At 51.8% G+C, this 115343-nt stretch carries 93 protein-coding genes, 1 tRNA gene and 1 pseudogene (1 of these 95 running past the window's edge); 48 read left to right on the top strand and 47 right to left on the bottom strand.

What is annotated here, in order from left to right:
* Positions 1 to 273, top strand: a 273-nt coding sequence (locus tag B157_RS35115; protein ID WP_041952049.1) for a transposase, incomplete at its 5' end; no start/stop codon positions are given.
* Between the two features lie 60 nt (positions 274 to 333).
* On the opposite strand, the gene B157_RS0111455 is transcribed toward B157_RS35115, so the two are convergent.
* The 6 genes from B157_RS0111455 to B157_RS0111480 form a co-directional block, all read right to left on the bottom strand.
* Positions 334 to 1329 (bottom strand): metallophosphoesterase, encoded by a 996-nt coding sequence (locus B157_RS0111455; RefSeq protein ID WP_157618402.1) that lies wholly within the window; start codon positions 1327 to 1329, stop codon positions 334 to 336.
* A 554-nt stretch (positions 1330 to 1883) separates the two neighbouring features.
* The gene (locus B157_RS39715; protein ID WP_020603465.1) at positions 1884 to 2033 is read right to left on the bottom strand and encodes a hypothetical protein; all 150 of its coding nucleotides are present in this window, start codon (positions 2031 to 2033) and stop codon (positions 1884 to 1886) included.
* A gap of 30 nt (positions 2034 to 2063) precedes the next feature.
* Positions 2064 to 3071 carry a DUF3748 domain-containing protein gene (locus B157_RS35120; RefSeq protein ID WP_020603466.1) on the bottom strand — a complete coding sequence of 336 codons (1008 nt, stop codon included), beginning with the start codon at positions 3069 to 3071 and terminating at the stop codon, positions 2064 to 2066.
* Positions 3072 to 4220: a sialidase family protein gene (locus B157_RS0111470; protein ID WP_020603467.1), complete on the bottom strand. Its 1149-nt coding sequence runs from the start codon at positions 4218 to 4220 to the stop codon at positions 3072 to 3074. It lies immediately after the preceding gene.
* 69 nt (positions 4221 to 4289) lie between these two features.
* Positions 4290 to 5255 carry a dihydrodipicolinate synthase family protein gene (locus B157_RS0111475; protein ID WP_026308638.1) on the bottom strand — a complete coding sequence of 322 codons (966 nt, stop codon included), beginning with the start codon at positions 5253 to 5255 and terminating at the stop codon, positions 4290 to 4292.
* A gap of 32 nt (positions 5256 to 5287) precedes the next feature.
* Positions 5288 to 6883 carry a sodium:solute symporter family protein gene (locus B157_RS0111480; RefSeq protein ID WP_026308639.1) on the bottom strand — a complete coding sequence of 532 codons (1596 nt, stop codon included), beginning with the start codon at positions 6881 to 6883 and terminating at the stop codon, positions 5288 to 5290.
* Positions 6884 to 7116: 233 nt separating this feature from the next.
* Between B157_RS0111480 and B157_RS0111485 the strand changes: the two genes are divergently transcribed.
* The 4 genes from B157_RS0111485 to B157_RS0111500 all read left to right on the top strand — a co-directional run bounded on the left by B157_RS0111485 (position 7117) and on the right by B157_RS0111500 (position 12275).
* The gene (locus B157_RS0111485; protein WP_020603470.1) at positions 7117 to 8004 is read left to right on the top strand and encodes an AraC family transcriptional regulator; all 888 of its coding nucleotides are present in this window, start codon (positions 7117 to 7119) and stop codon (positions 8002 to 8004) included.
* A gap of 161 nt (positions 8005 to 8165) precedes the next feature.
* Positions 8166 to 8948, top strand: a complete 783-nt coding sequence (locus B157_RS0111490; protein WP_020603471.1) for a 2Fe-2S iron-sulfur cluster-binding protein — start codon at positions 8166 to 8168, stop codon at positions 8946 to 8948.
* Positions 8949 to 9129: 181 nt separating this feature from the next.
* A complete protein-coding gene (locus tag B157_RS0111495; protein ID WP_020603472.1) occupies positions 9130 to 10137 on the top strand; it encodes an FAD binding domain-containing protein in 1008 nt (335 codons plus the stop codon).
* Between the two features lie 17 nt (positions 10138 to 10154).
* Positions 10155 to 12275, top strand: a complete 2121-nt coding sequence (locus B157_RS0111500; RefSeq protein WP_020603473.1) for a xanthine dehydrogenase family protein molybdopterin-binding subunit — start codon at positions 10155 to 10157, stop codon at positions 12273 to 12275.
* Positions 12276 to 12357: 82 nt separating this feature from the next.
* On the opposite strand, the gene B157_RS0111505 is transcribed toward B157_RS0111500, so the two are convergent.
* Entirely contained in the window at positions 12358 to 12648 is a 291-nt protein-coding gene (locus B157_RS0111505; RefSeq protein WP_020603474.1) for a DUF202 domain-containing protein, read from the bottom strand.
* A gap of 222 nt (positions 12649 to 12870) precedes the next feature.
* On the opposite strand from B157_RS0111505, the gene B157_RS0111510 reads away from it, so the two are divergent.
* A complete protein-coding gene (locus B157_RS0111510; protein ID WP_041952051.1) occupies positions 12871 to 13479 on the top strand; it encodes a hypothetical protein in 609 nt (202 codons plus the stop codon).
* Between the two features lie 128 nt (positions 13480 to 13607).
* Here the strand turns inward: B157_RS0111510 and B157_RS0111515 are convergent, their stop codons facing one another.
* Both B157_RS0111515 and B157_RS0111520 read right to left on the bottom strand, forming a co-directional pair.
* Positions 13608 to 15005, bottom strand: coding sequence for a Gfo/Idh/MocA family protein (locus B157_RS0111515; protein WP_020603476.1), 1398 nt, complete (start codon positions 15003 to 15005; stop codon positions 13608 to 13610).
* A gap of 56 nt (positions 15006 to 15061) precedes the next feature.
* On the bottom strand, positions 15062 to 15865 hold the full coding sequence (locus B157_RS0111520; RefSeq protein ID WP_020603477.1) for an NIPSNAP family protein: 804 nt from the start codon (positions 15863 to 15865) through the stop codon (positions 15062 to 15064).
* A gap of 245 nt (positions 15866 to 16110) precedes the next feature.
* Here B157_RS0111520 and B157_RS0111525 point away from each other — a divergent pair, with 245 nt between their 5' ends.
* Positions 16111 to 17073, top strand: coding sequence for an alpha-E domain-containing protein (locus B157_RS0111525; protein WP_020603478.1), 963 nt, complete (start codon positions 16111 to 16113; stop codon positions 17071 to 17073).
* A 101-nt stretch (positions 17074 to 17174) separates the two neighbouring features.
* Here the strand turns inward: B157_RS0111525 and B157_RS0111530 are convergent, their stop codons facing one another.
* The 9 genes from B157_RS0111530 to B157_RS0111565 form a co-directional block, all read right to left on the bottom strand.
* Positions 17175 to 17948: a hypothetical protein gene (locus tag B157_RS0111530; protein WP_020603479.1), complete on the bottom strand. Its 774-nt coding sequence runs from the start codon at positions 17946 to 17948 to the stop codon at positions 17175 to 17177.
* Between the two features lie 219 nt (positions 17949 to 18167).
* A complete protein-coding gene (gene glgB / locus B157_RS0111535; RefSeq protein WP_020603480.1) occupies positions 18168 to 20207 on the bottom strand; it encodes a 1,4-alpha-glucan branching protein GlgB in 2040 nt (679 codons plus the stop codon).
* 170 nt (positions 20208 to 20377) lie between these two features.
* Positions 20378 to 22048 (bottom strand): putative maltokinase, encoded by a 1671-nt coding sequence (locus tag B157_RS0111540; protein ID WP_020603481.1) that lies wholly within the window; start codon positions 22046 to 22048, stop codon positions 20378 to 20380.
* 99 nt (positions 22049 to 22147) lie between these two features.
* On the bottom strand, positions 22148 to 22696 hold the full coding sequence (locus B157_RS36820) for a GIY-YIG nuclease family protein (protein ID WP_020603482.1): 549 nt from the start codon (positions 22694 to 22696) through the stop codon (positions 22148 to 22150).
* Positions 22697 to 22801: 105 nt separating this feature from the next.
* Positions 22802 to 23854: a sugar phosphate isomerase/epimerase family protein gene (locus tag B157_RS0111550; RefSeq protein ID WP_020603483.1), complete on the bottom strand. Its 1053-nt coding sequence runs from the start codon at positions 23852 to 23854 to the stop codon at positions 22802 to 22804.
* 88 nt (positions 23855 to 23942) lie between these two features.
* Entirely contained in the window at positions 23943 to 24374 is a 432-nt protein-coding gene (locus tag B157_RS35130; protein WP_245565061.1) for a four helix bundle protein, read from the bottom strand.
* 26 nt (positions 24375 to 24400) lie between these two features.
* Positions 24401 to 25546 (bottom strand): Gfo/Idh/MocA family protein, encoded by a 1146-nt coding sequence (locus tag B157_RS0111560; RefSeq protein WP_020603485.1) that lies wholly within the window; start codon positions 25544 to 25546, stop codon positions 24401 to 24403.
* Between the two features lie 259 nt (positions 25547 to 25805).
* Positions 25806 to 26096 carry a four helix bundle protein gene (locus tag B157_RS37420; RefSeq protein WP_245565062.1) on the bottom strand — a complete coding sequence of 97 codons (291 nt, stop codon included), beginning with the start codon at positions 26094 to 26096 and terminating at the stop codon, positions 25806 to 25808.
* 12 nt (positions 26097 to 26108) lie between these two features.
* Complete coding sequence (locus tag B157_RS0111565; protein WP_020603486.1) at positions 26109 to 27242, bottom strand: Gfo/Idh/MocA family protein; 1134 nt, start codon at positions 27240 to 27242, stop codon at positions 26109 to 26111.
* Positions 27243 to 27593: 351 nt separating this feature from the next.
* Between B157_RS0111565 and B157_RS0111570 the strand changes: the two genes are divergently transcribed.
* From B157_RS0111570 to B157_RS0111580, 3 genes are all read left to right on the top strand, one after another.
* Positions 27594 to 28844, top strand: a complete 1251-nt coding sequence (locus B157_RS0111570) for an MFS transporter (RefSeq protein WP_020603487.1) — start codon at positions 27594 to 27596, stop codon at positions 28842 to 28844.
* A 188-nt stretch (positions 28845 to 29032) separates the two neighbouring features.
* Positions 29033 to 30583, top strand: a complete 1551-nt coding sequence (locus B157_RS0111575; RefSeq protein WP_020603488.1) for a DUF1800 domain-containing protein — start codon at positions 29033 to 29035, stop codon at positions 30581 to 30583.
* 85 nt (positions 30584 to 30668) lie between these two features.
* Positions 30669 to 32240, top strand: coding sequence for a DUF1501 domain-containing protein (locus tag B157_RS0111580; RefSeq protein ID WP_020603489.1), 1572 nt, complete (start codon positions 30669 to 30671; stop codon positions 32238 to 32240).
* 8 nt (positions 32241 to 32248) lie between these two features.
* Here B157_RS0111580 and B157_RS0111585 read toward each other — a convergent pair whose 3' ends face one another.
* Together B157_RS0111585 and B157_RS0111590 are read right to left on the bottom strand one after the other, a co-directional pair.
* Complete coding sequence (locus tag B157_RS0111585; protein WP_020603490.1) at positions 32249 to 34876, bottom strand: sialate O-acetylesterase; 2628 nt, start codon at positions 34874 to 34876, stop codon at positions 32249 to 32251.
* 90 nt (positions 34877 to 34966) lie between these two features.
* Complete coding sequence (locus B157_RS0111590) at positions 34967 to 36307, bottom strand: Nramp family divalent metal transporter (protein WP_020603491.1); 1341 nt, start codon at positions 36305 to 36307, stop codon at positions 34967 to 34969.
* Between the two features lie 195 nt (positions 36308 to 36502).
* Here B157_RS0111590 and B157_RS0111595 point away from each other — a divergent pair, with 195 nt between their 5' ends.
* The 9 genes from B157_RS0111595 to B157_RS0111635 all read left to right on the top strand — a co-directional run bounded on the left by B157_RS0111595 (position 36503) and on the right by B157_RS0111635 (position 46884).
* Positions 36503 to 37156 (top strand): metal-dependent transcriptional regulator, encoded by a 654-nt coding sequence (locus B157_RS0111595; RefSeq protein WP_020603492.1) that lies wholly within the window; start codon positions 36503 to 36505, stop codon positions 37154 to 37156.
* Between the two features lie 95 nt (positions 37157 to 37251).
* On the top strand, positions 37252 to 38328 hold the full coding sequence (locus B157_RS0111600) for an LptF/LptG family permease (protein ID WP_020603493.1): 1077 nt from the start codon (positions 37252 to 37254) through the stop codon (positions 38326 to 38328).
* A gap of 84 nt (positions 38329 to 38412) precedes the next feature.
* A complete protein-coding gene (locus tag B157_RS35135) occupies positions 38413 to 39357 on the top strand; it encodes a DMT family transporter (protein WP_020603494.1) in 945 nt (314 codons plus the stop codon).
* 109 nt (positions 39358 to 39466) lie between these two features.
* A complete protein-coding gene (locus tag B157_RS0111610; RefSeq protein ID WP_020603495.1) occupies positions 39467 to 40960 on the top strand; it encodes a DUF6056 family protein in 1494 nt (497 codons plus the stop codon).
* Positions 40961 to 40966: 6 nt separating this feature from the next.
* Positions 40967 to 41707 carry a dolichyl-phosphate beta-glucosyltransferase gene (locus tag B157_RS0111615; protein ID WP_063881392.1) on the top strand — a complete coding sequence of 247 codons (741 nt, stop codon included), beginning with the start codon at positions 40967 to 40969 and terminating at the stop codon, positions 41705 to 41707.
* Between the two features lie 97 nt (positions 41708 to 41804).
* Entirely contained in the window at positions 41805 to 43532 is a 1728-nt protein-coding gene (locus tag B157_RS0111620) for a hypothetical protein (protein WP_026308641.1), read from the top strand.
* Positions 43533 to 43603: 71 nt separating this feature from the next.
* A complete protein-coding gene (locus tag B157_RS0111625) occupies positions 43604 to 44599 on the top strand; it encodes a glycosyltransferase family 2 protein (RefSeq protein ID WP_041952054.1) in 996 nt (331 codons plus the stop codon).
* The gene (locus tag B157_RS0111630) at positions 44589 to 46244 is read left to right on the top strand and encodes an MBOAT family O-acyltransferase (protein ID WP_020603499.1); all 1656 of its coding nucleotides are present in this window, start codon (positions 44589 to 44591) and stop codon (positions 46242 to 46244) included. The genes B157_RS0111625 and B157_RS0111630 overlap by 11 nt, the downstream gene beginning before the upstream one ends.
* A 34-nt stretch (positions 46245 to 46278) precedes the next feature.
* On the top strand, positions 46279 to 46884 hold the full coding sequence (locus B157_RS0111635; protein ID WP_020603500.1) for a Uma2 family endonuclease: 606 nt from the start codon (positions 46279 to 46281) through the stop codon (positions 46882 to 46884).
* A gap of 6 nt (positions 46885 to 46890) precedes the next feature.
* Here the strand turns inward: B157_RS0111635 and msrB are convergent, their stop codons facing one another.
* The 3 genes from msrB to prmC form a co-directional block, all read right to left on the bottom strand.
* Positions 46891 to 47400 (bottom strand): peptide-methionine (R)-S-oxide reductase MsrB, encoded by a 510-nt coding sequence (gene msrB, locus B157_RS0111640; RefSeq protein ID WP_020603501.1) that lies wholly within the window; start codon positions 47398 to 47400, stop codon positions 46891 to 46893.
* 59 nt (positions 47401 to 47459) lie between these two features.
* Complete coding sequence (locus B157_RS0111645) at positions 47460 to 48437, bottom strand: AAA family ATPase (RefSeq protein WP_020603502.1); 978 nt, start codon at positions 48435 to 48437, stop codon at positions 47460 to 47462.
* A gap of 158 nt (positions 48438 to 48595) precedes the next feature.
* Positions 48596 to 49444 carry a peptide chain release factor N(5)-glutamine methyltransferase gene (gene prmC / locus B157_RS0111650; protein ID WP_020603503.1) on the bottom strand — a complete coding sequence of 283 codons (849 nt, stop codon included), beginning with the start codon at positions 49442 to 49444 and terminating at the stop codon, positions 48596 to 48598.
* Positions 49445 to 49581: 137 nt separating this feature from the next.
* On the opposite strand from prmC, the gene ribD reads away from it, so the two are divergent.
* A complete protein-coding gene (gene ribD, locus B157_RS0111660) occupies positions 49582 to 50628 on the top strand; it encodes a bifunctional diaminohydroxyphosphoribosylaminopyrimidine deaminase/5-amino-6-(5-phosphoribosylamino)uracil reductase RibD (RefSeq protein WP_020603505.1) in 1047 nt (348 codons plus the stop codon).
* Here the strand turns inward: ribD and B157_RS0111665 are convergent, their stop codons facing one another.
* From B157_RS0111665 to nagA, 3 genes are all read right to left on the bottom strand, one after another.
* Positions 50629 to 51297 carry a Uma2 family endonuclease gene (locus B157_RS0111665; protein WP_020603506.1) on the bottom strand — a complete coding sequence of 223 codons (669 nt, stop codon included), beginning with the start codon at positions 51295 to 51297 and terminating at the stop codon, positions 50629 to 50631.
* 101 nt (positions 51298 to 51398) lie between these two features.
* Positions 51399 to 54389: a TonB-dependent receptor gene (locus B157_RS0111670; RefSeq protein ID WP_020603507.1), complete on the bottom strand. Its 2991-nt coding sequence runs from the start codon at positions 54387 to 54389 to the stop codon at positions 51399 to 51401.
* A 428-nt stretch (positions 54390 to 54817) separates the two neighbouring features.
* A complete protein-coding gene (gene nagA, locus B157_RS0111675; protein WP_020603508.1) occupies positions 54818 to 55969 on the bottom strand; it encodes an N-acetylglucosamine-6-phosphate deacetylase in 1152 nt (383 codons plus the stop codon).
* A gap of 185 nt (positions 55970 to 56154) precedes the next feature.
* Between nagA and B157_RS0111685 the strand changes: the two genes are divergently transcribed.
* Complete coding sequence (locus B157_RS0111685) at positions 56155 to 57447, top strand: 3-phosphoshikimate 1-carboxyvinyltransferase (RefSeq protein ID WP_020603510.1); 1293 nt, start codon at positions 56155 to 56157, stop codon at positions 57445 to 57447.
* On the opposite strand, the gene B157_RS38250 is transcribed toward B157_RS0111685, so the two are convergent.
* The 5 genes and pseudogenes from B157_RS38250 to nhaD all read right to left on the bottom strand — a co-directional run bounded on the left by B157_RS38250 (position 57421) and on the right by nhaD (position 62485).
* Positions 57421 to 57633, bottom strand: a complete 213-nt coding sequence (locus B157_RS38250) for a hypothetical protein (protein WP_157618403.1) — start codon at positions 57631 to 57633, stop codon at positions 57421 to 57423. The genes B157_RS0111685 and B157_RS38250 overlap by 27 nt on opposite strands.
* Positions 57634 to 58961: 1328 nt before the next feature.
* Entirely contained in the window at positions 58962 to 59153 is a 192-nt protein-coding gene (locus B157_RS38255) for a hypothetical protein (protein WP_020603512.1), read from the bottom strand.
* Positions 59154 to 59198: 45 nt separating this feature from the next.
* Positions 59199 to 60376: pseudogene (locus B157_RS35140) on the bottom strand (tyrosine-type recombinase/integrase).
* A gap of 25 nt (positions 60377 to 60401) precedes the next feature.
* Complete coding sequence (locus B157_RS0111710) at positions 60402 to 61112, bottom strand: hypothetical protein (RefSeq protein WP_020603515.1); 711 nt, start codon at positions 61110 to 61112, stop codon at positions 60402 to 60404.
* 77 nt (positions 61113 to 61189) lie between these two features.
* Positions 61190 to 62485 carry a sodium:proton antiporter NhaD gene (nhaD, locus tag B157_RS0111715; RefSeq protein WP_020603516.1) on the bottom strand — a complete coding sequence of 432 codons (1296 nt, stop codon included), beginning with the start codon at positions 62483 to 62485 and terminating at the stop codon, positions 61190 to 61192.
* A gap of 142 nt (positions 62486 to 62627) precedes the next feature.
* Between nhaD and B157_RS0111720 the strand changes: the two genes are divergently transcribed.
* Positions 62628 to 62957, top strand: coding sequence for a hypothetical protein (locus B157_RS0111720; RefSeq protein ID WP_020603517.1), 330 nt, complete (start codon positions 62628 to 62630; stop codon positions 62955 to 62957).
* A 24-nt stretch (positions 62958 to 62981) separates the two neighbouring features.
* Here B157_RS0111720 and B157_RS0111725 read toward each other — a convergent pair whose 3' ends face one another.
* Together B157_RS0111725 and B157_RS0111730 are read right to left on the bottom strand one after the other, a co-directional pair.
* The gene (locus tag B157_RS0111725) at positions 62982 to 64163 is read right to left on the bottom strand and encodes a cation:proton antiporter (RefSeq protein WP_020603518.1); all 1182 of its coding nucleotides are present in this window, start codon (positions 64161 to 64163) and stop codon (positions 62982 to 62984) included.
* A 101-nt stretch (positions 64164 to 64264) separates the two neighbouring features.
* Positions 64265 to 65134 (bottom strand): hypothetical protein, encoded by an 870-nt coding sequence (locus tag B157_RS0111730; RefSeq protein ID WP_020603519.1) that lies wholly within the window; start codon positions 65132 to 65134, stop codon positions 64265 to 64267.
* 250 nt (positions 65135 to 65384) lie between these two features.
* Between B157_RS0111730 and B157_RS0111735 the strand changes: the two genes are divergently transcribed.
* From B157_RS0111735 to B157_RS0111770, 8 genes are all read left to right on the top strand, one after another.
* The gene (locus B157_RS0111735; RefSeq protein WP_020603520.1) at positions 65385 to 66035 is read left to right on the top strand and encodes a 3-keto-disaccharide hydrolase; all 651 of its coding nucleotides are present in this window, start codon (positions 65385 to 65387) and stop codon (positions 66033 to 66035) included.
* Positions 66036 to 66389: 354 nt separating this feature from the next.
* Positions 66390 to 67121, top strand: a complete 732-nt coding sequence (locus B157_RS0111740; RefSeq protein WP_020603521.1) for a hypothetical protein — start codon at positions 66390 to 66392, stop codon at positions 67119 to 67121.
* A gap of 69 nt (positions 67122 to 67190) precedes the next feature.
* Positions 67191 to 69968, top strand: a complete 2778-nt coding sequence (locus B157_RS0111745) for a TonB-dependent receptor (RefSeq protein WP_020603522.1) — start codon at positions 67191 to 67193, stop codon at positions 69966 to 69968.
* Positions 69969 to 69972: 4 nt separating this feature from the next.
* Positions 69973 to 71217, top strand: coding sequence for a DUF4249 domain-containing protein (locus B157_RS0111750; RefSeq protein ID WP_245565063.1), 1245 nt, complete (start codon positions 69973 to 69975; stop codon positions 71215 to 71217).
* On the top strand, positions 71217 to 73631 hold the full coding sequence (locus B157_RS0111755) for a hypothetical protein (protein ID WP_020603524.1): 2415 nt from the start codon (positions 71217 to 71219) through the stop codon (positions 73629 to 73631). The genes B157_RS0111750 and B157_RS0111755 overlap by 1 nt, the downstream gene beginning before the upstream one ends.
* Positions 73632 to 73723: 92 nt before the next feature.
* Entirely contained in the window at positions 73724 to 76339 is a 2616-nt protein-coding gene (locus B157_RS0111760) for a glycosyl hydrolase (protein ID WP_020603525.1), read from the top strand.
* A gap of 62 nt (positions 76340 to 76401) precedes the next feature.
* Entirely contained in the window at positions 76402 to 78543 is a 2142-nt protein-coding gene (locus B157_RS0111765; protein WP_020603526.1) for an outer membrane protein assembly factor BamB family protein, read from the top strand.
* Positions 78544 to 78560: 17 nt separating this feature from the next.
* The gene (locus tag B157_RS0111770; protein ID WP_020603527.1) at positions 78561 to 79445 is read left to right on the top strand and encodes an ROK family protein; all 885 of its coding nucleotides are present in this window, start codon (positions 78561 to 78563) and stop codon (positions 79443 to 79445) included.
* Between the two features lie 72 nt (positions 79446 to 79517).
* Here the strand turns inward: B157_RS0111770 and B157_RS0111775 are convergent, their stop codons facing one another.
* A complete protein-coding gene (locus B157_RS0111775; protein WP_020603528.1) occupies positions 79518 to 81392 on the bottom strand; it encodes a glycoside hydrolase family 13 protein in 1875 nt (624 codons plus the stop codon).
* 131 nt (positions 81393 to 81523) lie between these two features.
* Between B157_RS0111775 and B157_RS0111780 the strand changes: the two genes are divergently transcribed.
* Together B157_RS0111780 and B157_RS0111785 are read left to right on the top strand one after the other, a co-directional pair.
* On the top strand, positions 81524 to 83281 hold the full coding sequence (locus B157_RS0111780) for an alpha-amylase family protein (RefSeq protein WP_020603529.1): 1758 nt from the start codon (positions 81524 to 81526) through the stop codon (positions 83279 to 83281).
* A 46-nt stretch (positions 83282 to 83327) separates the two neighbouring features.
* Positions 83328 to 84167 (top strand): N-acetylmuramoyl-L-alanine amidase-like domain-containing protein, encoded by an 840-nt coding sequence (locus tag B157_RS0111785; protein WP_020603530.1) that lies wholly within the window; start codon positions 83328 to 83330, stop codon positions 84165 to 84167.
* 88 nt (positions 84168 to 84255) lie between these two features.
* Here B157_RS0111785 and B157_RS0111790 read toward each other — a convergent pair whose 3' ends face one another.
* A complete protein-coding gene (locus B157_RS0111790; protein ID WP_020603531.1) occupies positions 84256 to 84738 on the bottom strand; it encodes an Lrp/AsnC family transcriptional regulator in 483 nt (160 codons plus the stop codon).
* A gap of 174 nt (positions 84739 to 84912) precedes the next feature.
* Between B157_RS0111790 and ald the strand changes: the two genes are divergently transcribed.
* Positions 84913 to 86049: an alanine dehydrogenase gene (ald, locus tag B157_RS0111795; protein WP_020603532.1), complete on the top strand. Its 1137-nt coding sequence runs from the start codon at positions 84913 to 84915 to the stop codon at positions 86047 to 86049.
* 63 nt (positions 86050 to 86112) lie between these two features.
* On the opposite strand, the gene B157_RS0111800 is transcribed toward ald, so the two are convergent.
* The 6 genes from B157_RS0111800 to B157_RS0111825 all read right to left on the bottom strand — a co-directional run bounded on the left by B157_RS0111800 (position 86113) and on the right by B157_RS0111825 (position 91557).
* The gene (locus B157_RS0111800; protein WP_020603533.1) at positions 86113 to 86403 is read right to left on the bottom strand and encodes a hypothetical protein; all 291 of its coding nucleotides are present in this window, start codon (positions 86401 to 86403) and stop codon (positions 86113 to 86115) included.
* A complete protein-coding gene (locus tag B157_RS0111805) occupies positions 86400 to 87938 on the bottom strand; it encodes a hypothetical protein (RefSeq protein ID WP_020603534.1) in 1539 nt (512 codons plus the stop codon). The genes B157_RS0111800 and B157_RS0111805 overlap by 4 nt, the downstream gene beginning before the upstream one ends.
* Positions 87939 to 88000: 62 nt before the next feature.
* Positions 88001 to 88798, bottom strand: a complete 798-nt coding sequence (locus B157_RS0111810) for a DUF3298 and DUF4163 domain-containing protein (protein ID WP_026308645.1) — start codon at positions 88796 to 88798, stop codon at positions 88001 to 88003.
* An 86-nt stretch (positions 88799 to 88884) separates the two neighbouring features.
* Positions 88885 to 89619 carry a LytR/AlgR family response regulator transcription factor gene (locus B157_RS0111815; RefSeq protein ID WP_020603536.1) on the bottom strand — a complete coding sequence of 245 codons (735 nt, stop codon included), beginning with the start codon at positions 89617 to 89619 and terminating at the stop codon, positions 88885 to 88887.
* Between the two features lie 93 nt (positions 89620 to 89712).
* Positions 89713 to 90780 (bottom strand): sensor histidine kinase, encoded by a 1068-nt coding sequence (locus B157_RS0111820; RefSeq protein WP_020603537.1) that lies wholly within the window; start codon positions 90778 to 90780, stop codon positions 89713 to 89715.
* A 141-nt stretch (positions 90781 to 90921) separates the two neighbouring features.
* Positions 90922 to 91557 (bottom strand): histidine phosphatase family protein, encoded by a 636-nt coding sequence (locus B157_RS0111825; RefSeq protein WP_026308646.1) that lies wholly within the window; start codon positions 91555 to 91557, stop codon positions 90922 to 90924.
* Between the two features lie 164 nt (positions 91558 to 91721).
* Between B157_RS0111825 and B157_RS0111830 the strand changes: the two genes are divergently transcribed.
* The 11 genes from B157_RS0111830 to B157_RS0111875 all read left to right on the top strand — a co-directional run bounded on the left by B157_RS0111830 (position 91722) and on the right by B157_RS0111875 (position 105129).
* Positions 91722 to 92138, top strand: coding sequence for a hotdog fold thioesterase (locus tag B157_RS0111830; protein WP_020603539.1), 417 nt, complete (start codon positions 91722 to 91724; stop codon positions 92136 to 92138).
* A gap of 40 nt (positions 92139 to 92178) precedes the next feature.
* Entirely contained in the window at positions 92179 to 93210 is a 1032-nt protein-coding gene (locus B157_RS0111835; protein WP_157618404.1) for a hypothetical protein, read from the top strand.
* 186 nt (positions 93211 to 93396) lie between these two features.
* The gene (locus B157_RS36825) at positions 93397 to 96945 is read left to right on the top strand and encodes a reprolysin-like metallopeptidase (protein ID WP_084761801.1); all 3549 of its coding nucleotides are present in this window, start codon (positions 93397 to 93399) and stop codon (positions 96943 to 96945) included.
* 253 nt (positions 96946 to 97198) lie between these two features.
* The gene (locus tag B157_RS0111845) at positions 97199 to 99469 is read left to right on the top strand and encodes an NADP-dependent malic enzyme (RefSeq protein WP_020603542.1); all 2271 of its coding nucleotides are present in this window, start codon (positions 97199 to 97201) and stop codon (positions 99467 to 99469) included.
* Positions 99470 to 99621: 152 nt separating this feature from the next.
* A complete protein-coding gene (gene trpS / locus B157_RS0111850) occupies positions 99622 to 100599 on the top strand; it encodes a tryptophan--tRNA ligase (protein WP_020603543.1) in 978 nt (325 codons plus the stop codon).
* 112 nt (positions 100600 to 100711) lie between these two features.
* Positions 100712 to 100942, top strand: a complete 231-nt coding sequence (locus B157_RS37430) for a LuxR C-terminal-related transcriptional regulator (RefSeq protein ID WP_084761802.1) — start codon at positions 100712 to 100714, stop codon at positions 100940 to 100942.
* Between the two features lie 110 nt (positions 100943 to 101052).
* Positions 101053 to 101811 carry a deoxyribose-phosphate aldolase gene (gene deoC / locus B157_RS0111855; RefSeq protein WP_020603544.1) on the top strand — a complete coding sequence of 253 codons (759 nt, stop codon included), beginning with the start codon at positions 101053 to 101055 and terminating at the stop codon, positions 101809 to 101811.
* 46 nt (positions 101812 to 101857) lie between these two features.
* A complete protein-coding gene (locus B157_RS0111860) occupies positions 101858 to 102772 on the top strand; it encodes a sugar phosphate isomerase/epimerase family protein (protein WP_020603545.1) in 915 nt (304 codons plus the stop codon).
* A 41-nt stretch (positions 102773 to 102813) separates the two neighbouring features.
* Positions 102814 to 103467 carry a Uma2 family endonuclease gene (locus B157_RS0111865; protein WP_020603546.1) on the top strand — a complete coding sequence of 218 codons (654 nt, stop codon included), beginning with the start codon at positions 102814 to 102816 and terminating at the stop codon, positions 103465 to 103467.
* Complete coding sequence (locus B157_RS0111870) at positions 103451 to 104035, top strand: phosphatase PAP2 family protein (protein ID WP_020603547.1); 585 nt, start codon at positions 103451 to 103453, stop codon at positions 104033 to 104035. Before B157_RS0111865 ends, B157_RS0111870 begins: the two co-directional genes overlap by 17 nt.
* 86 nt (positions 104036 to 104121) lie before the next feature.
* Positions 104122 to 105129 (top strand): ComEA family DNA-binding protein, encoded by a 1008-nt coding sequence (locus tag B157_RS0111875; RefSeq protein ID WP_020603548.1) that lies wholly within the window; start codon positions 104122 to 104124, stop codon positions 105127 to 105129.
* Between the two features lie 82 nt (positions 105130 to 105211).
* Here the strand turns inward: B157_RS0111875 and rlmD are convergent, their stop codons facing one another.
* On the bottom strand, positions 105212 to 106675 hold the full coding sequence (gene rlmD / locus B157_RS0111880; protein WP_020603549.1) for a 23S rRNA (uracil(1939)-C(5))-methyltransferase RlmD: 1464 nt from the start codon (positions 106673 to 106675) through the stop codon (positions 105212 to 105214).
* Between the two features lie 71 nt (positions 106676 to 106746).
* On the opposite strand from rlmD, the gene B157_RS0111885 reads away from it, so the two are divergent.
* Together B157_RS0111885 and B157_RS0111890 are read left to right on the top strand one after the other, a co-directional pair.
* Positions 106747 to 109002: a T9SS type B sorting domain-containing protein gene (locus B157_RS0111885; RefSeq protein WP_020603550.1), complete on the top strand. Its 2256-nt coding sequence runs from the start codon at positions 106747 to 106749 to the stop codon at positions 109000 to 109002.
* Positions 109003 to 109107: 105 nt separating this feature from the next.
* Entirely contained in the window at positions 109108 to 109929 is an 822-nt protein-coding gene (locus tag B157_RS0111890) for an SDR family oxidoreductase (RefSeq protein ID WP_020603551.1), read from the top strand.
* A 66-nt stretch (positions 109930 to 109995) separates the two neighbouring features.
* On the opposite strand, the gene B157_RS0111895 is transcribed toward B157_RS0111890, so the two are convergent.
* On the bottom strand, positions 109996 to 110721 hold the full coding sequence (locus B157_RS0111895) for a hypothetical protein (RefSeq protein ID WP_020603552.1): 726 nt from the start codon (positions 110719 to 110721) through the stop codon (positions 109996 to 109998).
* A 122-nt stretch (positions 110722 to 110843) separates the two neighbouring features.
* A complete protein-coding gene (locus B157_RS0111900) occupies positions 110844 to 111251 on the bottom strand; it encodes a DUF3127 domain-containing protein (RefSeq protein WP_020603553.1) in 408 nt (135 codons plus the stop codon).
* A 151-nt stretch (positions 111252 to 111402) separates the two neighbouring features.
* On the opposite strand from B157_RS0111900, the gene B157_RS0111905 reads away from it, so the two are divergent.
* Positions 111403 to 111484 (top strand) — tRNA-Leu (locus tag B157_RS0111905).
* A 438-nt stretch (positions 111485 to 111922) separates the two neighbouring features.
* Here B157_RS0111905 and B157_RS35150 read toward each other — a convergent pair.
* Positions 111923 to 112438, bottom strand: coding sequence for a PAS domain-containing protein (locus B157_RS35150; RefSeq protein ID WP_020603555.1), 516 nt, complete (start codon positions 112436 to 112438; stop codon positions 111923 to 111925).
* Positions 112439 to 113150: 712 nt separating this feature from the next.
* A complete protein-coding gene (locus tag B157_RS0111925) occupies positions 113151 to 113561 on the bottom strand; it encodes a response regulator (RefSeq protein WP_020603556.1) in 411 nt (136 codons plus the stop codon).
* A gap of 304 nt (positions 113562 to 113865) precedes the next feature.
* On the opposite strand from B157_RS0111925, the gene B157_RS0111930 reads away from it, so the two are divergent.
* Positions 113866 to 114693, top strand: a complete 828-nt coding sequence (locus B157_RS0111930) for a PepSY-like domain-containing protein (RefSeq protein WP_020603557.1) — start codon at positions 113866 to 113868, stop codon at positions 114691 to 114693.
* 128 nt (positions 114694 to 114821) lie between these two features.
* On the opposite strand, the gene B157_RS0111935 is transcribed toward B157_RS0111930, so the two are convergent.
* Positions 114822 to 115343: the final stretch of a porin family protein gene (locus B157_RS0111935; RefSeq protein ID WP_020603558.1), read on the bottom strand. 1062 nt of this gene lie beyond the right edge of the window; 522 of the gene's 1584 nt are visible here — the last part of the coding sequence; its start codon lies off the right edge, out of view; it ends in the stop codon at positions 114822 to 114824.

Genomic DNA, 115343 nt, shown 5'->3' on the forward strand with positions numbered 1-115343 from the left:
AAGTATCACTCACTGAACTTGCCCATTCAGTTATTGCCTTTACCGACCTATGCCTCCTGGCTCAATCCGATTGAGCGGTTGTGGAAGTTTCTCAAGAAAGAGGTCATTCATAATCATCGCTGGTCGGCTTGTGCCGATTTGCTCAAGTCCCGTTTAGGCAGCCTGTTGACTGGTTTGGAGGGCGGTTCTGATGAATTGCTTTCCTACTGTGGTCTGTTCAATCCCAAGGGTATCTATGCCCATGCCCTCAAAAGGAACTCGGCGGTTAATTAATTCAAATCAATAAGGCGAGGGATTTTCCCCCAGAGTGATACATTAATTATCAGTCAGCCTTTACCGCTGCATCTGGTACAGTAATTTCCCCTCTTCGTCGACCAGCGACACGGCCAGATTCGTGGCGTTGGCTGATATGACGGCAAAGCCATAGGCACTTTGGGCGAACAGGGCTACCGGATTCTGCACGGGTGGCGGGGCCAGCGGTGCTCCTCCCCCACCCGCAATGACGTAGTCGGTAGCTGAACCTGCCGGGCGCAGGTATTGCAGCGTATGCGAATGGCCGTTGAGGTAGAGCGCTACGTTGTACTTGGCCAGCAGCGGCTGAAGTTGCTGGACCAGTTCGGGCTGACTGGCATGGTCCTGGCCAACGGAATAAACCGGGTGATGCCCCATCACAACAATCCACCGCTCGGTGGCCTGACTGAGTACACTATCGACCCAGGCGAGTTGCCGGGTCGTGTTCTGAGCCGTTATATCGGGGAAAGTGCCGGGATTATTTCGGTATTCGGCCAGAAAAGGCGAGGTATCCAGGTAAACGATGCGCAGTTTATTTGTTCCATCGATGGGATATACCTGAGTGTAATAGCGGGCAGGCATAACCCAGCGCGGATTCACCTTGCTGTAATCGATTTCGGCCTGTGTATTTTGCTGATAATCATGATTGCCCAGTACGGCGTAGAATTTCTGGGGCAGATACGTTCCTTTATACACATTCCCGAACGATTGCGTCCAGTGGGCATCGGTCGTGGAAGCAACCCCTGCCGGATAAAAATTATCGCCCAGCAGGGTGATAAACGAAGGTTTGATATACTGTGCGTAGCGATCCATCCGGCCCGCTACCAGCGTTTGGTCACCCAGCCCATACACGCCCCAGTCGCCGAAGGCAAAAAAGGTAAGCGCATTAGGCAACGGCTTTACCATCACGTCGTCTGGGAACGCGGCCAGTGCGGGATCGGTTGCTGCCGAATGGCAACCAGCCAACGTAACGAATAAAAAGAGCGCGATGGTGGCAGAACACCAAAAACGAATTGGACGGCGATTAGCGGGGAACATCGTGCGAATGGATTTGAGTAGCTAACAAATGGGGCTGTCGGACAGAAAATTACGCTACCATTTGTAGTCACCGGAATGCTCCTCCCTCTTTTAATTACATTATAATTCGACCCTTTCCCGGAGTTGACTGTCGCTGGTTGCTCAGCGAAATTGTTAGTGACTGTTTACCCCGCCTTAATCAAGGCAGATATGGGTAGGGTATAGAATTGCCGGTAATCCTTTCGTACCTGCCGGGCATACTGTTCGGCATGCTGGAGCAGGTCGGTATCCCAGCCGGGTTGCCGGGCAAAGTCTATCAGTTCATCAGTAGTTGCCGAGCCTTATTGACCTCCAGTTAGGGAATGAGTCGAAGGAAACTGAAACCCTTTAGCCACAGATTATACGTTTATCCTGATTGAGCGTATGCACAGCACTTCTATGTACATAAACAGGCAGGAAACGACTGGAAATCACCAGCGTTTCCTGCTGTAAGCAACCAACCTATGTTTAACTATCAAAAGCGGCATTAATGTACCTTACTCCTCCTAACTACCTGAAAGACAAAGCTGAAAAATCTAAATAAATCGACCCTCCCGGCTGGTAACGTAGCGGTCATAAACAATGCAGTCGCCTTTGTTCGACCAGATGACACCGTTGACAGGGCTTTCCTCATCCGATGCCCTGGGAGTTAACGGGTGAAATTTCCCGGTCTTTACATCGGTCATAAACACACTGTTGTCAGCTACATCGATGAGTTACTGTCCGTTGGGGCTGAAAGAGAATGTTATTCGTCGTTGAGCCACACCGGCAGGTGGGTTAGGCCGGGTGGTAACAGTACCTTCCAGCGGCTGGTTTGGGGCGGCATTAGTCAGATTATCCGGCAGGTCCAGTACGAATACCTCCGTTATAGTCTGGTTGGCTTCGTTACGGACATTCCCCTGGAAAGCCAGCGCCCGTTTCTGGTGCATACCGTCTGCTTTGTAGTATCCGTTACGCCCAATCCAGGTTTCATCGAACGCCCGGTCTATAGCATCGCTGCCGGGTTCGGGCCGCTCTGTCACCTGTGCAACGACCGTAGCAAACCACTCACCACCGAAATTATCCATGTCGTTGCCATTACTGACCGATACGCTTCGGGCGGGAGACAAAACACCCACCGTCCGTAAGTCCCGCACGACTGAGTCAGTCCGGGATAACTGCTCCATCACAGCATCGTTGTACGTAAAACTAATCCAATGACCGTCGGCACTCCATTGATGCGCGTGCGTTCCACCCCGAAGGGCACCGGGCGTAAACGGGTTCACTACATCCCGACCGTCCAGAAAGCAGGTTTTTTGCGGTTCATTTACATTGACCAGTACACCCGTTCGTCGGGTCATGGCATTGGGTTGTTGGGCGCTGGCGTTACGTAGTCCGTGCAGAAACAGCACGGCGGGTTTAGTGGGGCAAAACGTGGCAGCTCCCACGCCCGGCCCATACTCCGATTGGTTTGACGTTTGGTAAAGCAGACGCGTTTCGCCCGTTTTGGTATTCACCATTTCAACGCAACAGGTCTGTCCCAGCTGCGTGTCCAGGTTGCGGGTATCGTAAACAATCCATTGGTCGTCCGGCGAAAAAACCTGCGTGTTGTTCAGCGTGTGTCCTTTCGGTTCGTAGGTCAATTGCCGTTCAACGGGTACAGGTTGCGGCAACCCAGCGGATAGGGTCAGTCCCACAGAGAACGATTGTATCAATACGACAGCCACGATCAATTTTATATCCATTCAGAATTTTAGAACGGCAAAGTCAGTAACGCCTTCCAGCAGAGGCTCCCAGGCAGAGGGGTTGCGGTAGGTACGGAAATTTTTCAGCCGGTGGAACGTCAGGAAATTAGAATTGTGCTGATTGTCGGCACCGCCCATGCCATCGTCAAAGGCCGTACGCGAGGCAATGACGATGTCTTTCCCGTCGAACTGCCAGTCCAGGTACTGAAAGCCGTGCTTCTCCACATCGGGGTGGTAGAGCACAATACCCCGGATACTCCAGGTTTCGAGGTCCGGCGACGAGAGCATCACCTGCGCGTTTCGGGCACGTTGGCGCTTATAGACCCGGTGTTTGGGCAGGGCATAATTGGTGAAGCTGTAATATTGTTTCGACTTCGGGTCGAAGCGGATGTTGAATTTCTTGGTAGCTCCCGGCAGTTTGATAAACTTGACCATCGTAGGATCGGCCGTTTGCCCGTCGTTACTAACCCGGTACATCACTGCCTGATCATCCTCCAGGTTATTAACCCGCAGGATGTTCCAGATTTCACCTTTTGGGGTCATCACTACATTACCTTCCAGCCACGCATTGCCCGGTTTCCAGTTTTCGCGATCATACTTGAGCCGTTGGGTAAACGACCAGCTTTTGGGGTCGAGCAGGTTTGCATCGACGGGTGCGGAGGCCACAAAACTCTGAAAATTACCCCAGCTTGTGGCGGGTACGTTCCGCTCCATGCCTTTCCAGATACGCCCTTTGAATACCTGAACCGGCACCGATGCACAATGAAAACCCTGCTCGGTACTCAGGTAGCCGTCATCCACACTGCTCCAGGTATGCCCCCCGTCGGCTGACCGACGGATGGACATTCGCCCGTATTCTTTTGTGGTACCAAACAGGTAAACGGCTCCCTTGTTGACGAAAAGAGTAGCCCACCACAGGCTGTCTAATTCGGCCACTTTTTGCCAGCTTTTGCCCCGGTCGCCCGATTCAAAGACATGGGTGTGCTGGGGCGTCGGCCCTTTCCCGAAAATATCGTGCGAGGTAATGTACTTGCCATCGGGCAGGATAACGATGCTGGGCGAACCCAGATAATTACCGGTCGATTTGGGCAAGTGTTCGATGACAACACCCGGCACGTCGGGGAAGTCCTGACCATGGGCGAGACACATAACTGAGAAGCAGAGGAGACTAATCAGGCTAAACTGTCTTAACGTTGTCGTGTACATTCGATGGGTGATTTAGGTCAGTAAAGAAGATGCGGTTTCAATCTTGAGTACCTGTCGAAGTTGAGCCACTGTCTCCAATAAGTTGTCCATCTCGTTTTGCAACGCCGGGGTAAGCGGGTCTACCGCCCGGCGGGTTTTCAAGGAGATGGGAAGCCCCTGCTTTTGCAGGCTGTACTTGGCAATGACCGGGTAGGCCGTATGCACCAGATCCATGCAGTCGGTCAGGAACTGCTGTACCTGATTCACGGCATCCTGACGGGCCGCGTCATCGACGTGAGTGCATAACCAGGTAATGAGTTCCGGGAAAATATTCCCCTGAATGCAGCACAAACCAGCCGCCCCCGCCCGCAGCGACGACACAGCATTGACCATGTAGGCGTCGTAGAGCGCAAAGTTATAACCGCTCGCCACCGATAGCCGACGGCTCACTTCGCCGGCATCCAGACAGGTATCTTTGTGGTACACCAGTCGGCCAGTGGGCAACAACGCGGCCAGTATATCACTATTGATGAGTCGCTTGTACGGGACCGGGCACTCGTAAAGTCCCAGCGGAATGGCTTCGGTCAGGGCCATTAACTGGTGTATCCGGTCCAGAAACACACTATCGCTCTCGTCCTCACTTGCTAACTGGCTCGTAATGACAATAACGGCCTGTACACCGGTATCATAGATGCGTTTGACAAAATCGGCCTGTTGTTCGATGGACCCGCCAAACGTTCCCGTAGCCACAACCGGCACCCGACCACCCGCCCGGTTCACCACCTGTCTGGTAATGGACAGTCGTTCCGAATCGGTCAGTTCGTACATCTCGCTGGACAGACAGTTGGCAAACAAACCAGCCGCCCCCGACGCTAAGTAATAATCGGTCAGGTGAGCCAGACCCGGCGAGTCGATGGCACCCGATTCGAGAAAGGGCGTGAGCATAACGGGAATAAACCCACGGGGCAATGAACCGGATGATTGATTGGGGAGAGCCATAGTAGAGGACAGAAATTGATCGCGGAGAAAATTTAGTTCGTGAGACTACGTTGCGGTGGGGTGGTCGGTACCGGCTTTCCGTTACCCGTGCGCAGTTTCGTGAGCAGCAGGCCCGTCAGAAAAATAGTGAGTGTACCGACTACTATCGTCATGTTCTGGTTGAGTGGGTTGCGCAGGTAGCCATACTCATTGGGTAACTGCCCCGAAAACGTCAGCCAGACAATGACCAGCACCCCGATAACCGTAGCCGTGAAGGCTTCGGCGTTGCGGGTGGAGCGGGAAATAATGCCCAGCAGAAACAGCCCCAGCATACCCCCGGCAAAAATACCGGACAGCAGCCACCAGATGTCGAGTACGCTTTTAACCCCAATCATGGCGATGCCGGTAAGCATTCCGAAAACACCAAACAGGGTGGTTGCGATGTACAAAAGCCGCAGCGAGTTTTTGGCCGATAGGTTGGGGTTGATGTACCGCTGGTAAATATCCACCGAGAAAACGGTGGCCGACGCGTTCATGCCGGAACTAATGGTGCTCATAGCCGCCGACATAATGGCCGCTACAATAAGACCCAGCAAACCCGCCGGTACTTTGTTAACCATAAAGTGGGGCATTACTTTGTCGCCAATATCGGCCGCGCTGAGTGTACCGGCCAACTGACGGATAGCCGCCTGACTCCCGGCTGGCAACCGTTCGGTGGCGACCTGCAACCGGACAGCATCCATCAAATCGGGGTTGGTCTGGTAATAAGCGTACAGGGCCGAGCCGATGAAAAAGAACAGCAGCGAGATGGGAACGTAGAGATAGACGCACAACCAGACCGACCGGGCGGCTTCTTTGATGGAAGTAGTCGTGTGGTACCGCTGCACATAGTTCTGGTCCATGCCGAAGTTGTTTAGATTCATAAAAAATCCATACAGCAGCACGACCCAGAACGTAGGCTGGGTAAAGTCAGGGGCGAAACTTCCGAGGCTGAATTTGTTATCGGTCGCACCAATATCCACAATATGACTCAGTCCGCCGGGCATCCCCCGCACCACCAGCCACAGAATGATTACGGCCCCCGACGTTTTCACGACGCCCTGCACCACTTCTGTCCAGATGACGGCTTCCATGCCGCCCAGCACCGTATAAATAATGATGCAACTGCCCACCACCAGCATGATAGTCGCCATCGGGTAGCCCGTCAGAGCCTGTAAACTGAGGGCAATGCCGAAGAAAATGGACCCCATGCGGGCCAGTTGGGTGAGTAGAAAGCAAACCACGGCGTAGGTTCTTGCCCAGGGACCAAAGCGGTGTTCCAGGTGGGTATAGGCCGATACTTCGCCCGTGTGGCGATAGAAAGGGACAAAAAAACGAGTGGCTACCCAGGCCGCTAACGGCATAGACAGGCTAAACACGAAGGAGTTCCAGTTAGACCCGAAGGCTTTGCCCGGTACGCCCAGAAACGTGTTACTACTCAGGAACGTAGCATAGAGCGACATGCCAATGGCCCAGCCCGGAATCTTGCCCGATGCCGTGGTAAACTGGTCGGCAGTCCCGGTTTTTCGGGAGAAATAAACCCCAACGGCAATCATACCGGCCAGATAGGCCAGTATAACCGACAGGTCAAGCATGGGTAATGTTCTCATGGCTATGGGCTATCACTGACCAGGGTTGCAGGATAAATTATCTGATTGTCAAAAGTGTCCACTACCTAACGTATGATGTCAACCGATAAAGAAGTACCTCAGTAGTACATACAGTTATGACTATTGAGGTACTTTATTTAACTTTATTGACAAATTTAGCTAGTATTCGGCGGGTCTTCTTCTCAGCACTTATCGCATTAGTGTACTAAATTATCATGTTGAACTAATTTTTCATGAAGGCCCATTTTCACAAAGTTCCCGCCGATACCTCGGCAGCATTTCTTGCCCGGCACGATATCAAACCCAATTTTGGCACAATCTGGCATTACCATCCCGAACTGGAACTGCATTACGTGATACAGGGGGAAGGAGTCCGGTTCATTGGCGACAATGTGAGCAATTTTTCGGCCGGGGAAGTGTTGTTACTGGGCGAAAATTTACCGCACACCTGGCAGTGCAACAAAGAATATTTCCACGAAAGCCCTGATTTACAGGTAGAAGCAATTGTGATTCAGTTTCGCCCCGATTGCCTGGGCACTAATTTCCTAACGCTGACGGAAGCGTACCCGATTCGCAGGCTGTATGAAAAGGCCAGACGTGGCATAGTCGTTAGGGGAAAAACAAACCAGCAAATTACCGAACTCATGCAGCGCGCTGTAAAAGGCACCCCACTACAACGCGTGATTATGCTGCTATCTATTTTAGACCTGTTAGCTGAATCGGATGAGGTTGAGCTTATTACGTCCCCGTATGGTTTTTATAAATCGAACGAACTGGAAACAATTCGCCTGAACGCGGTGTGTAGCTATACATTATCCAATTACGAAAAGAATATTGCCCTGGAAGAGGTTTCGGCCATTGCCAACCTGAGTGTGACCTCGTTCTGCCGGTATTTCAAGCTGATGACGCATAAAACATTCCACGATTTTTTGACCGAGATTCGGATTAGCCACGCCTGTCGGGCGTTGATCGACAATCAGCTTAGCATCGAGATGGTTTGTTTCGAGAGTGGCTTCAACAACCTCTCCAATTTCTACCGTCAGTTCAAACGCACAAAGGGGGTAACACCACTTGCGTATAAACAGACGTATCTGCAACGGGTATTGGCTACCCAACGGTGAGTTTGTGTCTATCATCTTTCTAAGGCCGGTTGCGCTGGTATCAGTCGGCAGTTTTGTATAACAATTTCATTGTATGATGGGTTGTTTAATGATTGCCCGCTCCAGAACACAACCTCGCTCAACAGACTAACGCTATAACGGCAATTCCAACAATCTGCATGATGAACGGAGACGAAAAACCCCAGCTAACAGAAGACGAAAAGAAACTGTTCGAAGATCTGATGCCGGAAGACCTCAATGAGATTCTGGATATGGGCGTCGACAGGCGGCATTTTCTAAAATTGATAACGCTGGCAGGGGGTGGCATACTGGCGGCTCAGTCAGCGGTGGCCGAACAGGTTTTTACCCGCCCCTCCAGCATCCCGATGGGGAATGCGCCACTGACTACCATTGAAAACGGAGTCGATGTATCGTTCCGGGTCAATGGCGCGGCCCGGAAGATGACGGTCGATTCCCGAATGACCCTGCTGGATACCCTGCGCGAACGGCTCGAACTGACCGGCTCTAAAAAGGGGTGCGACCACGGTCAGTGCGGGGCCTGTACCGTTATTGTGGATGGGCAACGGGTGCTGTCCTGCCTGACGCTGGCCGCCAGTTGTGAGGGCCGGTCCGTTAAAACCATCGAAGGCGTAGCCCAGGGCAATGACCTGCATCCGATACAGGCCGCTTTTTTGAAACACGACGGGTTCCAGTGTGGCTTCTGTACGCCCGGCCAGATCTGCTCGGCAATGGCGCTGGTGGACGAAGCAAAACGGGGAGACGCCAGCTACGTAACCGAAAACGTTCGCCGAAAAACCGGCCCGGTTCAACTCTCCAACGAAGAGATCCGGGAGCGGATGTCGGGGAACATATGCCGTTGTGGTGCCTATCCAAACATTGTGGCGGCCATTCAGGAAGTACACAGCGGCAAACCCGTGGAACAGACCTGGCGCTTCGCCGACTAACGCTTTAGAAGCTATTCGAGTTAAGCGCTTTGGCCTAAAAGCGCGTCTTTTGGCCATGTTCTGCGTTACTTTTTTCATCCGTAGCTACGGCTACGAACTCAAAAAGTGCCTTGACCACAACCAAAATTCACTGCTTTCAGTCTCAAATCGCTAACATAAACAGCTTCTTACCCAGCACCCTATGAGACCATTTAAATATACGTCCGCAACCGATGTTTCGTCGGCCGTAAAAGGGCTGTCGGGTAACCCACATGCCAAATTTCTGGCGGGTGGCACCAATTTACTCGACCTGATGAAGGAAGATGTAGAGCGGCCCGATGAACTCATTGACATCAACCGACTGCCGCTTACCGAGATCAAAGCTATTGCAGCCGGAACCAGCCAGGGAGGCCTTTCCATTGGCGGCCTGGGTAAGAACACCGATGCAGCCAACCACCCGCTGGTTCGTCAGCACTATCCGTTACTGACCCAGGCCATTCTGGCCGGTGCATCCGGTCAGATACGGAACATGGCAACCAACGGCGGCAATCTGCTGCAACGAACCCGCTGCCCCTATTTCTACGAGGTGTCGATGCCCTGCAATAAGCGGGAGCCGGGTACGGGCTGTAGCGCCATGCAGGGAATAAACCGGCTGCACGCCATCTTCGGCTGGTCCGAGAAGTGCGTGGCGGTTTACCCCTCCGATATGGCGGTTGCGCTGGCCGCGCTGGATGCCGTCGTGAACGTCAGGAATGACAGCGGACAGGAACGGACCATTCCGTTCGCCGATTTTCACCGCCTACCCGGCGATTCGCCCGAAAAAGAGACCAACCTGAACCCGGGCGAACTGGTTACTGCCATTGAGTTACCCAAAAACAGGTTTGCCGACCACTCCTATTACCTGAAAGTCCGCGACCGTGCTTCGTATGCGTTTGCGCTGATTTCGGTAGCGGCTGCGCTGGAACTGGACGGGAACAAGATCAGCAAGGCCCGCATCGCGATGGGTGGCGTGGCGCACAAGCCCTGGCGCGTACTAAAAGCGGAGCAACTGCTCGTTGGGAAAGAAGCAACCGAAGCAAACTTCAGGTTGGCAGCAACGGCCGGGATGGCTGATGCCCGACCACTGGAACACAACAAATTCAAAGTGGAACTGGGCAATCGGAGTATTGTCCTGGCGCTGCAACAAGCCCTGAAGGGCAGCAAATCCTGATTTAATTAGCCAATGTCATGCGCGAAACAGATAAAGTAGTCGGTACACCCGTCAGTCGTATCGACGGTATTTTAAAGGTGACGGGCAAAGCAGACTATTCGGTAGACCATCCGATCAAGAATGTAGCCTACGCCGTTTTGTTCAAGAGTACCATTGCCGCCGGAACGATAACGAACATTGACTCGGCAGCGGCCGAAAAATCGCCGGGCGTTCTGGCCGTTATCACGCATAAAAATGTGCCCAAACTGAACGTAAAAGGCGGCATTCGGGGGGGAGCTATGCTGCAAAGCCCCGAAATCGAGTTTTATGGCCAAAATATCGGTATCGTCGTTGCGGACACGTTCGAGCAGGCCCGCCATGCCGCGCACCTCATACACGTTGATTACGACAAAAAAACGCCGAAGGCTGATTTCGACAAACTGGCCAGCGAGGCCATGCCGCCGAAAGACAATCACGACGAGAAATGGGGCGACGCCAAAGCAGCCCTTCGCACGGCCGATTATACCGTTGAAGAAACCTATTCTACGCCGATTGAGCACCACCACCCTATGGAGCCCCACGCAGCCATCGCCGAATGGACTGGCAACCAGGTGACGTTGTACAGCAGTGCCCAAATTGTGAACGGCGCGCAGCACGCAGCGGCCGCTACGCTGAACCTCACTCCGGAGAACGTACGAATCGTTTCACCCTACATTGGGGGCGGGTTCGGCTCCAAAGGCGGTCAGTGGGCCAATCTGGTGCTCACGGCCGTAGCGGCCAAAGTGGCCAACCGCCCGGTAAAACTGGCGCTGGCCCGTAATCAGATGGTCAACTCGGTCGGGTTGCGGCAGCGAAATTTCCAGAAGGTAAGTCTCGCTGCCACGAAAGAGGGAAAGCTAACCGCGCTGGCGCATGAAATTACGACCCACTGCGCCATACATACTGAATTTGTGGAACCTTGCGGGGATTGTTCCAAAATCATGTACGACACGCCCAACGCCCTCATTACGTACCGGGTAGTACCCATGAACGTCATCCTGCCGACCTACACCCGTGGACCGGGAAAATCGACGGGTAGCTTCGCCCTGGAGTCGGCGGTGGATGAGCTGGCGTACAAACTAAAGATGGACCCCATCGAATTCCGCATCAAAAATGAACCGGTCAAAGACCCGTCGAATGGCAAACCGTGGTCGTCGCGGAAAGCGGTGGAGTGTATGCAGGCAGGGGCCAAAGCCTTCGGTTGGGACAAGCGCAAACAGGAGCCACGCCAAAATCAGGACGGTAACTACCTGATTGGCTACGGCGTGGCCTGTGGTACTTATCCGGCGCACCAACGGCCAAGTTCAGCCATTGTGAAGCTAAACCGGGAAGGCAGTACCGTTACTGCCATTATCGAACTGGCCGCTGCCGATCTGGGAACGGGCACCTACACCATACTGGCCCAAACGGCAGCCGACGCACTGGACCTGCCCATCAAAAACGTAAACGTCCATATTGGCGATTCGGATCTGCCACCAGCCGCCGGTTCGGTGGGTTCCGTAGGTGCAACCAGTTATGCCAACGTGGTAAACGATGCCTGTATCAAAATTACGGACGAGTTGATTGCCAAGTCGGGGAAAGAGTATTACGCCCGGCCAACCGCTTCGCAGTTAATGGTATCGGAAAAGATAAGCACGCACCAAACCAGAATAGATTCCAACCCACTGGAGAGCGCGGAAAAGTACTCAGCCCATAGTTTCAACGCTAATTTTGCCGAAGTACGGGTCAACAGGTTAACCGGGATGGTTCGGGTTTCCCGTTTCCTGGCCGTGACGGGAGCGGGTAAAATCCTGAATCCCAAAACGGCCCGGTCGCAGATTATTGGCGGCAACATATGGGGCATCGGTATGGCTCTAACCGAAGAATCGGTGCTCGACCCACGCTGGGGTAATTTCGTGACCCGGTCGCTGGCCGATTACCACGTGCCGTCCAATCTGGATATTGGCGAAATGGAAGCCATTTTCATTCGCGAAGAAGATACCCTCTCCAACAGGATGGGGATAAAAGGCATCGGGGAAGTGGGTATCGTGGGGGTTGCAGCCGCCGTTGCCAATGCCGTATTCAACGCAACCGGCAAGCGCGTCCGGGAGCTACCCATCACACCCGACAAGCTGCTGTGAAACTTATGATGATATCCGGAAAGGCCCAATGGCTCTGAATCCGTTTCAGACCCGAAGAGTAGCACTTTTTCATTGGAAGGAGCTACGTTGGCGGGTGTTCTTCGGCATATTCATTCAGCACTTTTCGGCGACGTAGAAAGCTCCTTACGCCTACCAGTAAAATAAAAATACCTACCGGAATGAACAGGATAAAAATCACGCGTAGGGACGGAGAATCCAGGTATTCTGCGAATCCCGTACCACTGACAATCAACCCCAGGGCCGTTCGGACGTAGGCTAGCAGTGTACGCTCGTTGGCCAGGCGGGTTCGGTCGGCCGCTAACTGTTCCGTTAGTGTTAGTGGGTTTAGGGCAGGTTTGTTGGTTTGGCTCATTCTTATTAAACATAGTTTACGCTTTTCCCGGTACATAATGCTCCACATAGGCCGATTCACCAAACAAGGCTGGCAGATTCATCGGCTCATTTTTAGGATACGCCACCAGAATGGCATTTATAAAATCTGACGGGCGGTACCCCTGCCCGGATAAATCCGGTAAGTAATCTTTACTTTCGGGACACGTTTGAGTAACTTAACCCTCCTAAACCAACAATGACCATGAAAACTCTTTTGACTCTAGCAACCTTTTGCGGTATGGCATCGGTCGGTGTGGCCCAGACGCCAACCGTTCCATCCCCCGCTATACAAATCAAAACCGCTTTACTGGCCGCTCCGGCCGATAAGCGCGACGGGGCGATGGTGTACGGCTACTCCCCTAAAAATGAATTTATTGTGCTACGCAAAGGAACCAATGAACTGGTTTGTCTGGCCGATGACCCGACGCAAAAAGGCCTGAGCGTATCCTGCTATCACAAAGACCTGGAACCCTTTATGGAACGGGGTCGCATATTGAAAAAAGAAGGCAAAAAAGCTCCGGAAATACTAGCCATGCGCGAGCAGGAAGTGAAGGATAAAAAGCTGATGATGCCCGAGCATCCATCAAGCCTGTTCTCCTATTCGGCTAAAGATGAGCAGTACGACGCTGCCACCGGCGATGTAAAAGATGGCTACCTGCGCTACGTGGTGTACATTCCCTACGCCACCGCCGAAAGCACCGGCCTGCCCCTGAAGCCCGAAGCACCGGGCATGCCCTGGATCATGGACCCCGGCACGCACCGGGCACACATCATGATTAATCCCCCCGTGTCTACAACAGCCACGAAGTGACAGGTAATCAAAACAGATACGTAATACAACTTAGAAAAAGACAGACGCAAGAGAAGAGACATAAGACAATCGCTGATACCATCTTATGCCTTTTCTCTTGCTTCCTTGCCCGTCTGAATCAGTATAAGCTACGCATTCGTTTTGGGTTCTGCCCCGCGGAACGCATCTTTTTTATCGACAGTTGGTAGCTTTACCGGCTTGCCTTCCCGCGCCGACTGATAGATGGCTTCCATTATCTTCTGATCCTGCAACCCTTCTTCGCCGGGCGTATACGGTATGGTGTTTCCCATAATGGATTCCGAGAAGTGATCAATTTCGGCCGCAAACTGGTCTTTGGCCGCTAGTTTATGCTTGGTGAGCCTGTTTTCCTTTCCCTCTGCCTGACTGGTCTGCAATTGTAGCCCTTCGTACGGGAAAGCAGGGTCCATCTCAATCCAGCCAGTCTCGGCCAATACTTTATAACTCCGCTCCTCGTGGTGGCCGTAGCCGGTGGCGCAACTGGTTTGTACACCACTCGGAAATTTCATGAGCCAGTTTACCTGCTCTTCCACTTCGCGAAAACGCGGATCGTCCGGTGTGCTATGAATGAAACCCATTACTTCGGTTGGTTCTTCAGCCAGCAAATACCGGATGGTATTGAGGCAATAAAGACCCACATCGGGTAATGCCCCTCCCCCGGCCAGCTTTTTGTTGAAGCGCCAGTGCGACGGGTTATCAGAGTTTTGCCCATTATTGGCCATAATGCTTTTCACCTTGCCGAACTCCCCTTTCTGAACCATATCCCGCACTAGTTTGTGGTGCGGTTCATACTGAATACGATACGCAACCATCAGCTTTCGATTGGCTTTTTTACAGGCATCGATCATTGCCTGACACTCTGCTACGGAGTTGGCCATTGGTTTTTCGCAGAGGATATGTTTCCCCGCCTGCGCCCCCCGAACCGTATACTCGGCGTGCATGCCATTGGGCAATACGATGTAGATAGCATCCACTTCCGGATTGTCCCGTAGTTTATCGTAGTCTTCGTAGCTATAGCAACTTCCGCTTTTGATGCCGTACTGCGTGGCTACTTTCTTCATTTTTCCGGGACTGCCACTCACCAGGGCAACCACTTTTGATTTTTCACAGGTACCGAAGGCGGGTAGTAGCTGATTGAGCGTCAGGTGGCCCAGCCCCACAAGGGCGTACCCCACCCGTTTCCCATCGGGCAGTGGCGTAGGTGGTGGCGGGTCCTGCTGCTCGGTGGTGGCTTTTATTTGCTCCAGCTTAATAGGCTTAGTGGTATCGGCAGGCACTTCGGCGGGTGGCGAGGTAGCTGCCAGTTTAGGCACAGAACCGCTGGAGACTCCACTAGAAACAGAGTTGACGGTATTCGCTCCTGTTTTGTCCCCACAGGCAACAAGTACACTGCCAATGACACCGGTAGCCAGTCCTAACCCGGCCGTTCGCAGGAATTGCTGCCGGGATAAATCAACGGGTTTTGACTGCTTCAACAGGGGTTGTATTAAAGAAAAAATCGGTTTCATACAGTAGCTATTTACTGTATGAAACCGATTCTCAAAACAGGTTGTTTGCCGAATTCCTATTTCATCGGCGAATAATCCGTAGGCTTCATGTAGATCGACTCTACTTTGGTCGTGAGCGACCCGCCACCCATTTTCTCCGATTCCTCTTTAGCCGCTATCCACTTGGGGTCTTTCCGGAACTCCTCAAAATGCTGCTTTCCTTCGGCTTCGCTGGGGTGCGCCAGAATATACACCAGTTTAGGTGGCGTAGCCGCGTCTTTTTCTTCCGTAACAAAGTAGCCAACATTCGTCATGCCATGCTTGCTGAATAGTTTAATGGTATGATCCCGAAAGCGCGACAGCAGGTTCGGCAGTTTGTCAGGCGTGGGCGTGTACGTACGCAACTCGAATATGCGTTCGGGCGATTTCCGGGCAACTTTAACTTTGGGCGATATGTCAGATTCGGTCATAAAAATCTGATCAACATGATCCACCAGTTTGCCATTGGCTTCGGTTTTGGCTACCACGGCTTTCCATTCCGGATCGCTGCCAAATGCTTTCCAGGAGGCATCACGAGCGGCCCGGTCGGGATAGGCCAGAATATAGATCAATTCTTTATTGGTCGTGTCGGTTGGCGTCCAGTAGCCAATGTTTTCCATACCATGTTTCTCAAAAATCTTTGTGGTGTATTGCCGGAAACGGTCCACTATTTCGGCATATTTACCGGGAGTCGGATGGTAAATTCGCACTTCATAGAGTTTTGATCCGGGCTTGGCAGGACTGGAACTGGGTTTGTCGGGTTGCATAGACGCCGGTAAGGCGAACGTGCTGATGCTCAGAAACAGGCTACCCATTAATACTAAATACAGTTTGGCGATCATGTTGTCGATTGACTAAAAATAATAAGTTAGTACGGTTATAAGGGTAAAGGAACGATTTTCTAACCTTATCTTACCAGGGTAGTGATAAGAGAAGCAAAAATAAATTTCGGCACTGAACGTAAATTACTCTATTTAACGATGAATAGTTTGCACTCAGCCCGAAGCAACGCGTATTATCTTGCCAGTTCGACCCAAATCCTTATTTTTGTTGGTTGCCCATCATTTTAACTCAACTTCTATAACGTATGCTTAGCCGCGTTGCCAATTCTGTTTACTGGATGCACCGATACATTGAACGGGCCGAAAATTATGCCCGTTTTATGAGTGTAAACTTCAATCTGGCCCTCGATCTTCCTCCTAATGTAGATCAGCAATGGGAACCACTCCTCATCGCTACGGCGGATAATGACCTGTTTAAGAAATATTATCAGCAGCCAACGCGGGAGAATGTTGTTCAGTTTATGACGTTTGATAAGCGGAATCCCAATTCCATTCTCATGTGCCTGAGTAACGCCCGCGAAAATGCCCGTACCATTCGTGAGGTTATCTCGAAAGAGATGTGGGAACACCTCAATCAGTTTTATATGATCGTGCGCGATACCCACCCCGGGCAACAATGGGAGTTGGGGCAAATGCAGCATTTTCTGACAGAGATCAGAAACAGTACGCAGTTGTTCTACGGCATTATTGATGCCACCATTACCCGCAATGAGGCCTGGCACTTTGGGCGGCTGGGCCGGTTTATGGAGCGGGCCGATAAGACATCCCGCTTTCTGGATGTTAAGTACTTCACGCTGTTGCCTGAAATAGAACTGGTTGGCTCTACCATCGACCTGATGATCTGGTCGGCCGTGCTCAAGTCGGTGAGTGCGTACAACATGCACCGGCAGCAGTATCGCTCGCTAACCCCATCGAGTATTATTGAATTCCTGATTCTGGACCGAATGTTTCCCCGGGCAGTAGGACACTGCATCCGGCAGGCAGAGCTGTCGCTCTACGAAATTTCGGGTAATAATATCACCAATGGCTTTGGCAATTCGGCAGAACGGTTAATCTCCAAACTCCGCACCGACATTGAGTTTACCGAAACTACCGATATCTTCAGAGCGGGTTTACACCAGTACCTGGATAATTTGCAGACACGCATCAACGAAATTGGTGCTGCCATCTTCCAAACCTATTTTGACCTGAAGCCGATAGAAGTGTAGTGGGCGAATGGTTGAATGATAGAGTGACTGAATGATAGAATGGAAGGTCCGCCACCTCAATGAATAGTAGATTACCTGAGTCAGCCCATTCTATCATTCTATCATTGGAATATGGGTAAAGACAACGCCAGGTAAGCCATACCCGCACTATGCCGGAATCGGTTGTTGTCGGCCACAACGTCGCGATTAGCTACGGAGGTTTCGGTAATAAGCCATTGATAACCAAGCTTTATGCCAACACGCTGGGTAAGGCGAATACGGGCATATACCTGGGTAGAGAGGGTTCCCCTATTATTGTCGCCAAGCAGGCGCGCGTTAAGATTACTGGGTGAAGATTTCTGCAAAGCGTTTGCCCCCTGAAACGGAACCAGTAGCGAATCGGCCCCGGAGGCTGACTGGATAGCAAACTGGCCCGTTGATGACTGATACTGCCCTATACGTGATTTACCGAAGGTAAACCCCAGCAGATCGGCACTGGCACCCAAATCCACTCGCCCCAGATTAACTTTTACCCGAACACCAATACTGAGCGAGGTCATGGATACGTGATCATAATGAACCGTGTCTATATTGGCCGGTATAAGGGGTAAACCAATAGAACCTAACCCCGATTTGCCCCGCGTCAGGCGGGCGGGTGCCGTGTAGTAATCAAGATTATCCCCGTAAAAGGCGCCCAGCCGCAAATTCCAGCCGAACGAAAACAGCTTTTGTTCGCCAACATTGAGCAGTTGATAATAGGAAATCGACGGGTTATAGTGACCGGCGGAATAAGCCATTCCTACATCATAACCGCTGCTAAGGCGGGCCGCTACCGGCGACTGGGCAATACTGGCAAAGGAAATGAGCAGTAAGAAGGCAACGAGGATTTTCTTCATGCAGGCAAAACAGGCATTTAAGGCGGGTAAAGATAGGTTTATTACCGATTGATTCGAAAAGAAAGAACGGGCTTCACTCCGCGACCAACAGGCATTCTATTGTATGGAACCAGCTCCTCCTGTACGACAAAGCAGATTGCTCTCCCCAGGCTGTACTGTATTCCGTACGGCTGAGGAAGCAACCTGCTTAAAATCACCAGTGCGTTATGGGGAGATTTGTTAACTCTCCATTTTCAACACCACAGCCCCCAATGGCGGCACATTCAGCTGGATAGACTGTGGCCGTCCGTGCCACGTTTCATTTTCGCTCGTGATGGGTGTCGTGTTGCTGATACCGCTACCAAAGAATTCCGTAGCATCGCTATTGAATAGTTCTTTGTACGAACCCGCCGACGGTACCCCAATCCGATAATTGGTACGGGGCACGGGGGTCATGTTCAATACAATAAGCAGGGTATCGGCGGGGTTGGTACTTTTACGGATGTACGTCACCACGGTATTCTCACGGTCGGTGGTGTCAATCCATTCAAAACCATCGGGCGAGAAGTTAAGGGCATACAAAGCCGGTTCTGTCCGGTACAGGTTGTTTAGTGCTTTCACGCAGGCAGCCATGCCTTTGTGAGGGCCAAACTCCAGCAGATGCCAATCGAGACTGTCATCAAATTTCCACTCCGATGTTTGCCCAAACTCGCCACCCATAAACAGGAGCTTTGTGCCGGAGTGCGTAAACATGTAGGAGAACAATAACCGAAGATTAGCAAATTGCTGCCATTCATCGCCGGGCATCTTTCCTACCAGCGACTTTTTGCCGTATACCACCTCATCGTGCGAAAGGGGCAGCATGAAGTTTTCGGTAAAGGCATAAACAGTACTGAACGTCAGCTCGTCCTGATGAAATTTACGAAAAGCCGGATCGCGCTCGAAATACCGGAGCGTATCGTTCATCCAGCCCATCATCCACTTCATACCAAAACCCAGACCACCCGTGTACACCGGACGTGATACGCCGGGGAATGCGGTTGATTCTTCGGCAATGGTCTGCACATCCGGGAATTCTACATAGATAGCCTCGTTAATTTCTTTGATGAGCGATATGACTTCCAGATTCTCACGGCCACCAAATATATTTGGCTCCCACTCCCCGGCATTACGTGAATAATCCAGGTAAAGCATGGAGGCTACTGCATCCACCCGTAAACCATCGGCATGGCAGCGGTCCAGCCAGAACATGGCATTGCTCAACAGAAACGAACGTACTTCGGGTCTTTCGTAATTGAATACGTAGCTTTTCCAGTCGGGGTGGTAGCCTTTCCGCCTATCCGGGTGTTCGTACAGGTGCGACCCATCGAACTCGTACAGGCCATGTGCATCGCCGGGAAAGTGCGAAGGAACCCAGTCCAGCAATACGCCAATACCCGCCTGGTGCAGCCGCTCAATAAGCATCATGAACTCCTGCGGTGTACCAAACCGGCTGCTGGGCGCAAAGTACCCCGTAATCTGATACCCCCACGATGGGGCATACGGGTACTGCATCACCGGCATAAATTCTACGTGCGTAAAGCCCATATCCTTTACGTAGGGCACCATCGCATCGGCAATTTCGCCATAGGTCAGCTCCCGTTCGGGATTGCCGGGATCACGTCGCCAGGAAGACATATGCACCTCATACACCGACATTGGGGCATTCAGCGCATTGTTGGTGTGGCGGTTAGCCATCCATTCCTGATCATTCCACTCATAGTAGGTATTCCAGACGAGCGAAGCTGTTTTGGGCGGTACCTCCCACCAATGGGCGTAGGGGTCCCCTTTTTCCAGTTCACGGCCACCTTCGTGAACGATAAAATACTTGTAGGACTCGCCCTGATCAACGTGCGGGATAAACATCTCCCAGATACCCGACGAATCCCACCGGACGTTCAAAGGATTGCTGCCTTTATCCCAGCCATTGAAATTACCAATGACTGACACGTACCGGGCCGAGGGTGCCCATACAGCAAAATAAGTACCCTTAACGCCATTGTGTTCAATGACGTGTGAGCCAAACTTTTCGTAGAGACGACGGTGTTTTCCGGCCCGGAATAAGTGAATATCGAAATCCGTAAATCGGGAGTAATGGCCAGAATCAGGATTGCTTTCGACTGCTGCCGGAAGCGTTTCCTGCGTAGCCTTACTTTGGGGGGACTTAGAGGGGGCCGCCTTTACTGGCTGGTCGGTTTCAGAGTCAGGAGACGATGCCGCCGTGGTTTTGCGTTTTGCCATAGGTTAAATAGAATAGGATTCCGTCGGTCAAAGGTTTGAAAGCCGGAAAGTTAGAAAAAAAGCAGGTTAACAGCGACACTACTTCATTCCAGACATGGTTTGTTTAAATGATCCATAAATAGCCATGAAATAAAGGTTCTCAAGGCGAGAAATAAGTTCGACCGCATAAGCTAACTATCCTGCCCTGCGGTTGGTTGAAGCAGGTTCGTCTGCAGCATAGGAATATCATTCGTTGCGCTGCCATCGCTCAGGCGGATTTTTTCTATCTCCCGGATTACATTGAGAATACCTTTTAGCGGAATTTTTACCCACGATGGTCGGTAGCTAATTTCGTAGCCTAACTCATACACCGCTTTTTCGAGCAGGTAGATCAGCAGCAGAAAGTTAATTTCTGTGTTGTTCTTGAACAGCGGATGAGGTGCGCCAAAAACATCCAAGTAAGCATCCAGGAAGGTATTTCGGATCAGCGAAAACCACCGGTCCGATACGCGCTCCAGGTGTTTTGCATCCAGCCCTTCCGTTTCGGACGAGTTGAATAGTTTGGACGAAACGGCGTAATGATAGGACCGGATCATACCCGCCACATCTTTCAGCGGTGAGTGTTTGATTTTGCGCTCCGTAATGGTGCTTTCAGGTTCTCCCTCAAAATCAATCATCACAAAATCGTTACTCGTAGCCAGTACCTGACCGAGGTGGTAATCGCCGTGAATCCGGATACGGAGCGATTCGAGCGGCCGGGTACGGAAATCGGCAATGAAGTTTTCAATCATTTCCTTTGCTTCCATAAACACCCACGCCAGCCGCTGCGCCTGCGGATCGAGTTTTGTGTAGTTATCAACCAGCAGCGCGTACCGTTTTTCGAGCAAATCCTCAATCCGTTTGATAATGAAGGCCCGGTACTCGTCGGTGAAGGGTTCCGGTGCAAAGGCCGCATTGGATGGTTCGCCATCCCGGATCGGTTTATAGAGCGCGCAGTGCATTTCGCCCGTTCTCCGACCCAGTAATTCTACTTTATCGAACACGTCTTCCCGAATGGAGAACATTCGATTGGGCACACCGTATAGAAAATCATTGAGGTAATCTCCGGTTTGCATCCAGGAGTCTTTATCATTCGGCACCATACGCTGCACCATGCCCAGGGTTATATCGGCACTACCGCTCTGCTGCCAGATAACGCTACCCCCGAAAGCCGGGATATGGGAAAAGTTGCTTTTATCGGTCAGGAAAGCAACCATGTCCACTTCCGGGTTCGTTTCCTGAAATAGTTTCCGGTAGAGTTTCAGAAAGTATTTTTCCCCGTAGGTCATCGCCGAGTTACTCGAATCGACCGGCAGCACCCGTGAAGGCAAATCCCCATCACCCTCCTCAAGGCCCTTACCCCTCTTAAAGACGATCTCTCCACTAGCCTGGGGAAGGATAGTGTTCGTGTAGATATTCGTAAACAGTGCCCGACGAAAGCGTTCGTCATAGATAGCGTCGATCAGAAGCCCCGTTCGACCCGCCAGCGTGACTTCGCCAATGCGGCCTTTCTCCGGTATATCGGCGAGTTTTTCTGCCGATGGATCAGGAATGAATGATAAAGGAAGGAGATAATTTTCGGGTACCCCATCGGCATAGCTGGCTTCCAGAATGGCCAGATAGGCCACATCACTACCGCTCAATTGCAGCGTGTGTACCGTTTGTATGGAAAACCCCGTCTGCTGACGGGCCTTTCCCGCAAACCAGCGACAGGTATTTACATAAGGCGGCAAAATAGTCTGGGTAAGCATTGACCAGAATGACCTATCCAGCGCACTTTCAGACCATGCCGTTTTAAAGGTTATGGGTTGAGTCTCGTTCATAAGCAGATGCGGGGGTTACTTTAATCAAGTCGTTTTAGCCCCGTATTGTTTTCAGAAAGGGAGTTAAAATCCAATATTTGTACTTTGGTAATCAGGTATTCATACACTCACTTTTGGTATTCTATTGTTTCCACCTGACTTTCCAAATAAGGGCTTCAGTTCGCTATGAAGCTGATCTTCTATGTACTGGACTAGATCCTTATTTTCTATCTCGAAATAGCAAAACGTAAAGACTAATTCTGAATCGCTAATCCATCTGCTTAGTTGTAATGAATACGTTTTATTGTCTTTATGTCCACAGTGTTGCCTGAAGCGGCTACCCAGTTTTGTAGTGGTACAACTGCCTATATAAACGTAGTTGCTGTTGGTATTTTTGTTGTCCCGTGCAAACTTGAAGTCACCAGTTATCTGCCTGTTCCTGAATTGCTCCAACAGTTCTTCATGCTTATCGACCTCAATCCAGTAAATATGGCTTCCCTTCTTTGGTAGTTTAGAAGCCTTTTGCTCAACTAAGTCCTTATTTTTAATCTCTACGGCAGTCATCGCACAACAATCAACCGAAGCAGGCATTTCTGTAGCCCGTATGGATTCGGTTGTTGCTTCAAGCTGCTGAAGCAACCGCGCTTTTACTCCTCTTAAATCGATCATCCTGTTTTTGTAGTTGCTATTGGTATATGGATAAAAAAGTAGTGTCGGGTTGTATAACCCGACACTACAACAGAAACAGTCAATAACATTTCTTCTATGGGATCATTATAACCCTAACACCTTTTTGTTGAAGGCTTCATCACTTCCCGTACCGGCGAAATCATCGAACGCCCGTTCGGTTACGCGGATGATGTGACTGTCGATGAAGGGAGCACCTTCGGCGGCTCCCTGTTCGGGGTGCTTGAGCGCACATTCCCACTCCAGCACGGCCCACCGGTCGTAGTCGTACTGCGCCAGTTTGCTGAAGATGCCCGAGAAATCGACCTGTCCGTCGCCTAGCGACCGGAACCGCCCGGCCCGCTCTACCCAGCCCTGAAAACCGCCGTACACGCCCTGCTTCCCCGTGGGATTAAATTCGGCATCCTTAACGTGGAAAGCAAAAATGCGGTCGTGGTAAAAATCAATGAACTGTAAGTAATCAAGTTGCTGCAACACAAAGTGGCTGGGGTCGTAGTTGATGCCCACACGCGGGTGGTTATTTACCTGCTCCAGAAACATCTCGAACGTAACGCCATCGTGCAGGTCTTCGCCGGGGTGCAGTTCAAACGCGATATCGACACCCGCATCTTCGTAAGCATTCAGAATGGGCATCCAGCGGCTGGCCAGTTCCTTAAACCCCGTTTCGACCAAACCCGCCGGACGCTGGGGCCACGGATACATGAACGGCCATAACAGCGCTCCCGAAAAAGAAGGACTGGCTTTCAGACCGAGATTTTTACTGGCTTTAGCCGTCATGATCAGTTGATCGGTAGCCCAGGCCTGCTGGTCTTTGGGTTTACCCGCCAGCTCGGCGGGACCGAATCCGTCATACATGGCCATATAAGCCGGGTGCATTGCTACCAACTGGCCTTGCAGGTGCGTAGCCAGTTCGGTAATCTCCACGCCGATTTCCTTCAGCTTTCCTTTGTAGTCATCGCAGTAGGTCTGACTTTCGGCGGCTTGCTTCAGGTCAATCATGCGCGGGTCCCAGGTGGGAATCTGAACCCCTTTATAGCCGAGGTCGGCCATGTATCTGGCAATAGAGCCAAGCGAATTAAACGGGGCTTCATCGCCTAGGAATTGGGCTAGGAATATGCCCGGACCTTTCATTGTTTTCATAAGGATAAAGAGCGAAAGAGCGAAAGAGCACATGAGTGAAAGCCATTCGGCCTTATTCATTCACTGATGTGCTCTTTCGCTCTTTAGATCAGTCGCTCACTGTTTTACGGGATTTAGATAAAATTTTAAGTAATTGATAGCCTTCATTAACCAAGCTGGCAAGGCGGTGTTCAGGAATGAATCCTGTTAAAGTGAGGGTCTCCAGCCAAAAAAGTGATTCGTCCAATTCCTCAACGACAATACTGAGCTTGGCAAAATATTCTTTTTTACTTCGACCACGTCGTACAGCGCGAAAGTTAGCCGCTGTTGATGACGAAGACCGAATAAGTTGATGGCCAAAATGAGCAGCGTCATAATCGCTTGGCAACGTACGACAAACCTTAACGCAACGCAGCATGAATTGCCGTAAACGGCGTTCTATATCCTCTAAGAACTGCCCTTTCGTAAACGTTTCGTAGTTCGTTAAAGGCTCACAAATCTGCCATTCATCTACACAGTCATCGTCCATACGCTCTTTCACTCTGTTACTCAGTCAATCATTCATCATTAAACCTCCACCCACGCCTGCTTCCGGTTGCTTTCCAGAATTTTCTCGCAGATGAGCAGTTCACGGTAGCCATCGGCGAACGTAGGGAAGGTTGGATTTTCGGGTTGTTTACCCGCTGCCACCGCATCGTACACCTCCTTGAATAGTTGCTTCGAGGTATCCGGGAATCCTTCGTTATGACCACCGGGAAACGAGATAACCGAGCGAGCTTCGGGGTGCGCCAGAGACGGGTCGCGCATGAACGACTGGTTGGCCCCATCGCGGTTACCAATCCACATTTCGTTGGGTGCTTCGGAGTTCCAGGCGTAGGTTTTCTTCGAACCGGCAATTTCCAGCTTCATCTGGTTTTTGCGCCCTGCCGCTACCTGCGACACGGTAATGACCCCCCGGTTACCATTGTCGAACTTCAGCAGCACGTTGGCGTGGTCTTCGGTGTTAATGGGCACATCGGCATAGTCTTCCGGCTGAAGCATTTTGCCCGAATACGTTTCAACGGGTTTCAGTGGCTTCTTCCGCACCTTATGGATCGTGTTGAAATCGGCCATGACCGCCACGGTTTTCAGCCCCGTAATGTATTCCAGACTGTCCATCAGATGAGAGCCAATGTCGGCAATAGCCCGCGAGTCGCCCGACTTATCGGGTTCGAGCCGCCAGTTGTAATCGGTATTATAAAACAGCCAGTCCTGTAAGTAGGAACCAATAATGGAGTATACTTCGCCCAGGTCGTCCTGCTCCCGCATCACTTTCATCTGCCGAACGAGTGGGTAATAGCGCAGATTGAAATGGACGGCATTGACCAGTCCGGTTTCTTTTGCCAGTTTCACTAGTTCTTCGGCTTCGTGCAAGTCTTTGGCCAGGGGTTTTTCGCACACAACGTGCTTACCAGCTTCCAGAGCCGCTTTCGACTGCGAATAGTGCAGGAAGTTAGGGGTACAGATATGAACCACTTTGATGTCTTCCATCGCCAGCAGTTCCTCAAACGTACAGGACCGTTCGATGCCCAGCTGGTCGGCTTTCTGCCGGGCCAGTTCGGGCGTTACTTCGCAGAGGGCGAGGACATTCGTATTGGGTAAGCGACGCAGGGCCTCGATGTGCGCAGGACCAATGAATCCGGTGCCAACAACACCGATGTTAATTTTTTGCATGAATTATAAAGAGCGAAAGAGTGAAAGAGTGAAAGAGTGAAAGAGCCGTTTAAAGGGCGAAATTATATCGCGCCAGCCACTCTTTCATTCCGCTTCGGCGGTCCGATTTCACTCTTTCATTCTTTGTTGTCAGTCGCTCACTGTTTTACGGGATTTAGATAAAATTTTAAGTAATTGATAACCTTCGTCAATCAAATCGGCTAGACGGGATTAGGATATAATTTCGATGGCAGCAAGCGTTTCAAGCCAAAATAGAGATTCATCCAGTTCTTCGAGCGTAATACTCTTTTTGACTTCGTCCCCGCCGAACAGCTCTAAAGTTGGTAGCGGCTGATGAGGAGGAGCGAACGAGTTGACGACCGAAGTGCTGAGCATCAAAATCGACCGGTAGCGTACGACAAACTTTCACGCATCGAAGTATGTGCTGTTTTAGCCGACGCTCAATATCATCCAGAAATTGACTCTTCGAGAAGGTGGTGTAGTCTGCCACAGGCTCCCTTAACTGGTCATTCCCTTTGTCTCCGTCGTATTCTATCGCTCTTTCGCTCATCCATTCATTCACTCATTGAATAAACTTCGTCCACTTCGTTTCGGTACTATTCGAGGCAATAACCGTATCGATGAACGCCAGTCCGCGAATACCGTCGGCCACGCCGGGGAAGTCATACAATGGGTCGGGGTCGCGGCCTTCCATGTGCGCTTTGACGGCGTAGGCAAAGTTGCGATACAGGTTGGCAAACGCTTCAAAGAATCCTTCGGGATGACCGGCGGGCATGCGCCAGTGCGCTTTGGCCGACTCCGACAGAGTGCCTACGTTTGGGCGGATAATTCGCTGGCCTTCCTGGGTTTTATATTTAAGCGTATTCGGCTCCATCTGATGCCATTCCAGCCCGCCAAGTTCACCATACACATAAATTTTCAGCGCATTCTCCTCGCCGTTGGCAATCTGACTGGCGTGCAAAACGCCTTTGGCACCGCCCTCAAAGTGCAGCAGCACATTGCCATCGTCATCGAGTTGACGGCCCGGAACAAAGCTGGTCAGGTCGGCGCACAGTTCGGTAATTTTCAGGCCGGTGATGTACTCGGCCAGGTTTTCGGCGTGGGTTCCAATGTCGCCCATGCACCCGGCCGCACCCGATTTGGCCGGGTCGGTCCGCCAGATAGCCTGCTTGTAATTGTTATCCTCTTCTTTCTTCGACAGCCATCCCTGCGGATACTCGACCACTACTTTCCGAAGTTCGCCCAAGATACCGTTCTTGATCATGGCACGGGCTTCTTTCACCATCGGATAGCCGGTGTAGTTGTGGGTCAGCCCAAAGACCAGCCCCGACATTTCCACGATGTCGGCCAGTTCTTTCGCTTCGTCCAGCGTTAGCGTCATGGGTTTATCGCACATCACGTGGAAGCCATTTTCGAGCGCCATTTTGGCAGGAGGAAAGTGCATGTGATTGGGCGTCACGATGGACAGAAAATCCATCCGTTCACCTTCGGGCAGGGATTTCTCCGTCGTAATCATTTCCTCAAAGGAAGTGTAGACGCGGTTTTCGGGTAAATAGAGGGCATGTCCCGTTGCCTTCGATTTGTCGGGCGATGAACTGAAGCAGCCACAGACCAATTCAATTTCGCCGTCGAAACCAGCGGCCCGGCGGTGAACGGCACCAATAAAGGCATCCAGTCCGCCACCCACCATGCCCATTCTTAGTTTTCTATGCATAGGTAGTTAAGTTGAGTGTAAACAGGTAAGAAAAGGGGAACACGGGGGGGAGTTTACTGTAAATCGGTTTACCAATTATAGTTTAAGATTTACCGTTTATGGTGGCACGGAGCGGCCTGAGCCAGTTAGTATGCAGGCAATTGAACCGCTTCACGTAGCCATAAAACCATAGACATTACACCTCAAGCCGTATTCCTGCGCCGGAAAATTAGCAGTTTTCTCTTATTTTTCGGAAATTTTGCACAAAAACAGCTGTTGGGTGGTGAGTTTATCCCGCCTTTCGTCTTTTGCTCGTTGATACACTAATAACCACTAAATCCCCTCTCGCAGAACATGAATCAATCTATTAATCAGTCACGGCTTTTTTTGGCTAGTTGCCTGGCCATTATCACTACGGCCTTTTCCTTTAGTATCAGGGCCGGTATTTTGCCGCAACTAGGCACCGAATTTGGTTTAACTGGGGAGCAGTTAGGCTTCATCAATTCGATGTTCTTTTTTGGCTTCCCTATTTCGATGATCATCGGGGGTCTCGTTTACCACACGGTAGGGCCTAAAATAATTATGCAGGTAGCTGTGGTGGCACACACACTGGGAATTTTACTGACTATTTATGCGGGTGGGTACACAGGTCTGTTATTTTCAACATTCTTCATCGGCTTCGGTAATGGTTGTACCGAAGCAGCCTGTAACCCAATGATTGCCGATATGTATTCCAGCAATAAGCTAAACAAAATGCTGGGCCGGTTTCACATGTGGTTCCCAGGGGGTATTGTTATTGGTAGTTTAATATCCAAATTCATGACGGATGCAGGTTCCTCCTGGCAGACGCAGATTTGGGTACTTATGTTGCCGACCATTGTGTATGCGTTCCTGTTTTTCGGCCAGGCGTTCCCCAGGCCAAAAGTGGAGGGTGTTACGTCATTGGCAAAAAACTTCCAGGCCATGTTAACCCCTCTGTACATCGCACTATTCTGTTGCATGGCCCTGACAGCCATTACTGAATTTGGTCCCAACCAGTGGGTAGCCGTTGTGTTAAGCAGCAGCGGAGCGGATGCCATGCTGGTTTTAGCCCTAACCTTCGGCGTAATGACCATTGGCCGGCTTTTCACCGGTCCGGTTGTAGCACAATTTGGTCAGACGGGCGTTTTGCTTGGGGGTGCGGTTCTTGCCACCATCGGTATTTACATGTTCAGTACCGTTACTGGCCCAATAGCCTATTTGGCCGCCGTTATATTCGGTCTTGGCGTGTGTTTTAACTGGCCAACTATGATCGGCTTTGTTGCCCAGCGAGTTCCATTAAGCGGAGCGTTAGGAATGTCTATCATTGGTGGGGTAGGTATGCTGTCAACGTCTATTTTTCAGCCCTTTATTGGGCGATGGATTGATGAAGACCATGCTGAACAAGCAGCAAAAGGTCTTAGCGGATCAGCACTGGAATTAGCAGCCGGGCAAGCTACTCTGTCTACCATGATGACGTTTCCGATTATCCTGATTTTTGCGTTCACGGCTCTGTGGTTCTGGATGCGCAACAAGAAAGCGGGCCACGTTGACGAAAGCTTAGTGCTGGAACAACCTCAGTTGTAACAGCAGTCGTAATCATGACGGTTGCGACTAGTTAAAAAACTTAACGCCCTGTACCCAACTGGTTACAGGGCGTTTTGCTGCATACGCAATTAAAAATCAATTAATTACGAGCGGCCGATTAAACCCTGTGATACCTTTATTGTCAGTCAGCAGCGAACCCTTCGTAAACCCGCTAACTACTTCATACTGTGGCCCTACTCGATGCGTACACAAAACCCCTGACGGCAGACCAGGTTGCCTACCTGCTCCGACGGGCCACGTTCGGACCAACCGCCGATCAGGTTAAAACATTAACCGGACAAACGGCGGCCCAGATCATTACAAAACTGCTGGCCGACCAGCCCACACCTCCTCCCCCGCTCGATCTGGCAACGGGCAAACCCTTCCACGATCAGCCGTTCGACATGACGAATTCGGGGAAGTTCAATGCGTATCTCAACTATTGGTGGGCCAATCTAATGCTCAATCAGCCCGTATCGCTGCTTGAGAAGGTGACGCTTTTCTGGTCGAATCATTTTGTAACGAACTCCCCGACCGTCAACGATTACCGATTCATGTACCGCTACAACGCCCTGCTTCGGCAGTATGCGCTGGGCAATTTCAAGGCATTCACCGTTGCCATTACGCAGGACCCGGCCATGCTCCGGTTTCTGAACGGGAATCAGAATATAGTGGGTACGGCCAACGAGAATTACGCCCGCGAACTCCAGGAACTCTTTACGATTGGCCGAAACGGAGGATATACCGAAACCGATGTTCGCGAAGCGGCCAAGGTACTAACGGGCTGGACGGATGTCAGCTACCGTAGTGCCACGACCACGCCGGTGGGCAGTACGTTTCGGCTAAACCAGCATGACAAAACCGACAAAACCTTTTCGGCTACCTACCAGAATACAGTTATTAAAGGACGTTCGACGACTACGGCCGGGCTGGATGAATTGAACGATCTGGTCGATATGATTCTGAAAAATAGTGAAACACCCCGCTATATCTGTCGACGACTTTATCGTTGGTTTATCAATTCCGATATCACGCCCACCGTCGAGACCGATTTTATTCAGCCGCTGGCTGAGGTATTCAGAAAAGCTAATTTTGAAATAAAGCCTGTACTAACAGCCCTTTTTCAAAGCCAGCATTTCTACGACGAAGCTATTCGGGGGGGGATGATCAAATCGCCTACCGACCTGGTGATCGGTACGTTCCGTTTCTGGGGGATACAGGCCCCCGATCCGACGCAGAACATAACCGCCTTTTACCAGATTGGCAACTACATTTTAGCCCGTATTACCGAGCAACAACAGCAAATTCTGAATCCCCCTACGGTTTTTGGCTGGACAGCTTATTACCAGACGGGTTACTACCAGCAGTGGATCAATTCGACCACGCTGGGGCTGCGCGGCTTCTTTGGGGATGCCCTGACAACCAACGCCCTGAAGCTGAACGGAAAGGTTGTGGTTGATTCGGTAGTGTATGCCAAAACGCTTTCCGATCCTGCCGATGCCGGTGTATTGGTGACGAATATAACCAGCCAGTTACTGGGAGTTCCACTCGACAAATCGCAACTGGATTTCCTGACCGACACGATTCTGCTTAGCTCCATTCCACGGTATGAATGGACGGGCGAATGGAACGACTATATCCAGGCCCCCAATGATGCTGCAAAAAAACAGGCCGTTCAGATAAAGCTGACGGCCTTCCTGCAATACATTTTCCGCATGGCCGAATATCAGGTAATCTAATTTTCAATGATGGAATGATAGAATGAGTGAATGGTACGTCCGCTATTCACTCATTCTATCACTCAATCATTCTATCATCAAACTTATGAAGCGTCGTAATTTTCTCCACCATGCGGCTTCGTCATTGCTGCTGCCGGTCCTGATTGATGGCTACGGAGCCAAAGCCTTTGCCCGCCCTTCGTCATTCATTCAGTCGCTTGTCGATCTGGCCGACCAGTCGGACCGGGTTTTGGTCATCATCCAGTTGCAGGGTGGCAACGATGGCCTGAATATGGTTATTCCGCTCGACCAGATGAGCGTCTATACCGACCCGAAATTCCGGGGAAACATCGCTATTCCCGAAGCCAAAGCCCTTCGGCTGAAAAACTATTCCCAAACGGGGCTGCACCCGGCCATGACCGGCATGCAACAACTGTTCAACAACGGCAAACTTAGTATTGTGCAGGGCGTTTCGTACCCAACGCCCAATTTTTCGCACTTCCGGGCCAGCGATATCTGGATGACGGCTGTCGACTCTTCCCAAACCACTTCCTCAGGCTGGGCAGGGCGTTACCTCGACAAACGTTTTCCGGGTTATCCCGATAGTTATCCAACCACCCAGATGCCCGATCCACCGGCCATTCAGATTGGGTACGTAACCGCTACGTCGCTGCTTGGCCCCACCAATTCAATGGCGATCGTACTCCAGGATCCAGACACCTTTGCCCGGCTGGTGGGGGATAAGCCGAGTACCCCGTCTACTAATCTGACGGGGTATGCCGGGCAGCAGATCGAGTACATACGGCAGCAGCAGGCCAGTTCGGTCAGCTACGCCGGTCAGATCAAAACGGCGGCTGGCAAGAGCAAAAACCTGGCTACCTACCCGACCGCCAATACCCTCGGCGACCAGCTTAAAATTATTGCAAGGCTCATTGCGGGGGGGATGCAGACGAAAGTATATTACGTCACGATGGGCGGTTTTGATACCCATGCCGCTCAGGTAGTAGGTACCGATACCACTACAGGAACACACGCCAGTCTACTTAAGACGCTTTCAGATGCGGTACTGGCTTTCCAGAATGACCTGGCCCAGTTGAAAATAGAGGACAGGGTTGTAGGAATGACCTTCTCGGAATTTGGCCGACGGGCCATCTCGAATGGTAGTTTTGGCACCGACCATGGTACCTCGGCCCCCATGTTTGTGTTTGGTTCGGCCATCAAGTCGCCCATGGTGGGTAAAAATCCAAACCTGAGCGATCTGGATAACAACAACCTGAAAATGCAGACCGATTTCCGACAGGTGTATGCCGCCATCCTGACCGACTGGTTCGGGACCGACACGGCTACCGAATCGACAACGCTGTTCAGGGACTTTCCGGTGGCCACCGTGTTTCGGGCACCGCAAACCGTTACCGCCGTTGCTCCCACAGCCACAGAGGCCCGTCTGTACCCAAACCCCGCATCGACGGTGGCCGTGCTGGAATCGGATTGGCTGGCTCCGGGCATACGATCGGTGCAGGTAATTAACCCGCTGGGACAATCCATGTCGGTCGATACGTCGCGGCCAACGGCGACTTCGGTGCAGATGAACGTCGGCCATTTACCCACCGGCAACTACATGCTGCGCGTTGAAACGGCCCAGGGACTGTTAACAAAGCGGCTGGTGGTAGCCCGGTAAAAGAAGGCTTAGAATCGGCGGATAAATACCCGGGCGGTGTCATCTTCGCCATTCGTAGTTCCGTTGCCCGGCGTAGAGTCGGGGTCGGCGGGGTCGGCCCGGTTTATCTGAGCCGCATTCACTACGTCTTTTGTGCCAACAACCCGCGCCCTGAAAACGACTGCACCACTCTCGCCGGGGTTCAGGTTTGTAAGGCCAATGGATAATTGATTTCCGTTGACCTGCCAGCCAGCTGCGTCTACCAGTTCCAGTTCGGGAGGCAGGCTGTCAACGACAGTAACTGCCGTTGCCTGAGCACCACCGGCATTACGCACAGTCAGCGTAAAGCTAACGACCTCATTCAGCCGGGCAGCCAGACTGCTGGACACCATTTCCAGACTCAAATCGGCCTGATCAGTTCTACCAACAGAAGCGGGTGGGCTATTGCTGATAACGGGTGGCAGGGGACGCTGATTGGGGTTAGGCGATACAAAAACCGCCGTATCATTGGTTGGTCGTGTCCGCAATTCAAATACAGCCATGTCATCTTCCCCATCTGCCGTACCGCTGCCCGGCGTAGAATCGGGGTCGGGACGGGGCGACTGAATCACCTGTGCGGCATTAACATAATAACCGGGTTGCTGCACCGTTGCCACATAAGTTAAACTAACGGCCTGCCCTGCCGTTAATGATGTGAACGTAGCTGATACCACGCCGGGTGTACTACTAACCGCCGAACTCCCGGAAACGAAGGCCATGTTTTTGGGTAATCGATTTTCTGCCACGACCTGCGTAACTGTAGCTGGACCCGTGTTTCTCAGCGTCAGTGTTACCACAAATGGACTACCCACAACGGGTACTCTGGTCGATGCAGCCATAGCCAGTTGTAGATCAGCCGACTCAACAACGGGGGCTAGGGCTACATCAGCCGTTTGCACCCGCAGAGCAGCACAAGGTGGTGACTCAGACGTACTAGTGGCAGCCCGCAACCGGTAATAGAGAACAGCAGCCCGGAGTGTCAGCGTGGTATCGGTAAAGCTGGTAGCCTGTCCGCTGGTACGGCCAATCGTAACGAACGGGCCGTTCGGGTTATCAGCCCGTTCAATTTCGTAGGTATCCTGGAGCGTCGGTGGCGCATTCCAGGACAAGGACACGTTGTTTCCGGCCAGTAGGTCGGCACTTCTCAGGGAGATAACCGGCAGCGCGTTGCCAATCGGGACATCGGCAAACGAAAAAGCACGCATCCCCCGACTATTCGTCAGATGAACACCATTATAGAATGTTGTGTGTGAGTCCTCAAAAAACGGCGGCAGATAGGTTAGGGAAGTAGCCGAAACGGGAAACGTTAGGGCCAGGGTAACTCTTTTTTGATTGGCCGACCCATTATTTACCAGATTAGCCTGTCCATCCAGGTAGATAAAGTCCTTCATCCGGCGCCGGTACGCTTCTCCGGTGTTCAGATCGTTAAGGGTCGAATCGGCGGGCCAGACCATCTGCATCCGGTCGTCAAAAACCAGCGTAACGGTGTCCTTCCGGCTGTTATAGTATACCTTTTGAATGTTCGGCGAATTGATCTGCACCGTATCCGTTGACTGATAGAGGTCGCGGGCAAGTTGGCGGAACAACTCATTAGCCGTTTGCAGGTAGCCGTTTGGGGTATAGTGAATCCCCTCAAATCCGGATGTACCAACGGTGGCAATGGTTTCCAGATTAGGGTAGATTTTTTTTGTCCGTCGCTGAAAATCACGAATGCGACCTGCGTTTGGATTACGATCGGGCAGGAAGTTGAGTTGGCTCAGGTAGATACGCGGTTTGAACGGATAGTCCTGTTGCCAGTTTTTATACAGCTTATCGAATTGCTGGCGGTAATAGTCAGCGGTTTTAAAGGCTCCCCCGGCTTCCGTTTCCCCCTGTCGCCAGATGATAGCCCGTAAGGACGAAAGTGCCTTTGTCTGCTGCTGACGATATAACAGCTGTCCATAAGCGGTTGTCAGATCAGTTGGATTTTGGGGGTTACGGTAATTCAGAAAATCGATCCCTTCCCCACCAACTGCCCCGTTTATGATGCAGGTCGGAATGCCAAACTGTTTCAGAATCAATTCCTGCAAGTGCCAGCCAATCAGGCCCGACCCGCCGTAGGGTTGTTTGGCTGGATACCAGGCTACATTACCCTGGGCAGGATCGGTTCCGGGTACGAAAGCAAAGTTCCGAAGGTAGGTATCATCGAACGAATAGTCCGGCGAGAAAGCAACGGCATTCGACTGACCATAGAGTTGAATAAAATCACCGCAAACAAGGCGGGTACGTTCTGCTACCAACAGGGAATCGCGCCCCGTGTGGGTGTACACACGAACGGCGTACTGGGCCTTTTCGGCCCTGATCTGGAAAATACTGCTGAAAGAACCAGGTCGGCTAACCTCCAGCTTTATACTGGACCGGGACAGTAGTTTGCCTTCGCGCCATAATTCCACCGACAACGATTCAGGCCCTGGTGTGGTGGCTATACCACTAATAACAACAGTAGCCTTACCGGTGCTGTCACGCGCAAAAAGCTGATAGTTAGCTGGAAGCTGATCAAACGTTATACCCGACTGACAATAGGCTATCTGTACAGAAATCAATAAACTTAATAATACGGGTAAAAATTTTACCGTCATAGAACAGTATGGTTAGGTAAAATAGATTTGTATGCACGTACCTACCAGTAGGTACGTGCATACATGCCAAAATAGTTTCTTTTACCTACACTAAATAGATTTGACTGCATCCCATAGCAAATACCCGTTCAGGCCAATAATCAATACCGTCACCACCCATGAGAGCACTTTCACCCAAACCGGGTTGACGAACCGCCCCATTTTTAGTTTGTCGCCGGTGAACTGGACCAGCGGCACAACGGCAAAACTGAGCTGTAACGATAGAATTACCTGACTCAACACCAGCAGTTCGGATGCCCCTTTTTCGCCGTACAGAATAGCGACTACGAGGGCAGGAACGATGGCTACCAGGCGGGTGATGAGCCGACGCATCCAGGGTTTGATCCGTAGCTTCAGAAAGCCCTCCATCACAATCTGTCCCGCCATAGTACCGGTCAGCGTGGAGTTCTGGCCCGAAGCCAGCAGGGCTACGGCAAACATTATCCCGGCAAATTTAACCCCCAGAATAGGGTCGAGCAACCGATGCGCATCGGTAATGTCGGCCACCTGCTGGTTGCCCGAAAAATGAAACGCAGCCGCCGACAAAATCAGGATGGCGGCATTGATGAAGAAAGCCAGAAATAACGAAACGGTAGAATCTATGGTAGCAAACTTGATAGCCGACCGCCGACCGGCATCATCGCGGCTGTAATCCCGGGTTTGCACGATACTGGAGTGCAGATATAAATTATGCGGCATAACGGTAGCGCCCAGGATACCAATAGCCAGATAGAGCATACCCGGATCGGTCACTACTTCGGTACGGGGTATCAAACCACTCAGAATACCCGCCATATCGGGCCTGGATACCAGCATTTCATAGCCAAAGCAACCTACAATCAAAAAGATCAGACTGGCCACAACCCGTTCCAGCAGGTGAACGCCCCTGCCCTGCAAAAACAACAGGAGCAACACGTCCAGCGCCGTAATAAGGATTCCTACCGTGAGGGGCAGGCCAAACAGCAGGTTGAGCGCAATGGCCGACCCGATAACCTCGGCCAGATCGCAGGCGGCAATGGCAATTTCGGCCAGTATCCACAGAATGAAAGAAACCGGTTTGCTAAAATGGTCGCGGCAGGCCTGAGCCAGATCACGCCCGGAAGCAATACCCAGTTTGAGTGCCAGATGCTGGAGCAACATGGCAAACAGATTGGAAATAAGCACGACCGACAGCAGCCGATACCCATAACGCGCTCCACCCGCAATGCCGGTGGCCCAGTTGCCCGGGTCCATGTACCCAACGGCAACCATCAGGCCAGGGCCGATGTAAGCCCGTAATGTCTGGAAAAATCCCTTCCCGACAGGCACACGAACGGACGCATATCCCTGAGGAGTTTCATTATCTTTTGTGGTCTGTTTCCAGTTTTTTACCGGTGTATTAGCTGCCTCCATTTCAATCAGGTATATGAAATCGTTCCTGTATTCGGTTGTAGATACTACTAACGATCAAAACAAATGCAACAAATATAAGGATTATTGAAATAAAAATTTAGGCAAGCCTAAATTTTTAGAAAGTTTAACATAAAAACTACCTTTGTGAGCAAACTGTTTTTCGTTCTTTTGCCGTTTTGATTCAATAGCCCTTTCATGCAGTCATTCACCGAAGAAAATTATTTAAAAACCATCTATAATCTGGCCAGCAAACAGCAGGGAGAGGTGAGTACGAATGCGCTCGCGGAGATGACGGCAACCAAGGCGGCTTCGGTAACCGACATGCTTCGGAAACTGGCCGATAAACAGCTTATCCACTACAAAAAATACCAGGGCGTGCGGCTCACCGAAGAAGGCGAGCGTCTGGCACTTCAGATCATTCGTCGACATCGGCTGTGGGAAGTTTTTCTGGTACAAAAGCTGGGTTTCGGCTGGGATGAAGTCCACGAAATGGCGGAAGAACTGGAGCACATCCGATCCGAAGAACTGGTTGTCCGACTCGATACGTTTTTAGGTCACCCTCAGTTTGACCCGCACGGCGACCCCATTCCTACGCCAACGGGGCAAATGCCGGAAATGGGCTACCGCAAGCTATCGGACGCAGTAGCCGGAGAGGCCGTTTGCCTGAGGGCCGTTATGGAACATTCGACTGAATTTTTGCAGCACCTCAACCACTCCGGGTTAACGCTGGGATCCATCGTGACGGTTAGTGAAATCAACGCCTTCGATAAGTCGGTACTGGTACAGATCGGAAATGACCGTACCGTATTCGTCAGTCACGAAGTCGCCAAAAATTTATTGGTCAGCTGAACCCCGTCGGTCAGGGAGGGAGCCGGTCTGTGACTGACGCGCAAACACTAACCTACAGAGCAACCAATCGACTGATTAACTAACCAACTTACGTTATGAAACTCCTGGACTGGTACATACTCAAACGTTTCCTGCAAACGTACATCTTCGTGGTACTGGTTATCGTGCTGGTGGTGGTAATGATCGACTACACCGAAAAGGTGGATAATTTTCATAAGACCCACGCCCCCGGCAACGAGATATTCTGGGACTACTACATGAACTTTGTGCCCTACTGGGCCAACTACATCAGCCCGTTGATGGTGTTCATCGCTACCGTTTTTCTGACCTCGCGCCTGGCGGCCCGAACCGAGATTATTGCTATTCTGAGCAGTGGCGTGAGTTTTGTCAGGTTGCTCTTCCCGTACGTACTGGGCGCAACCGTATTGGCGGTGGCTACCTATTTCATGGTCAACTACATTATCCCGCAGGCCAATAAAGTCAGGATTGCGTTCGAGATTAAGTACATCAACGATTCATACACCTATTCGGGCCGTAATGTGCACCTGAAAATTGCCCCCAACACCTACGCGTATCTGGAAAGTTACAACAACTCAATTAACACGGGTTACAAGTTCACCCTGGAAAAAGTTGATGGTAACCTACTCCAGCAGAAACTCTCTGCCGACCGGATTGAATGGGATGCCAAAAAGAAAAAGTGGGCCATTATAGACTATAAAATTCGTGCCATTGACGGAATAAAGGAAACCCTCACCCCCGGCACGCGGATGGACACGACGCTGAACCTGAAACCCGATGATTTCAACTCAGATTTTAACCTGTACGAAACCCTCACCCGCCCCGAACTCAACAAACGCATAAACCTGCTGCAAAGCCGGGGTGCAGACGGGGTAGAAACGTATCTGCTGGAAAAATACAGTCGGGATACCCGGCCCTTTGCCATTATCATCCTCACCGTGATGGGGGTCATCATGTCGGCCCGCAAGAGCCGCCGGGGGGTGGGCTGGCAGGTGGCGCTGGGGTTTATTCTGGCGTTTACCTACCTGTTGTTTTTCATGCTGGCCAAAGGCATTGCCGAATCAGGTAATCTCAACCCCATTGTGGCGGTCTGGCTGCCAAACGCTATTTTTGCAGGAATTGGGGTGTTGCTTTATAATACAATACCGAGATAACAATTGTGAATGAGTGATTGTACGAATGAGCGAATAGTTGCCATTCGGAGGTATTCACTCATTCACTCATTCACTCATTCGCCATTGAAGAATCCCTCTCTCTCCGACTACCTCCAGCTCCATTTCATTGTGCTGATCTGGGGGTTTACGGCCATTTTGGGTAAACTCCTGATGCCGCTCGATGCCTCGGCAGTCGTTTTATTCCGAACGCTGCTGGCCGTGCTGGGTATGGGTGCCCTACTAGTGGCACGTCGGCAAAACCTGCGGGTAGCTCGGCAGGACTACGGGCGATTGCTGGCAACGGGTGGATTAATTGGCCTGCACTGGGTACTATTTTTCCTGGCTGCCCGACTGGCCAACGTGTCGGTATGCCTGGCAGGTATGGCTACCAGTTCGCTGTGGGCGAGTGTGCTGGAACCCCTCGTCCTGCGCCGACGGACGCGTCCCGTCGAAGTGGTGCTGGGGTTGGTCGTGATAGCAGGCCTGTACCTGATTTTCCGGTTCGAGTTCGATAAAGTAGTGGGTCTGTCCGTAGCGGTAATCTCGGCTATGCTATCCTCCCTGTTTACCATTATCAACAGTCGGTTTACCCAACGGTACGACGCGCTGGTTATCTCTTTTTACGAAATGGCGGGCGCATCGGTGGGGGCTTTTCTGTTGTGGATAGCCGTTCGCGCGGCCGACTCTGCTCAGGGTAGCTCGGCAGTACAGTATGTGCCCGGCAGCCTAGAGCAGTGGGGGTGGCTTTTGGTGCTGTCGCTGGTGTGTACCGTGTATGCCTATACCGTTGGTGTAGGGCTTTTGCGTAAGTTTTCGCCGTACATGGCAATCTTAACCGTAAATTTGGAGCCTGTATATGGCATTCTGCTCGCCGTACTCATTTTTGGTAACTCCGAGCGCATGACGGCGGGGTTCTATATGGGTACCATCGTGATACTGATGGCCGTGCTGGCGTACCCGATGCTGAACCATCGGCTAAATCGTCCCGTGACCACGGAGTCTGCCGAAGTCATAAAAGGAAACAACTAACCGGGCTGGGTGCGCTTTTGACGTGCTTAAGGCAAGTAGCTGTCGAATACCCGACTATATGGGTGCCTGATAACCGTTTACACCGGGCCACCAGGCCGGGTGCTACACTATGAAAGAATCGTTTACCGGGCGGATTGCCAATGCTACCGCTGTTTTTTTGTTCTTGCTGGCCTGCATTCCGCTGCTTTGCCTGTCGCTTTACAACCATCCGTCGGCCGCCGACGACTACTGTTTTGCGGATACAGCCGTTCGCTACGGGTTCTGGGCGGCCCAGAACTATTATTACACTGGATGGACGGGCCGCTACTTCTCCAATATGCTCGTTCATGCTAACCCGCTTGTGTGGGGCTGGTATGATGGGTTCAGGCTAATTCCGGTGCTGGCGGTCACGGCCCTGGTATCGGCGCTGTTTACACTGATCAGTGAACTACTTCGGGGCGAGTCGTTGAAAACCCGCCTGCTAACAACCGGTATCCTCTTCTTTCTGATTGTGCTGGCGCTGCAAAGTGTTGTCGAAGCGTTTTTCTGGACGGCTGCCATTGCTACCTATACGGTACCAACGGTGCTGACTATTTACCTGCTCGCAGTTATGCTGCGCTGGTACCGAAAGCCGGCTGGCCCCGATAAATGGCTGACGGTGGTGTGGGCCGGATTTCTTGTCTTTGCTAGCATTGGCTCGGGAGAAACCAACCTGATTCTGTTGCTCTTGCTTCTGCTGGCGATTGCGGGGTACCGCCTGTTATTTCAGCGCACTATCGATCCTTTTCTGGTGTTTCTGGTCGTTGTAGCACTGGCCTCATCGTGGTTGTTGTTCAGGGCACCGGGCAATGCCATCCGCATGGGTGGAAATGCCCATAGTGGTGAGCTCGTGAAGTCGATGGGTTCGTCGTTTGGCTGGCTGGCCAAGTCGGTGGGGGGGTGGCTCGTTAAAACGCCCATTCTACCGCTGTCGCTGCTTTACTGGCCTATGGCCCGGCGTATCACCCAACCTGGTGCGCCCAACGCCCACCTGTTTGCGCTACCCGCGCCACTACTCACCATCGTGTATGTAGGGTTGCTGGCCGCTACGATCTTCCCCTCCTACTACGGAATCGGATTACCTCCCTTCGCCCGGACGATGAACGTTTTGTTCGTGTTCTTCACCCTGGGTTGGTTTTTTGTGCTCACCGTATGGGCGGGCCGCAACCGATCTACCGGCACAGACTCCGGGGCACCGGCATTTTCGGCTAACCGAAACAGACCGGCGACAACACTACTGCTGGTAATTACGGCCCTGTGGCTGGCGGGCAGTATCGCTTACAGCACGTCGCTCAAACAACTCTATACCGACTTGCTGGGTGGTGGGGCTACGGTCTACAACCGGGAGATGAACGAACGCCACCGGTTGCTTCAGCTACCGGGCGACACGCTACGGCTGGCACCCATCAGCGTTTACCCGCCCAGCCTGTTCGTCGAAGACCTTAAGCCTGAGCGTACTCATTGGTGGAATCGCTGCCAGTCGGGCTATTACAACCACAAAGTAATCATTCTCGACTCTACAGTTACCAGGACGGCAACCTCTTCGGCAACTGTATCCTCGGTAGGATTTCCCGCTAAACGTTAATTCCGAATGTCGTCAGTCTGCATGATTATCCCGTGTTACAACGAAGCAAACCGACTTCCGGCCGATGCGTTTATTGCGTATCTGAACCGGGTTCCATCGGTGCAGCTGTGTTTCGTGAACGACGGGAGCCGCGACGATACCCAGGCTGTGCTGGAGCGTTTACAGCGGCAGTATCCCAGTCAGATTGAGGTGCTGACCCTGGCCAGTAACCAGGGTAAAGCCGGGGCTGTGCGGGCCGGAATGCTGCACTGTTCCGACCAGGTGTTCGATTACCTCGGCTATCTGGACGCCGATCTGGCTACGCCCCTCGATGCGATTGGCGATTTACAGATGGTGCTCGACCAGAAACCGATGCTCGACCTGGTCATGGGATCGCGCATTAAATTTCTGGGGGCCGACATCCGGCGGGACCCGTTCCGGCACTACGTGGGTCGCGTCATTGCCACCTTTATCAGTAATATTCTTAAGCTGCCCGTGTACGATACCCAGTGTGGAGCCAAGCTCTTCCGGCGGGGCGTAGTAACCGGGTTGTTCAACGAGCCGTTCATCAGCCCGTGGCTATTCGATGTCGAATTGCTGGCCCGGCTTATCCGGCAGCATGGACGGGCTACCGTTCCGATTCACGCGGCTGAAGTACCGCTCAAGCAGTGGATCGAGCAAAGTGACTCGCGCATTAGCCCTACGTATATGTTCAAGATGTGGTATGAGTTATACCGTATTCATCAAACCTACCGTAAGGCCGGTTGACGAGGCTATTGTTTCGCAACTGATCCAGAACCAGCTGACTGGCTTTAAGGCGAATAGCCTTGCTCAGGAAGCGCAGCCCATAACTGTTTAGAGATTTATGTTGAGTTCCGCTGTTTCGTCTACCAGATACACTCTCCTGAACGGCTTAAGTCGTCTGGCTCCCGTGCTGGTTGCCGTGCCTATCATCTGCTACGTCGTTTTAGTGTTGACCTATGCGGTGAATGTGCCCTGGGTTGACGATATGGATGCATTTTTTAGCTTTATTCTGGGCTACAGCGATGCGACAACGCTGGCCGAAAAGATAGACTGGCTGCTCCGTCCCAACAACGAACACCGGATCCTGACGGCCAAACTCACCACCGTGCTTATGCAGGCACTAACGGGCCAGGTTAACTTCCGCTGGCTTATTTTCGTTGCCTTTGGCTTTCTGTTGGGTACGTTTGCGCTGTTCTACCGGGTGTTCCGGTCCATGAATCTGCCGCTGCTGGCTTTTCTGCCCGTCTGTCTTATTTTCTGGCAACCCCAGTACTACCTCACCAGTTTATGGGCCTTAACGGGTCTGCAGCATGGCGTGGCTGTCTTTCTCATCCTGCTGGCCATCTACCTGTTGTCCGGAGAGGGGCAGTACCGGTTTATGGGTGCGCTGGCGGTACAGATGCTGGCATCGCTCTCCATGAGCAATGGCCTGTTTGGCTGGGTGGCGGGTGCCCTGGTGCTGGTGCTGGCGCAGCACTGGAAACGCCTTACCCTGTGGGTTGGCATCGGTATCGCCACCATCATTTTTTACTTCCACGATTTCCCGAATGCACAGGGGAACGACAGCAGCGTTGCTTTTTTCCTGCAATCGCCCCACATTGTTGTAGCAGCCTTTTTTACCTTCGTTGGGGCGCTGCTCGATTTTGTACCCGTAAATGACATCGTCAGGCGCAGCATTATGCCTACCCTGTTCGGGCTGGTGCTGGTGCCTGCCGTGCTTTGGTTTTTATGGCGTATGAACTGGCCGCTCTGGTCGCGGCAACGGTCGTTCGATATGACCCAGCAGCGCCGTCGGTATTTTTTCACGGGCAGCTACGCCTTCCTGTTCATCAATGCGTTCATTGTCGCTTTTCTACGACCCCGATTTGGTTACGAGGTCATGCTGGTCAGCAACTACATGATCTATCCGGCCCTGCTCACGTCGCTTGTTTACCTGAACGGCCTTAGTGAACTACGCCCGCAGCACAGCCTGAACCGATGGATGCGTATTGGACTGGTGTTGAGCTTTGTTGTCTGGGTCGTATCGTATGGATTACACTGGCCCCAGGTCGCCCAGCGCAGGCACATGCTTCTGACGTTTTCCTACAACCAGAAGCATAATGATATTGGCCTCGGTCCCCAATGGGGGTCCGCCTTCGCCACGATGGTTCGGCGGGTGATGCGGGATGCTGTTGGCCGCAACATGTATCACTACCCTGATGGGTATTTTACGCCGTACGAAGCAGCCCTGAGTCCATCAGCATCGACGCTAGCTAGCATTGACCCCACCCTGGATTTGCGCATGACTGGAGGAGGATATAGTTACATCGTAGAAACGGGCCTTGACGCGTTGCCACAGCCCGTTACGAATGCCGCCGTAGTTGTCCAGTCAGCGCAGCGCACCTACCTGTTCCCCTCAGAATCGGGTTTCCGGCCCAGTGCCTTTTATTTGGGACGGCCCGTCAAAACGATCTGGGCGGAGGTAATCAATCCCGTTTTAGCCCCTGGAACTTACAAGGTGGGTATACTAACACTGCCGGGTTCAATTAAACCCGTTCGTTTCAGTAACCGGCAAATAACGATTCCGTAAGAAACCGGCCTCAAGTGCGACCTAAAAGCCAAAAAAACGTACTTTTGTCCGTTTTCAACCGTTCGTTTTATATCGTTTTGCCAGAACCGCAGATTTCCATTATCGCCCCCCTCTATAATGAAACCGAGTCGTTTCCGCGCTTAGTTGTCCGACTGAATAAGGTGATGGAAACATCATCTCTTTCCATTGAAGTTGTTCTGGTTGACGACGGCAGCCGCGACAGCACCCCCCTGCTTATGCAACAGGTAGCACTTACTGACAGCCGGTATCATTGCGTATTTCTGGCCAGAAACTACGGCCACCAAATTGCCCTTACCGCCGGTATTGCAGCCGCCCGCGCCAGCGAAGCACTCTTTATCATCGACGGCGATTTGCAGGACCCCCCCGAATTGCTCACCGAATTTTATCAAAAATACCAGGAAGGGTATGATGTGGTGTACGCGGTTCGGAAGAAGCGAAAAGAGAACTGGTTTAAGCGTACTGCCTACGCTGCTTTTTATCGGTTCATGCGCGCTATTTCCTACGTCGATATTCCATTAGATAGTGGTGATTTCTCGCTTATCAGCCGCCGTGTGGCCGATGTGCTGAATCAAATGCCCGAAGAGAGCCGGTTTATCCGGGGGATGCGGAGTTGGATTGGATTCAGGCAAACAGGCGTAGAATATGAACGGGATGCCCGCCTGGACGGTGAATCAAAATATTCGTTCAAGATGCTCCAGGGGCTGGCCTACAATGGAATTTTCAATTTTAGTGAATATCCAGTCAAAATTATTACCCGGCTGGGCATGTTTACATTGGGCATAGCAGGCTTGTATTTGATTCAGACGCTCATCAAGCGGTTCATTTATAACGATGTACCACAGGGTTTTACGGCCCTGCTGTTTTTCATTATTCTGTTCAGTGGTATTCAACTGATTGCTCTGGGACTAATTGGGGAATACGTACTGCGAATATTCTTTCAGGCAAAAGGTCGTCCACTTTATGTAATCAGAGAAGTCATTCAGCAGCAGCAACGTCAATCGCTACAGGGGCAGAATAGCCCGAAATCATCTGAGAATGCTGTTTAACTCGCTTCAGTTTTTACTGTTCTTTATCGTCGTTACCCTGAGTTACTTTAGCCTGAAGTGGCGGGGGCGATGGATTTTGCTGTTGGTAGCCAGTTGCTACTTCTACATGGTTCTTAAGCCGGAATACATCGTTATTCTCTTTCTGACCATCATTATTGACTACATAGCCGGTATCTGGATTGAAAAATCAACCGGAAAAACCCGCCGGTGGCTGCTGATTCTGTCTCTGATTTCCAACATCGGTATTCTGGCTTTTTTCAAATACCTGGGCTTCTTTACCGAAAATGTAACGTGGTTATTTGAACAGATTGGTATGCCCACCGTTGCCGACCAGGTATTTAGTCTGGGAAACCGGCTGTTCATCAAGGTATTGCACCTGTTCGGCGAAAGTGGCATTTCTTCCTTCAAAGACAACAAGAGCATTTTGCCCGTCGGCCTGTCCTTCCACACGTTTCAGGCCATGAGTTATACCATCGAGGTGTACCGGGGCAACCAAAAAGCCGAGCGACACTTTGGTATCTACGCCCTCTACGTCATGTTCTACCCACAGCTGGTAGCGGGCCCTATCGAACGACCACAAAATGTACTCTGGCAGTTTCACTCCTACTTTAAATACGATAAAGAGAATGTAAAGGCGGGCCTGATGCAGATGGCGTTTGGCCTGTTCAAAAAGCTTGTTATTGCCGACCGCCTGTCCATGCTCGTGGACTATGCGTATGGCGACCCGTCGCAGCAAAACGGCATGACACTGCTGGCAGCCACATTTTTCTACACGTTCCAGATTTACTGCGATTTTTCGGGCTACTCCGACGTAGCCATTGGAGCGGCACGGGTGATGGGCTTCACGCTCATGGAAAACTTCCGGACACCCTATATTGCCCAGTCCGTATCGGAATTCTGGCGACGCTGGCACATTTCGCTCTCCACCTGGTTTCGGGATTATCTGTACATACCACTGGGTGGCAACCGGAAAGGGCCTTTTCGGCAGTACCTGAATATGCTCATCGTTTTTCTGGCCAGTGGTTTATGGCACGGACCCAACTGGACGTACGTTATTTGGGGTGGCCTGAACGGCCTCTATCAGGTTATGGCCGTTCTGCGCGATAAACTGCTGGTACGACTGGGTTTTTCGGTTACACCGGCACTACGCCCTGTTTCGGCTTCATCCGGCAACGTGCATCCGGGAGCCGAATTTCCGGATCGGGGTCCCGTTTCGGCCCAACCCGGCAGCCCTCCTCATCCGGCCACCTACAGCCCCGTTTCGACACAGGCCAGGCCCGGAAACCCCCGCCTGGCAGTGAACCCAAAATCGACCCTACTCGTGATAGGGAACACACTCTTTACGTTTGTGCTGATTATGCTGACGTGGGTATTTTTCCGCGCGCACAGCCTGAGTGATGCGCTGTTGATTCTAGGAAGAATTGGCACATTCTCGTTCAGGGATACCCTCGCCAGCCCCATGAATTCGGTCGAAATGGGATTCTGCCTTTTCCTGATTGCCTTCCTGATGCTGAAAGAATATTTCTACCTCACCATCCCTACCCGAAGTACGGCTCGCTTTGTGGTGCTGTTTGGTCTAATCACCTTCCTGACGTACCTGTTCGGGGTTTTCTCGGCCAATCAGTTCATCTATTTTCAGTTCTGATGTGGTATATTTGACTTAACCAATCTCCAGACACATGGCGACTCTCACTGCTCCCGCTCCGTCGGCACCTGTCAGCAAATCGGACCATATCTCGTTTCGGGTGCCTCAAATCCAGACGCTGGATGATTTTTATGTCTTTTGTCAGGAAAACCCCACCTATAAGTTCGAGCGTAGCGCCGACGGAACCATTGATGTTATGCCCAATACAGGAGGAAAAACCGGAATGCGTAATTCCGAACTGAATGCTGATGTCATTATTTGGAATCGTCAGACAAAATCAGGCATAGTTTTCGATTCGTCGACTGCATTTTTCTTACCCGATGGCAGTACCCGTTCACCAGACGTGGCCTGGATTAGCCGGGAACGATGGGATGCTCTGACGGATGGGGAGCAGGAGAAGTTTCCGCCCGTTTGCCCCGATTTCATCATTGAATTAGTATCCCCCAGCGATTCGCTGAACAGTGCCAAAAAGAAAATGCAGGAAGTCTGGATGGCAAACGGTTGCCGCTTAGCCTGGCTCATTGACCCCAAAACCGAGACTACCCATATATTCCGGGCTAACGGGGAAATCCAAATCGTTCCGTTCAATACGACGCTGTCCGGTGAAGAAGTGCTGGCTGGATTTGAACTGACTCTGTAACTATCCTCACTTCTTTTCCACAAACGCCATTGCTACGCCATTCATGCAATACCGTAAGCCGGTAGGGTCGGGCCCGTCGTTGAACACGTGCCCCAGGTGGGCATCACACACCGAACAGCGCACTTCTGTTCGCCCGCCATCCGGTTCGGTATAGACAGCGTTGGGTACGATGGGCGCGTAGAAACTGGGCCAGCCCGTATAGGACTCAAACTTGGTTTCGGAGGAGAAAAGGGGATTCCGGCAACTCACGCAGGTATATACTCCCCGTCGATGTTCGTGCGTCAGGTCACTGCTGTTTGGCCATTCGGTGCCGTTACGCCGGGCAATGTTATACTGCGAGCCCGTCAGGAGCGCTTTCCACTCCGCATCCGTTTTCTCAACCCGCCGATTGCCGGGCGACGTAGCCCCCGCCGGCCGACGATGCGGGGGGCGCGGCTTCGCTATGTAGGTGCCGTAGAGCCATAGCCCTCCACCCAGGAGGGTAGCCAATACTATAAATACCAGGGTTGGTTTCATGCGTGTACACTGCTTTTTTGTAGTAAAACAACAGAGCGCAGTCTACCGTTCGCCAGCGGTTAGCGGCCAATCGGTACTTTCCGCAGGATGGAATCAATAACCTGCAGGGTGGTAACGCCATCGGCTTCGGCTTCGTAATTGAGCATAATGCGATGATTGAACACATCCGGGGCCAGTTCCTTGATGTCTTCGGGCAACACATAATCGCGCCGGTCGAAGTAGGCCAGGGCTTTGGCCGCCAGATTCAGGTTGATACTGGCGCGGGGCGATACCCCAAACTGGATGTAGCGGGCCTCATCGCGGAAGTTATACTCCATGGGCCGGCGGGTGGCAAAAACGAGCTCTATGATGTATCGTTCCAGGGTTTCTGAAATGGTAATGCCGTTAATTTCATCCCGAATTGCCACCAGTTCTTCCTTCCCTAAAACAGGACGCACTTCATATTCGAAATTCATGTTCGACATACGTCGCATTACAGTCAGTTCATCCTCTTTGCTCAGGTAATCGACAAAAACTTTCATCATGAACCGGTCTACCTGCGCTTCGGGCAGTGGGTAGGTTCCCTCCTGCTCTACCGGGTTTTGGGTGGCCAGTACCAGAAAGGGCCGGTCGAGCATAAACGTTTCCTCGCCAATGGTCACCTGCTTTTCCTGCATGGCTTCGAGCAGGGCAGCCTGTACTTTAGCCGGTGAGCGGTTCACCTCGTCGGCCAGAATCAGGTTAGCAAAAATAGGACCCTGTTTTACTTCGAACTCGGCCGTTTTCTGGTTGAAAATCATCGTTCCAATCAGGTCGGCGGGCAACAGGTCGGGGGTGAACTGAATGCGCTGAAAGTCCAGTTCCAGCACTTTGGCCAGCGTATTGATGGTCAGTGTTTTGGCCAGACCGGGTACCCCTTCGAGCAGGATATGTCCGCCCGTAAACAACCCAATAAGCAGCCGATTGAGCAACCGATCCTGCCCCACCACAACCTGGCTCATCTCGGCAAATACCTCACGGATTTTTGTGTGGTAGGAAAAGGTGGTTGTCGATTGCATTATTCGTTGTCATTTATAGTCATTACTGGTCATTTGGCAGTCATTCATTATCATTTTTGGTCATTGGCTATCCGCCTTGTGGTGGTGCTCATGGAGCTTTACACAAAAAATAGCAACTCAATGACGGTTGGTGAATTCTAATGACAACGAATGACTTTTCAAAACGTCGCCCGGATGCTTCGGTCCTTGCCGTGAATATCTTTATACACCTGAATTTTAGTGAATCCCCGTTCGGCAAATACCTGCCGGGTAGCCTCGCCAAATCGCTCGTTTATCTCAACATAACAGGCACCGTTTCTGGTCAGATGGTTCGTACAGAAATCGGCCACCGCTTTGTAAAAAACCAGCGGGTCATTATCTTCCACAAACAACGCCAGACCAGGTTCGTAGTCAAGTACATTCCGGTCCATATCAAGCGCTTCGGACCGGGTGACGTAGGGTGGATTGCTCACCACACAATCAAACCGGTTGTTGAAATCGGGCGATACGTTCAGGATATCCTGAATGGCGAATGTTACCGCTCCCTTCAAATTGACGGCGTTGTGCCGGGCCAGGTCAAGGGCTTTCGGGGAAACATCCCAGCCCGTCACCACCGACTGAGGCAGGAACCGGGCCAGCGTAATGGCAATACACCCGCTGCCCGTACCAATATCCAGAATGGGCACATCGTCGGTACGGTCGGCAAAATCGTGCATGATGAGCCGGACCAGGTCTTCCGTTTCGGGCCGGGGAATCAGTACGTCGGGTGATACATCGAACTCCAGTCCGCAAAAAATAGTGGTGCCGATCACGTGTTGAATCGGTTCCTGCCGGTTCAGCCGCTCGAGTATCTTAAACCAGTCGGGTTCCGTACGATTTGGTGGCAGGGGCTTATCGGTTAAAATATCCGTTTTCCGCAGACCGAAATAGTGGTCGAGCAGCATAAACGCCATTTCCCGTGCTTCTTCGGGTGAATAGGCAGTAATATTCCGGCTGATTCGTTCGTAAAGAGGTTTGGCTGTAGCCATTTGATTGTGGTCGAGTAATTTTGCGTAAAACTAAAGAAGTTTGTGGTATTCGGTTTTCGGTTTATGGTTTTCAGCAGGCTGGGAAGCCGGAGCGAAACCACTGTAAACCGGAAACTGACTACCGAAAACGACAAACAATGAATCCATTCATGCTCCGTGCCCTCGAACTAGCCACCCTTGGCCGGGGCAGCGTTAGTCCCAATCCCATGGTCGGCTGCGTGATTGTTCACCATCCTGAAGGGCGGGAACCGCGCATCATTGGCGAAGGCTGGCATAAGCAGTACGGCGACTGGCACGCCGAAGTGAATGCCATCCGCTCGGTTCGTCCCCAAGATACGCATCTATTGCCGGAAGCTACCGTTTATGTCACACTTGAACCCTGTTCACACTGGGGAAAAACGCCCCCGTGCGCTGATTTACTCATCGAAAACCGGGTGAAACACGTCATCTGCTGTAATGATGACCCTAATCCACTAGTATCGGGACAGGGTTTTGCCAAACTTCGGGCGGCTGGCATCTCCGTAGAAACGGGTGTTTTAGCCAAAGAAGGTCGGGAGCTGAACGCACGCTTCTTTACGTTCATCGAGCAAAGAAGGCCTTATATCATCCTGAAATGGGCCGAAACGACGGATGGGTACCTGTCCGGCGAAGGCGGGCAACCCATCCAGATCAGTGGCCCGTTGGCGCGCCGTCTGGTTCATAAGTGGCGCAGCGAAGAAGACGCCATTATGGTGGGTACCAACACCGCCCGCATGGACAACCCCCGCCTGAATGTGCGGCTCTGGCCTATCGACAGGGATCCGGTACGTATCGTTTTCGATAGAGACCTCTCGCTTCCCCCCAACCTACATTTATTCGATGGTTCCCAGCCAACTATCGTCTTTCATCGACAACAGAAAGCAGCCCTTCCAGAACGCCCGAATCTTACGTACGTATTCACCGACTCACTCGCGCAATCGTTGACGGAGCTCCATCAGAGCAAAATCCAGTCGGTTCTGGTAGAAGGCGGGACAACGGTACTACAGGCGTTTATGGATACCGGACTTTGGGATGAGATGCGCGTGCTTCGCAGCCCGATGATGCTGGGCAAAAGTCGGACCGCCGTGGTAGCTCCCAGGGTGGAAGGAAGACTAATGAGCCGGGAAATGGTGGGCGAAGATGAACTGAGTATGTACCGATACTAACTAAAGTGGAGAGCTGCTCTGCAGAATGGCTACCATCGTCTGCATGTTGACATCTTCGTCGAAAGTTGCCTGGATAGGTATAACAAATCCCGGAAGTGCAAAACTGTGTATGTTTCCTTCGGAGGCCTTCAGAACCAACTGATAGTTCCCGTTCACCAGATGGTATTGCTCGATGAAGGATTCATCGGTATCGACAATCCAGTACTCTTCAACGCCATGCGCCTGATAATCGTCAAATTTCACCCCCCTGTCGCGCTTGGCAGTACCGTCTGAAAGCACTTCAATCACCAAATCAGGGGCCGGAAATAAGGTCTGTTTCGGGTCGAAATTATCCGCTTTACTACGGTTGAAATAGCAGATATCCGGTTCATAATCATTCCGCGTCAGCGCTGTCATGATTTTTTCGATACCAACGAAGCCCAGTTTGTGTTTACGAACATAGACATTCAGCAATTGGTATAAGAATCCAGTTCCTTCATTGTGCATCTTTTTAACCGGTGAGTGCATGACCAGTTCGCCATTGATAAATTCAACCTTGAATTCATCCGTGACATCCTCGTAGAAAGCCTGTCGGTTTTCCCGTTCTTTATGTAGTGCCGCCTGGATTTTCTGCATAATCAAAAAAGCATCCGGGTACTCTAAAATCGTCTCAACAAGGGTGTGGGGCATTAACGCGTGGTTGTGGCTAGCTAATATACAGCTATATTATCAAACATCCCGTAGCAGGCCTGGTGCCTGCTACGGGATATGGATGGAGGTCAGACAGCATACTAAAACTGGATGTTCATCCGGGCGTAATAATAAGCGCCCTGAAAACCCATCTGGTAATTGTCGTACGCAAACCGACCGGAATCCGTCAGGTCGGGGCGGGTTTTGGTTGGGTAGGTGTTGGTCACGTTATCACCACCCACCGAAATCCGCAGGGCTTTCAATACCTGATAGCCCACACTCAAATCCAGCGTCGCTTTGGCCGACAGGTTGTAATCAGCAAAGGGTGAGGTGATATCGTCCGTTTCGTGGTAGTTGCTGTAGTACTGGACCGCGCCGTAGTAGATAGCCCGCGCCATGGCCGAAAATTTATTCTTCTGATAGACCACAGACCCGATGTATTTCTGTCGGGGGCTTCCGTGCTCAAAGCTCCCCCGCGAGTTGCGGTTCAGGTAAATATCCGACAGGTACTGCGCCCGAATGGTGGGGTCTGTAGGTAGTTGATTATCGGCACCAATGTTCAGGGTTGCCGGATAGACGCGGGTGAAAGCGACCATGTTCCAGTTAGCCGCCAGCGAGTACGTAAGCTGGGCAGTCCCGATACGGGTGCGGTAGTTGGCCACCAGATCGATACCTTTCGTTTCTACATCGGCCGCATTGGTAAAGAACTGCGCAATACCATCGGGGGTAATGATACTTTTCAGGCTACCGCCAATGTCACTACCCGAGAAGCCGCCCGTCTGAATAATCTTATCACGAATTTTGATGTAATACGCATCGGCGGTTACTTCCAGGCCGGGGGCGAGTTGCGAGGTCATCCCGAAACTGATGTTGGTCGAACGCTCCTGTTTCAGCTTCGGAATGCCCAGTGCCTTGGCGGCTGTGCTGCTGTTGGTAAAGTACCCCTGGTCGAACGGTACGCCACCCGGCGTGAAACCCGTAGAGGTCTGGGCGTAAAATAACTCCTGCAAACTGGGTGCCCGGAAACCGGTACTGATGGAACCCCGTACGGCAAATACGCCCGGAATCACCGAATACCGCGTAGCAAATTTCCCCGTCAGTACATTCCCGAAATCGCTGTAGTTTTCGTACCGACCCGCCAGCCCAATCATAAATTTATCCGTGATATCCAGCTCCAGATCGGCGTAGGCGGCCATTACCGACCGGAAAGCACTGGTAGCCTGGTCGGGCGCAAAACCCCGGAAACACTGACAGTTGGGCGAATAGCCTTTAATGTCTACCGTACCACCCCGGTAGGGAATAATCAGGTCTACGTAGGTAGTGCTGGTTGTGCCATCGGCGTTAGTAATGGCTTTCTCCGACTTCACATCTTTGTTGACGCGCTGGGTGTAGTTAAAATTATCTTCGGGAGCGGTGAACGTACCGTACGTGCCTTTCGTGTAGGACTCCGTCTGCCCCGCCACAATCTGGTAATTTTCGACCCGCATTTCGGCGCCGAACGCCACGTTCATACTTTTCAGTACGCCGTTTATTGGCTCGCTATACAGGCGACTCAGCGCAATATTCGTGGTGTTCTGGGTAAAGTTATTATCGCCCAGGCGCATGGTGGTGGGCGTTGCCGGGCCGTAAGAAGCGTTCATGGTATTGACCATGCCATAGGCAAACTTGCTCGAACCAAAGGTGTTGCTGAAGTCGATATCGAAACCGCCCGCCCGACCGCGAATCCCCGTCGTCAGCGATTTATCGGAAACGTTTGAAGTCAACTGGGGCAGAAAACCATTGGGGTACAAATCATTCAGGAAACGGTCCTGCTGACGCGGGAACCGGTAGTAACAGCCGCTCAGCGTATTCCGGTAGTTCAATCCACCAAAGGCGTAAAACTCAGCCCCGTTCGCGCTCAATGGAATACCCATGTTCATAAAGATGGTGCCGTTGTCCACTTTGCTCAGCCCGTTGATCATCTCAAAGCTTTTGGGCGTCAGTCCACGAGCGGCCTGTAAGCCTTTGTCCGTACGAAGCGATGCATCATCGGGCCGGGCCAGGATTTCAGGATTGGTGATAATCTGAACGCCATCAGCCGTTTTACGGGTATTGTTCAGATAGGTATCATCGAACACCACGCCACTGTAGCCGCCTTTGGGCACCCTGCTGGTACTCCCCTGCTTGCTCAGTTCAAACGTCAGGTTGATAAAGCCACCCTTATCGCCCAGGGCAAAACCGTAGTTGCCCATAAACTGCTGCAGGCGACCATCTGTCCCGAACTTGTCGATATCGTTATTCTTCGCCAGCCCGACATTGGCATAGAGGCCCGTGTTATACATGCCCGTAAATACCCCGACGCTCTTTTTCAGCTCCATGTTCACCACCCCCGCAATGGCATCAGAACCGTACTGAGCGGCAGCCCCGTCGCGCAGGATTTCCACTTTCTCGACGGCGGCCAACGGAATAGTCCGCATATCGACCGTAGTGGATGGACCCGAATTATTGGCAACGAGCAGCAGCGAGGATGTATGCCGCCGTTTACCGTTCAGCAGCACCAACGTTTGGTTAGGCGGTTGATTACGCAGTTGTACTGCATCCACGTGCGATGCCAGATCAGCTCCCGGCACTTTCAGCGAGTTGAACGAGGGAGCAATCTGTTTCAGCAACTGCGACAGTTCCGTCTGGGGCATCGTTTGCGACAATTTCGATACCGAAATAACGTCTACCGGTGCAGGCGTGTCGAGTTTGGTACGGCTGCTGTTGCGCGACCCTATAACAACCAGTTCAGCTAGCTGCTTGGTGTCGGAAATCAGGGTAACGTTCAGGATAGACGAACTACCGAGCGCTACTTCCCGCGTGGCATAGCCAATGAACGAAAAAGTCAGGTCGCCACCTTTCTCCGGTACCGTTACTTTGTACTGCCCGTCAGCATCCGTACTGGCTCCCGTGTTGGTTCCTTTCAGCACTACGTTGACGCCTGAAATGGGGGTATTGTCGTCCTGCGCTGTTACGCGCCCTGTAATGATTCGCTGCTGGGCAAGTAGCGGATGTGTAAAGCATAATACCAGGAGAGTAACTCCCGCGTACAGAATACGTACTGATTTTTTCATGAGGTTTCATGGCGTTAGTGAGTTGATTTTTTACGGGTACTGGCACTAAAAAATAGGGCAATAAGCTACCTGTCAGGCATTTTACGGGCCTGTGAAGAATACGCAAAGCATGTGTTGAAACTATGTCGGTAACCGCTTTCGCCGATTCTACTTTTTGGTTACCTGCTTTCTACTTATCCTAACTCCCGACAGAAATCGTGCGCACGATCTGAACGTATTATTCTGTTGTACTTTTTCAAATATCCCAACTATAATAACGCTATCAAACTATAATAAAGAATATTATACCGTATTGTCGAATTAATACAACATAAAAATTTATATATACTATTTATGACAAAAAAAGGGGTAAAAACGATTGTACGCCTACTCCCTGGAAGCCTGAAAGGATTGGCAGGGGGCAGGCGTACAATCGAAAGAGAAGCAGCTTAATGAAGCGGTGAAGTCCATACGCCCTTCGTATGCAGGGACTTATCGAGCCGGACCAGATTAGCGACGTAGCCCGGTCTTATTCGGCCCAGCTGGTCATCCAGACCAATTATTTCCGCCGGAATAAGCGATGCCATCCGCAGGGCATTCCTGAGCGGAATACCGGCCTGCTCAACGGCGATTCGGACGCAGTCAATCAGCGTAATGGCCGAACCCGCCAGATTTCCTTCGTTGTTGACGTACCGACCGGGTCCATTCATATCGGGTTCAAAGTGTACCACGAACTGTTCCAAAGTAAATTCGGGGCGGGGCGGGTTGGCAAACAACGAATCCGAAATCAGAAACAGTCGTTCCCCCAGCAATCGGTAGGCAATACGAATGCTGGTGGGATTGCAGTGATAACTATCGGCAATGATGCTGGCCCGAACCGTTGGATGGTCAAAAACGGCCCCGACAACCCCCGGCTCGCGACTCTCAAAACCGCGCATGGCATTGTACAGGTGCGTCGCCAGTGGCATTCCCCCGTTGAAAGCGTCCGTAGCCTGTTGATACGTGGCGTTACTGTGGCCAAGCGACAATAGTGTGTTCGGGTGTTTTAATCGGTTGATCGTATCCAGTTGACCCGGATTCAATATTTCGGGGGCCAGCGTCAGAATACGGATAACATCGGCGTTGCTGCTGAATAGGCTTTCCAACTCACCTTCGGCGGGTATACGCACGTACGCCATACTGTGCGCCCCACGTTTTATCGGGTTAAAATATGGTCCTTCTACATGAATACCGGGTACACCGAATTGATTTTCTGCCCGCACCACCTGCACGGCCGCCATCGACTGCTGCATCACGGCCAGTGAGGTAGAGTGAATGGTAGGCAACAGTGTAGTCGTACCGTTTCGGGCGTGGGTATCGTAGATATGCCGGACCGTTTCGGGTGTGGGTTTGTCGTTCAGAAACAAATCCGAACCACCATAAAGCTGTAAATCAATTAGTCCCGGAATCAGATAATCTCCTTCCAGGTCGATCACCGTTGTTTCCTGGGTCGTTATGGGTGTTGTGGTCACCTCCTGTATGCGGCCATTGGCCACGCGTACAGACGCGCCAGTTAGCCACTCTTCGCCGGTAAAAACGGTGGCGTTAGTATAGTAAATCATGCAATTGAAACAGGAAGCCTGCTTGTTGATACGAGTAAAATGGCCGAAATCTACCAGTAATTTCGTTTTTTTGCGAACTCTAACTGTATCGGTTTACAGTTTTCGGTATACGGTTCAACGGGTTTCATTGTTATGACCGGTACCGAACCGAAAACCATAAACCGAAAACCATAAACTACAAACTGTTGTCTTCCGTCCGTTTACTGCCCCCAGCCACGCTCACCCAGCCCGGTCTTATTCAGGCTACCATTCCATTGGCCTCGTCGAAAAGTGAAAGCAACCGCGCCCTTATTATCGACGCGCTGACCGGTTTCCGGTGCGACCTGAAAAACCTGTCTACCGCCCGCGATACGCAGACGATGATTCGACTGCTCAACTCCACCGACCCGGTGGCCGACGTGCTGGACGCGGGTACGACCATGCGGTTTCTGACGGCCTACTTCGCTGTTACCGGCGAATCCACGCCGGGCCAGCAGAAAACAATGACCGGCACGCACCGCATGTGCGAACGGCCCATCGGTATTCTGGTCGATGCGCTACGCACCCTCGGTGCCGACATTACATATCTAAAGGAAGAGGGCTACCCACCCCTGCAGCTCAACGGCTTCTCGGCATCTGGCAATAACCAGATCAGCATACGGGGCGATGTAAGCAGCCAGTATATTTCGGCCCTGCTCATGATTGCCCCGCTGTTGCCCAACGGTATCACCCTGGAGCTGGTTGGACCTATCGGATCGCGGCCTTATATCGAGATGACGATGGAGCAAATGCGCTTTTTTGGGGCCGATGTGCAGGCCAACTGGGACAGCAAAACCATTGTGGTAGCCCCGCAACCCTACATACCTGCCGCCTACGCCATCGAATCCGACTGGTCGGGAGCAAGTTACTGGTACAGCGTATCCGCTTTAGCGAAAGACGAAACCGCTGAAATCACGCTGCTGGGCCTGAAAGCCAAATCCTTACAGGGCGACAGCGCGATTGCCGACCTGATGCAGGCGTTCGGCGTCCAAAGTACCTTTACCGAAGCGGGCGTTCGACTGACCAAGTGCCCTACCAGTGACTCTCTGGCCTGGGACTTTACGGACTGCCCCGACCTGGCGCAGACGGTGGCCGTTTGTGCCGCCATGAAAGGCATTACCCTACGCCTGACGGGCATCGAGAGCCTCAAAATAAAGGAGACCGACCGGGTACTGGCCTTACAGACCGAGTTGCAGAAGATTGGTGCCGAACTGGTTGAAATCGAACCGAATCACCGCTACGAGGTTCGTCAGACGGGCACAAAGCCCAGTGCTCCTGCTACCATTGCTACCTACGACGACCACCGGATGGCGATGGCTTTTGCCCCGGTAGCCATGCGTCAGGAAATCATCATTGAGGAACCGGGCGTTGTGGCCAAATCCTATCCCAGCTTCTGGGATGACATGGCAAGGGTAGCAACGGTGGAGTTTTCATCAGAAGAAACCCAGCATCCATCCTGACAGCGGTGTTGCCCGTTTTGGGTACTCTACGCGGTCCGGGAGGAGGACAGGGCCACCCAACGACCGCGTGTAGTGATGGTGAGCGAAGCGAACCTTTACACACACGCCCGGTTGGGCTGTCGGCCCGAACAGGGGCGGCCCACCTGTCGCCCGCGACACGGCCACGCGGAGCGAATAGCAACGCACGAATCCGCTTTTTTAGGTTGAGTGCGAAGCCCAACAACGCACAAAATCCGCTTGCAAATCAGTAATGTAAATGTATTCAATATCCATAATTAACTTTTGAACGCAAACTGCTAACATCAGATTTAACAGAACTAACATCAGACTTGAGAGAACTGACATCGGATTTAAGAGAACTAAAATCATAACTTGAAGAATACAGGACATTTGCTCTAAGGTCATCAATTTCGCTTTTCTGTACCAGAATTTGACAACCTTGAACCAAAAAGAGAATTACAAAAATATAATTCTTCTTTCTCAGGATAAAGTCCTTAAATCTCTTCATTTTTTTGATTGTTAAAGGTTTAAAATTGATAAGTTTTGTTTTTTCCTAACACCAGAAAGTGCTGATAGAGAGAAATTTAAATGCTATAACGAAAGCATTAACCTCTTTGACTAACTACCCTAACCGGGGCTTTTGCCCTGTCGGACGCGACCCGCCTAATTTTTTAAAAGTCTGCCCAACGGGGCGTTTCCCTTGTCGCAGGTGGCCTGAAAATGGAAGCCTAAACCTGCCTTACGAGCCGCGCTGCTTGTCGCACGAAACCTGAAAGTGCGAGTAACAGCCTTGTCACTGCACCCAATGCCGGCAAGGGCTGAAAGGCTCCGGCTCAAAAGTCTACTAAACCTGCACCAACCCGACCCAGAGCCTTTACACCCTTGCGAAGTTGTCCTGACGGTCCCCCGGCTCGACCTGACGCTGCGGTCCGTTTACACCCATCCCCAAAAAGGATGGGCTGAAACGGTGGGGTGCCCATTTGTAAGTCGGTGGGGAAGCCTATAAGTATACTTATAGGCTTCCCCACCGACTTACAAATAGCCCCATAGCGAGGCAGGTAGGGGGCATCTCAGACAACTCCAACAAGGGCTGATGGGCCGTAAGCAAGTCCGGTTAACTACTCAAGTTCCGCCCTTTTCACCCTTGTTTTTGTTGTCCCGACGGTCCCCCGGCTCGACCTGACGATACGGGCCGTTTACACCCATCCAGTCCGGAGGATGGGCTGATGCGGCCAGGGTGCCCATTTGTGGGGGTTGGGGAGAGGGTCTAAGTATACTTAGACCCTCTCCCCAACCCCCACAAATAGCCCCGAAGTGAGACAGGTAGGGGGCATCTCGGACAACATACTATTGTGCGCAAGTCCATTAAACCTTAATATTCTGAAATTCAAGTAATTAAGGTTTAATTCAGTAAGCAAGCCTATATTTACGGCCCGTTTACTTGTCTTAGGACAAGAATACATAATTCACCCTGTTCCACAAGTGGTATGCCAAAAAAAATTGCAGTCACTTTATTAATCGGTCGTGTTTGGAATATAGATGGGTTCCCGGACTACTTTTTTGGGGCCGACAATCAGTTGTATCGTTACGATTCGAGAGGGGCCATCCGTAAAAACAAACGAATCGTAGTACACTATACCCAGGGATATTCGTTGAAAGGGCGGTTTTACAGCCTCGCCCGATTGCGGCCACTGCTGCGTCGTCATACAAATGAACCCGATGGGGAGTAACAAAATTCTTACGTTAGGCCGCTACAAATCATCCAACGGTGATTTGATCGTACTGATCTTGTTTGCCGTCACGTGTGTGTAGCGCATGGTGGTCAGGATGCTTTCGTGGCCCAACAATGCCTGGGTGTAGCGAATATCGGTGCCTGATTCTAATAAATGAGTGGCGAAGCTATGTCGCAGGGTGTGAATGCCGCCTTTCTTGTTGATTTCGGCAAAGTGAACCGCGTCGCTATACACCTGTTGAATGGTCCGATTGGCAATGGGTTCGCCCGTTTCGGGGTCTTCAAACAGAAACGTTTTGGGTTTATAGTAGGTCTGGTACTCGCCGATGGCCGCTTCGAGTTTATCGGTCAACATAACGGATCTTTCTTGCCTTTACCACTGCGCACGTTAACCAGCCTCCGGTTTCGGTCAAGGTCGGTTAGCTTCAGGTGAGCTACCTCGCTTAGGCGCAGTCCAGTCGCGTACACGAGTTGAAACAACGTCCGGTATTTCAAACTGGTTGTGGCCCTGAAAATGGCTTTTACTTCGGCCATGCTATACACAGTGGGAAGTTTTACGGGCTGTCGGGGATACTGAATATCATAGAACTCTTTGTCGCGTTGTAATACTTTCTCGCAATAGAACTTATACGAGTTTATATGGACGTTGATGGTTGAACTGCTCAACTTTTTCCGGTTGATGAGAAACAGCAGGTATTTCTGATAGTCGGGTTTGGTAAGCTGGTCAAGTGGTTTTGCCCCGGCGTAACGGATTAGAGTAATCAGGGCCTGTTTATAGTTTTTGAGGGTCTTGTAACTGTACTGCTGCACCCGGAGCGCGTTGGTGATCGCTACAATGACGGGGTGTTTATCGTACTCACGTGTGGGCGGAGTGTATCGAAACGGCTTTGGATGGGTAGCTACGCTGCGTTTGACAGCCGGGGGCCAGGCTGGGTTCACTGCCTGTTCCAGTTCGGCGGGGGTAGCAGCCGGTTTGTAAAGTCGCACAACGGCTTCATCGAACCGGCAGTGGTCTTTGCCAAATAGCTGCCCGATTTTCACCACCGATTCCCGCGTGTTGGGAACAACCCAGCCTTTGCGGGTGTAGCTAAAACGGCGACCAGGTACGTTGCGTACCAGGTCGTTGCCCAGCGTATCAATGGGGAAATAAACGGCCAGTAGAGCAGGGTCTTTTTCGTCGATGCGAACGGTTATCATAGTACGTTAGTTAACCTGCTCCGCCTTACTTCACCGTGAAATCCGAATCTTTCAGGCCTTTGTTGATCTTCACGTTATCGACCGCCATGGTCATGGGGCCACGGGGCGACTGCTGCACGATGGTCATCGGGAACTTGATGCCAGCCGTGTCTTTGTAATCCGAATACACCATGGTGTTCTTCATTTCGCCCTGAGGCCCTTTCGAAGTGGACACAGACTGCACTTTCAGCCCCGTGGCAGCATCGAAATTATCGGTCCAGGTGGCGGCTCCGTCGGCGGTGGTGTGGCTGAGTTTCCAGGTGTCTTTCCCGTCCACTTTTTCGGGGCCGACGAGCGTGGTTTTCACCCCATTCTCCGCGTAGTGCAGTTCGGGGAACAGGGTGTTCATGAGGGTCATTTGCTGGGCGGCCGACCCATCGAGCGTGCGACTGCCCTGCATACCGCCCATAGCAACCTTGATGCCATCGCCGGTTTGTTTCATCACCTCCATCCCATTGGCATTGATCACCATCGAAAACATAGCGGGCATCTTCTGTTTGCGCGTCACGATAATGGCGTTTCCGTTCATTTCGGCCGACATGTTGGTCGTCATGTCCGTAACCTTCATGAGGGCGTCTTTCCCACCAATGGCGGCAATGTAGGTAGCCACTATCTCATCAGCCGTTGGTGTCGACTGGGCCATAGCCCACTGCCCCATGGTTAGGAGCAGGCCGACGATCAATCCCATTTTTTTCATATTTTTTGTTATTTTTTCGCTAAATATAGTTGTTCAGCCAGCAATCAGCAAGGGGTTTTACACCACTGACAATTACCCTACTGAAATAGCGAAAAGCCCGCCAGGTAGACCCCCGCACCCGCCAGGTAGCCAATCAGTGCCAGCCAGCTTATTTTGCGCAGGTACCAGCCAAACGCCATCTTTTCCATACCCATCACGGCCACGCCCGCAGCCGACCCGATGAGCAGCAAACTCCCGCCCGTACCGGCACAGTAGGCCATAAACGTCCAGAGTTTACTATCCACCGGGTACGTTTGCAAATCGTACATACCCATCGACGCGGCCACGATGGGCACGTTGTCGACCACGGCGGATACGATACCGATGAGCAGGACAATGGTATCCAGGTTACCCACCGCCCGGCTCAGCGCATCGGCCAGTCCGCGCAGCACACCCGTTGCTTCCAGGGAGCCAACGGCCAGCAGGATACCCAGAAAGAACAGAATGCTAGGCGTGTCGATACGACTCAGGGCGTAAGAGGCCGTAAATTTCTTGCGCTGCGCTTCGTCTTTGTCGCTGTGAATGACTTCGGAAGCGACCCAGATCAGGCCCAGCACCATCATCATGCCCATGTACGGCGGCAGGTGCGTGACCGTTTTGAAGATAGGGACGAACAGCATACCGCCCAGCCCGATGGCCAGCATCGTGCGCCGGTCCCGGCGGGTGATGGGCGTAACATACGGGCGGCTGGGGCCAAGGTATTCGGGCGGGATGGGGGGTAACGGCTGGGGTTTATACACGCGGGTCAGTATGGCCAGCGGCACCAGCAATGATACCAGACTGGGCAACAGCATGGTACTGATGATATGAAAGGCGGAAATTTGCCCTCCTATCCAAAGCATGGTCGTGCTGATATCGCCAATTGGCGACCAGGCTCCACCAGAGTTGGCCGCCAGGATAATCATACCGGCCATAATCCGCCGGTCTTCCAGATCACGAATCAGTTTACGGATCACCGTTATCATCACAATGGAGGTGGTGAGGTTGTCCAGCAGCGCCGACATAAAAAACGTCAGCAAACTAATCACCCATAGCAGTGTACGGATATTCCGGCTGGCAATGCGGTCGGTAATGAGGGTAAAGCCATCGTGTACATCGATCAATTCTACTACGGCCATAGCCCCCATGAGGAAGAAAAGGATTTCGGCCGAGTCGGTCAGGTGGTGCTCCAGCTGGTGACCAATGGTTTCTTTGTCACCCCCCAGCAGGGCATAGGCAGCCCAGCAAACAACACCGGTCATGAGTGCCGTAGCTGTTTTGTTGATTTTAATGGAGTGTTCAACGGTAATCAGTACATAACCGGCAATGAAGATAAGCGTAAGCAGTATAAGCATAGACATACGATAATTGCGCCGGGCTATTGGGAGATACCGGCTCAGCGTAATGAAAAATAAACCGCCCCCGGGGTTAATTCTGGTGGCGGGTGAGTAATTTCTGGCTAATTCCTGTTATTCCTTTGTGAATCCTGTTAGTCCAATGTTCATTATTCATGTTGCTTCGCTGGGGCCGGATGGCATGGCCTTATTCCCATTCATTCTTGTCCGGCATCGGCACCCCGGCCCTACCCTGCTCAACCACGAACGTATTCACCTCAGGCAACAGCTTGAACTGGGGGTTGTCCCGTTTTACCTCTGGTATGTCATCGAGTACCTGATCCGGCGAATGCAGTACCGGGATCATTATGCGGCCTACCGACATATCTGCTTTGAGCGCGAAGCCTTCGCGAACGACCAGAACCTAACTTACCTTAACACCCGGCCCCACTGGCAATTCCGGCGCTACCTTACCCGCGCTACAAAGCGGTGACCAGACCACTGCTTTTCATTGTTGCTACAATCCGGCTGTCACTTGTTTACGGCCTATGCCAGCCACCATAACCAAAGACGCTGACAGCACCAGTACCAACATAGGAATGCCTTCCCGAAAACCGATCAACCGTAAATCTTCAGGTATATTCAGGTATAGCAGCACCGTTATCAGCCCCCGGGGCGCAATCCATAACAGCGGGCCCATTTGCCCCCGGTACGTTAACCGAAGTGTTACCCACCGCCAGGCCACAATAACCACCAGAAAGAGTCCGCTGACAATGAGCGCATCGGTTTGAACCAGGTCCTGCGGAACGGCTGCGTAGCCAAAAATCAGATAAAAGAACGTACGAACCACGAACGCCCCCTCCGCGGTCAGGTTCTTGAGTTGGTCGAGTTCTTTTTCAAACAGATCATTTTTAAAAATACGACTCAGCCGTCCCCGGATAAACAGGTCTGTATTATTCAGAAACAGACCAAAAATCAGAATCAGCAACAGGGAGGACAGGTGATTTATTTCGGCCAGTGCGTACACCAGGAACAGGACGGAAATGATCGGCAGAAATTTAATCCGATGGTTGATACGGCCAATAAGGTAAAGCAGCAGAAAACAGCAACTTAAGGAAATAACGGCCATTACCAGCGTATCGCGGGTGAAGGACAATACAGCACCCAAAACCGAATCGCGACTGAGGAGCAGGAAATTGAACGCCATAATTCCCAGTATACTGGCGTAGGCCGATTCATAAACGGCAAACTCCCGTTGCCCATCGATCAGGCTGGTGATGATTTGCGCTGTCAGCGAGCTGCTGATAATGGAAAAAGGCAGCGCTGCAATCAGACAATGGTAAAACGAGTCGTTCAGCAGCAGATAGAGCATACCGGCCATCAGCAGCGTTCCACCAATAATGCCAAGCAGGGAAGCCAGCAGCGTCCGGCGCAGAATACTCAGCCGGTCGGTATCCAGTTCCAGATCAAGCCCGCCCTCCAGCACAATCAGGATAAGCCCCAGCGTACCCAGCGTTGGCAGAATGGTATTGACGTACGGCACCTGAACGGCAAAGTATTCCGTTACCTGCCGGGTAATCATACCCAGTAGCAACAGCAACAAAACCGAGGGCGTTTTGAACCGGCTGCTAAACAGGTCGAAGGCATACGAGATTAGTACCGCTAAGCTCAGGACTATAATCAGAATTGATGAATCCATATCGACAGTCGGTCAGTGTAAGTCATAAGTCATAAGTGACTGACGCAAAACGAACCCTATACTGGCGTCAGCCACTTATGACTTTTACGACTTGCTGCCTTTTACTTTCTCGCGTAGTAATACAAATTCACCGATGAGGCACTGGCCCGTTCGCTGATGGTAAAAAAACCTTTGTTGTCTTTATCAAAGCAAATGGCTTCGCCCTGCGGTTCAGCCCGTATGGTTAGCTGGCGGCTATTGCCAAACTGCAGGGCATCTGAAATGGACTGGCCGGCATCGCGTTTGTAATAATACACCTGCGTATAGGTACGAACCAGCATTTCGGCCCCATCGGGCGAGATAGCCGCACTCGTTACAAACGTCAGGGGTAACTCCCCGTAGGCTTTTGCCACCGTTACCTGATTGACATCCTGCGGGTAAGGAAGGCTATACAGATGCACTTTCGTTTCCCGCTTTGAGATAATGTAAATGTCTTTGGTAGCCGGGTCAACAAACATGGCTTCGGCATCACGGGGCCCGTCGGGATAGCGAAAATTAATTCGTTCAACCTGCGTGATGGGTGTTTGCAGCGAAGCAGGTTCGGGGAGTCGGTAAATTTGGGATATGGTATGGTTGGCATTATTATCGCCAATTTCGCCGATATACATGTAGTTTACCCCATCCTTTGGTCCAGGCCCGATAGATAATTCCTCCCAATCGCGGTTATCAAAGCCGGGAACGCTAATCTTCCCCTTTAATACGCCATCATAACCCAGCAAAGCCAGTTCGGCTGGGTTACCGCTATCCTGCTCAATCCACACGTTGCCGGGCTGGCTGCGGCTATCGGCCACTCCGGATGCTTCATCAATCTGTCCGGGAGTAACAGGCGCAGCAGTAGGGTCTGAGGCAAACTGTGCCTCGTACACACCCGGTACTGCGAGTTTGCAGGAAATAATTGCCAGGCTAAAAATCAGCAAAACAAATTTACGCATGAAAATTCGGGTTGTTTCAGTTGCCAAAGTAACGAACAGATAAAGTAAAAGTGATAACCTTACCCTAATAAAGCTATCTACGTTATCCCGTAACGCCTTCCGTCATGGCTGAACAAATGGCAGCATCCCGCTTCATTCAGACACTGATGTTTGTAACCTGGTGGCGGGCAGGTAGCCTGCCCATCATTAGTTTTTGGGCCAGTGGTGCTTTAGTCTCCGAACATCTTTCTTCTATTAATTACTTTTTTCTATGCGTAATTCCCTACCCTACCTGCTGGCCACGCTGGTACTTGGTTTCCTGGTAAGTTGTGCTTCCCGTCCATCCGCTACGTCTGACAAAAGCTGGGTTCGTATTTTTGATGGCAAGACACTGGATGGCTGGAAACTCACGACCGAAAGTCCGGCAACATTCAGCGTACAGGATGGAGCCATTGTAGTGGCCGGTCCGCGGGCGCACCTGTTTTATGAAGGCCCCGTCGGCAACCATGATTTCAAAAATTTCGAGTGGAAAGCACTGGTCAAAACCATGCCTGGCTCTAACTCCGGCATGTTTATTCATACCGCCTACCAGCCTTCCGGGTGGCCATCCAAAGGCTATGAAATTCAGGTGAACCAAAGCCATACCGACTGGCGTAAAACGGGCAGCGTTTACGGCCTTCAGGATGTGAAGGAAGTATTCGTGAAGGACGGTGAGTGGTATACCGAACACATTATTGTGCAGGGCAAAAAAGTAATCATTAAGGTAAACGACAAGATTATCAACGACTTTACCGAGCCCGACAGCGTCAGCAACGCCAGTTCACCCAAGAAACTCAGCAGCGGCACCATCGCCCTTCAGGGGCACGACCCTAAAAGTAAAGTCTACTTCAAAGATATCATGATTAAAGTGCTGCCCGATTAAAAAAGCGGCAGTACTTCAATCCGTGCTATACCATTAACACGGAACCCCGACCGAAAAAGCCTGACAGCCCTAACGTATAGGCCTATCGTTCCCGGGTGAGCAAAAAGCTGCCTGACAGCACTATTGCCATTCGTGTCCGCAACAACGACTGGACTGTTCCCGGCTTAACAAGTCCGGAATAGTCCAGTCGCTGTTCATGCCCAGACCAATTTCACTTCAACTGATTACCCGCAAAAAGGACTTAGCAGTCGTTAAGGCCCGATACCGCGTATTTTTCTGAGCGTTACGATCGCTTATTTCCCTATCTTGTGAAGCTAACATACAGATACGAACCAGCCGTACTTTTCCTTTCAAATGCGTCAACGCTTACTCTTGTCTTTGGTTGCTTTATTCCTGTACCAATCTGCCCCCGGACAAACGCCGGAGTCCGACAGTTTATTTGTGCAGGCGGCAAAAAAGCAGGCCGTTAACCAGTACGAGCAGGCTTTTTTAAAGCAGGAACATGTGTACGAAGGGAACGAATACATTGCCCACGACCACCGCATAAAAATCCACCCCTTCTACCCAACCGACAGTCTGCTGGCGGGAACAATCACCTACAACGATATTCGCTACCACGACGTACTCATGCTGTACGACATCGTGCGGCAGGAAGTAGCCGTTCAGCCACCGGAAGGCGGGTATCGCATTCAGCTTCACACCAATAAAGTAAGTAATTTTTCGCTGGGGCAGCACCGGTTTATCCGACTCATAAACGACAGTACGTCGGGCATTGTGCCCGGCTTCTACGAACTTCTGTACGATGGACGGGCACAGGTACTGGCGCAACGCGTAAAAACCGTCCATGAAGATATTTCGAGTGGCACCTACGTAGCTGACTACCTGCCTAAAGACCGCTTTTTCATCCGAAAAGACGGCCAGTACCATGAGGTCAAAACAAAGGGGTCTTTTTTATCCCTGTTTCCAGACCGGTCCAAAACCCTGCGAAAATACCTGCGCGCCAACCACCTCAAATTCAATGACGAACAACGCGAGATGTCGATTACGCGGGCTGCGAAGCAGTATGAAGAAATTTCGGGTCATTGATTGTCATCGATAGTCATTAACCACAAAATGACAATCAATGACTAAGAATGACAACCAATTACCTAAAACATGGCCCAATTCTACCGCACTTTTTTTCTGTTACTGCTACTAACGGGGCTGGGTATAGCCGCACGGGCACAATCACCCGCCGATAAGCCGGTCAGTGGTACGTTCGAGCAGGCACATTTCGAGCAGGTTGCCCAGGCTATCGAAGCCCAGACCGCGTACCGCTTTTTCTTCAATGCCACCGAAGTAGACAGCCTTATCGTCACGCTGAAGATCGAAAACAAGCCGGTACGGTCGGTACTGCAACAGCTTTTTAACGGCACCAGGTACCAGTACGCCATTGATGCCCAACAGCGCGTTTACATCACCATCGACCGGGTGATTCGGACGGAGTTACCCATTGGTTTTTTCCGGGGGGGGCTACCCGGTTCGCCAACCGACTCGACGATGAACGATTACCTGTCCCAACAGCAGAAAAAACGCCCGGAACCCGAAGCGAAGGTGTACGAAATTGGCAAACGAACCGCCGATGCGTCCATCCGGCCGGGCCGTTCTACCCTATCCGGCTATGTGCGGAATGTAGCCTCAGGCGAACCCATCGTGGGAGCGGCTGTCTACATCGAAAATCCGCGCATCGGCACCGTTTCCGACCAGTTTGGCTTTTATTCCGTTACGCTGCCCCGTGGCAAACATGACCTCAAAATCAGAAGCATTGGGCTGAAAGACACCCGCCGACGAATTGTTTTTTACTCGGACGATAAATTCGACATCGAGATGGAAGACGATGTGATTGCCCTGAAAGAAGTGGTCATCGAAGCCGAGAAAGACAAAAACATATCGGGCCTGCAAATGGGGCAGGAACGGATTGACATCAAAAGTATCAGGCAGGTACCCACAGCCCTGGGCGAAGCCGATATTCTGCGGGTTATCCAGACCCTGCCGGGCGTGAAAACAGTAGGTGAAAGTTCAACCGGCCTCAACGTGCGCGGGGGTGCCACCGACCAGAACCTGATTCTGTACAACGATGCGACGATTTACAACTCCTCGCACCTGTTTGGTTTCTTCTCCGCCTTCAACCCCGACATGATCAAAAGTGCTGAACTCTACAAAAGTGCCATGCCGGCAAAATTTGGCGGGCGGCTGTCGTCGGTGCTGGACGTGCAAACGCGGGATGGCAACAAGAAAAAGCTCGTCGGTTCGGGCGGTATCGGATTGCTGACGGGCCGGCTCACCCTCGAAGGGCCAATCCTGAAAGATAAAACCTCGTTTATTGTGGGTATCCGTTCTACCTATTCCGACTGGCTGCTGCACCAATTACAGAACGAGTCGTTCCAGAAAAGTCAGGCGCAGTTTTACGACCTGAACCTGCACATCACCCACGATATGAACGAGCGGAACACGTTTTACCTGACGGGCTACGCCAGTCGGGATAAATTCCGTCTCAACAGCGACACGGCCTACGCCTACCAGAACAAGACCGCTACGCTGAAATGGAAACACGTCATTACCAATAAATTGTACAGCGTTTTTACGGGCAGTTACAGCGGCTACACCTACAGCGTGTCGAGCGATAAAAATCCGGTCAATGCCTATGATTTGGGCTTTGGTATCCATCAGACCCAGGTAAAGGCCGATTTCAACTTCTTTCCAACCAACCAGCACACGGTAGATTTTGGCGTCAATTCTACCTACTATAAACTTCATCCCGGCAACTTTCAGCCCAAAGGCGATGCGTCGCTGATCGTACCCGACGTGGTTCCGGATGAACAGGGTCTGGAAAATGCGCTGTACATCGGCGACCGCTTCGACCTGAGCCCCCGACTTTCCATCAGTGGGGGATTGCGCTACTCGTTATACACCTATCTGGGTGCCCGTTCGGTGTATACCTATGTGCCGGGTCAGCCAAAAACGGTGGGAAACATCATCGACACGGTGAGCTACGGAAACAACCAGCCCATCAGCACCTATCAGGGACCAGAGTACCGGCTGTCGCTTCGGTACGCCCTGTCGGGTACGGCTTCGGTAAAAGCAAGTTTCAACCGGACGCGGCAGTATATTCAGATGCTGTCCAACACCACCGTTATTTCCCCCACCGACATCTGGAAACTGAGCGACCCCAGCATCAAACCGCAGATTGGCGACCAGTACGCTGTTGGCCTGTACAAGAACAACCGCACCAACACCATCGAAATGTCGGTGGAAGCGTACTATAAAACCATGCAAAACCGGCTCGACTACCGGGGCGGGGCTTCCCTGATACTGAATCACCACATAGAAACCGACGTCATCAACGCCGAAGGACTGGCCTACGGCGTTGAGTTTCTGGTGAAGAAAACAACGGGTAAGCTCAATGGCTGGCTGAGTTATACGTACGCCCGCACCCTGCTCCGCACCACTAATACGGGCAACAGCGAAACCATCAATCAGGGCAATTACTACCCCAGCAGCTTCGATAAACCGCACGACATAACGCTCATCAGTAATTACAAAATCAATCGCCGGTTTAGCCTGTCGTTCAACTTTACCTACAGCACGGGGCGACCCATCACGCTGCCGGTGTCCAAATACTACCTCGACGGAGCCGCCCGGCTCCTGTATTCGGAGCGGAACCAGTACCGGATTCCCGATTACTACCGCGCCGATTTTGCCATGAACATTGAGGGTAATCACAAGGTCAAAAAACTGGCGCACAGTTCCTGGACCGTTTCTGTCTACAACCTGCTGGGTCGGCACAATGCCTACTCGGTCTATTTCAAATCGGAGAATGGGGTTATCAAAAGTTATCAGCTTTCCATTTTTGGCAATCCGATTCCATCGGTCACGTACAACTTTAGATTTTAAGGCGATGAAAGAGCTGACTAACAGCGCTATGAGCCTGTTCCTGTCAATCCGGTTTTTGTCATTCCGAAGTATGAGGAATCCGCTCCGGCGGCCCGGTCAACTTCCTCACCTGAGATTCCTCGTTTCCGGGAATGATGTAAAAACATACCCGTTCCTGGCCCTTCTTCTCTTCCTGCTGGCGGGTTGCGTAGACCCGTACCGACCACCTGAAATCACCTCGCCCAACAGTTATCTGGTGGTGAACGGCTTCTTCGACAGTGCCCCCGGCGCTACAACGACTATCTCCCTGTCGCGCACGCAGAACCTGGCTGACCCCAAATTACCGGCCGCCGAAACCAAGGCACAGGTGAGCATCGAGATGCCCAACAAAACGGTATATACGCTGAAAGAAGGCACCAGCGGAGCGTACACCCTGACGGGCGTTATGCCGGTAGTGGGTGGAACGTACCGGCTGCACATAAAAACCGCTAAAGGGCAGGATTACTATTCGGACTACGTGCCGGTGGTGCCAACGCCCCCCATCGACAGCATAAGCTGGCGGGCGCAGGACGATGGTCTACAAATCAACGTAAACACGCATGATCCCAAAAACAGTACCCACTATTACCGCTGGGATTTCGCATCGACCTGGGAGTATACCACCTTATATAACTCATTGCTGGAGATAAAAAATACCCAGATTGTGGATCGGCTGCAATCCGTTTTCCGATGCTGGGGTAGTGATAACTCGACCAACATTATTACGTCGTCTACGGCGCGGCTTAGCCAGGATGTGGTGAGTCAGTTTCCGTTGCTGCACATACCCGGCACCTCTATTAAACTGGGTGTCAAATACAGCATTCTGGTCCGGCAGATTGGGCTGACCCAGGCGGGTTTTGAGTACTATGACCAACTGGCCCGGATAACGCAGAATGTAGGTTCTATTTTCGACCCGCAACCGACCCAGATTACGGGCAATATCCATTCGGCCACCAATGCCAGCGACCTGGTGCTGGGCTTTTTTCGGGTCGGCACGGTAGACAGCAAGCGCCTGTTTATCAGTCGCAGTCAATTGCCGTTTGGCTGGAATACCTATACCGGACTCGGAGGATGCACGGTGGATACCCTCAGTAAAAAAGATGTACTCGATACAAAGCCAGCGGTTATCAGCTTCGATGATATACTGAATAAATACTTCACCACGTCCGACGACTGTGCCGACTGCCGGACGCGGGGTGGCGTAATCACAAAGCCTGACTTCTGGAAATAATGCCGACACCGCCCCGCATCCGACCCCTGAAATGGCTACTGCTGATTTTCCTGACAGGAACTCGTTCGATTCTGTTTGGACAGGCATCCGACCCATCGGCAGCCATTACAACCGCATTCGATACCTACCGCCAGCAAACGCTGACCGAAAAACTGTTTATCCATACCGACCAGGCGGGTTATCTCACTGGCGAAACCCTCTGGCTTAGCGTCTATTACGTGGATGGTACGTACCACAAACCACTTGATATCAGCCGGGTAGCGTACATAGAGTTACTGGATAAAGAAGGGAGGGCTGTATTACAGACGAAAGTTGCCCTTACAACGGGCGGGGGAAATGCTAGCCTGTTTCTGCCCGCTTCCCTGCGGTCGGGCACGTACCGGATGCGGGCGTATACCAACTGGATGAAGAACTTCAGTGCCGATTATTTCTTCGAGAAAAACCTGACTATCGTCAACCCGTTTACGCCCCTCGACCCAACCATACCGAAGGCCCTGGCGGACTATGACATCCAGTTTTTTCCGGAAGGCGGCAACCTGGTGCAGGGACTGTCTGGTAAAGTCGCGTTTAAAGTCGCCGATTCAACCGGGCATGGCATTCCCGTTCGGGGGTGGTTATTGGGTGGGCAAAGTGATACACTGGCCCGGTTCACATCCCATAAATTCGGGATGGGTAATTTTAGTTTTACCCCCTCGGCCAGTATAACATACCGGGTTGTGATGCAGGACGAAAACGGACGTTCGTTTACGCGGTTACTGCCCCCTATTCAGCCGCAGGGGTACGTTATGCGGCTGAAAGAAACACCGGGCGACAAGCTAACCATTACGGTTAGCACCAACGTAGCCGGAGCCTCAGCAGTGTATCTCTTTGCCCATACCCGCAATGCGATCAAAGCCGCGGAAATGCGACCGATTCAGGGCAGGGAAACGACCTTTACGCTCGACAAAAATGCACTGGGCGAAGGTATATCGCACCTCACGGTTTTCAACGCCAGCCAGCAGCCTGTTTGCGAACGGCTTTATTTCAAACGGCCCACACCGGTAGTCATTTCACTAAAGCCTAACCAACCTACCTATGCCTCCCGCACCAACGTAACGCTGGCTATGTCGGTACAGGCACCCCTCAATAAAACCAATCAGACTAACCTATCCGTTGCTGTCTATCGGCTCGATTCGCTGGCAGCTACCCGTTCGGAGACTATTCTGAGTTACTTGTGGCTAACGGCTGATTTAGCGGGCAGGATTGAATCACCGGACTATTATCTACAGGCAGAGAACGACGAAGTTAAACAGGCTACTGACAACCTGATGCTAACCCACGGCTGGCGACGGTTTCGATGGACGGATGTTCTCCAGAACAAATCGGCTCCCGTTCATCCATTTATTCCCGAAATCAACGGCCCCATCATTCAGGGAACCGTAACCGACCCCGTTTCGGGTGAGCCCCTGCCCAATAAGTTCACGTACCTGTCGACACCCGGCAGACCCATTCGGTTGTATGTATCGAGGAGTGACTCGACAGGGCGAATCCGGTTCGAGATGCAGGATTTTTACGGATCGCAGCACATCATTGTACAAACGAATCCTAAAGACAGTCTGGCCAAACTGACGATCACCAATCCCTTTATCGAATCCACATCACCGCCTTCACTTCCCGCCCTTACCATTCTGGAATCGCAGGCCGACCAGCTCCTGAACCGGAGCGTAGCCATGCAGGTACAATCCACCTTTGAGGGCGACCGTACCGTGCAGTATCGTGACCCTGTTGTAGACAGCACGGCGTTTTACGGGAAACCCAGCGAATCCTATCTACTGGATACTTACACGCGCTTTCCGCGCATGGAAGAGGTGCTGCGCGAATATGTGCTGGGCGTGATGCCCCGCAAGCGGCAGGGACGATTTCATCTGGATGTGCTGAACGCGCCCTACCGGGCCATTTTCGAGGATAGCCCGCTGGTGATGATTGACGGGGTACCCGTGTTCGATATGGAAAAAGTGATTGACTTCAGCCCGCTGAAAATTAAGCAGCTGGACGTGGTCACGAACGCTTACCTCATCAGCCCGGCCCTGTTTCATGGGGTTATTAGTTTTATGACCTACAAAGGCGACCTGGCGGGTTATCCACTCGATGCCCGGTTGCTGAAACTCGACTACGATGGCCTGCAACGGCAGCGGGAATTTTATGCCCCCCGCTACGACCGACCTGCCAATGTAGCGACCAGTCGACTACCCGACGGACGCACCCTGTTATACTGGAATCCAGCCCTGAAAACCAACGCCCAGGGGAAAACCGAGCTTGATTTTTACACCTCCGACCAGACCGGTACCTACGTGGTGGAAGTCAACGGGCTAACGAACGACGGGCAAGCCGGATATCAGCAAACACGTTTCAATGTAAAAAATACCCCGAAGTAGGTGAGTACAGTACGGTGAAATTTGGACCAACCCGGACTTTTACTGAGAATGCCCCGTTTTGTCCGTCATTTCGTCTGGTAACTGTACCCCTCATGAACCGATTTCTCTTTTCATTACTGCTGCTCCTGACCAGCCTTTCAGCCGTGCAGGCACAGCCAAAACCCCTCACCACCCGGCAAACGGCCACTGGCAATACCGCCAAACCCTGGACCTACTGGTGGTGGATGGGCGATGCCGTCAACGAACCCGACATTACCAGCCTGCTTGAGCAATTCGCCAAAGCCGGCCTGGGCGGGGTACATATCATTCCTATCTACGGCGTAAAAGGCTTCGAGAAGCAATTCATCCCCTACCTGAGCGACCGATGGCTGGCCGTATTTGCCCACACGGTTCGGGAAGGGAAACGGCTGGGACTGGGTGTCGATTTGACCACCGGCACGGGCTGGCCGTTCGGCGGGCAGGGCGTAACAGCAGACATAGCGGCTAAGGCCTGGAAGGTAGAAAACGGACAACTAACCTCCGCCCTGACGAAGCAACAGGTAAAACGCCCCGCGCCGGGTGGGCAGGGACCAGTAATCGACTACTTCAGCAAGTTCGCCGTAGCGCAGTACCTGCACCGCTTTGACTCGACGCTGACCCGGCTACCGGAACGGCCAAGAGCCGTGTACAACGACTCCTACGAAGTGTACGGTGCCAACTGGACGGATAAATTCCTAACTGAATTTGCAGCCCGACGGGGGTACGACCTAAACACCCAACTGGCTGCTTTGCAGGATACTACCCAGTCGCCCACCAGCATCCTCGTTCATCAGGATTATCACCAAACCCTGTCCGAGTTGCTGAACGATGGCTTCGCCAAAACATGGGGCAACTGGGCCACAAAAGCCGGGTATTTATCCCGCAATCAGGCCCACGGTTCGCCGGGTAACCTCATCGACCTCTACGCCCAGGCCGACATTCCCGAAACCGAATCGTTCGGGTCCAGCCGCTTTCCCATTCCCGGCCTGCGGGTTGATGCCAATTACGAAGTCGACCGATTTGGAACACCGAATCCGCTGGCCATGAAATTTGCATCGTCGGCCGCGCATTTGCTTGGTAAACCACTGGTCAGTTCCGAAACGGGCACCTGGCTGGCCAATCATTTTCAGGTGTCGCTGTCGCAGATAAAACCGCAGGTAGATGAGTTGCTGGCGGCCGGCATCAACCATATTTTCTACCACGGCATCCCCTACTCGCCCCCATCCGAAGGCTGGCCTAACGTGGATTCGCCGGGCTGGCTGTTTTATGCCTCCACCAACTACGGCCCCACCTCGCATTTCTGGCCGCACCTGCCGCTGCTGAATCAGTACATTGAACGCTGCCAGACGCGCCTGCAAAGCAGCAAACCTGATAACGACGTGCTGCTGTACTTCCCCATTCATGATTTGTGGGCGACGCGGGCCAGATCGGCGGGCGGGATTCACCAGTTGGAAGTTCACCATGTAGAGCAATGGTTATTGCCGCAACGCTTCGGGAAACTGGGTGAGCAACTGGCGCAGCGCGGCTATGCCTTCGACTACGTTTCCGACGATCTGCTGACAAAGCTTACCGCCAGCCCGTCCGGCCTTCGGAGTCCGTCGGGTGCCACGTACAAGGTGGTGCTGGTACCCCGCAGTACGTACCTGCCCGAAACGTCGCTCCGGCAACTGGAACGGCTGGCCCGGCTGGGTGCGCGGATTATTTTCGATGGGCCACTAGCGCAACAGGCACCGGGTTTTTATCAGCATGAAGCTCGCTCGGCAACGGTAAAACAACTCGGCAAAACGCTCCAGAACATAAAAACGGTTACCGTTACGACGGACGTGTTCAGTGAGTTGCCCAAAGCAGGCGTTCGGGTTGAACCCTGGGCCGCCGAAGGGCTGTCCTTCATCCGCAAACAACGCGCTGATACGACCCAGTATTTCATCACGAACCTGGGCAATCAGTTCCGTCAGAACTGGATTACGCTATCGGCAACGGGCCGCATCAGTCGGTACGACCCACTGACCAATCAAACGAAAACAGTACCCGTTCGGAAAGGTAAAAACGGGCAGAATGAGGTATGGATGCCCCTTGAGCCCGGTCAGTCCTGTTTTATGAACGTCACCTCAGGAACGCCCAATATCGTACCTGCGGATGCTCAAAAACGTCTGACGAGCCAGCCCGATGCACCAGCCATTTCGCTGACCAATCCCTGGCAATTCCAGTTTATGCAGGGCAGACCAGCGTTGACAACGACAGCTACCTTTCCTAAACTCGTCTCCTGGACAACCGTATCCGACTCGGCGGGGTATTTTTGGGGCATTGGCCGGTACACCACCACCTTTGATTTGCCCGCCGGGGCAAAGGCGGCATCCTACCTGCTTAGCCTGGGCGATGTGCGGGAAGTAGCCGACGTTCGGCTGAATGGTGAATCCATCGGAACGGCCTGGTGCCTCCCCTACCAGTTGACCCTACCGGCCGATAAGCTAAGGCCCCGGGATAATCGGCTGGACATCGACGTTACGAACCTGTCGGCAAACTACATGCGGCTGTACGACCAAATTCACCCCGAATGGAAGAAATTCTATGACATCAACATCGTGGACATACGCTACAAACCCTTCGATGCGACGAAATGGGATGCCCTGCCTTCCGGGCTACTCGGCCCTCTTACGCTGACGCCGGTCGTGTCAGTATCAAACCCGTAAAAAGTGCTTTATCCGTTACCGCAGAAGGTAGCCACGTTAGACCTACTCCGTATTTCTGTCCGATGAAACGACTCCTCGTTCCCTTTATCCTGCTGTCGGCGATGTTGTTCGTAGCGGCTAGACTTACCAACCAGCCCATACTGCCCGGCTCGGCCAGCGACTGGCCCGAATACCTGGGTGGCCCCGACCGAAACCATTATTCGACCCTTACCCAAATCAATGCGGGAAATGTCAGCCAGCTAAAAATTGCGTGGCAATACCACACGCTGGATTCGGGACAGATTCAGTGTAACTCCATTATCAAAAACGGCATCCTGTACGGCATGACGGCCACCACGCAGCCCTTCGCCATCAATGCGGCAACGGGCAAGCAAATCTGGCTACGCAAAGACAGTCTGGCCATGAACGGAGCCATTCGCTCCAGCAGTACCAGCCGGGGGCTTGTTTACTGGGAAGATGGGGCCGACCAGCGTATTCTCTTCACGAACGACTCCTGGCTCTATGCCGTGGAAGCCACCACCGGTAAACCCGTGACGACTTTCGGCGAGCAGGGCCGTACCAGCATGAAAGCCGGATTAGGACCAACGGCGAAGGATAAAATGGTTATTTCCAACACGCCCGGCACCGTTTTCGAAGATCTGATTATCATGCCCATGCGCCTGTCGGAAGGAGCCGATGCCGCACTGGGCCACATTCAGGCATTCAATATCAGGACGGGCAAGCTGGTCTGGGTGTTCCATACCATCCCCGAACCGGGCGAGTTTGGCTACGACACCTGGCCGAAAGACACCTATAAAAATACCGATGTGGGAGCCGCCAATAACTGGTCGGGGATGGCTGTTGACCGGCAGCGGGGTATTCTGTTCGTACCCACTGGCTCAGCCGCTTTTGATTTCTACGGTGGTAACCGGGCGGGCCAGAATCTGTTTGCCAACTGCCTGCTGGCCCTCGATGCCAAAACCGGCAAGCGGCTCTGGCATTACCAGCTCGTTCACCACGACATTCTAGACCGCGACGCCCCCGCTCCGCCTAACCTTGTGACGGTAACGCATAACGGAAAAAAGGTAGATGCCGTGGCGCAGGTGACCAAGCAGGGCTACGTTTTTCTCTTCGACCGGGAAACGGGTACGCCCTTGTTTCCCATCAATGAAGTGCCGGTTCCAGCTTCCGACGTTGAGGGCGAACAGGCCTGGCCCACGCAACCCATCCCGACCAAACCCGCTCCCTACGCCCGGCACTCGCTGAAGGCCTCGGATATAAGCCCACTGGCCGAAAACCGGCAGGAGCTCATCGCTACCCTGAAACGCAGCCGCTACGATGGGGCTTTTACGCCCCTCAGCGCGCAGGGCACCATCATCTATCCCGGTCTGGATGGCGGGGCCGAGTACGGGGGTGCCGCCGTTGACCCCGGTGGGATTATGTACGTGAACAGCAACGAGATGGGTTGGTTGATTTCGCTCAACAAAAAACTATCCGCCGACCAACTAGCGCAGCTTAGTCCCGGTCAGCGGGTGTATACCACCACCTGTTCGCCCTGCCACGGGGCCGAACGAAAAGGCAATCCGGCCAGCGGTTTTCCATCCCTGTTGAATATCCGGAAACGCCGGAGTCAGGCCTACGTGAGTAACATCGTGTCGCATGGAAAAGGCATGATGCCCGCGTTTACGAGCCTGTCGGATACCCAGAAACAGGACTTGCTGGCGTATCTTTTTGAGGAAGAGAAAACGGGGGCGACCGTCACCCGTGAACCGGGACTGAGCCAGGCCGAACAGGCAAAATCGACCGTTCCGTACCGTATATCGGGCTACAGTAAGTTTCTGGATAAAAACGGCTATCCCGCCGTAAAACCACCCTGGGGTACGCTGAACGCCATCAACCTGAACACCGGCGAGTACGTCTGGAAAACGGTACTGGGTAATTATCCGGAGCTGAAAACCAAAGAGCCTACCGGGTCGGAAAGTTACGGCGGCCCCGTTATTACGGCCAGTGGGCTGCTTTTTATTGCGGGGACGAAAGACGCCATGTTGCGCGTATTCGACTGCAAAACGGGTAAGCTGCTCTGGCAAACCCAACTCCCGGCGGCCTGCTTTGCCACGCCCAGCACTTACGAAATAGCGGGTAAACAATACATCGTGCTGGCCTGTGGCGGCACCAAACTGGGGGCACCAAAAGGAGAAAGTTACGTAGCCTTTGCCTTGCCCTAACCCGATCAACATCCAACATGAATCAGGCTATTGGTATCGACTTGGGCGGCACCCGCATTAAAGGCGTCCTTATCGACACCCAAACGGGTACTGTTATTGAAAAACAGATGACTCCCACCAACGACGGCGAAACCAGTAGCTGGAAGCAGGCTGTTGCCCAAACGGTACGGGACCTGAAAGCTGCTGCAAGTCAGCCCGTTCTGGGCGTAGGTCTGGCCGCCCCCGGACTGCCCCGGTCCGACAATTCGGCCATCGCCTACATGCCCGGCCGGCTGCCGGGGCTGGAAGGGTTCGACTGGGGTGGTTTTCTAGGCGAGCGGGTCTGGGTACTGAACGATGCCCATGCCGCCCTGATGGCCGAAGCCCGGTTTGGAGCCGCCCGCAACCTGTCTCACGTCGTTATGCTTACGCTGGGTACGGGTGTTGGGGGGGGCATGCTGGTCAACGGTCAGTTATACCAGGGATTTTTTCAGATGGCCGGGCACCTGGGGCACATGACGGTAGATGCCGACAGCGACCAACTCGATGTTACGAACGCGCCCGGTAGCCTGGAAGATGCCATTGGCAACGCCACCGTTGGTCGCCGGTCCTACGGACGGTATCAGAGTACCCATGAACTGCTGGATGGCTATAAACGGAGCGAACCGCTGGCTACGCTCGTCTGGCTGACCTCCGTGCGTCGGCTGGCGGGGGCGCTGGCCTCCGTCGCCAACTCGTTTTCGCCCGAACAGATTATACTGGGCGGGGGCATCACGCAGGCCGACGATGCGCTGTTCGGTCCTCTGGCAACCTTCATGGACCTGTTTGAGTGGCGACCGGGCGGCAAAAAGACAACCATCTGCAAAGCCCATTTCGGGGAGTGGGCGGGTGCCATTGGAGCCGCTGCCAGTTTGCAGGGTTAGCTAACCCAAGCCGTTATGGTGTCCGTTTTGAGTGGTCGGGCTGGTCTAAACAGACACCATAACGGCTTGGGACTATTTCCCCAACTCCAGCACCAGGGCCGTTTTAGCGGGCAGTTTCAGGAGTTTCAAATCGGTCAGTTTCTCATCCGTCAATACGTTTTTCGCCGACGTAAAGCCATTCATGCGCTCGTAGAAACGGTCCGTATCCAGGCTAATTTCCTTCTCGGTGCTGTTAGTCGCTACCATTACCGTTTTGCCCGCATCGTACCGAAAATAGACATACGTGCCATTTTGTGGCAGGTACTGCGTGAGTTTCCCCGAATGCAGCGCGGGCGTAACCCGGCGGTAGTTCGCCAGTCTTTTCACAAAATTGAAGGCATCGTTTTCCTTGTCGGTACGGCCGGCAGCCTCGAACTTATTTTCCTTGTCCCCCGAAAAACCACCGGGAAAATCACGACGCACCTCGGCATCCGACGGATCTTTGAAATTCTTCATCAGAATTTCGGTGCCGTAGTACATCGACGGGATGCCGCGCGTAGTGAGTAGCCACGTTAGTCCAATTTTGTACTTATCGAAATCATCGCCAATCACGGACAGGTAGCGGTCTGTGTCATGGTTATCCAGGAAAGTGACGAGTTTGGTCGGGTCGGCATACACCGCATCCTGCGCCAGTGCCTGATAGGGGCGGTTTACGCCATCGTCCCAGCTAAAATTCTGCTTTAATCCGTCCAGCATGGCCGAATACAGCACAAAATCAAGGCCACCCGGCTGATTCGACTTAAAGGGGAAGTCAATTTTGTTGCGGGTGTAATACGCCTGGTCAACTACATTGTTCACCCACGATTCGCCGAAGATGTGAATTTTCGGGTACTCCGTCATCAGGGCCGCATTGCAGCGATTCATAAATGGCATATCGTTGTACATATACGTGTCTACGCGCCAGGCATCTACGCCAAACTCCTCCACCGTCCAGATGGCGTGCTGAATCAGGAAGTTAGCTACATAAGGATTGCTCTGGTTGAGGTCGGGCAGGAACGGTACGAACCAGCCATCAAGGGTAACGCGCCGGTCAATTTCCGCAGCGTGGGGATCCGTAATGGGCTGGTATTTATAGGAAGTGTTCGTGTAAGTGGGCCACTGATGCAGCCAGTCTTTGCTGGGCATGTCTTTGATAAACCAGTGATTGATACCCACATGGTTATATACTGCATCCTGCACCACTTTCAGCCCATCAGCATGGGCTTTTTTCACGAAAGTCTTGTAGGCATCGTTACCACCTAACCGCTTGTCGATGGCGTAATGGTCTGTAAAACCGTAGCCATGGTAGGCCGAGCGCATAACCCCACCCTCGTTGGTAAGGGGCTGATTATTCTCCAGCACGGGCGTAAACCAGATGGCCGTAACCCCTAACTCTTTCAGGTAGTCGAGGTGTTTGGCAGCACCAGCCAGGTCCCCCCCGTGCCGGTAAAATGGATTGGCCCGGTCGGCGTTAGGGTCGGCCATATCGGCAAATTTATCGTTGGCGGGGTCACCGTTGGCAAATCGGTCGGGCATGGCCAGGTAAATGAAATCCGCCGAGGTTACACCACTTCCTTTCGGGGTTTTGTCGCGGGCTTTCAGTTCAAACGGCTGCGTGAGCGTCTGGCTGCCCCGCTTGCCCGTTAATTTGAGGGTTCCGGCTTTGGCAGCGGGCGAAATAACCAGGTCTAGGAAGGCGTAATTCGGGTTTTCGACCGTATGCGTTTTAGCCAGTTTGACCCCCGGATAGCTGAGCGAATAGGCCAGGGTTCCGGCATTGGGTCCGTACACCATCAGTTGTACCGTTGGATTCTTCATCCCCACCCACCAGTTGGTTGGGTTGACGCGCTGAATCTGAACATCCTGGGCAACGGTGACACGCGCCATCAGGATCAGCACGAAAATGAGCGTAGTAAGTAGTTTTGTCATAGGCTGGCAATCGATTGACATACGAATAATGCAACAATAACGAAAAATAGCGAAAAACTTTAGCCAAAAAAGACCCTAGCTTTGCAAGGATGTGACTTAAATCCTACTGTAACCTAAATTGATCTGCCCATATGTACACGGAATCGGTTGTCCCGACGATGGACAAATTAATCATTTACCAGATTTTCACCCGTCTGTTTGGTAATCAGAACACCACTAACCGACCCTACGGAAGTCGCGACGAAAATGGCGTCGGTAAATTCAACGACATTAATGAAGCGGCTCTGAAAGCAATCCGGCAATTTGGGGCCTCGCACATCTGGTTCACCGGTATTATTGAACACGCCACCGAAACCAATTACAGTGCCCAGGGCATCCGTCCTGATGATCCAATCGTAGTGAAAGGGCGGGCAGGGTCTCCTTACGCCGTAAAAGACTACTACGATGTCGACCCCGATCTGGCTGTCGACGTGCCCAACCGCATGGCCGAGTTTGAAGCGCTGGTACTCAGAACACACTCCCACGGCCTGAAAGTGATCATCGATTTTGTGCCGAACCATGTGGCCCGTCAGTACCAGTCCGACAGCAAACCGGCGGGCATTGCCGACCTCGGTCAGAACGACGATACCAGCCTCGCCTTTTCGTCCGCCAATAATTTCTACTATTTGCCGGGGCAACAATTTATCAGCCCTGACCAGGATCCGCTCCATCATCATGCGGATAGCGCATCCGTTCCGAAGCTGAAAGAGTTTCCGGCCAAAGTTACGGGCAGTGGTTCCCTGACAGCCACCCCGGACATTAACGACTGGTACGAAACGGTGAAGCTGAATTACGGCTACAATGTTTTCGACGGCAGCGCCCACTTCAATCCCATTCCGGCCACCTGGCATCAGATGCTTGATATTCTGCTGTTCTGGGCCGAAAAAGGCGTCGATGGGTTCCGTTGCGACATGGCCCATCTGGTGCCGGTCGCTTTCTGGAACTGGGCCATTGGCCGGGTGAAACAGCGTTACCCGCGACTGATTTTTATTGCCGAAATCTACGATCCGGGCCTATACCGTTCGTTCATTTTTGAGGGCCGCTTCGACTACCTCTACGACAAAGTAGGGCTGTACGATGCGGTTCGGCGGCTCATGGAAGGGCATGGTTCCTGTTATGAGCTGACCAGTGTGTGGCAGCACGAATCCGGCGATTTTGCCCAGCACATGCTCCGGTTTCTGGAAACGCACGACGAACAGCGTATTGCTTCCCGTTTCTTCACCAACGACCCCTGGGCTGCCATACCCGGTATGACCCTGACCGCCACCATGCACACAGGACCAGTTTTGCTGTATTTTGGGCAGGAAATTGGCGTGTGCGCCGAAGGCGCTGAAGGCTTTAGTGGTGATGACGGGCGCACGACTATTTTCGATTACTGGGGATTACCCGATTGGCAGGGCTGGCTCAATAAGGGCCGGTACGATGGGGCTGGCCTGACCGATAATCAGCGCAGTCTGCGGGCATTTTATCAGCAGTTGAACCACCTCGTCACTAATTCCGATGCCATTCAGAATGGCTATTTTTACGATTTACAGTACGCGAATGACAATGGGCAAGGCCCGGGGTACGATGCCCATCAGGTATATAGTTACCTGCGTTATACCGAACGGCAGCAGTTGCTCATCGTCTGCAATTTTTCCAGTGATAAAACGTACAGTACCACTATTACCATTCCCCAGGCCGCTTTCGGCGCTATGAAAAAAGAGGCTGCCCAAACGTACTGGTTCAATGATATTTTTATGAGTGATACCCGGATTGAGACATCCGGTCTGGCGGGTGTTCCGATTCAGCTACCACCCCGTTCGGTACGGATATTTGAAATAAAATCGCAAAAAAAAAGCTACTTTTAGCTGATCTCTTCGTCACTATACTTGTGTAGATCCTAACTAAGTGCCTGTGCAAAAACTGTTTACTACCCTCCTTTTGCTGCTGTTTTCACTAGCCGGACAGGCTCAGGCAATTGTTCTGTCCAGTAACCTGAACTCATTGACCCTCGTGGGTGGCAAAACGCTTGCCGAAACGACCATTAAAATCGGCAAACAGTTTCTCGGTAACCCTTACACTCCGCATACGCTCGACGTAAACCCCACCGAACAACTGGTGGTTAACGTTCGGGAATTCGATTGCACCACCTACCTGGAAACCGTACTGGCCCTTTCATTAACCTGGCAGGCTGTATCCGATAAACAGAACAGGGTTCTGTTTGATGAGACGTTTCGCCATTATCTGACCCGACTTCGGTATCGGGACGGACAAATTGAGGGCTACGCCAGTCGGCTGCATTATTTCTCGGACTGGCTTCGCGACAATGAACGAAACGGCCTCCTGACGGACGTAACCCATGACTTACCGGGGAGCATATCCGTTGCGAAAGCCGTTTCTTACATGACAACGTCGATGTACCGGTATCCCCAGCTACACGACCCGGCAATTTTCAAACAGGTGGCCCAAACCGAAGCATCCCTGAGTCAGCAGTCATTCGCTTTTATACCAAAAAAAAATATCCGGCAGGCCGAAACGCAGCTTCAGGACGGGGATATCGTGATGCTGATGGCCGCCCGGCCTGGTCTGGATATGAAGCACGTTGGCCTGGCCGTTCGGCAACCCGATGGGCGCATGCATCTTCTTCATGCCTCCTCCGACCAGGGTGCGGTAGTGATTACGAAATACCCCATAAGCGATTACCTGTTGTGGCATAAACACCTGTCGGGCATTCGGGTGGCCCGGTTGAAGTAATGTGCTTATTTGCAGACGAGCGGTTTTTCGTTTGTGATTCCTGCTATGCCAGCCCTTTGGTAGCCACAAACGACAGGTCACCATCGTTTTATTTCTCCAGCCCTGGTGGTACTAGTGGCACGATGGTCGAGTTTTTCACTTCGGCCATCACAAAAAAGCTGCTGATATGCAGCGTACCCGCAATAACGGACAGGTGCTCCTGGTAAAAGCGGTTGTAGGTTTCCATATTACGGCTGACAATCTTGAGCAGGTAATCGAACGTACCCGACACCCGATTACACTCCACCACATCGGGCAGTTCACAAATGGCCGTTTCAAAAGCGGCAAAAGCATCGCGGGTTTGCCGGTCGAGCGTAACCTGGCAGTAAACCATCAACAGATTACCCAGTTTTTTTTTGTTTAAAATCGTCACGTAACGGTCAATGATCCCTTCCCGTTCGAGTCGCTTTATTCGCTCATGAACAGGCGTTTTAGAAAGGTTGATCTGCTTCCCAATTTCCTGAATGGTCATCAGTGCATTTTGCTGGAGAAGGGTCAGTATTTTACGGTCGGTATTGTCCAGATTATCCATAACGGCATTTTTACGTCTTTCACCCCTAATATTCGTTTAAAATAGAACTATTTTCTATAATAAATCTATAGTAAAGGTTTTTTTTCTAAAATATTGATAGATATCAGAAAATCAACATTGCCCCTCTACCTTTGTTTGGAAGCAAGACTAGTAGGCCAAATCAATTGATCGCTCATGGTAATCGGAGTTCCTACCGAAATAAAAAATAACGAAAATCGCGTTGCGTTAACTCCTGCAGGCGTTACTGAACTTCGGAAACGTGGCCATACAGTGTATGTACAGGTCAATGCAGGTTCAGGCAGCGGTTTTGAGGACGAAGAGTACATTGCGGCCGGTGCTACAATGCTCCCCACCATTGAGGCTATCTATGGCATCGCGGAGATGATCATGAAGGTTAAAGAGCCGATCCGTTCGGAGTATGACCTCATCAAGGAAAACCAGCTTCTCTTTACGTATTTCCACTTTGCTTCGTCTGAGGAGTTGACCCAGGCCATGCTGGCTAAGAAAGCAATTTGTCTGGCTTACGAAACCGTTGAGCGGCCCGACCGTAGTTTACCCCTGTTGGTACCAATGTCGGAAGTAGCCGGTCGGATGGCGGTTCAGGAAGGCGCCAAATACCTCGAAAAACCAATGAAAGGTCGGGGTATTCTATTAGGTGGCGTACCGGGGGTTAAACCGGCTAACGTACTCGTGCTCGGCGGTGGTATTGTTGGTACACAAGCTGCCAAGATGGCCGCTGGACTAGGGGCGCAGGTTACCATTATGGACGTAAGCCTGGCCCGGCTGCGTTACCTGTCGGACATTATGCCGCCCAACGTGCAAACAATGATGTCGAACGAATATAACATTCGTGACATGATCAAAATCTGCGACCTGATTATCGGGGCAGTACTGATCCCGGGAGCCAAAGCCCCGCACCTAATTACCCGTGAAATGCTGAAAGAGATGCGGCCTGGCACGGTGTTGGTCGACGTAGCCGTGGATCAGGGCGGATGTATCGAAACCTGCCGGCCAACTACGCACGAAGACCCCACGTTCATCATTGATGGTGTCGTGCATTACTGCGTAGCCAATATGCCGGGGGCAGTTCCCTATACCAGTACGCTGGCGTTAACCAATGCTACCCTGCCTTATGCGTTGCAATTAGCCAATAAAGGCTGGCAACAGGCATGCCGCGACAACACAGACCTGAAACTGGGACTGAATGTAGTAGAAGGTAAAGTAGTGTATCAGGGTGTAGCCGATGCCTTCGGTCTGCCATTAACCGATGTGAATTCCATACTGACTCAGGAGTCAGCGTTAACGCATTAACAATATTACTTATTCATCGACAGACGCAGGCCATACTTTTCGGAGTATGGCCTTTTTTTGACCTCAACTCAACAACTTCGCTACCAGAAGATCCCATTCCTCGTCCAGCGAGCCATCGAAATAGGATTCTCCCGCCCGACGATACCAGTAGTTAGCGTTGAACCGATCCCCTTCTTTTCGGTGCAGGTAGGCATGCAGCCGGTCGTAGGGCTGAGTACCTTCCTGACTTTGAGCCACATTGTGGGCGGCTTCCCAATTGCCGCTGGCATCATACCAAAGTCCCTGTAAAACCGGGTGGATATCTGCTGGGGGTTCGGCCTGCGACAGGGTAGTTTTAAACTGGTCAATAGTCATTTCAAGCTGGGTGTTTCGGGTAAAGCCTTTTTCAGGTACGATTCATAAGCCGGGGTCACATAGACCGTATAGGTATTCAGACGCACGGCCCGGTAAGGCTGCTTCATTACGCGGGGCAGTCGTTCGGACAGTTTCTGAAAATCGTTGTTCGGGATAATGGCTAGATCAGCTTTTTCCCACTGCTTTTCGGTAGGCCAGATATTATAATGCTTGTGGAAAAACGGAATCAGGTAATCAAATACAAACACATTTGAGCGTGCGGGAATACCGTGGGCCAGTTTTTGAACAACGGCCACGTCCGAAGCCGGTAACAAGGATTCTTTTTCGGGATCGTACCGGTGCGTCACGATAGCATGGAGACTGGCAAACAACCGAAAATCGGGCCGGGCATACTGAACGAGGGGGAGTTGTACAACCACGAGTACCAAACAGACCGGAATCCATTGCCTGCCGGGTACCTCCTTCCTGCCAACACCCAGTATAAGCCACACCAGCAACGTGTACACCACCGAAAACGCATAAACCAGCACAAACCGGGGTGGCCACGTAAGCGACACGAGGTCAAACAAAGCGTTGGTCCCGTAATAAGTCCCCCCCTGTACCCAGTTGGAGAGTAACAGCGCCAGTTGAGCCACTGCATAGATCAACAGGACTCCTCCTGTTTGCTGCCAGCCAGTTCGAAACAGGCCATAAACCAATAAGCCAATAGAAGGCAGTAATAGCAGGACCGTTTGCCCCAGCAAGCGTAAGTTGGTCCGAATAAACGTTGGATCATGTAGCCCGCTGCCGATAGCATCAAGGGCTTGCTGAAGCCTGGGCTCAGGCTCAGCCGAGTGATTTTTGTACGACAGAAAAACCATTCCTGCTATAAAAACAGCCGCCCAGCCACCCAGCACCCGCCAGAATACGGGCTTGGTGAGTATGCCAAAAATACTACGCTCACGGTTGGTAGCCAGATACTGAAGACACAGGAAAGCCAGGTGAATAGCCCCTGCCAGCAAAGCGCCATCTTCTTTTACCAGTACAATCAGCGCACCCGTTACCCAGAACCAGGTTGACTGATGAGTGTATAAGGCCAGAAAAAAAAGAATCGATAGCGGGAAATAGGTCAGTTCAGGATGCCAGCCAATGCCGGGGTGGTCATTGAGCCAAAACCAGACAGGGCCCAGCAATAATACGCTCAACGCGGCCCAGACAGCCCAGGAAGCCATTTGCCGGCTAAGCTGACGTAATAGTAACCCGTAACTCAAGGCTAACAGACCCACCTGGACGGCAAAAGCACCGTAGGCGCCACTTAGGTAGATAAGTGGCCCCCAGAGTAACATGGCATAATTGTTATGAATCCGGTCGTCGTAGCCCCAGATATTTTCATAGAGCAGCGGCCTGCCATCCAGCCAGCTGCACGATGCCTGGAGAAAAATGTACATGTCGTTGTAGGTATAATACAACGCATTGAACCGGGCAATTTTGAAGCAGAAAAATAAGAGTAGTATCAGGCTGCTCGTGGCAACCGGAACAATCCAGCGTGATTTCATAACATACTAACAGTGGGCCGTTTGCCAGTAGCTTTAGCAATTCATACCCGGCAAAATTCTGTTTACAACCATTGCTCGCGCAGAATGCCATTTAGTTTTTCGTACGGAATCGTGACCTGAACCGGTCCTACAGCGTAAGCGGCTATTTCGTACGGATTGTAATAGAAAATCAGGCCATTGCGGGTCGTACCAACGTTATCAGGTAGAAAGAAATGACCGTCGCGCAGAAAATACCCTTCTTCCTCCAGGTTGGCATTCGGCTCTATTTTCTGCTGTTGCCGGAAGGCTTGCTCTAATAGGCCAAGCAGGGCCGTGGTATCCTCAACCATATCGTCCAGCGTCAGCAGCCTTCCTGTTTTTCGATCAAACGTATAAAAACTCAGGCTTGAGTTGGGGTGAGCACCACCCATATAAGCATACGTTTCAACCTTTACGGTCAGGGCTTTCGCGCTTGAATGAACGGTATCAGCTCTGGTCTCCAGTTGCCAGCAGCCGCTCAGGCTTCCCATATCTTTCCGCACCGCTTCATAATCCAGCGCAAACAGGGAAGCGGCCTTGTTCAGGTTAGTTTTCGCGTCAGGATTATTGGCCACCGTTGTACTATCGAGCCAGCCGGTCAGGCTGTTAACGGCTATCAGGTGGAGACTATCATTAATTTTTCGGGCACCTTCGGTATCATCCTTCAGCAACATATAAGATACGGATACATCAACACCGGTATTACTGGTACTGTCGCAGCGCGTTGCTCCGCCAAAAGTGTATTGTTGTCGTACTAAGGATGGAGGACCCGACTGCGTTAAATGACAGGCTGACAAAAAACTCAACAAACCGAAAAAGACCGGCACAAAACAGAACTTCATAACGATAAAATATGGTAATAAGAGGAAGTCAGGTATAAACGAGTTAACAACTGGCTAACTACCCAATTTCATCCGATTATCCTTCGCTACAAACTTAGCAAATCTTTGAACCGAATAGCCTGCCGCCGACTAATTTCAATCTTGTCGCCCCCACGTAATGTTACCAGCAGCCCCCCGCTAAACCAGGGTTCAATTTTTTCAATCCATTGCAGGTTGATGATGTGTTTGCGGTTAGCCCGAAAAAAAGTGCTGGGGTTGAGCCGGTCTTCAAGAGCGTTTAACGATTTCAGGACCAGTGGTTTCTGATCATCGAAATAGAGCCGGACGTAATTACCCATGGATTCAAACAACCGAACTTTTCCCAGTTTGACGAACCAGCATTTTTCCCCATCCTTCACGAATACCTGATCGTTTTCGCCCAGAACCTTTGAGGAAGTTCCTGGAAATGACCCCGCATTTTCGGGAATGTGCTGTTCTTCCTCAACCCGGAGAATGGCTTCCGACAGCCGGGCCAGTTCGATGGGTTTGAGCAGGTAATCGAGCGCATTGAACTCGAAGGCTTTGATGGCGTATTCATCAAAAGCCGTTGTAAAAATTACTTCAGGAGTTTTGCCTTCAATAGACTGAAGCAACTCAAAGCCGTTTTTACCCGGCATCTGAATATCCAAAAACAGGAGTTCCGGCTCCAGTTCATCAATCATTCCCAATGCCTCATCAGCATTGGCCGCTTCGCCAATAATCTGAATTTTGGGGAAGTTTTCGAGTAGCCGACGTAGTTCATTACGAGCCAGGCGCTCATCGTCAATGATAAGGGTTTTCATGTAAAAGTCAGTTGTTCAGCTAATTAGCTGGTAAATTGTGGTGAGTTAATTGAGGAGTCGATCAGTTGGGTACGATGAGCCAGTATTAACTGACTAACGCTCTAACTGACTGACTGATTTTCGGAACATGCCCTCCGATTGGGCGGGAATCAATATGTCGGCACATACGATAGCTTCGTCTTCCTGAAAAATCTGAAAATGGGCATCCGGTCCGTAGAGCAGTTCGAGCCGCTGGGCGGTGTTGGCCAGTCCAAAGCCGCCCGATGCTTCTTTATCGCCCAGCACACCGGTATTTCGGATAACGATATGTAGTTTGTCGGTACTGATGCTGCTGTGTACTTCCACGAATCCCCCCTTAATGGCGGTGGACACCCCGTGCTTGATGGCATTTTCGACCAGCGTTTGCAGCATCATGGGAGGAACCTGCCAGAACAGGGTTCGCCCGTCGATATCGATATACGAGGTTAGCCGGTCTTCATACCGGACCTTTTCCAGTGCCAGATAGTCTTCTACCGTTTTAATTTCTTCCCGTAATTCAACCGTTTTTCGGCGGTCGGCCAGCAGCGAATTTCGCAGTAAATTGGACAGTTGCGTAATACTTTGCTGGGCCTTAACGGGGTTTTCGTGCACCAGTGCCCGAATACTGTTCAGGGCGTTGAATACAAAATGAGGATTTAACTGGGAGCGCAACACCTTAGCCTCTGTTTCGCGGATGCTGGTTTTGAGGAGTATCTTCTCAATTTCGGCGTTTCTATTCTGCTCTACATAATGGTAGGCGGTATAGGTAAGCACCCAGGCCAGCATACTTTTACCCCAGTTCAATATGTAGCCAAAAAACAGAAAGGGTTCGCCAACCAGGTGCTGCGGTACAATAATCTTATCGATGGGCATGTTGACCATCGTCATAATCAGGGCCAGCACCAGAATGGAAAGCAGCACGCGGGGTGCTATCTGAAAGAAGGGAAGCCGTACCCAGTTCCACCGACGAATCATTAGTCGATAGAGGTGAGTGAGGGTAATTCCCAGAAAAATATTGGCAATGGCCAGGTAAAGCACGTCAACGTCAAAGCCATCCTCAAACAAATAGCCCACGTACTCCACCGCAAGAAGGAGCGACCAGCCAAAAATCTGACAGAACCAGTATATTTTCTGCTTTGACATACACCTTTTCTCAGCCACCTATCAGCAGTAACCAGACGAATATACGGGCTTCAGCCGGCAAACCAGTTCATCCATTAACGAATGGATAAATAGAGGTATTACCGGACATATGGGACTGTTGACTGGTAACCAGACAGATTACTACATCAGTGCCAGTGACAGCAGGTGAGCTGTATCATTGGCCTGTTCAACCGTAAACCGGGATGACTCGTACTGATAGCCGATTTTGTACAGGCACAGGTTACTATGCTCGAACTGATCCATATCAGATAAAGGCCTGTTAGTAAGCCAGCAGAGTAGAATACGCATGGCCCTACCGTGCATGGCTACCAGAATGGTTTCTTCTTCCGGGTGCGAGAGAATAACATCCAGGGCTATTTTTTGCCGGGCGGCTACCTCGTCGGGGCTTTCCCCCTGATCCGTGGTTTTGGCCGTGTCCCCCGACGACCAGGCTTCGATCAGGTCCCGGTAATATTCATTATCCAGATTACCGGGAATTTTACCTTCCATCACGCCCCAGCAAATTTCGTTTAGCCCGGTCAGTTTTTCGTACGGTATGCCCAGGTCAATGAATGGCTGGGCGGTCTGGTGCGTACGTTTCAATCCGGAAATATAAATTTTGCTGAAGGGTACGTGCTGGTAGGCCTGGAAAAAGGCTTGTGCCTGCGCCTGTCCCATGTCGTTAAGGTCTGAATCTACCCCGCTTCCCTGCACGACTCCCCGCCTGTTGTAATCCGTTTCGCCGTGGCGAATCAGATATATTGTTTTTTGTATCAAACCTATTCCTTTGCTAACCGATAATTTTTCCCAAAATTGGCCCGTAAAATTACACAAAAACGGTTCATTAACCTGTTTCAAAGGCTAAGTTTCGGTGTTGTCATAAGCCGACAACTCGTTTGTCAACCTCACCCGAAACGTTAATCTCCAAACCAAAAACGACAATGAAAGCAGGCTTCGACCTAAATGCGCTTGATTTTATTCATACCGATTCCCTGGGCAAGCACCTCGGAATTGAGTTCATGGAAGCCGGAGAGGGCTACCTGACTGCCCGAATGCCCGTTGATAACCGCACGCGGCAACCATTCGGTATTCTGCACGGTGGGGCATCGGTGGTGCTGGCCGAAACGCTGGGCAGTGTAGCCTCCTGGATGCTGCTGGACGACCCCTCAACCCAACGTGCCGTGGGGCTGGAAATTAATGCCAATCACATTCGCTCCGTTCGGGAAGGCTGGGTCTACGGTCGCTGCACCCCCATCCATACGGGCCGCACCACTCAGGTTTGGGACATCCGAATTACCGACGAAGGCGGCAAACTGGTGTGCGTGAGCCGGTTGACGATTGCCATTATTAGTCAGTGAGTTGATCCATTCGACCTGTTATACAGAAACTGTTTCGTCGATGAATCATCAGCAAAGAAGTGTGTTCACCATGAGCCGTACCCGTATGTTGTGGCAAACGGCCGGAACACTGCTGGCAATCATAGCGCTGGTAATCATTCCTGCTGGTATCGCGTTCAGTGATGCGCGCTACCCCGACCTGTCGATACTGCCCATTTTCTGGGTGCTGGGCATCGGCTTTGTAGGGGTTATTGTTCTGCTCGAGATGAAGCCACAAACCGTTTCAATTGAACTAGGCGAAACGGGCTTTACGATAAAGAAATGGGGAAGTCGGGCTGTTTATTACCCGTACAGCGCCATCATGTCGTACAACGAGCGACGCCAGTTTGATCGTTCTTCCGCGTATGATGAGCTGACGCTGTACATGCCGACCAACTGGTTTATGCTCCGCTCCAATGTGTTCCAGGACTATCCTTACCTGAAAGCCCAACTGACGCAGTCGGCCCGGCCGGTACCCTACCGCCGGGTCATTACCCAAACCGAGCGAACGCAATTTAGGTGGTTTCTGGGTGGTCTGTCACTGGTGATTATTGCCAGTATTGTGTTTGGCTTCGTAGCGCACAATCCATCGGGGAAGAACCCCGCTCCGCTAGGGTCATTTACTGCGCAGCTTGACGAAGTACGGGCAGTGGAAGCGAAAAGTAATTTCAAAGGCGTTTCGTTTCGGCTCAACCGCTGGCCCGACCTCTGGTTTTACGCCAGCCGGCAGGATTTTGATCAGGATATCCAGTTTCTGCTCCGGTACATCCGCCCGAACCGGCCCGTAACGCTGCTGCTGCGGGAGAGTGATATCCAGAAGAAGCTGCTCAAAACCCAGTCGCTTACGTTTGGCGATAAATACATCGACTACAAACGGATCGAAGTTTTCGGCATTCGTCAGGGAACTGACATCAACCTGAGCACCAGCCAGCCGGTTCGGGAGCCAACCCGTACCCATCCCTATAGATGGCTGCTTTTCTTTGGTATGCTGCTCGTGTTCTGCGGTAGTTGCTGGGTTTGGGTGGAGCAACAGCCATTGATTCGGGCGAGTTGATGGCACTACTTTACAACAGCGTATATAGAGGTACGTACCGACTCTGGCTGATGAGTAATAACTATAGGTAACTGGCTGCCTTTCGGGAGCCATAGTAGATAATGCATAAGTAGAAATACTGTGTATACAACTTACGCATTATAGTTTATAACTACCTTTACAACTTCACTACAAACAAACTTGTATATGCACCTAAAATTCTACGTAAGAATAAGTCTTACGGGACTCCTTCTAACCATGATTTCGTTCATGGTGAAGGCGCAGAACACTTTTTTCGAACCTGTTGCCACAGGGCAGCTTCGCACTGCAGCTCCCCTGGCCGCTACTATTCAGAAGTACACGCTCTATAAACTCAAAACAACGGAGTTACGCAACTATCTGGCGAAGGCTCCGCTCGAATTTCAGCGTCGATCTACCCCCTTACAGCTGGATATCCCCCTGCCTGATGGTACTGTAGAAACGTTTGCGATGAGCGAATCGCCAATCCTGTCCCCTGCGGTAGCCGCTGCCCACCCCGACATTAAAACGTATACGGGAACGGGTCTTGTTCATCGTAGCTACACAATTCGGCTGAGCTTTACGAATAGCGGCTTTGACGCCATTATTCTGGGGGTCGACAACGATGCGGTTTATTACACCAAAGCGGTAGCCGACCCTGCTGACCAGGTTTATGTAACGTACTTTGCCCGGGACGCCAAAAAGTCCGATACGGCAAGGCCATCCAACGCATCCGGTAAGTGTGGCAGCAATGGCCCAATGGTGGATAGTAAAGACGAACCATTGATTAACCAAAGTCGACTCAGAGCAGCTCAGAATAATACTGGTACTACCCTGCGAACCTTTCGGCTAGCAATGGCAGCAACCGGGGAGTTTACGCAGCAAAAGGGGGGCGGAAACGTCACCAACGCCTTCAACGCACTGGTAGCCTACGTAAACCGGATGAACGCGGTGTACCGGGTTGAACTGAGTGTGGCCTTTACGCTTGTGAGTGGCACCAACCTGGTGTATCCCGATGCCAACACAGACCCGTACACGAATGCCGACCAGGGAAAAATGCTGGATGAAAACCAGGCGAATCTTACAAATACAATTGGAGCGGCTAACTACGATGTTGGCCATATCCTGGGCACCGCTGGTGGTTCAGGAGGGGGCGTAGCTGTGTCGCCGTCCGTTTGTAAAGATGACGTCAAAGCACAGGGTGTTTCCGGTGTAGGCGACGGCTCTTTTGCCGCTGTTTTCGACGACCAGTTAATTAGTCACGAAGTTGGGCATCAGTTCGGCATGAGCCATACGTTCAACAGCAGCCTCCCGGTTTGTACAACGCGTGAAGCCAACACGTCCGTAGAACCTGGTGCCGGTACAACCATCATGAGCTACGGCTATACCTGTGATAACGCCACGGGCAATGATAACTACGAAACCCCTGCCTATCAGCCTTTTCTCAATTTTCACACCGTTAGCTACAGCCAGGCGGCTGCGTATATCAGCACGCTTACCTGTTTCTCAGCAACAACGCTGGCTAACGCCGTTCCGGTGATTGGTACATTTCCTGCCAACACCAACATCCCTAAATCAACGCCCTTCGAACTAGCCGGAACAGCCACCGACGCCGATGCCAATGATGTACTCAGTTACTCCTGGGAGGGTACCAATGTGGGTACGGTCGTGCCTGATGCCACTACGCTGTCCAACATGGCCATGCCGCCTTTTTTCCGGAGTTATCCTCCTGTAAATTCCGGCACCCGGGTCTTTCCACGCCTATCGGCCATTCTGGATGGTACTAACTACGCAAAAGGCGACAAGTTACCATCGGTGGGGATTGCTACTACGCACCGGCTGACCGTACGCGATAATGTAGGCGGCCTTTCTTACCAGACCGTTACGGTAACGGTTGATGGCAATTCGGGACCATTTCTGGAAACGACCAATCTATCGGGTTCGTATCCGGGCAATTCTACTCAAACCATAACCTGGAGTGTCAACAACACAACGGCTCCACCAGTCAGTTGCGCCAATGTCAACATCCTGTTATCCACGGATGGCGGTCTGACATTTCCCACTACCCTACTGGCCAACACACCAAATGACGGGAGTGAGCCGGTTATACTTCCCGAAGTATTGACCAGTAAAGCGCGGATTAAGGTGAGCAGCAGCAACAATGTTTTCTTTGACATATCGAACGCTAACTTTTCGATAACCGCCCCCGTTCCAGCTGTACTGGTAGCTAACCTGACGGCCAACCCAACCACGTTGTTGACAACGGACAACACATCGCTGTCGGCAACGGCATCGGGTGGTACTGGTCCTTATACGTATGCGTTTAGTGGACCGGGCACCATCGCGCCAACGGGTAATACCGCCACCGTATCAGGCTTACCAGCAGGGATACAGTCCTTAACCGTAACCGTTACGGATGCTACAGCGCCTACCAACCAGACCGTTACGGCTACGGTATCCGTAACGGTTAACGCGCCAGCGGTTCCGATTATCAGTACGGATAGCCCTGATCCCATTGCCGGCGAAGGCACCGCCCCCGCTCCCACTGCGCAATCGGCTGGTTTACGGGCTAGACTACGGGTTGCTGAAAATGCCCAATCCGATTTTGACCCCGGCATTTTGCGTTTCCAGCGTAATGATACCAGGGGAGTACTGGTCATCCACTACGAGGTAGGAGGAACGGCAACCGGTGGCGACGACTACGTTGGCCTGCCTGGTTCAGCTACTTTTGTGGATGGACAGTCGGAAGTACTCGTGGAAGTTGATCCTATTGAGGACGACGTATACGAAGGCGACGAAACGGTCATTGTAACCCTCATTGATGAGGCTGATTATGATCCAGATCCGAATGAGACGACGGCAACGATCACCATTCGGGATAACGATACTCCACCAACGGGTACTTTTTCTATTACGGGTGTGACGATGATGAGCTGTCAGACCATCTCTGCCGGTGAGCGCATGCTTAGCTTCACCCCCCAGTACAGCGGGGCCACGACCGACCCCATCAGTTTCTCAGTAGCCAACGAGATGCTGCCTACCACGGCTCCAGGGCCCTACTCGCTGCGGGTTTACACCGACAACCCAACCATTACGCTGGTGGCGAAACAGCTGGCGAACCAGGCTACATACCCCTACAACTGGCTAGCGGCCTGTGGCACCCCAACACCGCCTACACCAACGGGTACCTTTTCTATCACGGGTGTGACGATGGTAAGCTGTCAGACCATCTCTGCCGGTGAGCGCATGCTTAGCTTCACCCCCCAGTACAGCGGGGCCACGACCGACCCTATCAGTTTCTCAGTAGCCAACGAGATGCTGCCTACCACGGCTCCGGGCCCTTACTCGCTGCGGGTTTACACCGATAATCCAACCATTACGCTGGTGGCGAAACAGCTGGCCAATCAGGCTACATACCCCTACAACTGGCTGGCGGCCTGTACCAACAGTGCAAGCGCCCGGCAGGGAAGTTCTCAGGAGGGTATCGGGCTACAGGTTCGGGTGTTAGGCAATCCGGTGGAGAATCGAATGGCTGAAGTCGAAATTAGCGGTGTAGCCGGACAATCTGTTCAGGTAATGCTCATTGACCTACAGGGCCGGTTGCTACATCAGCAACGTGTTGGCGAGGCCACTTTCAGGGAACGGGTGAGTGTACCCCTCGGCTCAGGCAAAGGTGTTCTACTCCTACAGGTTAGTACGACTACCCAGCAACAGCTGGTTAGATTAGTAAAACCTTAAAGGCTTAAACCAGTAAGTAGCATTAAATACAACAGGTCCTGTTTCTTTGAGAGACAGGACCTGTTGTTGTTTCCCCATCGTTCAGCCAGGGCACACTTACGTCACCATTACTATTTATAGCACCCCCCTACCGGACTGAGGCTTCCTGAACTAACCCAGCGGGTCCAGGGGAGATTAATATGCCACCCGGCTAAGATTTTCCGTACCTTCGCCCTCCGGTTACGGGCAACAACTCGTCCGCGACCACCGATCTATGATTCAGAAAATCCGGCGCGAAGATGCCCTCGATTATCACGCCAAGGGTCGTCCCGGCAAACTTGAAGTCATTCCCAGTAAGGAATACAGCACCCAGCGCGACCTTTCGCTGGCCTATTCGCCGGGGGTAGCCGAGCCCTGTCTGGCCATTGAAGCCAACCCGGACGATGCCTTCAAATACACCGCCAAGGGCAATCTGGTGGCCGTTATCAGCAACGGAACCGCCGTGCTGGGGCTGGGTAACATTGGTCCGGGAGCCAGCAAGCCCGTGATGGAAGGAAAAGGACTGCTCTTCAAGATTTACTCCGACATTGATGTATTTGACCTGGAGCTGGATACGACCAACATCGACGAGTTTGTGCGTACGGTCAAAATTCTGGAACCCACGTTTGGGGGGGTCAATCTGGAAGATATCAAAGCACCGGAATGCTTCGAGATTGAGGAGCGGCTTAAGAAGCAAATGAACATTCCGGTCATGCACGACGACCAGCACGGCACGGCTATCGTGAGCGGAGCCGCTCTGCTCAACGCGCTGGAACTGGTTAATAAGAAAATGGAAACGGCTCAGTTTGTTATTCTGGGTGCCGGAGCTGCCGCTATTTCCTGCGCCCGCCAGTACGTAGCCCTGGGGGCGAAACGGGAAAACATAGTGATGTTCGACGTGAACGGACCACTCACAACCAGCCGTACCGACCTGGACGAGTTGATGCGCCCCTTCGCTACCAGCCGGGCTATTACCTCCCTGAATGATGCCTTTGCCGGCGCGGATGTATTTGTTGGTTTGTCGAAGGGCGGAATTGTGAGTCAGGATATGATTCGGCTCATGGCCAGGGATGCGATTGTGTTCGCTATGGCCAATCCAAATCCGGAGATCAGCTACGATGATGCGATGGCCGCCCGGCCCGATATTATCATGGCTACCGGCCGGTCCGACTACCCGAACCAGGTCAACAACGTACTTGGATTCCCCTACATTTTCCGGGGAGCGCTGGATGTTCGGGCTACCGAAATCAACGAAGCCATGAAACTGGCGGCCACGTACGCCCTGGCCGATTTGGCGAAGAAACCCGTTCCTGACCTGGTGAACCTGGCCTACGGCGAGTCGAACATGCTCTTTGGGCGAACCTATATTCTACCCAAACCAGTAGATCCACGCCTGCTAATCACGGTAGCACCAGCCGTAGCTAAAGCCGCCATGGAGTCGGAAGTGGCGCGGTTACCCATCAGCGATTGGGAAGCTTACGAGCAGCAACTGGCCCGCCGACTGGGGCAGGACAATCAGATTTCGCGGGTTATTCTGACCAAAGCCAAAGCTAATCCGAAGCGGGTTGTTTTTGCCGATGCCGAAAACCTGAAAGTCCTGAAAGCCGCCCAACAGGTTCGGGATGAAGGCATTGCTTTCCCCATCCTCCTGGGTGAGCGGGCTAAAATTGAAAAGCTTATCGAGGAAAACAACCTCGACTTGGGGCATAATGTACAAATCATTGACATACGCGCCCCCGAACAGCAGCACCTGATTGATCGGTTTACCGACTTATATTTCGACAGGCGTAAGCGAAAGGGTGTCAACGCCACCGAAGCCCGAAAACTGATGTACGTCCGTAACTACTTCGGGGCGATGATGGTGGAAACGGGTGAAGCCGATGCGCTTATTTCAGGTTTGACGCGTAGTTATCCCGATACCATCCGGCCAGCCCTGCAAATTATTGGCAAAGAACCGGGCGTTAAAAAAGTGGCCGGGATGTACATTCTGCTCACCAAACGAGGTCCCCTGTTTTTCTCCGACACAACGGTTAATTTCAATCCTACCGCCGAGGAAATTGTCGAGATAACCGAACTGACCGCCCAAACGGTGGAGCGATTCAACATCAAGCCTCGTATCGCGCTGGTCACGTATTCCAACTTCGGTAGTGCCCAGGGTGATGATGCGGAGAAGATGAACCGGGCCGTTGAGATCTTGCAGCAGAAACACCCCGATATGATTGTAGACGGCGAAATTCAGGCTCACCTGGCGTTCAATACCGAACTACTGCAACAGAATCACCCGTTCAGCAAGTTAGTAGGCGAAGGAGCCAACACACTCATTTTCCCCAATCTGTCGGCAGCCAACATCGCGTATAACCTCATGAGTGAAGCCGCCGGTTTCGATACCATTGGCCCCATTCTGCTGGGTATCCGCCGACCGGTGTATGTGTTACAGCTGGGTTCGTCGGAACGCGAAATCGTCAACATGGTCGCCATTGCGGTGGTGGAAGCACAGGGGAAATAAGTTTTTTTAAGGAGTTAGTATTAGGAGCGAGAACCGGTCCGCCGGTGCGATGAGAAACCATTCGGTGCCAGTAAAAAAGAAATAAGATGGTTTTCACTGCCAGATGGCTCCTCACTCCTCACTCCTCACTCCTCACTCCTAATACTAAATATATGAGAATCTTAACCGGTATCCAGTCCAGCGGCAGGCCGCATCTGGGCAATATTTTAGGGGCTATCAAGCCCGCCATTGAATTATCTAAACACCCCGATAACGAGTCGTTCTTATTCATTGCCGACCTCCATTCGCTCACAACCATTAAGGATGGCCCCATGCGCCGGGAGTTTACGAAAGCGGTGGCGGCAACCTGGCTGGCTTTTGGTCTGGACACCCAGAAAAACACCTTCTGGCGGCAGTCGCGGGTGGCCGAGCATACGGAACTGGCCTGGCATTTGAGTTGCTTCACGCCTTTTCCGATGCTGAACAATGCTACCTCATTCAAGGAAAAATCGGACCGGTCACTATCCGTGGTCAATGCGGGTTTATTCGTGTATCCGGTTCTACAGGCGGCTGACATTTTGCTGTACGATGCCGAGATTATCCCCGTCGGGAAAGACCAGCGGCAACACATCGAAATGACGCGCGACATTGCCAGTGCCGTCAACCATCAATACAATAGCGATATTTTCGTCCTTCCGGAACCCCGCATCGACGATCGGCTCATGACCATTCCGGGTATCGACGGGGCAAAAATGAGCAAGTCGTACAATAACTACATCGATATCTTCCTGCCCGAAAACGAATTATGGAAGGTGATCAAAAAAATCAAATCGGACTCCACTCCGCTCGAAGACCCGAAGAATCCAGACACCGATATTACCTTTCAATTATTCTCGCTACTGGCGTCCGAATCGCAGATTGCCGAGATGCGGGCTTTGTACGAAGGGGGTAACTACGGATATGGCATGGCCAAAAAAGCGTTCTACGAACTCATACTGGCGCAATTTACTACCGAGCGCGAACGCTTTGATTACTACACACTTGAAAATCCTGATGCGCTGGAAGCCGAACTTCGGGATGGCGAAGAAAAAGCCCGCGCCGTGGCTGGGCGCACCATTACACGGGTGCGGGAAGTGATGGGATTTAGTTAGCGGTCAAGAAAATTACCGTTAGCTAAATTGATTTGGAATGGGTGTTTCGGTTTGTGTACTTTCATTAGATTAATGAAACGTACAGTCAATTAAAAACCCCACCCTGTATAAAATGAGTAACCTATCCTACACACAAGGTCTAACTATTATTCGGCTAAAGCCCCGTGAGCTTCACTTTTTGCAGTTAGCCTGCTCCGAATTAACCTATGTCCAGATCGCCGACCAAATGTGCGTTAGCCCCCGCACGGTAGATGGCTATCGGGAAGCCTTATTCGACCGGTTCAGAATCAAAAGCCGTGTGGGGTTGGTTCTTTGGGCGTTACGAACAGGGCTGGTGGCGTAACCGTTTCCTCTAATCGACACAGCCATTTAGCCCTCTCGCAATTATTCCAGCTCGCCAGTCAATATGACCTGGCGTAGGTCGTTACGTGAATAACGCTTTTTTATTCATGTATGAACACACCCCTGATTCGTGAGATTGCCAAAATGATTGACCACGCACTGTTGCATCCAACGCTTACCGATGCAGAACTACGGGCGGGCTGCGAGCTGGTTCTTCCGTACGACGTAGCATCGGTTTGTGTTAAACCCTACGCTGTCCGCAGCACGACCGAATTTCTGGCAGGCTCTGCTATACGGATTGGAACAGTCATTGGCTTTCCCCACGGAAATAGTGCCACCGGCATTAAAGTGGCCGAGGCCGATCAGGCGTGTCGGGATGGTGCGGTTGAAATCGACATGGTGGTCAATATTGGCAAAGTACTGAGTAACGACTGGACCTATGTACGGGCCGAAATTCAGGCTGTTCATACGGTTTGTCGTGAGCACAAAGCGCTACTGAAAGTAATTTTCGAGAATGATTTCCTGCCTGATAACAACCACAAAATAAAGCTCTGCCAAATCTGTACGGAAGTTGGGGTTGAGTTCGTCAAAACATCAACCGGTTTCGGCTTTGTGAAAGGCCAGGACGGCAGGTACAATTACGAGGGGGCTACGATAGAAGACCTGCGGCTGATGCTCGATCACGTAGGACCGGGGGTTCGGGTGAAAGCGTCCGGCGGTATCCGTACCCTGGATGAACTGTTGCTGGTACGGGAAATGGGCGTTTCGCGGGTGGGTACCTCGTCAACAGCCGCAATCATGCAGGAGGCTTACCATCGGTTTGGAGCAACCACCTCCAACGAACCCATTCCCGAAATCGACGGGTATTAATCGAGCCTTATGCGTAGTTTTACGGCGTACATGATCTGGTAACCCAATGCTCAATCTTGGCTTTGTTTCGGCTATCCTGGCCGATTATGACCTCAACAGTGTGTTGAAATTTGCTTCCGACCACACGTTCAAATGCGTTGAAGTGATGTGCTGGCCGACCAGCAACGCCGATTCACGTCGGTATGCCGGTGTTACGCACATCGATGTGGACAATATGGACCTACAGCAGATTCACGACCTGACAAAACTTCACCAGGTTTCTATTTCGGGCCTGGGCTACTACCCCAATCCGCTCGACCCGAATCCCGAACAGGCGGAGTTTTATCGGGAGCATTTGAAAAAAGTTATCCGGGCGGCTGCGAAACTGGGCATTGGAGTCGTCACTACGTTCATTGGCCGCAACCCATCCCTGAGCATTACGGATAACCTGAAACTATATGCCGAACACTGGCCCGGTATCGTGAAAGTAGCCGAGGAATGTAATGTAAAAATCGGCATTGAAAACTGTCCGATGTGGTTCACGGACGATGAGTGGCCGGGCGGCAAAAACCTCGCGACTACCCCCGCCATCTGGGACCGCATGTTCGAGATTATCCCCTCCCCTATTCTGGGGCTGAACTACGACCCCAGCCACCTGATCTGGCAAATGATGGATGAAGTAAAACCCATTTACGACTACCGCGACCGCCTGCACCACATTCACCTGAAAGATGTAAAACTGTACCGGGATAAACTGAACCGGGTGGGAATCATGGCGAACCCACTGGAATACCACTCGCCCAAACTACCCGGCCTGGGCGATGTGCGCTGGCGCGATTTTTTTGCGGCTCTGACCGATGTACGCTACCGGGGACCGGTTTGCATCGAAGTAGAAGACAAGGCGTTTGAAGGGAGTCCGGACGATGTAAAGACCGCCATCCTAACCGCCCGGAACTACCTAAGCCAGTTTATGGTGCTGTAACGTTTCGGGACAATTTCGTATCTTCATTGAAAAATATCATCATGGTTGCAACCGCTCCACTTGCCAAACAGATAATCGAACGACTCAATCACGAAAAGGTTCTGTTCATCGACGCTACCATTGATGAATACTGGAATTTAGCCGATGAACTGGCCGATGCACCTTACGACATTGAGTATATAGAAGGGCATATACGCGCAAAAATGAGCCAGGCAAGCGATAGTCACGAAACAATTGTGGCTAACATGGTAGCTTTATTAAGAACCATTTTTTACAACGATCCTGCTGTGCGGGTCATGGGTAGTAACAAACTAGTTTATGTTCCAGCCTGCACACTGGCAGTCAATCCCAACGTATTGGTGATGCAGGGGGAGAGCCAGCTTTTTCAGCGCCATGGGCAGGCAGCTGGTATCACAAATCCTTACATACTGATTGAAGTTCACTCTGACTCGACCGAGAAGAACGACATGTTTGTCAAACTGCGTTGCTATAAACTACTGGAGTCGGTTCAGCACATTATTTATATTGATCAACACGTGGCAAATGTATCCGTCTATACAAAACAACTAGACATGTATCATTGGCTCAACAAAGACTTCGACCAGTTGGATATGGACGTTCGAATCGGCAATTTTACGATTCCGATGCAGGATATTTACCATAAAGTAGCCTTTGCCAGTGCTGGAAAAGCTTAATCAACTCGATACCGACCTTTTCCTGTGGCTCAATGGCCGCTACACGCCCTGGCTCGACCCAATTATGATCTGGGTGACGGAGCGCAACACCTGGTTTCCGTTTTACGCCCTGCTCATTGGCTGGCTGGTGTACCGGTTTCGGAAACACGCTATCGCCCTACTACTGACCATTGCGGCTGCCGTAGCCGTAGCTGACCAACTGGCCTCGTCGGTGCTTAAGCCCCTCACCCACCGCCTGCGCCCCTGTCACGAACTGGGGTTGCAAAAGTTGATTCATCCGGTGCTGGAATGTGGGGGGCTGTACAGTTTCGTTTCCTCCCATGCCTCCACCACGTTTGCACTGGCCACTACACTATGGCTGTTGCTGGGGAAACACTATCCCCAGTTCAGATGGGTATTCTTATGGGCAGCTGTTGTGTCGTACAGCCGGATTTATGTGGCGGCTCATTACCCGCTTGATGTGCTGGCCGGTGCGGGTCTGGGTATTTTATCGGCGTTTCTGTGCGTCCTTATCTTTCACTGGTGGCATAATCGATTCGTCACACCTGACAAACGCTTTGTCGACTAAGCCTTTGCAAGGGGTTGTTTGATAGCGTTTTACCAGCTAGCTTGCCGTTCGTATAGAGCCCACTGCACCAACCTATCCAACTATTCATGTTCAACCGGTTTCAGTCGCTGATTCGGGATTACTTCGGCTTCTCGCACAAAGAGAGCCTGGGGTTCACCGTTCTTATTTTTCTGACAATACTCTGCCTGTTCATCCCCTTTTTGTACCGGTTTGTAAGCGACCGGAACCCAATTGATACCAGTGCTACCGACCAGCGTAAACTCGATAGCCTGGTAGCCCTGATGCAGGCCGAAGAAGCCCGCCAACCCCAATTTGGCAGTCGCCCGGAGAAAGATAAAACCACCGGCGAACGGTTCAGCGAGCCCAAACTATTCAATTTTGACCCGAACACGGTCAGCGTAGCCGGGTTACAACAACTGGGGTTACCCAAATGGTTAGCCGAACGCATTGACAAGTACCGCACTAAAGGCGGGCAGTTTCGGAAGAAAGAAGACCTTCTACGTATTTATGACTTCCCACCCGACCTCTACGACCAGCTTGAGCCGTATATTGCATTGAAAGAAACGCCCCGCTCCGGCCAGTTTCCGTCGGAACGATTTGGGGATACGAAGGCCAGCTCCAGTGAACCCTACCAACCCGGCGAACGAAAACCATTTCCCGAACGACCTGCTTATGCAGAGCGTCCTGCCAAACCGGCAATCCAGCCCTTCGACATCAACACCGCCGACACGGCCCAGTTGATTGCCCTGAAAGGTATCGGTTCTACACTGGCCGGACGTATCGTGAAATTCCGCGACGCGCTCGGCGGCTTCATCACCACAGAGCAGTTCCGTGATATTTACGGACTGGATTCGCTGGTACTTGGCGAGTTGGAGAAGTTTGGCAAAATACAGTCTGCCGTTCACAAAATTCCAGTTAATACGGCCTCGGTAGACCAATTGGACAAGCACCCTTTTTTATCACGCCGACAGGCACAGATAATTGTCAACTATCGCGAGCAGCACGGTGCCTATACTTCCACCGAATCGCTCAAACCCATCCGAATTCTGGATGCCAAAACCATCGAGAAAATCGCCCCGTATCTGGAATTCTAGTCGTAGATTTTCCCGTATTCCGTCAGCAGGTGACCGCGACGGCGGACCGTTTAATTCACCTGCTGACGGAATACGGGAAAATCTACGACTTACGACTCAATAAAACCACATTCTCCACATGGTGCGTATGCGGGAACATATCCACTGGCTGCACGTTCGTTACAGCGTATCCCTCGTCCAGAATACCCAGGTCACGGGCCTGCGTGGCGGTGTTGCAACTAACATACACAATACGGTCGGGGGCCGCTTTGAGTAGCTGCCGCGTAACGGCTTCATCCATCCCAGCGCGGGGCGGGTCGGTGATGACTACCTCCGGGCGACCATGCTGGTCGAAAAAACTATCCGTCAGGATATCGCGCATATCGCCGGCCACAAATGAGGCATTGGTAATCCCGTTCACCTGGGCATTGATACGGGCATCGGCCACCGAGGCTTCAACGTATTCTACCCCGATTACTTCTTTGGCCCGTCGGGCCACGAACAGCGCAATGGTTCCGGTGCCGGTATACAGATCATACACCCGTTCGTTCCCCGTCAATCCGGCCCAGTCGCGGGTAATCTTATAAAGGTTGTGGGCCTGCTGGGCGTTGGTCTGGTAGAATGATTTCGGGCCAATCCGGAACGTCAAAGGCGGTCCGTCGGCCTCATCCATCTGCTCTTCGATGTAGGGCTTACCCGCCCAGTTAATCACCTCCTGATCCTGATAACTATCGTTTTTCTTGCTGTTCAGAATGTAGTTCAGTGAGGTAATTTGCGGGAAGTTCCTTTTCAGGTGTTCCAGCAAACCATTCAGCCAGTCGGGGTGGTCATACGCTACCTGCAACGTTACCATCACCTGCTGCGTAGTATCGGCAGTACGGATGATGAGTGTACGCAGAAAACCGGTATGGGTTTTCAGGTTGTACAGCGTCATGTCATTCGCAAAAACATAGTCCGATACGGCCTGCCGAATGGCATTGGACGGGTCGGGCTGGAGGTAGCAATGATGAATAGGCAACACTTTGTCGAACCGGCCGGGAACGTGAAATCCCACGGCCCGCTGATCAATAAGCTGGCCGCTCTGGACTTCCTGCTGCGTCATCCAGCGGCCTTCAGCGCAGGTAAATTCGAGTTTGTTCCGGTAATACTGCGTGGGGTGAGCGGGCAGAATAGGCCGGATAGTCGGGAGAGCCACCTTACCGATGCGCGTCAGATGGTCGACTACCTGCTGATGCTTGAAGTTCAGTTGTTCGGGGTACTGAATATGCTGCCACTTGCAGCCGCCACAGGTGCCAAAATGTTCGCAAAACGGCTTGACCCGTACCGCCGACCATTCATGAACTTGCTCGGCAACGGCCTCCCGATACTGTTTTTTCTTGCCGGTAATCCGCAAATCCACTACATCACCGGGGGCCACGCCCGGGCCCCCGGTTGGGTTTTCGACGAAGATTATTCCTTCGTCGGTTCGTACAACACATTTTCCTTCGGCAGCTACCGCATCAATGCGGACACCGGCTATCCGAACAGCATTCTGAGACTGGTTCTTTTTATGGTATCGTCGGCTCATGTAATTCCCTAAAAAACTGCTAATTTAAGCATCTGTTTTCGGACGGTACCCATGTTGACTTTTTTCTGAGTATGGTAAACGTATACAGTAGGTGGTGGTTATCGATATTTCTGATCAGTTTATTGCTGGTTTTGACCCATATTGCTCAGGCAACGCACATTGTTGGTGGTGAATTGGAACTGAGGTACCTGGGTACGCAGAGCACGTATACGCACCGGGTTAATTTGAATCTCTATTTTGATGATGTTAATGGCAGTCCTCAGGCCGAAGATGGGTTTGTATCCGTTGGCATCTTTGCCAAACGCACGAATCAGCTTATTGGGTATGTAGTGCTTAACCGGCTTAGCAGTCAATACGTTGCTTATACGAAACCCGCCTGTGCGAACGCCAGCCTGCGCACCCGCCTGATTCGGTACAGCATCGACCTTACTCTCGACCCGAACGTGTTCAACGATGCCGCCGGGTATTATATGTCCTGGGAGCGTTGCTGTCGCAACGGCACTATCGTCAATATTCAAAAACCGGAAGACGCCGGATCAACGTTTTATCTGGAGTTTCCGGCCCTGCTCAACGGCACCACACGGGTTACCAATTCCTCACCCGTTTTCACGATTCCCAAAGGTGATTACGCCTGTATTGGTCAGCCGTTTACGCTTGATTTCAGTGCCAAAGATGCCGACGGCGACAGCCTTACCTATACACTGGCAACGCCCTACAACGGGTTTAGTACCAGACTCGATCCGAATCCGGGCGCGTCGAATGGCGCGATACCACCCACGTTTGCCAAAGGCCCTTACCCATCGGTGAACTGGATTGGCGGCATTTCCCTGGCCAACGAAATTCCGGGCATCAGTCCACTGCGGATTGATGCTCGCTCTGGCCTGTTGCGCGTAACGCCCGACCGGGTAGGCTTGTTTGTCTTTTCGGTAGAGGTAGGTGAGTACCGCAACAAAAAATTAATCGGGGTAGTCCGGCGCGATTACCAGGTGCTGGTCATCGACTGCGCGAAGAACGACCCACCCAAACTACTCTTCCGTCCCGATGCCCAAAAAGCATTTTATCAGCAGGGAACAGTGGTGACTATTGCGGAAAAAGATACCAATTGCCTGAATCTGTACGTCACGGATATTAACCCGAACCAGCGCATCACGATCACGAATATGAGTGGGTCGCTTCCCGGCCTGACCCTCACGCCCAACGACCTGCTTACCCGAACCAGCCGCGACACGCTGTCGGCCAAATTCTGTTTCGGGCGTTGCGTTGGTGAGGATGGGAAACCCATTACGCTGCTTATCCGGGCCACCGACGACGGCTGTCCGCAGGGCCTGAGCGATACGATCAGCATTCGCCTGAACATTATCCCCTCACCGAACAACAAACCCGTTGCCAGCACCGACTTACCAAAAAACCAGGCCCAGATTACCATTGGCTCGTCACTCACCTTCAACGCGCTTGGTACTGATATCGACAACGACAATATCACGATTCAGGCCGTTGGGCGGGGCTTTACGCTGGCGCAGGCTGGTATGAGTTTCAGTTCGGGGTCAGGCGTTGGGAAGGTATCGCAGCCGTTCGTCTGGAAACCTGTTTGCGCCCAGGCCACCCAGACCAACTACATAGTTGATTTTATCGTAACCGATAACCGTTGCAATCGAAATCTGCGCGATACCGTGACGGTCAATCTGAGCGCCCTGGGAAAACCCAGCCAGCCGCCGAGTGTCCGGACAACGCTCCCACAATCCGTTATCGAACTGGTTGTCAGCCCATCCGATTCGGTTGGGCGCACGATGTTCGATGTGCTGGGCAATGACCCCGACCGGGATACCATCCGGCTGACAGGCACCGGGCGGGGGTTCGATGTGAAATCTGCTGGTATGGATTTTACCGGCAAGTTCGGTTTGCCCACCCTGCAGTCGCCTTTTAGCTGGAAACCCACCTGCGAGCTGATGGCCGGGCAGAAGGAAGCAACCTTCATTGTCGATTTCGTGGTCGATGACCGTTCCTGCCAGCCCCGTCATACCGATACAACTACCGTTACCTTCCACGTTACGAATCCATCGTTTGGGGCCGAGATTAAGGTCCCGAACGTTTTTACACCTAATAACGACGGGGTGAACGACTACTTCGCCGTGAAAGACCTGCCCGAAAACACCTGCGATGAACAGTTCAAACGGATTGATATTACCAATCGCTGGGGTGCGCTCATTTTTACCTCAACAGACCTGAAATTCCGCTGGTACGGCACCGATTCTGCCGTTGGCACCTATTACTATTTACTCCTTACCACCAAGCGCACGCTTAAAGGGCCAATCACCCTGCTACGATAAGGGAGTCTGCGGAGTTATCGGCCTTTGTGGTGGTACGGTGTTGTCAGTTTCTTAAAACCGACACGGCGGGGATAGCTCACCAATGCGTTATCTTTGTCGTCCCTTATGAAAGATAAAGTAGTACTTATTACCGGTGCTTCGTCGGGTATTGGCCGGGCACTGGCTTTTGCGTTCGGGCAGGAAGGCGCCCACATCGTCATCTGCGCCCGCAAAGCCGACACCTTACAAGCCGTACATGCCGAACTTACCCAGGCGGGTATAACGGTACTCTCCCTGACCGCCGATGTAAGTGTAGAAGCGGATGTCAAACAGGTAATCGAGCAGACCATTGCGCGGTTTGACCGGCTGGATATTCTGATTAACAACGCGGGCATTTCCATGCGCTCGATGCTAATCGATACCGACCCGGCGGTTATTCAGCGGGTAATGGACATTAACTTTATGGGAACAGTGTATGCCACCCGCTACGCTCTGCCGTATATTCAGCAAACAAAAGGGTCTATCGTAGGCATTTCGTCGATTGCGGGTTACCGGGGCCTTCCCGTACGCAGCGGGTACTCAGCCTCCAAGTTTGCCATGAACGGGTTTCTGGAAGCCGTACGGACCGAGTTACTGCACACGGGCGTTCACGTACTGACGGCATGCCCCGGTTTTACGGCCTCGAACATTCGGGTGGCGGCCCTGGACGCGCACGGGCAGGCCAAAGGCGAGACGATGCGGGACGAAAGCAGTATGATGAGTGCCGAAGAATGCGCCGGTCATATTCTCCGCGCCGTGAAAAACCGAAAACGGGAACTGATACTGACCACGCAGGGAAAACTAACCGTCTTCATCAACAAGTGGCTACCCGCCCTCGCCGACAAACTGGTGTACAATGCCCTGGCCAAAGAGAAGGATTCGCCTTTGAAGAAACGAGTGAAAGAATGAAAGGGTGAAAGAGCGAATTGGCAAACAGTCTTGCGCCAGCTATTCGCTCTTTCACTCATTCGCTCTCTAAATAATCCATAGGTTGTCCCGGCGGATGAAATAGAGTTCGTTGTGCCAGAGCACCCGTAGGTAGATGTCTTTTGTCCCTAAAATACTAACCTTGTTACCGCGCCCTACTACTTCCGCAACAGGGGCTGCTGCCGATGGATCGGTGCGCAATAACACGCGGTCCTGACTGGTAATACCCGATTGTACTCCTTCCGGTAAGTTCGTAAAAATGAGCAGGAGAAGCAGGTAAATGAACACAACCCATTTCTGCCTTCCGGAAATAGGTTCTTTACGAACCGCTTTAAGCACTAATATACCAAAAACGTATATGGCTGGGATGAGCAGAAAAAGCTGAAAGTAAAGGCCGTATTTTCGGTAGAAGAGATAGAAATAGTTCAGGTCGTCAATTTCATAACCACTCAGGTTATTGGCCCTGGCAATCTCATTCATCCGTAGCAGTATAGCATTGTCGGGATGGCGATCGAAGTAAACCTCCAGGTAATAAAGCAGCCGGGGCACATCATTCTGTTGTTCGCTGATACTCGCCAGTTTCAGGAGCATGGGGTCGGTAGCCGTGTGCCCGGCAGCCAGAACGCCTTCATACAGGTGCGAAGCCTGGATTTGCTCACCAGTAGCAAACAGCGAGTCGGCCCGGTGCAGCGAATCGGGCAGAGATAGCTGAGCCAGCCCTGTAGCGGGCAGCAAATAAAGAAAAGGAAGCAGAACGCGCCGGATGACTTTCAATGACGTAGGGGCCAGTTTTTATCTACCACCCTATAATGTCTTTGAGACCTTGCAGGGTTGATTAGCATTGAGTCAAAACGAAAAAAGCCGCTGGAAGGCGGCTTTTTTCAGGGTAGCCGTCCTTAAAACGGCAAATCGTTGCTTTCCTCGTCAAAGGCAGCATTGAATGACATAGGTGCCGGTTGACTCTGGGCAGCCGGGCGCGACTGGGCCTGAGGAGCAGCACCCCGGCTGGGGGCTGGACTTCCTTCGCCCTCACTTAGTTCGATGCGGAAAGCCCGCAATTCAGTGTACCAGCGTTCGTTGTACTCCCTCGACTCAGCACTAAACGTTGCCTTGAGCGTATCGCCATCGGCAAACTGTTTGAGGTCAGCCACTTTATCGCCCCATGCGGTCAGGCATACCTTTTTTGGATATTGACTATCCATTGTTTCGATAACAAATTCCTGTTTACTCCAGGGACCATTTTTACCCTGTCCCGTTACTTCGGGCAGTACTTTTATCAGTTTTCCTACTATTTCCAGTGCCATACGACCAGGACTTTAAAGCGTGATTTAGAAGGATAAAAGTACGAATTTTTGCCCGATTCAGGGCTATCAATCCACAAAAAAGCAAAAGATTCCGGATGGAGTTTGGCAGAAAAAAAGGAGACAGCTATCTTTGCACCCGCTCTAAGGAACTGGCCACGTGGTGAAACTGGTAGACACGCCATCTTGAGGGGGTGGTGCTGCAAGGCTTGGGAGTTCGAGTCTCCCCGTGGTCACTTTAAAAAACGCTCAAATCTTGCTGGTTTGGGCGTTTTTCTTTGCCATCGGCTCAATTGTGGCAAAAAGGTGGCAGAAATTACTAATTCAAAAGCAGGGCTTGACGAAGCGACCCAACCGAAAAAAACACCCTTATAAAGAACCATTTATCTCCATGCCAGCCCATAGCAGGCTGGCTAAACAGTGGGCAGTAGGATACGGCCTTTAGCCCGGAGTGGCTTTTCAGCGTCTGAACAGTCGGCTACTACTCGCGTATGTGGGTCTGAAGATTCATGGACAAAAAAAACCGGCACGGAGCCGGTTCTGGCAGGACGATCAAAAATGAAAAATCCTAATTTGGATGTCCATCAGTACGGGAGCAAAATAGAATCTTCGACGGGGGAGTCTGTTACACGCTCATTTACTATCTGTGCCAGCAGCAGGTCGTGTCACCCGCACTATTGAGCTATTTGCTCTACAGCTTTAGCTAGAAAGTGTGTCAACTCGCCCTTACTATTGCGTAGAGGATTAATCTCAAGATGGCAAATATAGGCCTGGCCATTTTTGCGATAATTCACTAAGTCGGTCTGAACGGCCTGGGCTTGTCTAATGGAGTTTCCGATATAACGTGTTATGAGGGGATCAGTACCAGGTCCCTGAAGCATCTTAGGTGTTCGACCAATAACTTCTTTGGGTCCGTAGCCGGTCATGCTCAGAAAATTATACGTTGTCCACAAGATGGTATTCGATACGTCTGTCAGGATCAAGGTGGAGCCAAGTTGCATACTTTTCAGGTAGGCAGCTTTCAGGTGCTTATCTATAGACCAGTTGAATGTGTGATTTAATTGGCGGAAATGATCTTCCTCTTTTCGCTTGGCGATCTGTTGTGCATTCTCAAGCAAAGTAATCTCGTATGATGCAGCGGGAAAGCGTGACTTGCACTTTCGATAAGGCTGATAATAGTCAAAGTTCATAATTTTGCGTAGTAGAAATCACACATCGGTTACACTCTGTCCCGAGATGTGTATATTACTGATTTAAACTCTTGTAGTACTGCATTGTTTACATAGAGCCAAAACCTATTCTACCATTACCTTAATAACGTTGTAAAAATTTGTGTCTAATCTCCTATCTGCTACAAGTCAAACGTTTTTAAATATTAGCTACCATCTCCGGTAAATACTGGTCATCCCAGCCTGCCAGTTTACGCCTGCCACTGATACTTCCTCTACAATTGACCCGTTTCGGTAGCTGTGATGCAAATTTACGCACAGTAGCCGTATTTTCCATGCGCACCCGCTGTTGATCTTCCCGAAATACTATGTCCAGGCTACACGGGTCCGTCCGTGCGGTATAGCTGTTTTTTGATGCCCCAATGCTGGAGAACCAATTGGTTGAAAGCCTTCTGAACTGGTCCTCAAAAACGGCTATTTAAATGCGTTTAACCTGTATATGCCAAGTCTGGTTATTCCTCCCCATTACCCTACTCCGGCGTAGCAATAATCATTTGCAGAAACAGATTGATCACGTTCCTAAATTCTCACCCCTGTTAGTCCTCCTACGGGTCCAGAAACTAGTTGTGCCGGACATTTCGGCGGGTAGGTCCAGGATGATACAGTGTCGGACCGAACTCTACTCTAATCGCTGACCCAGCAGATAGTCAGAATCAACGGAATAGTCCCTTTGCTAATTAGCAGCTGAAATGAGTTTGGGCAACTGAACCAGTTTGAACCAGTGATGGCAGAAGGATTCTATATCCCGTAGTGCATCCTGTTTTAACATGAGCGAATTGGCACCCGCCCGGTAATAACGGACAACCTCACTCTCGGAGATGGCTCCTGTCCAGACCACCACGGGGATATGGCAACAAGTTTCTGAATGCATAATCCACAACAACAGATCATACCCGTTCATGAGGGGCATATTGGCATCCACCATAATCAGGTTTGGCTGAAAGCCTCCGGTGAGTTTTTGCGTAGCCTCAATGCCATCGCGCACATGCGTCAACATTACCCGTTCATCGCATTGCTTGATGTGGCTGGCCAGTAACATTAAATCATCATCGTCATCATCGACTACCAATATATCAAAATTCATAAGTTGTCGGGCCGAAAGGTTAACTAATTTGTCTGGGTATACGCCACTAAAACCAACCCAGGGGCAGGTATAGTTGAATAACCTGTCTGACAAACCATTGTTCTGAATGAACCAAAAACATATGAACAAATGACTATTCTGTGCGCATAACGGGTCACGACTTATTTTTTTATCACAATTTAATCTTGCCTTTGCCACGTTTTGAAAAAAGGCTACGTAAGAAAGAGTAAACCCCCTTGTTCATGCGTAAAACGTGTACCTGGTACGTGTTTCAATCAGTTCATTTTCTTTCTTTACTAAAACCATGAAAAAACAAATTATGCTTGGCCTGATACTGGCAGTAACGCTGGGGGCCTGTAACCAGAACAGTAACGTCACCCCCACAACAACCACATCGGCGATTGTAGGGGCGGGCCGGACAACCACCGACTCGTACGGAAAAGGTACAACCATCACCGCCGACCAACTGCCTGCTGCGACTACAACTTACCTCACTACCAACTATGCGGGCTATACACTCATACAGGCCGTAAAGGGCACCGACCGGATGGGCGCAACGTTTTACGCGGTTGTAATCGAGCAAAACAGCGTTCGGCATCACCTCCACTTCGACGCTAATGGGGCTTTTGTGGTTAGCAAAGGGGGACATGGTCCCGGTATGAACGATGCGAACGAGACCACTATTACGGCCGATGCGCTGCCAGCCGCCATTACTACCTACCTGACTACCACCTACCCCGGCTATACCCTGGTGCAGGCCGAACAGGCAGCGGATTTGGCAGGTGTCGTGATTTATTACGAAACGGTCATTACGGTTAGTGGCAAAACGTTCCAGCTTAACTTCGACCCGGCAGGCAACGTACTCAAAGGCGGTGGCGGTAAAGGAGGTCCTGGTGGCCCCGGCGGAGGAAAACCAATGGGTACCTCGTTAACGGCCGCTCAGTTACCTGCTACCGTAACAACGTACTTGACGACCAACTACACAGGGTATACCTTCGGGCAGGCGTACCAGGCTACCACGCGGGATGGCGTAACGGTGTATGCTGTAATGATTACGCAGAACAGCACCAGGTACTTCCTGCTGTTTGATGCTAACGGTGCTTTTGTCAGCGTTCGTACGGGGAAACGCTAGACAATCATCGTGCAATAGAAACGGGGATGAATTGACGGCGTAGTCAATTCATCCCCGTTTCTATTACTGGCCATACGTCGCTTTAACAGAGCGAAGCATTCCCTTTATCAACACCTTTGGATTTATTACTATCGCCCGCCAAACTGGTGCATTATCCCTGCCTGTACACCCCAAAATAAATCATCATGATTGTGCACTGCGGGTTTTAGCTGCGGACTAATAAACGGGCTGGCCCGAAAGAGCCATCCTTTACACTGCCGCTCAATACCAGCCGATACCGTCACATTATTGATTACAGAAACCGGTACCGGTTCTCGATACAATCCGTGATCGAATGAGCGACTATTCTCGCGGTAATCGAACGTGAACCGGTTTCGGGCGTACAAGTTGGTATTGGTACCAATCCCAAAACGAAGCGACCAGTCGTGCCCCAGCGGATAATGATAAGCTACCGTGAGAGGAAGCTGAACCAGTTGATACGATTGAGAAATATCCAGCAATTCGTAGCTATACGGAATATTGGGAGCGTAGAGCGTGCGAAAATCCTGATGGGTTCGCTTTTGAAAGTCATCGTCAGAAAAGAAGTGGTCACCCTGGAGGGTTAGCTGAACGCCCGTCTGAATACTCCAGTGGGAATTAAGCCGCCACTC

The organism is Spirosoma spitsbergense DSM 19989 (genome assembly GCF_000374085.1).
GTDB classification, from domain to species: domain Bacteria; phylum Bacteroidota; class Bacteroidia; order Cytophagales; family Spirosomataceae; genus Spirosoma; species Spirosoma spitsbergense.

Bases quoted from the DNA above. Each gene is read 5' to 3' on its own strand.
- B157_RS0111770 (WP_020603527.1), top strand. From the start codon at position 78,561: ATGAATCAGGCTATTGGTATCGACTTGGGCGGCACCCGCATTAAAGGC.
- nhaD (WP_020603516.1), bottom strand. From the start codon at position 62,485: ATGCTTATACTGCTTACGCTTATCTTCATTGCCGGTTATGTACTGATT.
- B157_RS39715 (WP_020603465.1), bottom strand. From the start codon at position 2,033: ATGACCGATGTAAAGACCGGGAAATTTCACCCGTTAACTCCCAGGGCA.
- nagA (WP_020603508.1), bottom strand. From the start codon at position 55,969: ATGATTTACTATACTAACGCCACCGTTTTTACCGGCGAAGAGTGGCTA.
- B157_RS0111890 (WP_020603551.1), top strand. From the start codon at position 109,108: ATGAAAGATAAAGTAGTACTTATTACCGGTGCTTCGTCGGGTATTGGC.
- B157_RS0111790 (WP_020603531.1), bottom strand. From the start codon at position 84,738: ATGGATAATCTGGACAATACCGACCGTAAAATACTGACCCTTCTCCAG.
- B157_RS0111810 (WP_026308645.1), bottom strand. From the start codon at position 88,798: ATGAAGTTCTGTTTTGTGCCGGTCTTTTTCGGTTTGTTGAGTTTTTTG.
- B157_RS0111525 (WP_020603478.1), top strand. From the start codon at position 16,111: ATGCTTAGCCGCGTTGCCAATTCTGTTTACTGGATGCACCGATACATT.
- B157_RS0111885 (WP_020603550.1), top strand. From the start codon at position 106,747: ATGGTAAACGTATACAGTAGGTGGTGGTTATCGATATTTCTGATCAGT.
- deoC (WP_020603544.1), top strand. From the start codon at position 101,053: ATGAACACACCCCTGATTCGTGAGATTGCCAAAATGATTGACCACGCA.
- B157_RS0111805 (WP_020603534.1), bottom strand. From the start codon at position 87,938: ATGAAATCACGCTGGATTGTTCCGGTTGCCACGAGCAGCCTGATACTA.
- B157_RS36820 (WP_020603482.1), bottom strand. From the start codon at position 22,696: ATGATCGATTTAAGAGGAGTAAAAGCGCGGTTGCTTCAGCAGCTTGAA.
- B157_RS0111485 (WP_020603470.1), top strand. From the start codon at position 7,117: ATGAAGGCCCATTTTCACAAAGTTCCCGCCGATACCTCGGCAGCATTT.
- B157_RS0111815 (WP_020603536.1), bottom strand. From the start codon at position 89,619: ATGAAAACCCTTATCATTGACGATGAGCGCCTGGCTCGTAATGAACTA.
- ald (WP_020603532.1), top strand. From the start codon at position 84,913: ATGGTAATCGGAGTTCCTACCGAAATAAAAAATAACGAAAATCGCGTT.
- B157_RS0111865 (WP_020603546.1), top strand. From the start codon at position 102,814: ATGGTTGCAACCGCTCCACTTGCCAAACAGATAATCGAACGACTCAAT.
- B157_RS0111665 (WP_020603506.1), bottom strand. From the start codon at position 51,297: ATGCCCCACACCCTTGTTGAGACGATTTTAGAGTACCCGGATGCTTTT.
- B157_RS0111725 (WP_020603518.1), bottom strand. From the start codon at position 64,163: ATGGATTCATCAATTCTGATTATAGTCCTGAGCTTAGCGGTACTAATC.
- B157_RS0111580 (WP_020603489.1), top strand. From the start codon at position 30,669: ATGAAGCGTCGTAATTTTCTCCACCATGCGGCTTCGTCATTGCTGCTG.
- B157_RS0111740 (WP_020603521.1), top strand. From the start codon at position 66,390: ATGCGTCAACGCTTACTCTTGTCTTTGGTTGCTTTATTCCTGTACCAA.
- glgB (WP_020603480.1), bottom strand. From the start codon at position 20,207: ATGGCAAAACGCAAAACCACGGCGGCATCGTCTCCTGACTCTGAAACC.
- B157_RS0111645 (WP_020603502.1), bottom strand. From the start codon at position 48,437: ATGCAATCGACAACCACCTTTTCCTACCACACAAAAATCCGTGAGGTA.
- trpS (WP_020603543.1), top strand. From the start codon at position 99,622: ATGAGAATCTTAACCGGTATCCAGTCCAGCGGCAGGCCGCATCTGGGC.
- B157_RS0111510 (WP_041952051.1), top strand. From the start codon at position 12,871: ATGAAAACTCTTTTGACTCTAGCAACCTTTTGCGGTATGGCATCGGTC.
- B157_RS0111875 (WP_020603548.1), top strand. From the start codon at position 104,122: ATGTTCAACCGGTTTCAGTCGCTGATTCGGGATTACTTCGGCTTCTCG.
- B157_RS0111930 (WP_020603557.1), top strand. From the start codon at position 113,866: ATGAAAAAACAAATTATGCTTGGCCTGATACTGGCAGTAACGCTGGGG.
- B157_RS0111505 (WP_020603474.1), bottom strand. From the start codon at position 12,648: ATGAGCCAAACCAACAAACCTGCCCTAAACCCACTAACACTAACGGAA.
- B157_RS0111745 (WP_020603522.1), top strand. From the start codon at position 67,191: ATGGCCCAATTCTACCGCACTTTTTTTCTGTTACTGCTACTAACGGGG.
- B157_RS0111495 (WP_020603472.1), top strand. From the start codon at position 9,130: ATGAGACCATTTAAATATACGTCCGCAACCGATGTTTCGTCGGCCGTA.
- B157_RS0111670 (WP_020603507.1), bottom strand. From the start codon at position 54,389: ATGAAAAAATCAGTACGTATTCTGTACGCGGGAGTTACTCTCCTGGTA.
- B157_RS0111710 (WP_020603515.1), bottom strand. From the start codon at position 61,112: ATGAAAAAAATGGGATTGATCGTCGGCCTGCTCCTAACCATGGGGCAG.
- B157_RS0111490 (WP_020603471.1), top strand. From the start codon at position 8,166: ATGAACGGAGACGAAAAACCCCAGCTAACAGAAGACGAAAAGAAACTG.
- B157_RS0111590 (WP_020603491.1), bottom strand. From the start codon at position 36,307: ATGGAGGCAGCTAATACACCGGTAAAAAACTGGAAACAGACCACAAAA.
- B157_RS0111620 (WP_026308641.1), top strand. From the start codon at position 41,805: ATGTTGAGTTCCGCTGTTTCGTCTACCAGATACACTCTCCTGAACGGC.
- B157_RS0111720 (WP_020603517.1), top strand. From the start codon at position 62,628: ATGTTCATTATTCATGTTGCTTCGCTGGGGCCGGATGGCATGGCCTTA.
- B157_RS37430 (WP_084761802.1), top strand. From the start codon at position 100,712: ATGAGTAACCTATCCTACACACAAGGTCTAACTATTATTCGGCTAAAG.
- B157_RS37420 (WP_245565062.1), bottom strand. From the start codon at position 26,096: ATGAGCGAAAGAGCGATAGAATACGACGGAGACAAAGGGAATGACCAG.
- B157_RS0111630 (WP_020603499.1), top strand. From the start codon at position 44,589: ATGCTGTTTAACTCGCTTCAGTTTTTACTGTTCTTTATCGTCGTTACC.
- B157_RS0111565 (WP_020603486.1), bottom strand. From the start codon at position 27,242: ATGGGCATGGTGGGTGGCGGACTGGATGCCTTTATTGGTGCCGTTCAC.
- B157_RS36825 (WP_084761801.1), top strand. From the start codon at position 93,397: ATGCACCTAAAATTCTACGTAAGAATAAGTCTTACGGGACTCCTTCTA.
- B157_RS0111560 (WP_020603485.1), bottom strand. From the start codon at position 25,546: ATGCAAAAAATTAACATCGGTGTTGTTGGCACCGGATTCATTGGTCCT.
- B157_RS0111470 (WP_020603467.1), bottom strand. From the start codon at position 4,220: ATGTGTCTCGCCCATGGTCAGGACTTCCCCGACGTGCCGGGTGTTGTC.
- B157_RS0111515 (WP_020603476.1), bottom strand. From the start codon at position 15,005: ATGAAACCGATTTTTTCTTTAATACAACCCCTGTTGAAGCAGTCAAAA.
- B157_RS0111820 (WP_020603537.1), bottom strand. From the start codon at position 90,780: ATGTCAAAGCAGAAAATATACTGGTTCTGTCAGATTTTTGGCTGGTCG.
- ribD (WP_020603505.1), top strand. From the start codon at position 49,582: ATGAATCCATTCATGCTCCGTGCCCTCGAACTAGCCACCCTTGGCCGG.
- B157_RS0111800 (WP_020603533.1), bottom strand. From the start codon at position 86,403: ATGACTATTGACCAGTTTAAAACTACCCTGTCGCAGGCCGAACCCCCA.
- B157_RS0111760 (WP_020603525.1), top strand. From the start codon at position 73,724: ATGAACCGATTTCTCTTTTCATTACTGCTGCTCCTGACCAGCCTTTCA.
- B157_RS0111595 (WP_020603492.1), top strand. From the start codon at position 36,503: ATGCAGTCATTCACCGAAGAAAATTATTTAAAAACCATCTATAATCTG.
- B157_RS0111610 (WP_020603495.1), top strand. From the start codon at position 39,467: ATGAAAGAATCGTTTACCGGGCGGATTGCCAATGCTACCGCTGTTTTT.
- msrB (WP_020603501.1), bottom strand. From the start codon at position 47,400: ATGAAACCAACCCTGGTATTTATAGTATTGGCTACCCTCCTGGGTGGA.
- B157_RS0111780 (WP_020603529.1), top strand. From the start codon at position 81,524: ATGTACACGGAATCGGTTGTCCCGACGATGGACAAATTAATCATTTAC.
- B157_RS0111530 (WP_020603479.1), bottom strand. From the start codon at position 17,948: ATGAAGAAAATCCTCGTTGCCTTCTTACTGCTCATTTCCTTTGCCAGT.
- B157_RS0111775 (WP_020603528.1), bottom strand. From the start codon at position 81,392: ATGACAAAACTACTTACTACGCTCATTTTCGTGCTGATCCTGATGGCG.
- B157_RS0111860 (WP_020603545.1), top strand. From the start codon at position 101,858: ATGCTCAATCTTGGCTTTGTTTCGGCTATCCTGGCCGATTATGACCTC.
- prmC (WP_020603503.1), bottom strand. From the start codon at position 49,444: ATGGCTACAGCCAAACCTCTTTACGAACGAATCAGCCGGAATATTACT.
- B157_RS0111615 (WP_063881392.1), top strand. From the start codon at position 40,967: ATGTCGTCAGTCTGCATGATTATCCCGTGTTACAACGAAGCAAACCGA.
- B157_RS0111830 (WP_020603539.1), top strand. From the start codon at position 91,722: ATGAAAGCAGGCTTCGACCTAAATGCGCTTGATTTTATTCATACCGAT.
- B157_RS0111480 (WP_026308639.1), bottom strand. From the start codon at position 6,883: ATGAGAACATTACCCATGCTTGACCTGTCGGTTATACTGGCCTATCTG.
- B157_RS35150 (WP_020603555.1), bottom strand. From the start codon at position 112,438: ATGAACTTTGACTATTATCAGCCTTATCGAAAGTGCAAGTCACGCTTT.
- B157_RS0111735 (WP_020603520.1), top strand. From the start codon at position 65,385: ATGCGTAATTCCCTACCCTACCTGCTGGCCACGCTGGTACTTGGTTTC.
- B157_RS0111475 (WP_026308638.1), bottom strand. From the start codon at position 5,255: ATGGCTCTCCCCAATCAATCATCCGGTTCATTGCCCCGTGGGTTTATT.
- B157_RS0111540 (WP_020603481.1), bottom strand. From the start codon at position 22,048: ATGAACGAGACTCAACCCATAACCTTTAAAACGGCATGGTCTGAAAGT.
- B157_RS0111550 (WP_020603483.1), bottom strand. From the start codon at position 23,854: ATGAAAACAATGAAAGGTCCGGGCATATTCCTAGCCCAATTCCTAGGC.
- B157_RS0111765 (WP_020603526.1), top strand. From the start codon at position 76,402: ATGAAACGACTCCTCGTTCCCTTTATCCTGCTGTCGGCGATGTTGTTC.
- B157_RS0111570 (WP_020603487.1), top strand. From the start codon at position 27,594: ATGAATCAATCTATTAATCAGTCACGGCTTTTTTTGGCTAGTTGCCTG.
- B157_RS0111835 (WP_157618404.1), top strand. From the start codon at position 92,179: ATGAATCATCAGCAAAGAAGTGTGTTCACCATGAGCCGTACCCGTATG.
- B157_RS0111750 (WP_245565063.1), top strand. From the start codon at position 69,973: ATGAAAGAGCTGACTAACAGCGCTATGAGCCTGTTCCTGTCAATCCGG.
- B157_RS38255 (WP_020603512.1), bottom strand. From the start codon at position 59,153: ATGACGACGCAGCAGTGGCCGCAATCGGGCGAGGCTGTAAAACCGCCC.
- B157_RS0111520 (WP_020603477.1), bottom strand. From the start codon at position 15,865: ATGATCGCCAAACTGTATTTAGTATTAATGGGTAGCCTGTTTCTGAGC.
- B157_RS0111585 (WP_020603490.1), bottom strand. From the start codon at position 34,876: ATGACGGTAAAATTTTTACCCGTATTATTAAGTTTATTGATTTCTGTA.
- B157_RS0111600 (WP_020603493.1), top strand. From the start codon at position 37,252: ATGAAACTCCTGGACTGGTACATACTCAAACGTTTCCTGCAAACGTAC.
- B157_RS35120 (WP_020603466.1), bottom strand. From the start codon at position 3,071: ATGGATATAAAATTGATCGTGGCTGTCGTATTGATACAATCGTTCTCT.
- rlmD (WP_020603549.1), bottom strand. From the start codon at position 106,675: ATGAGCCGACGATACCATAAAAAGAACCAGTCTCAGAATGCTGTTCGG.
- B157_RS0111900 (WP_020603553.1), bottom strand. From the start codon at position 111,251: ATGGCACTGGAAATAGTAGGAAAACTGATAAAAGTACTGCCCGAAGTA.
- B157_RS0111730 (WP_020603519.1), bottom strand. From the start codon at position 65,134: ATGCGTAAATTTGTTTTGCTGATTTTTAGCCTGGCAATTATTTCCTGC.
- B157_RS0111925 (WP_020603556.1), bottom strand. From the start codon at position 113,561: ATGAATTTTGATATATTGGTAGTCGATGATGACGATGATGATTTAATG.
- B157_RS0111845 (WP_020603542.1), top strand. From the start codon at position 97,199: ATGATTCAGAAAATCCGGCGCGAAGATGCCCTCGATTATCACGCCAAG.
- B157_RS0111755 (WP_020603524.1), top strand. From the start codon at position 71,217: ATGCCGACACCGCCCCGCATCCGACCCCTGAAATGGCTACTGCTGATT.
- B157_RS0111455 (WP_157618402.1), bottom strand. From the start codon at position 1,329: ATGTTCCCCGCTAATCGCCGTCCAATTCGTTTTTGGTGTTCTGCCACC.
- B157_RS0111635 (WP_020603500.1), top strand. From the start codon at position 46,279: ATGGCGACTCTCACTGCTCCCGCTCCGTCGGCACCTGTCAGCAAATCG.
- B157_RS0111500 (WP_020603473.1), top strand. From the start codon at position 10,155: ATGCGCGAAACAGATAAAGTAGTCGGTACACCCGTCAGTCGTATCGAC.